General features: G+C 64.5%; 79 protein-coding genes, 1 tRNA gene and 1 pseudogene. 54 read left to right on the top strand and 27 right to left on the bottom strand.

Translation table 11 applies throughout. The features are described from left to right. The coding region (locus LNV28_RS24090; RefSeq protein ID WP_263520762.1) for a DUF6429 family protein at positions 1-513 on the top strand (513 nt) is incomplete at its 5' end. Positions 514-553: 40 nt separating this feature from the next. On the opposite strand, the gene LNV28_RS24085 is transcribed toward LNV28_RS24090, so the two are convergent. From LNV28_RS24085 to LNV28_RS24070, 4 genes are all read right to left on the bottom strand, one after another. Beyond that, on the bottom strand, positions 554-2,149 hold the full coding sequence (locus LNV28_RS24085) for a DHA2 family efflux MFS transporter permease subunit (protein ID WP_263520761.1): 1,596 nt from the start codon (positions 2,147-2,149) through the stop codon (positions 554-556). 16 nt (positions 2,150-2,165) lie between these two features. Further along, a complete protein-coding gene (locus tag LNV28_RS24080) occupies positions 2,166-3,419 on the bottom strand; it encodes an HlyD family secretion protein (RefSeq protein WP_263520759.1) in 1,254 nt (417 codons plus the stop codon). Between the two features lie 71 nt (positions 3,420-3,490). Beyond that, the gene (locus LNV28_RS24075) at positions 3,491-4,933 is read right to left on the bottom strand and encodes an efflux transporter outer membrane subunit (protein WP_263569068.1); all 1,443 of its coding nucleotides are present in this window, start codon (positions 4,931-4,933) and stop codon (positions 3,491-3,493) included. Positions 4,934-4,991: 58 nt separating this feature from the next. Then, positions 4,992-5,549 carry a MarR family winged helix-turn-helix transcriptional regulator gene (locus tag LNV28_RS24070; RefSeq protein WP_263520755.1) on the bottom strand — a complete coding sequence of 186 codons (558 nt, stop codon included), beginning with the start codon at positions 5,547-5,549 and terminating at the stop codon, positions 4,992-4,994. Between the two features lie 169 nt (positions 5,550-5,718). On the opposite strand from LNV28_RS24070, the gene LNV28_RS24065 reads away from it, so the two are divergent. Next, positions 5,719-7,566 carry an ABC transporter transmembrane domain-containing protein gene (locus LNV28_RS24065; protein ID WP_263520754.1) on the top strand — a complete coding sequence of 616 codons (1,848 nt, stop codon included), beginning with the start codon at positions 5,719-5,721 and terminating at the stop codon, positions 7,564-7,566. An 18-nt stretch (positions 7,567-7,584) separates the two neighbouring features. Here the strand turns inward: LNV28_RS24065 and LNV28_RS24060 are convergent, their stop codons facing one another. Beyond that, entirely contained in the window at positions 7,585-9,924 is a 2,340-nt protein-coding gene (locus LNV28_RS24060; RefSeq protein WP_263520751.1) for a putative bifunctional diguanylate cyclase/phosphodiesterase, read from the bottom strand. A gap of 240 nt (positions 9,925-10,164) precedes the next feature. Further along, entirely contained in the window at positions 10,165-10,608 is a 444-nt protein-coding gene (locus tag LNV28_RS24055) for a hypothetical protein (RefSeq protein ID WP_263520750.1), read from the bottom strand. A gap of 125 nt (positions 10,609-10,733) precedes the next feature. Between LNV28_RS24055 and LNV28_RS24050 the strand changes: the two genes are divergently transcribed. From LNV28_RS24050 to LNV28_RS23930, 25 genes are all read left to right on the top strand, one after another. Continuing rightward, positions 10,734-11,603: a thymidylate synthase gene (locus LNV28_RS24050; RefSeq protein ID WP_263520749.1), complete on the top strand. Its 870-nt coding sequence runs from the start codon at positions 10,734-10,736 to the stop codon at positions 11,601-11,603. Then, entirely contained in the window at positions 11,600-12,136 is a 537-nt protein-coding gene (locus LNV28_RS24045; RefSeq protein ID WP_263520747.1) for a dihydrofolate reductase, read from the top strand. The genes LNV28_RS24050 and LNV28_RS24045 overlap by 4 nt, the downstream gene beginning before the upstream one ends. A gap of 39 nt (positions 12,137-12,175) precedes the next feature. Further along, on the top strand, positions 12,176-12,751 hold the full coding sequence (locus tag LNV28_RS24040) for a DUF4337 domain-containing protein (RefSeq protein ID WP_263520745.1): 576 nt from the start codon (positions 12,176-12,178) through the stop codon (positions 12,749-12,751). 355 nt (positions 12,752-13,106) lie between these two features. Further along, a complete protein-coding gene (locus LNV28_RS24035; protein WP_263520744.1) occupies positions 13,107-14,087 on the top strand; it encodes a PstS family phosphate ABC transporter substrate-binding protein in 981 nt (326 codons plus the stop codon). A gap of 65 nt (positions 14,088-14,152) precedes the next feature. After that, entirely contained in the window at positions 14,153-14,797 is a 645-nt protein-coding gene (locus LNV28_RS24030; protein ID WP_263520743.1) for a hypothetical protein, read from the top strand. 149 nt (positions 14,798-14,946) lie between these two features. Next, positions 14,947-17,160 (top strand): ABC transporter permease subunit, encoded by a 2,214-nt coding sequence (locus tag LNV28_RS24025; RefSeq protein WP_263520741.1) that lies wholly within the window; start codon positions 14,947-14,949, stop codon positions 17,158-17,160. A gap of 16 nt (positions 17,161-17,176) precedes the next feature. Continuing rightward, entirely contained in the window at positions 17,177-18,832 is a 1,656-nt protein-coding gene (gene pstA, locus LNV28_RS24020; RefSeq protein ID WP_263520739.1) for a phosphate ABC transporter permease PstA, read from the top strand. Between the two features lie 50 nt (positions 18,833-18,882). Beyond that, positions 18,883-19,731 carry a phosphate ABC transporter ATP-binding protein PstB gene (pstB, locus tag LNV28_RS24015; protein WP_263520738.1) on the top strand — a complete coding sequence of 283 codons (849 nt, stop codon included), beginning with the start codon at positions 18,883-18,885 and terminating at the stop codon, positions 19,729-19,731. Between the two features lie 82 nt (positions 19,732-19,813). After that, positions 19,814-20,527 (top strand): phosphate signaling complex protein PhoU, encoded by a 714-nt coding sequence (phoU, locus tag LNV28_RS24010; RefSeq protein ID WP_263520736.1) that lies wholly within the window; start codon positions 19,814-19,816, stop codon positions 20,525-20,527. A 23-nt stretch (positions 20,528-20,550) separates the two neighbouring features. Then, complete coding sequence (gene phoB / locus LNV28_RS24005) at positions 20,551-21,252, top strand: phosphate regulon transcriptional regulator PhoB (RefSeq protein WP_263520734.1); 702 nt, start codon at positions 20,551-20,553, stop codon at positions 21,250-21,252. A gap of 13 nt (positions 21,253-21,265) precedes the next feature. Continuing rightward, positions 21,266-22,600, top strand: a complete 1,335-nt coding sequence (phoR, locus tag LNV28_RS24000; protein WP_263520732.1) for a phosphate regulon sensor histidine kinase PhoR — start codon at positions 21,266-21,268, stop codon at positions 22,598-22,600. A 392-nt stretch (positions 22,601-22,992) separates the two neighbouring features. Next, positions 22,993-24,261, top strand: coding sequence for a tyrosine-type recombinase/integrase (locus tag LNV28_RS23995; protein WP_263520731.1), 1,269 nt, complete (start codon positions 22,993-22,995; stop codon positions 24,259-24,261). Between the two features lie 102 nt (positions 24,262-24,363). Next, on the top strand, positions 24,364-24,984 hold the full coding sequence (locus LNV28_RS23990; RefSeq protein WP_263569067.1) for a hypothetical protein: 621 nt from the start codon (positions 24,364-24,366) through the stop codon (positions 24,982-24,984). 114 nt (positions 24,985-25,098) lie between these two features. Beyond that, entirely contained in the window at positions 25,099-25,341 is a 243-nt protein-coding gene (locus LNV28_RS23985) for a helix-turn-helix transcriptional regulator (RefSeq protein WP_263520727.1), read from the top strand. After that, on the top strand, positions 25,338-25,616 hold the full coding sequence (locus LNV28_RS23980) for a hypothetical protein (RefSeq protein WP_263520725.1): 279 nt from the start codon (positions 25,338-25,340) through the stop codon (positions 25,614-25,616). Before LNV28_RS23985 ends, LNV28_RS23980 begins: the two co-directional genes overlap by 4 nt. 420 nt (positions 25,617-26,036) lie before the next feature. After that, complete coding sequence (locus LNV28_RS23975; RefSeq protein WP_263520723.1) at positions 26,037-27,638, top strand: YfjI family protein; 1,602 nt, start codon at positions 26,037-26,039, stop codon at positions 27,636-27,638. A gap of 239 nt (positions 27,639-27,877) precedes the next feature. Next, a complete protein-coding gene (locus LNV28_RS23970; protein ID WP_263520721.1) occupies positions 27,878-28,111 on the top strand; it encodes a hypothetical protein in 234 nt (77 codons plus the stop codon). Between the two features lies 1 nt (position 28,112). Next, positions 28,113-28,814, top strand: a complete 702-nt coding sequence (locus LNV28_RS23965) for a hypothetical protein (RefSeq protein ID WP_263520719.1) — start codon at positions 28,113-28,115, stop codon at positions 28,812-28,814. A gap of 254 nt (positions 28,815-29,068) precedes the next feature. Then, positions 29,069-29,305: a hypothetical protein gene (locus LNV28_RS23960; RefSeq protein WP_263520717.1), complete on the top strand. Its 237-nt coding sequence runs from the start codon at positions 29,069-29,071 to the stop codon at positions 29,303-29,305. A gap of 470 nt (positions 29,306-29,775) precedes the next feature. Continuing rightward, complete coding sequence (locus LNV28_RS23955) at positions 29,776-30,540, top strand: exodeoxyribonuclease III (protein WP_263520716.1); 765 nt, start codon at positions 29,776-29,778, stop codon at positions 30,538-30,540. Between the two features lie 319 nt (positions 30,541-30,859). Then, positions 30,860-31,333, top strand: coding sequence for a type IV pilin protein (locus LNV28_RS23950; RefSeq protein ID WP_263520715.1), 474 nt, complete (start codon positions 30,860-30,862; stop codon positions 31,331-31,333). Beyond that, positions 31,333-31,812, top strand: coding sequence for a pilus assembly FimT family protein (locus LNV28_RS23945; RefSeq protein WP_263520713.1), 480 nt, complete (start codon positions 31,333-31,335; stop codon positions 31,810-31,812). Before LNV28_RS23950 ends, LNV28_RS23945 begins: the two co-directional genes overlap by 1 nt. Beyond that, positions 31,796-32,224 (top strand): type II secretion system protein, encoded by a 429-nt coding sequence (locus LNV28_RS23940; protein WP_263520712.1) that lies wholly within the window; start codon positions 31,796-31,798, stop codon positions 32,222-32,224. Before LNV28_RS23945 ends, LNV28_RS23940 begins: the two co-directional genes overlap by 17 nt. 59 nt (positions 32,225-32,283) lie before the next feature. Next, positions 32,284-32,988, top strand: coding sequence for a PilW family protein (locus tag LNV28_RS23935; protein WP_263569066.1), 705 nt, complete (start codon positions 32,284-32,286; stop codon positions 32,986-32,988). A gap of 12 nt (positions 32,989-33,000) precedes the next feature. After that, positions 33,001-34,872 (top strand): hypothetical protein, encoded by a 1,872-nt coding sequence (locus LNV28_RS23930; protein ID WP_263569065.1) that lies wholly within the window; start codon positions 33,001-33,003, stop codon positions 34,870-34,872. On the opposite strand, the gene LNV28_RS23925 is transcribed toward LNV28_RS23930, so the two are convergent. Further along, a complete protein-coding gene (locus LNV28_RS23925; RefSeq protein WP_263520706.1) occupies positions 34,863-36,137 on the bottom strand; it encodes a DEAD/DEAH box helicase in 1,275 nt (424 codons plus the stop codon). The genes LNV28_RS23930 and LNV28_RS23925 overlap by 10 nt on opposite strands. 207 nt (positions 36,138-36,344) lie before the next feature. Between LNV28_RS23925 and LNV28_RS23920 the strand changes: the two genes are divergently transcribed. The 20 genes from LNV28_RS23920 to LNV28_RS23825 are packed head-to-tail and all read left to right on the top strand — an operon-like array spanning position 36,345 to position 63,531. Further along, complete coding sequence (locus tag LNV28_RS23920) at positions 36,345-37,019, top strand: acyl-homoserine-lactone synthase (RefSeq protein WP_263520704.1); 675 nt, start codon at positions 36,345-36,347, stop codon at positions 37,017-37,019. Positions 37,020-37,051: 32 nt separating this feature from the next. Continuing rightward, a complete protein-coding gene (locus tag LNV28_RS23915; RefSeq protein WP_263520702.1) occupies positions 37,052-39,163 on the top strand; it encodes an AMP-binding protein in 2,112 nt (703 codons plus the stop codon). 10 nt (positions 39,164-39,173) lie between these two features. Beyond that, a complete protein-coding gene (locus LNV28_RS23910; RefSeq protein ID WP_263520700.1) occupies positions 39,174-39,437 on the top strand; it encodes an acyl carrier protein in 264 nt (87 codons plus the stop codon). Continuing rightward, on the top strand, positions 39,434-40,558 hold the full coding sequence (locus LNV28_RS23905) for a Rieske 2Fe-2S domain-containing protein (RefSeq protein WP_263520698.1): 1,125 nt from the start codon (positions 39,434-39,436) through the stop codon (positions 40,556-40,558). The genes LNV28_RS23910 and LNV28_RS23905 overlap by 4 nt, the downstream gene beginning before the upstream one ends. Before the next feature lie 25 nt (positions 40,559-40,583). Then, the gene (locus tag LNV28_RS23900; protein WP_263520696.1) at positions 40,584-42,173 is read left to right on the top strand and encodes an aminotransferase class I/II-fold pyridoxal phosphate-dependent enzyme; all 1,590 of its coding nucleotides are present in this window, start codon (positions 40,584-40,586) and stop codon (positions 42,171-42,173) included. Continuing rightward, entirely contained in the window at positions 42,170-43,774 is a 1,605-nt protein-coding gene (locus LNV28_RS23895) for an AMP-binding protein (protein WP_263520694.1), read from the top strand. Before LNV28_RS23900 ends, LNV28_RS23895 begins: the two co-directional genes overlap by 4 nt. Next, a complete protein-coding gene (locus LNV28_RS23890; protein ID WP_263520692.1) occupies positions 43,771-46,158 on the top strand; it encodes a polyketide synthase in 2,388 nt (795 codons plus the stop codon). The genes LNV28_RS23895 and LNV28_RS23890 overlap by 4 nt, the downstream gene beginning before the upstream one ends. Beyond that, positions 46,159-47,337, top strand: a complete 1,179-nt coding sequence (locus LNV28_RS23885; RefSeq protein WP_263520690.1) for an acyl-CoA dehydrogenase family protein — start codon at positions 46,159-46,161, stop codon at positions 47,335-47,337. Between the two features lie 2 nt (positions 47,338-47,339). After that, positions 47,340-50,156, top strand: coding sequence for an aminotransferase class III-fold pyridoxal phosphate-dependent enzyme (locus LNV28_RS23880; protein ID WP_263520688.1), 2,817 nt, complete (start codon positions 47,340-47,342; stop codon positions 50,154-50,156). Further along, positions 50,131-51,315, top strand: coding sequence for a hypothetical protein (locus tag LNV28_RS23875; RefSeq protein ID WP_263520687.1), 1,185 nt, complete (start codon positions 50,131-50,133; stop codon positions 51,313-51,315). Before LNV28_RS23880 ends, LNV28_RS23875 begins: the two co-directional genes overlap by 26 nt. Beyond that, complete coding sequence (locus LNV28_RS23870; RefSeq protein ID WP_263520685.1) at positions 51,312-52,187, top strand: outer membrane lipoprotein-sorting protein; 876 nt, start codon at positions 51,312-51,314, stop codon at positions 52,185-52,187. Before LNV28_RS23875 ends, LNV28_RS23870 begins: the two co-directional genes overlap by 4 nt. 8 nt (positions 52,188-52,195) lie before the next feature. Continuing rightward, positions 52,196-53,632 carry an ABC transporter permease gene (locus LNV28_RS23865; protein ID WP_263520683.1) on the top strand — a complete coding sequence of 479 codons (1,437 nt, stop codon included), beginning with the start codon at positions 52,196-52,198 and terminating at the stop codon, positions 53,630-53,632. Positions 53,633-53,642: 10 nt separating this feature from the next. Beyond that, positions 53,643-54,932: an ABC transporter permease gene (locus LNV28_RS23860; RefSeq protein WP_263520681.1), complete on the top strand. Its 1,290-nt coding sequence runs from the start codon at positions 53,643-53,645 to the stop codon at positions 54,930-54,932. Further along, positions 54,925-55,686 (top strand): ABC transporter ATP-binding protein, encoded by a 762-nt coding sequence (locus LNV28_RS23855; RefSeq protein WP_263520680.1) that lies wholly within the window; start codon positions 54,925-54,927, stop codon positions 55,684-55,686. Before LNV28_RS23860 ends, LNV28_RS23855 begins: the two co-directional genes overlap by 8 nt. Next, entirely contained in the window at positions 55,673-56,902 is a 1,230-nt protein-coding gene (locus LNV28_RS23850) for a hypothetical protein (protein ID WP_263520678.1), read from the top strand. The genes LNV28_RS23855 and LNV28_RS23850 overlap by 14 nt, the downstream gene beginning before the upstream one ends. Before the next feature lie 15 nt (positions 56,903-56,917). Then, a complete protein-coding gene (locus LNV28_RS23845; RefSeq protein ID WP_263520676.1) occupies positions 56,918-57,955 on the top strand; it encodes a class I SAM-dependent methyltransferase in 1,038 nt (345 codons plus the stop codon). 14 nt (positions 57,956-57,969) lie between these two features. Next, positions 57,970-60,738, top strand: a complete 2,769-nt coding sequence (locus LNV28_RS23840) for a PEP/pyruvate-binding domain-containing protein (RefSeq protein WP_263520674.1) — start codon at positions 57,970-57,972, stop codon at positions 60,736-60,738. A 2-nt stretch (positions 60,739-60,740) separates the two neighbouring features. Further along, a complete protein-coding gene (locus tag LNV28_RS23835; protein WP_263520672.1) occupies positions 60,741-61,055 on the top strand; it encodes a RedY/HapK family protein in 315 nt (104 codons plus the stop codon). Continuing rightward, on the top strand, positions 61,039-61,764 hold the full coding sequence (locus LNV28_RS23830; protein WP_263520670.1) for a 4'-phosphopantetheinyl transferase family protein: 726 nt from the start codon (positions 61,039-61,041) through the stop codon (positions 61,762-61,764). Before LNV28_RS23835 ends, LNV28_RS23830 begins: the two co-directional genes overlap by 17 nt. A 39-nt stretch (positions 61,765-61,803) precedes the next feature. Next, positions 61,804-63,531 carry an acyl-CoA dehydrogenase family protein gene (locus LNV28_RS23825; protein WP_263520669.1) on the top strand — a complete coding sequence of 576 codons (1,728 nt, stop codon included), beginning with the start codon at positions 61,804-61,806 and terminating at the stop codon, positions 63,529-63,531. A 71-nt stretch (positions 63,532-63,602) separates the two neighbouring features. On the opposite strand, the gene LNV28_RS23820 is transcribed toward LNV28_RS23825, so the two are convergent. The 13 genes from LNV28_RS23820 to rimP form a co-directional block, all read right to left on the bottom strand. Continuing rightward, positions 63,603-64,256, bottom strand: a complete 654-nt coding sequence (locus tag LNV28_RS23820) for an autoinducer binding domain-containing protein (protein ID WP_263520666.1) — start codon at positions 64,254-64,256, stop codon at positions 63,603-63,605. Between the two features lie 329 nt (positions 64,257-64,585). Continuing rightward, positions 64,586-65,146 (bottom strand): methylated-DNA--[protein]-cysteine S-methyltransferase, encoded by a 561-nt coding sequence (locus LNV28_RS23815; protein ID WP_263520664.1) that lies wholly within the window; start codon positions 65,144-65,146, stop codon positions 64,586-64,588. A 4-nt stretch (positions 65,147-65,150) separates the two neighbouring features. Continuing rightward, positions 65,151-66,164, bottom strand: coding sequence for a tRNA dihydrouridine(20/20a) synthase DusA (gene dusA, locus LNV28_RS23810; RefSeq protein ID WP_411970018.1), 1,014 nt, complete (start codon positions 66,162-66,164; stop codon positions 65,151-65,153). 139 nt (positions 66,165-66,303) lie between these two features. Further along, the gene (locus LNV28_RS23805) at positions 66,304-68,628 is read right to left on the bottom strand and encodes a M14 family zinc carboxypeptidase (RefSeq protein ID WP_263520662.1); all 2,325 of its coding nucleotides are present in this window, start codon (positions 68,626-68,628) and stop codon (positions 66,304-66,306) included. A gap of 145 nt (positions 68,629-68,773) precedes the next feature. Beyond that, positions 68,774-70,450, bottom strand: a complete 1,677-nt coding sequence (locus LNV28_RS23800) for a formate--tetrahydrofolate ligase (protein WP_263520660.1) — start codon at positions 70,448-70,450, stop codon at positions 68,774-68,776. Between the two features lie 135 nt (positions 70,451-70,585). After that, complete coding sequence (locus LNV28_RS23795; RefSeq protein ID WP_263520658.1) at positions 70,586-71,707, bottom strand: enoyl-CoA hydratase/isomerase family protein; 1,122 nt, start codon at positions 71,705-71,707, stop codon at positions 70,586-70,588. After that, positions 71,704-72,687: a DMT family transporter gene (locus tag LNV28_RS23790; RefSeq protein ID WP_263520656.1), complete on the bottom strand. Its 984-nt coding sequence runs from the start codon at positions 72,685-72,687 to the stop codon at positions 71,704-71,706. The genes LNV28_RS23795 and LNV28_RS23790 overlap by 4 nt, the downstream gene beginning before the upstream one ends. A gap of 117 nt (positions 72,688-72,804) precedes the next feature. Next, complete coding sequence (gene typA / locus LNV28_RS23785) at positions 72,805-74,628, bottom strand: translational GTPase TypA (RefSeq protein ID WP_263520654.1); 1,824 nt, start codon at positions 74,626-74,628, stop codon at positions 72,805-72,807. Between the two features lie 26 nt (positions 74,629-74,654). Further along, the gene (gene truB, locus LNV28_RS23780; protein ID WP_263520652.1) at positions 74,655-75,602 is read right to left on the bottom strand and encodes a tRNA pseudouridine(55) synthase TruB; all 948 of its coding nucleotides are present in this window, start codon (positions 75,600-75,602) and stop codon (positions 74,655-74,657) included. Positions 75,603-75,635: 33 nt separating this feature from the next. Next, positions 75,636-76,049 carry a 30S ribosome-binding factor RbfA gene (gene rbfA / locus LNV28_RS23775; protein ID WP_263520651.1) on the bottom strand — a complete coding sequence of 138 codons (414 nt, stop codon included), beginning with the start codon at positions 76,047-76,049 and terminating at the stop codon, positions 75,636-75,638. 103 nt (positions 76,050-76,152) lie between these two features. Further along, on the bottom strand, positions 76,153-79,197 hold the full coding sequence (gene infB, locus LNV28_RS23770) for a translation initiation factor IF-2 (protein ID WP_263520650.1): 3,045 nt from the start codon (positions 79,195-79,197) through the stop codon (positions 76,153-76,155). Positions 79,198-79,267: 70 nt separating this feature from the next. Next, positions 79,268-80,746 (bottom strand): transcription termination factor NusA, encoded by a 1,479-nt coding sequence (nusA, locus tag LNV28_RS23765; protein WP_263520649.1) that lies wholly within the window; start codon positions 80,744-80,746, stop codon positions 79,268-79,270. Beyond that, entirely contained in the window at positions 80,743-81,600 is an 858-nt protein-coding gene (gene rimP / locus LNV28_RS23760) for a ribosome maturation factor RimP (RefSeq protein ID WP_505190965.1), read from the bottom strand. The genes nusA and rimP overlap by 4 nt, the downstream gene beginning before the upstream one ends. Positions 81,601-81,792: 192 nt before the next feature. Between rimP and fabI the strand changes: the two genes are divergently transcribed. Then, on the top strand, positions 81,793-82,572 hold the full coding sequence (gene fabI / locus LNV28_RS23755) for an enoyl-ACP reductase FabI (RefSeq protein WP_263520648.1): 780 nt from the start codon (positions 81,793-81,795) through the stop codon (positions 82,570-82,572). Positions 82,573-82,646: 74 nt separating this feature from the next. Here fabI and LNV28_RS23750 read toward each other — a convergent pair whose 3' ends face one another. Further along, complete coding sequence (locus tag LNV28_RS23750) at positions 82,647-84,908, bottom strand: arginine/lysine/ornithine decarboxylase (protein ID WP_263520647.1); 2,262 nt, start codon at positions 84,906-84,908, stop codon at positions 82,647-82,649. A gap of 249 nt (positions 84,909-85,157) precedes the next feature. Here LNV28_RS23750 and LNV28_RS23745 point away from each other — a divergent pair, with 249 nt between their 5' ends. The 6 genes from LNV28_RS23745 to LNV28_RS23720 all read left to right on the top strand — a co-directional run bounded on the left by LNV28_RS23745 (position 85,158) and on the right by LNV28_RS23720 (position 89,060). Continuing rightward, positions 85,158-85,586: an NfeD family protein gene (locus LNV28_RS23745; RefSeq protein ID WP_263520646.1), complete on the top strand. Its 429-nt coding sequence runs from the start codon at positions 85,158-85,160 to the stop codon at positions 85,584-85,586. A 54-nt stretch (positions 85,587-85,640) separates the two neighbouring features. Beyond that, positions 85,641-86,555: an SPFH domain-containing protein gene (locus tag LNV28_RS23740; protein ID WP_263520645.1), complete on the top strand. Its 915-nt coding sequence runs from the start codon at positions 85,641-85,643 to the stop codon at positions 86,553-86,555. Between the two features lie 68 nt (positions 86,556-86,623). Continuing rightward, positions 86,624-86,713: transfer RNA gene (locus LNV28_RS23735), tRNA-Ser, on the top strand. Between the two features lie 131 nt (positions 86,714-86,844). Next, the gene (locus LNV28_RS23730) at positions 86,845-87,759 is read left to right on the top strand and encodes a DMT family transporter (protein WP_263520644.1); all 915 of its coding nucleotides are present in this window, start codon (positions 86,845-86,847) and stop codon (positions 87,757-87,759) included. 69 nt (positions 87,760-87,828) lie between these two features. Next, positions 87,829-88,500: a DsbA family oxidoreductase gene (locus LNV28_RS23725; protein ID WP_263520643.1), complete on the top strand. Its 672-nt coding sequence runs from the start codon at positions 87,829-87,831 to the stop codon at positions 88,498-88,500. An 11-nt stretch (positions 88,501-88,511) separates the two neighbouring features. After that, positions 88,512-89,060, top strand: coding sequence for a PaaI family thioesterase (locus tag LNV28_RS23720; RefSeq protein ID WP_263520642.1), 549 nt, complete (start codon positions 88,512-88,514; stop codon positions 89,058-89,060). Between the two features lie 15 nt (positions 89,061-89,075). Here the strand turns inward: LNV28_RS23720 and eda are convergent, their stop codons facing one another. The 6 genes and pseudogenes from eda to LNV28_RS23690 form a co-directional block, all read right to left on the bottom strand. Then, entirely contained in the window at positions 89,076-89,708 is a 633-nt protein-coding gene (gene eda, locus LNV28_RS23715; protein ID WP_263520641.1) for a bifunctional 4-hydroxy-2-oxoglutarate aldolase/2-dehydro-3-deoxy-phosphogluconate aldolase, read from the bottom strand. 56 nt (positions 89,709-89,764) lie between these two features. Then, the gene (gene edd, locus LNV28_RS23710) at positions 89,765-91,582 is read right to left on the bottom strand and encodes a phosphogluconate dehydratase (protein WP_263520640.1); all 1,818 of its coding nucleotides are present in this window, start codon (positions 91,580-91,582) and stop codon (positions 89,765-89,767) included. 208 nt (positions 91,583-91,790) lie between these two features. Next, positions 91,791-93,236, bottom strand: coding sequence for a PA domain-containing protein (locus LNV28_RS23705; RefSeq protein ID WP_263520639.1), 1,446 nt, complete (start codon positions 93,234-93,236; stop codon positions 91,791-91,793). Continuing rightward, the gene (locus tag LNV28_RS23700) at positions 93,223-93,654 is read right to left on the bottom strand and encodes a post-PEP-CTERM-1 domain-containing protein (RefSeq protein WP_263520638.1); all 432 of its coding nucleotides are present in this window, start codon (positions 93,652-93,654) and stop codon (positions 93,223-93,225) included. Before LNV28_RS23700 ends, LNV28_RS23705 begins: the two co-directional genes overlap by 14 nt. Positions 93,655-93,744: 90 nt before the next feature. After that, positions 93,745-94,374: a choice-of-anchor J family PEP-CTERM protein gene (locus LNV28_RS23695; RefSeq protein ID WP_263520637.1), complete on the bottom strand. Its 630-nt coding sequence runs from the start codon at positions 94,372-94,374 to the stop codon at positions 93,745-93,747. 266 nt (positions 94,375-94,640) lie between these two features. Next, positions 94,641-94,742, bottom strand: a pseudogene (locus tag LNV28_RS23690) (ABC transporter ATP-binding protein); the annotation flags it as partial.

The raw sequence follows: 94,742 nt of genomic DNA, 5'->3' as shown, positions 1-94,742 counted from the left end.
CTCGCCTTCGCCGACATTCACACGCCCAGAGTAGTGCGGGTGGTTGGGGATATCGGGTTATTGGACAGCCTCGTTAGGCCGCACATGGAGCGCACGTCGATCCCGAATGCTTACGCTTCTTTGGCGCTACTCTCGAAGGCCGAGTTGCACGCGCTTGCAGACGGTCTACTTGAGCCCGAACCTTGGGTCGTTGAGCGTTGTGTTGAGTTTGTACTGGCACCGGCGAACCAAGAAGGCCCCATGGAATACGACGAAGCGAAGCTGCAGGAGGCGGTCCTAGCCCTGCTGGGCGCGTTTGAATTCGAGAACGGCCGTGTCTGGAAGCGATACGACTTCGCCGTGATGGACGCGCTTCACGAGCAGGGCTGCATCACGGATCCGCACGGGCGAACGGAATCGGTCTACCTGACGCCCGAAGGCCTGCGCAAGGCGAAGGCCTTGGCTGCCGAAAAGTTTGGAATCCAGGCTTCAATGAATGAAAGAAGTCGGTCGCGCAAAGCCATGCGCTGCTGAGTGAACAGCAGAAGCAGCGCCGACGCCCTCGCCACTGACCTCAATGCGCCCCCCCCGCATCCACCGCCGTGCCCGCCGCTAACTTCGCCGGACGACGGGTCAACCAGATGCCCGCAATCAGCAGCAAAAAGATGGCCGCCGAGGCAAGAAAGATATCGTCGGCCGCGCGGGTGAAAGCCTGCTGGTCAATCAGACGGTTGATCTGGAAGGCGGCTTGTTGCGGCGACAGGCCCGCCGTCTGCAGCCCGGCCAAAGCTTCGGTCGCGACCGGGTCGCCCTGCGCCAGGCGCTCCACCATGTGCTGGTGGTGCAAGCTGGCGCGGCTTTCCCAGAGCGTGGTCGAGATGGAGGTGCCCATGGCCCCGGCCGTGATGCGCACGAAGTTGGACAGGCCGGCGGCGGCCGGCAGGCGGTCGGGCGTGAGGCCGCTCAGGGTCAGCGTGGTCAGCGGGATGAAGAAGCAGGCCAGGGCCGCGCCTTGCAGAATCGTCGGCACCATGATGGTGGCGAAATCGGTCTGCGTGGTGAAGTTGGAGCGCATCCACAGCACCAGGGCGAACATCAGAAAGGCAAAGGTGCCGATCTTGCGCGGGTCCACGCGGGCCACGTTCTTGCCCACCACGGGCGACAGCAAGATGGCCAGCAGGCCCACCGGTGCCAGCGCCATGCCGGCGTCCGTCGCGGTGTAGCCCATCCACTGCTGCAGCCACAGGGGCAGCAGCACCACATTGCCGAAGAAGAGCCCGTATCCGATCGACAGCGTGGCCGTGCCGAAGATGAAGTTGCGGCGCGCGAACAGGCGCAGGTCCACCACCGGGTGCTTGTCGGTCAGCTCCCAGGCGACGAAGAAGGCAAAGCCCACGGCGGCCGCGACCGCCAGGATCTGGATCTCGCCGCTGGCGAACCAGTCCAGCTCCTTGCCCTTGTCCAGCATGATCTGCAGCGCTCCGACCCAGATGACCAGCAGGGCCAGGCCGACGCCATCGATGGGCAGCTTTTTGATCGGCGTCTCACGCTTGCGATAGAGCTGCCAGGTCAAGAGGGCCGAGAACAAGCCCACGGGCACATTGATGTAAAAAATCCAGGGCCAGGAGACGTTGTCCGTGATCCAGCCGCCCAAGAGCGGCCCGACCACGGGTGCCACCAGCGTGGTCATGCCCCAGAGCGCCAGCGCGGTGCCCGCCTTGGCGGCCGGGAAGCTGCTCATCAGCAAGGTCTGCGAGAGCGGGATCATGGGCCCGGCCACCAGGCCTTGCAGCACCCGGCAGGCGATCAACATCTCCAGCGAGTGCGCGAAGCCGCACAGCCAGGAGGCCAGCACGAAGAGCAAAACGCTGGTGGTGAACAGGCGCACCGCGCCGAAGCGCTGGGTCAGCCAGCCGGTCAAGGGCACCGAGATTGCATTGGCCACGCCAAAGCTGGTGATGACCCAGGTGCCCTGCACCGGGCTCACGCCCAGATCGCCCGAGATCGCCGGCAACGAGACATTGGCGATGGACGAGTCCAGCACGTTCATGAAAGTGGCCAGGGACAGGGCCAGGGTGCCCAGCACCAGGGCCGAGCCCTGCAAGGGTGGCGGAGGCGCTGGCGGCACCAGCGAAGCCTGAGGTGTGGAAGCGGAGGAGGAGCTGCTCATGCGCTGGGCTCGCCGGTCAGGCCTTGGCGGCCGCAGTGGCAGGCTTCACTACTCGTGCGGCTGCCTTGCTGCCCAGATTGGCCTTGATGATGCGGGCCACTTCGGCTTCGGCCGCCTGGTCCTGGCGCTCGAACACCGAGGTCTGGGCCATCGGCGCCTGGCGGGTTTGTGCTTCGGCCAGGCTCTTGCCGCTCTGGTCTTGCACATCGACGCTGACGTTCATGGACAGGCCCACGCGCAGGGGATGCTCGGCCACCTGCTTGGCGTCGAGCGCGATGCGAACGGGCACACGCTGCACCACCTTGATCCAGTTGCCGGTGGCGTTTTGCGCCGGCAGCAGGGCAAACGCGGCGCCGGTGCCGGCGCCGAGGCCGGCGATCTGGCCCTTGAATTCGACCTTCTTGCCATAGACATCGGCCACCAGGGTGGCGGGCTGGCCGATGTGCAGGCGGGCGAGTTGGCCTTCCTTGAAGTTGGCGTCGACCCAGACTTGCTGCAGGCCCACCACCGACATCAGCGGCGCACCGGCGGCCACACGCTGGCCCAGCTGCACACTGCGGCGTGCGATCCAGCCGTCCACCGGCGCCGGCACTTCCACGCGCTGCAGGGCCAGGAAGGCTTCGCGCACACGGGCTGCGGCGCGCTGCACATTGGGGTGCTGCTCGACGCTGACGCCTTCGGTCAGCACCTGGTTGGCGTTCAGCTGCTCCTGGGCGGTCAGCTGGGCCGACTGCGCGGTCTGCAGCGCGCTCTTGGCGCTGGCGACCTGGGCGGTGGCGTGCTCATACTCTTCGCGGCCGATGGCGCCGGTGGCCAGCAGCGGCGCACGACGCGCCACATCGGCCTGCAGCGTGGCCAGCTGTACTTCGGCGCGGCGCACCTCGCTGTCGCGGGCGCGGATCTGCGCTTGCAAGGTGCTGTTGTTGGCGTAGAGGCCGCGCACTTCACGCACGGTCTGCGCCAGCTGGCTTTGCGCCTGCTCCAGGGCGACGCGGGCGTCGGCTGCGTCCAGGCTGACCAGGGCCTGGCCGGCGCGCACGAAGTCGGTGTCGTCGGCATGGATGGCGCGCACGGTGCCGGCCACCAGGGGCGTGATCTGCACGACGTTGGCGTTGACGTAGGCGTTGTCGGTTTGCTCGAAGCGGCGGCCGACCATGGCGTCGTAGACGCCGTAGCCAATGCCGGCGATCAGCACCACCAGGGTCAGGACGGTCAGCGCCTTCTTACGCTTGGGGTTGGTTTCGGGCTTGGATGCTTGAATGTCAGACATGATCTTGGCTCTCTTCGATGTGCGTCGTGGCTGGCGCCAGCCCGCTCGGGCGGCGCCGCGTGAATCTGGTGTTAGGGCTTGGCTTCGGTCCAGCCGCCGCCCAGGCTGCGCAGCAGATTGAGCTGGGCATCGATGGTCTGGGCTTGCAGATCCAGGGCCTGGCGCTGCTGTTGCAGCAGGGACTGGCTGGCGTTCAAGACGGCCAGGCGGTTGCCCAGGCCGGCGTTGTGGCGCTGGCGGGCCAACTCCAAGGCGGCCTGCACATGGGCTTGCGCGGCGGCCTGCTCGGCTTTTTGCTCTTGCAGCGAGCGCAGGCTGCGCAGCTGGTCGCTGGCGTCGCGCACGGCTTCCAGCAGCGCGCTGTTGTAGGCCGCCACTGCGGCGTCGGCTTCGGCCGCCGAGCCGCGCAGCTGGGCGCGCAAGCGGCCGCTGTCGAACAGAGGCAGGCGCAGCGAAGGTGCCACGCCGTACTGCAAGCTGCCGGCCTTCAGTAGATTGTCAAAGCCGATCGCGTTGAAGCCGACAAAAGCGCCTAGCGAGATATTGGGATAGAACTGGGCACGGGCGCTGCTGACTTGGGCCGTGGCGGCCTCGACGCGCCAGCGCGCAGCCACCACATCGGGGCGGCGGCCCAGCAGGTCCAGCCCCAAAGCGCCCTCGCCTGCCAGTGGCAGCGTGGTCGGCAGGGCAGGCTTCAAGTCCTTGAGTGCGGCCATGGGCTGGGCGCTCAAAGCGGCCAGCTGGTGGCGCAACAGATCGGCCTGTTCATCGAGCTGCAAGGCCTGGCGGCGCAGCTCAGGGATCGGCAGCTCGGCGGCGCGCAGGTCCTGGGCCGTGTCCAGGCCGGCCTGACTTCGCTGACGCACCAGGGACAGGGCTTGCTCGCGCTCGGCGCTCTGGCGCGCCAGCAGCTCGCGCTGGGCCAGCACGCGAGCCAGCTGCACATAGCTGCGCGCCAGCTGGCTGCTCAGCATCAGCTGGGCGGCGGCCGCATCGGCACGCGCGGCCTGGGCGCTGCCCAGGGCGGCGTTCAGCTCTGCCTGGTGGCGGCCAAAGAAGTCCCACTCATAGCTGGCCGAAGCCTGCAGGGTGGCGGTGTTGCGAAGGGTGCCGGCCAGCGGCGGCGGGTAGACGCTGTGCTCGGGGAAACGCTGGCGGGCGGCGTCCAGGCCCAGGCCTATGGCGGCGCGTTCGCTGCTCTCGGCGTTGTCGATGCTGGCCTGGGCGCGTTGAATGCGGGCGCGCGCTTGGGCCAGGCTGGGCGCCTCGTTCAGGGCGCGTTGCATCAGCGCGTTGAGCTCGGGAGACTGCAGCTCGGTCCACCAGTCGCTGCGCGGCAGTGCGGCGCGGCCGGCGGTGTCCGCTGCGGTGTCATCCGACAGACCCAGCTGGCTGGGTGCCAGGCGGCTGGCGGCCGGCGGCAGCGCCGGCTGCAAGGCACAGGCGGCCAGCAAGGCCGGCAGGCTCAGCAGCAGGGTCAGTCGTTTCAAGGGATGTGATTTCGAGAGAGACATGGCGGGATCTGGTGAAAAGTGGGGGCGCGGCGGCGGGCGCTGGGCTTCGTTCCGGCGATCAATCAGCGCCCGGTGCCGACTGGGCTTGGCGCAGGGCTTCGCCGTTGTCGATCATTCGACGAAGCAGGCTGAGCAGGAGCTGCCATTCCTCATGACTGAAGCCCTTGAGGTGGGCGTTGAAGACATCGGACAGCAGGGCCGGCAGCTGGTCGGAGGCGGCATAGCCGGCGTCCGTCAACTGCACTTGCACGACGCGGCGGTCCTCGACGGAGCGCTCTCGCTGCACCAGGCCTTTGGTTTCCAGGCGGTCCAGCAGACGGCTCAGGGCACCGGCATCGGCATCGAGTTCGCGGCACAGCGCCGTGGTTGTGCATTGATTGGAGCCAAAGCGCAGCACCATGAGCACGCCCCACTGGGCGTGAGTCAGGTCGCAATCGCTGAGCTGGCGCCCGGCCTGGTGGACGATGGACTGCTGCAGCTTGCGCAGCAGCCAACCCACGCTTTGCTCACGGGTGTAGCTGGCGGGCTGGTAGAAATTGGCCTGGCCCTCGTCGGCCGGCAGAGGGCCGGACGGCAGCGCTGGCGGCCTTGTTTCTTGAGCTTTGGTTTTCGGCATGGTCGGCAATTTATTTGCCTAGGCAAATATTGTCAAGGCAATTAACATCGAAGCGGCTGTGCCTTGGGCTTGTCGAACACCTGGATTGCCCCATATGCCGACGACCTCGTGCCTGTTCACGCTGCGGCAGCGCGCCGCGCACTCCGCCCCTCCTCCTACACTGCGCCGCATGTCATCACCTTCAGCTGTCACCACGCCTGCCACTGCACCTGAGCCGACAAGTTCGCCAGCCCCGGCCGGCAAAGCCGCCGCTCGTCCGGGCGCTCACCCGCGCTCGCTGAGCGGGCTCTGGCCGTTTTTGCGCCCCTATCGCCTGCGCATCGGCGCGGCCCTGGTGTTTCTGGTGCTGGCCGCGCTGGCCACCTTGGCCTTCCCGCTGGCCCTGCGCCAACTGGTGGACCAAGGCCTGGGCGGAGCCAGCAACCATGGCGAGCGCTTGATGGCCATGCGCGAGCATTTCCTGGCCTTGTTCGGCGTTGGCGCGGCGCTGGGCCTGTTCTCGGCCGGGCGCTTTTACATGGTGACCTGGCTGGGCGAGCGGGTGACGGCCGACTTGCGCAATGCCGTCTACCGCCATGTGCTGCGACAAAGCCCGGAGTTTTTTGAAACCACGCAAAGCGGCGAGGTGCTCAGCCGCATCACCACCGACACGACCGTGGTGCAGACGGTGGTGGGCTCCAGCTTGAGCATGGGCCTGCGCAACACGGTCATGGGCATCGGCGCCATGGTCATGCTGGTGGCAACCAACCCGCTGGTCATGGGCCAGGTGCTGGGCATTCTGGTGCTGGTGGTCTTGCCGGCGCTGTACTTCGGCCGGCGCGTACGCAAGCTCAGCCGCGCCTCGCAAGACCGGGTGGCCGACACCAGCGCCATCGCCGCCGAAGTGCTCAATGCCGTGCCCGTGGTGCAGAGCTACACCCAAGAACATGCCGAAGCCGCGCGCTTCGACGCCGCCAGCGAAAGCGCCTTCGACACCGCGCGCAAGCGCACCAAGGTGCGCTCTGGACTGGTGGCCTTCATCATCACCGCCACCTTTGCCGCCCTGCTCTGGGGCCTGTACCAGGGCACGCAAGCCGTGCTGGCGGGCAAGATCACGGCCGGCCATCTGGGCCAGACGGTGGTGTACGTGATCCTGCTGGTCAGCAGCGTGGCGGTGCTGGCCGAGGTGTTTGGTGATGTGCAGCGTGCGGCAGGCGCGACCGAGCGGCTGATGGAGTTGCTGGCCAGTGAATCCCCAGTGGCCGAGGCCGAGCACCCCCTGCCCTTGCCGGCCGTGCAAGGTGGCACGGCTTTGAGCCTGCAGCAACTGCAGTTCCACTACCCCTCGCGGCCCTTGCAAGCGGCCCTGGCCGATTTCAGTCTGGACATCGCGCCCGGTGAAACCGTGGCCCTGGTCGGGCCAAGCGGTGCCGGCAAGAGCACGGTGTTCCAGCTGCTGCTGCGTTTTTACGAGGCGCAGAGCGGCAGCATCTTGCTCAACGGCGTGCCCACCGATCGCTTGCGTCTGCAAGACCTGCGTTCAGCCATCGGCCTGGTGCCGCAGGACAGTGTGATCTTCTCGACCAGTGCGATGGAAAACATCCGCTATGGCCGACCCGCGGCCAGCGATGCCGAGGTCATGGCGGCCGCCAAAGCCGCCTTCGCCGACGACTTCATCCGCGCCCTGCCCGAAGGCTATGCCACCTTCTTGGGCGAGCGTGGCGTGCGCCTCTCCGGCGGCCAGCGGCAGCGCATCAGCATTGCCCGCGCCATGCTCAAGAACCCGCCCCTGCTGCTGTTGGACGAAGCCACCAGCGCGCTCGACGCGGAGAGCGAGCGCATGGTGCAGGCTGCACTGGAAGTCGCCATGCAGGACCGCACCACCCTGGTCATCGCCCACCGCCTGGCGACGGTGCAGCGCGCCGATCGCATCATCGTGATGGAGCATGGGCGCATCGTCGAGCAAGGCACGCACGCCGAGCTGAGTGCGCGTGGCGGCTTGTATGCGCGGCTGGCGGCGCTGCAGTTCGACCAGTAAAGCCTGGCGGCGGTGCTTTCAGCCGCCCGCCAGCTGTGCCCCGCCTTGCAGCCAGGCCAGCAAGGCCTGCTCAGGCATGGGGCGAGCGCCGTACCAGCCTTGGGCCATACCGCAACCGAGTTGGCGCAGCAGCGCCCATTCTTCTTCGGTTTCTGCGCCTTCTCCGACGGTGGACAGGCCCAGGTTTCGGCCCAGGTCAATTGCGGCCTTGAGCAAGGTCAGCGCGGTGCTTGAGTTCGCGGCGCCGCGGACAAAGCTGCGGTCGATCTTGAGCTCAGACACCGGCAGCATGTGCAGATAAGCCAGGGACGACTGGCCCGTGCCGAAATCATCGACCGACCACTCGAAGCCTTGCGCGTTGATCTCCCGCATGCGGTCAATCACGGTGGCCGGATCTTTCATCACTGCACCCTCGGTCAGCTCCAGGCGAATGTCCTCGGCCTGTGCGCCGGTCGCTGTCAAGAGCTCGGCCAAGAGGCCCGGGAACGCGGCCGAACCGACATCGTGCACGGAGACATTGACGGCAATTTGGGACACCAAACCCGCTCGGCGCAGCTGCGCTGACAACTGCATCGCCCGGCGCAAGACCCACTCGGTGATGCCGCGGATATTGCCGGTGCTCTCGGCGAAAGGAATGAAGTCCACCGGAGGCACCAGCCCACGGCTGGGGTGGTTCCAGCGGATCAAGGACTCAAAGCTGGTGACGGCGTTGTCGGCGAGGCGGAATTTGGGCTGCACCAGCAGGGTGAACTCATCATCCTGTGCCGCGCGTTTGAGTTCGGAGATCAAGGAGAGCTGCAAGGGGTCAGCCCGCACCAAGCTGGGTTCGTAGACCGTCCAGAGGGCATCACTGCGCCGGCCCTCGTGCAAGGCAATCTCAGCATTGCTCATCAGGCGATGCATCGAGTTGCCGTGAGCCGGGCCGTAAGAAAGCCCCCAGGCGGCGCTGATGTCCACCCATTGCCCGGCCACCTGCAGCGGCGTGGCAAACAAGTCCGAGGCCAGCGCCTGCAATCCAGCCACGTCGGCAGCTTCGCCAGCCAGCACCAGGACAAACTGATCCGCGTAGACGCGGCCGGCCAAGGCCAGGTCAAAGCGGATGCAGGCCTGGCTCAAGCGTTCGCCAACGGCCTGCAATACGGCGTCACCGATGTCTTGGCCAAGTGCCTGATTGATCGCATTGAAGCGCTGCACATTCAGCATGGCGACTTTGGGCGCAAGCCCGCGGGCAATCCAGCTGTCACCGACCGCGATCAGACGCTCACGATTGCCCAGCCCCGTCAGGCGGTCGCGCTGCGCGGCCTCGATGGCGCGCGTGCTGGCGTCGGTCTGGAACTGTGCCGCGACCTTGCGCACGGCCGCCATGTCCCGTTTCTTGGCCTGATCGAGCAGGCGATGGCGTTGCATCAAGCGGTAGGCCTGTTCCCAGTTGCCTTGTGCGCTGCTCAGCTCGGCCGCCCGGGACCAAAAACGGGACACCAAGGTCAGCTCACTCCGCGGCATGGTTTGAACCAGGCTCAGCGCTTCGTCGGTGGCTGCCACGGCCTCCGCGCCGCGCCCGGCGGCCTGGTGAACCATGGCCTGCGCCATCGCCAGAAAGCAGAGCACATCGTGGCTGCGCTGGGCCTCTGGCCGTGCCGCCAGAAAGTCGAGATAAGCGCGCGCTTCGTCAACCTGGCCCAGGCAGGCAAAGACCTCGGCGCCCAGCACATGGAAGTAGTCGAGGTTCGGTCCGTCCAGTTCGGTGGATTTTCCAGGAAAGGACCACTTGCGCAGCAAGGGCATCACTTTCTCGTAGTCGCCGGCGGAGACATAGATGTCCGCGAGGGTGGTCACGGCATTGAATCGGACCCAGCCACCCAGATCGTTGCTGGCCAAGGCTTGCTCCAGATGGAGGGCGGCTTGCAGCTCATCGCCGGCCAAGAAGAAGGCAATGCCCAAATTGTTCAGCGCCGCCGCCCGCATGCCGCTGTGGTCGATCTCTTGACTCAGTTGCAACATGCGGCAGGCCTGCTGCATATAGCCCACCAGATTGCCAGCGGCCTGGTAAAGCAGCAGCGAGGGACCCATGGCCGCATGCTGTTCCAGCGGGTCTTGCAGGGCGAGGATCTCGTCGCTGAGTTGCTCATAGGCTGCGAGCGCAGCAGCCATATCGTCACCGAAGGTCTCAGCGGCCAGCGCGATGCTTCTCGCGATCAGGCTGCCGGGGCGGTCACCCAGAGCCAGCATGCGTGCGGCCAACTCTCGGTAAGGCTGGCTTGCGCCGGGATTGAGCGAACCCAAACGCAGCAGCACCAACTGCATGCGCAGGATCAAACGTTCATCGCCGGCGGCCTGAGCCAGGTGCTGCTCGGCCAAAGAAGCAGCCTCGCTGATCGACCCAAAACGCGCCAGCCAGACCTCTCTGAATGCGAGCCTGTGGGCGTCTGACGAGACCGATGCGGAAGATAGGGACAAGAAGAGCCTAGGAAGCCAGAGTGACGCAGAGCATTCTAGGGTTGCGCTCCGGCGCGGCGATGCTGCAAAGCGTGGCCAATTTGGCGAGCCAGACGGCTGCCTATCGCTTGGCCATCAGTGCAGCGCCGAGCGCATCATCCCTCAGGGCTGAGTCGCACCCGAGGCCGCAGGCGCTGCGGGGCTGCCGGGGTTGGTGTGCACCACCACCCCTGGCGACAGCGAGATGTCCGAAGCCACCGTCACCTTGGTCACGTAGTGGCGGGTTTCACCAAAACAGCTGGTGGGCAGGCCGACTTTCTCTTCGTAGTGCAGGTTGACGCGCTTGCCCATGACCTCGGTCAAGGCGGCGGCGGTGGCGTCGTCAGCGATGGTGAATTGGAATTTCTCGACCGTGCTGCTGCCGGGAATGGAGACCAGGGCCAACTCGCCTTCCCAGGTCTTGCAGACCCAGCCCTTCTTGGACAGCTTTTGAATCCAGCCGGCGCGCTCGCCGCTGGAGTAGCTCCAGTTCAGGGCGGCGTAGAAGTAAGCCACGGTCAGGAGCACCAGAACCAAGACAGCGATGAGCAGGCGTTTGATCAGCATAGGAGCACAAAAAGAAAAAGGAAGGAGCGGGTGACACATGGCCGCGAAGGCCGACGGACGCCATCATCGCAGCTTGCGCCCGGATCCTGAGTGACAGACACCCGGCAACACTAGAATCGCGCCCCATGAACAGCAGCAGCCCCGCCCCCAGCACCCCGGCTCACGCCGCCGGCCCGGTGCCCCAGCAGTTTGAAGACTTCATGCGCCATGTGTTCGAGCATGGCGTGCACAAAGGCGACCGCACCGGCACGGGGACGCGATCGGTGTTCGGTCATCAGATGCGTTTCGATCTGAGCCAGGGCTTTCCGCTGGTCACGACCAAGAAAGTCCATCTGAAGTCCATCATCCTGGAGCTGCTCTGGTTCTTGCGTGGTGACTCCAATGTGCAATGGCTGCAGGAGCGTGGTTGCACCATCTGGGATGAATGGGCTCGCGAGGACGGCAGCTTGGGCCCGGTCTACGGTGTGCAGTGGCGCAGCTGGCCCAAGGCCGGCGGCGGTCACATCGACCAGATCGCTGAGGTGGTGAAGCAGCTGAAAGCCAACCCCGATTCGCGCCGCATCATCGTCAGCGCTTGGAATGTGGCCGAACTGGACCAGATGGCCCTGATGCCTTGCCATGCTTTTTTCCAGTTCTATGTCGCCCCACCGCAAGCGCCGGGCGAACGCGGTCGCCTGTCCTGCCAGCTCTACCAGCGCAGTGCCGACATCTTTCTGGGCGTGCCCTTCAATATTGCGAGCTACGCCTTGTTGACCCAGATGCTGGCCCAGCAATGCGATCTGGACCTGGGTGACTTTGTCTGGACCGGCGGTGATTGCCATATCTATGCCAACCACTTCGAGCAGGTGCAAACCCAGCTGGCACGCGAACCGCGCGCCTACCCGCAGATGAAGATCCGGCGTCGGCCGGAATCGATCTTTGGCTACGAGCTGGAGGACTTTGAGCTCGAAAGCTACGACCCGCACCCGGCCATCAAAGCCCCGGTGGCGGTATGAGTTCGGATCCAAGCCGCTCAGCTGCCCTGCCTCGGCTGGTGTTGGTGGCGGCCCTCGGTCGTGGCCGAGAAATTGGCCGAGACAACGCCCTGCTCTGGCATCTGCCTGAGGACATGGCTCATTTCAAGGCCCTGACCCAGGGTCAGCCCGTGCTGATGGGTCGCAAGACCTGGGATTCACTGCCGGAGCGCTTTCGCCCCTTGCCGGGCCGGCGCAACATCGTCCTGTCACGTCAGCCGGGTCTGATGTTGAACGGCGCCGAGGTGTTCACAGACTTGCAAACCGCCTTGCAGGCTTGCGCCGGCCTGCCTCAGGTCTGCGTGATCGGTGGCGCCCAAATCTACGCCGAGGCCTTGGCCCATGCCGATGTTTTGGAACTGACCGAGGTGGATCGCGACTTTGCCGACGCCGACAGCTGGTTCCCGGCCTGGCCTGGGGCCGAGTTTGCAGAGACCCAGCGCGAGAGACATCACAGCGATAAGAACGGCTGGCGCTTCGACTTTGTGCGCTACGAGCGTCGCGTTGCCGCCTGAATCTTCCAAAACTGAAATCGAAAGAGGACTGAAGCCACCATGTCTGGACACGGATTCCATGTGCACGGCCCGCACGACCACGAAATCGAACACGCCGCTCATGCCGACCCCAAGGGCCTGGCCGGGCAGCTGGCTGTGATCACGGCCATTTTGGCGACGGTCGGCGCCATGTTTTCCTATATGGGTGGCGCCACTCAGGCCAATGCAGGCCTTTACAAGAACGACGCCGCCATCAAGAAGACCGAAGCCGCCAACCAATGGGCGCTGTACCAGTCCAAGAGCAACAAGCAAAACATGGCCGAGCTGGCCCTGGTTCTGGTGGCCGAGGACAAAAAAGCCGGCTATCAAAAAGAAGTCGAGCGCTACAAGGAAGAAAAAGGCGGCATCCGCGAGAAGGCCGAGGCCCTGGACAAGGAGTCACAAGTTTTCGACGAAAAGAGCGCCGAACAGATGCACCTACATCACCGCTGGGCGCAGGCGACCACCGCCTTGCAGGTGTCGATCGCCCTGGCCGCCATCGCCTTGCTGACCAAGAAGCGCTGGATGGAATGGGCCACGGTTGCCCTGGGTTTGCTGGGTTTCGGCTTGGGCGGCATGGCGGCCTTGCATTTTTGACAAGCCCGAAGTCGGCCATGGCGCTTCTTTCCCGCTGTCATGTTCGAGTTCCTGGCGTCGGCTCTTCAGCATGGGCGTTGATGCCCTCAATTTTTAAGCTGAGCTAGGAGTCCCTTCTTCGCGCACTCCGCAGGAGGGCTTCTGCGCTCAAATCCCTGCATTTGATGCCCCGCTTCGGCCTGTTTGGCCTATATTGCACCGTCATATGACAGTCTTGCACTCGTCATATGACAGGCGAAAGTTTTCCGCGGCGTCGACTTCTGTCAAATTCCGTCATATCTCTGTCACGACCGCTGTTTAGCATCCGGGCTGCTGAAAGACAAAGCACATCCCATCTAATCACTGGAGTTGACGAATGACCCCTTCTCGCCTTGCCGCTGCCCTGCACATTGCAGGCCTGATGTTTGTTGCGACTGCCGCTTCGGCCCAGGCTGTCAAGGTTGATCCGGCGCTGCCTTCGTATCAGAAGGCTTCGGGCGTGTCCGGCAACTTCACCAGCGTCGGCTCCGACACCCTGAACAACCTGATGACGCTGTGGGCCGAAGAGTTCAAGCGCGCCTACCCCAACGTCAATATCCAGATTCAAGGTGCCGGCTCCTCCACGGCGCCCCCGGCCCTAACCGAAGGTGCGGCCAACTTCGGCCCTATGAGCCGCCTGATGACCGCCCGTGAAGTCGAAAGCTTCGAGAAGAAGCACGGCTACAAACCCACCGCTGTCGGCGTGGCCATCGACGCTCTGGCCGTCTACGTCAACAAGGACAACCCGATCAAGGGCCTGACCATCACCGATGTGGACTCCATCCTGTCCGTCAGCCGCAAGTGCGGCGGCGCCGCTGACTTCACCAAGTGGGGCCAGGTCGGCCTGACCGGTGAGTGGGCCAGCCGCGACATCGCCATGTACGGCCGCAACTCGGTCTCGGGCACCTACGGCTTCTTCAAGGACGCCGCCCTGTGCAAGGGTGACTTCAAGCGCAATGTGGCCGAGCAGCCGGGTTCGGCTTCGGTGGTGCAGAGCGTGTCCACCCAGATCAATGCCATGGGCTACTCGGGCATTGGCTACAAGACTTCGGGTGTGCGCGCCTTGCCGCTGTCGAAGAAGGCCGGTGAGCCCTTCGTCGAACCCGATGCCAAGCACGCCATCGACGGCACCTACCCGCTGGCCCGCGTGCTCTACGTCTACGTGAACAAGAAGCCCAACCAGCCGCTGAACCCGCTGGAGCGCGAGTTCTTCAAGATGGTGCTGTCCAAGCAGGGCCAGGAAGTCACCATCAAGGACGGCTTCGTGCCCGTGCCGGCCGCCATGGCCGCCCGTTTCCTGGGCGAAATCAGCAAATAAGCAGCGTGGCCGCCGCCGCCTTCGGGTGGCCGCGGCCGTGACCGAGCGACTGAGGAATACAAGCCATGAAGACATCTGCACTGAACGCGGCCCTGGCCGTCGCCGTCCTGGGCCTGACAGCCTGCGCCAGCACCCAACCGGTGGCCACGCCCGCCGCTCCGGTGGCCGCACCCGCCCCTGTGGTGGCCGCTGCCGCACCGGCGCCTGCTCCGGCTCCCGTGGCCGCAGCGGCTCCGGTGGTTGAACTGATCAAGGAGTTCTACGTCGTCCTGCCGGAATCGGGCCGCGTGCACGCCTTCGGCGACCTGAAGAACTACCGCGACTTCCTGAACCACGGCGAAGTCACCCTGACCCGCAGCAAGATCGGTGAAGGCCCAGGCGGCGCTACCGTCGTCTTCGGCATCACCGGTGATGACGTCAAGAACAACCAGCCCAGCCTGGGCGAGAAAGCCTTGAGCGGTAAGTTCGCTGGCGCGCCTGAGTTCTACGGTGAAGTGCTGAAGAACGGCCGCTACTACGTGTTCGGCGATCTGAAGGACATGACGGACTTCGTGGCCTTCGGCGAAGTGGCCTACGGCTTCACCGACATCGGCGAGGGCCCGAAGGGCGAGAGCCTGGTCTATGTGATGAACAAGGACAGCATCAAGGGTGGCAAGCCCCTGAACCGGGTCGAACGTTTCAAGGCTTTGCGGGCTGCCACACAGTCCTGATTTCAGAACCAAGGGCTCGCGCCAGAGCCCATGAGCGAAGAGGGTGAGCAGGCTGGTCCTGCCCACCCTTTCATAACGTCAGCGCGGAACATTTCCCACCCATGAATACAGCCAGTCCAACCCAAACGTCGATCACTGTCGACCGCGCCATGAGTCGGCGACTGTTGATCGACAAGCTGTTCGAGAAGCTGATGACCTTTGGTGGTCTGAGCGTGATCGTGGCGGTTTCGGCCATTTTTGTGTACCTGGTCAGTGTCGTGGTGCCGTTGTTCATGCCGCCTGGCGTTGACCATCGTCAGCAGTTCGCCACCCCCGGAGACAAGGCACAGACCACTTTGTCCTTGACGGGCGAAGAGCAGCGCGAAATCGGTTCGCGTGTCGGGGCTGGCGGTGCCATCACCTTCTTCAAGTTCGCCACCGGCGAGCAGATTGCCCAGACCCAGGTGCCGGTGCCAGCAGGCGCCACCGTCACCAGCGCCGACATCGGCGAGCGCCGCAGCTTCGCCCAGGGCTTCGGCCTGTCGGATGGCCGGGTCATCCTGGTCAAGCAGAGCTTTGCGGTCAGCTTCCCCAACAACAAGCGCGTCATCACGCCCGCCCTGGAGTACCCGGTCGGCGAAGCGCCGGTGAGCGTTGACCCGCAGGGCAAGCCCATCAAGCTGCTGGGCATCCAGCAGAGCGAAGAGGGCTCGACCCTGGCGGCAGTGACTGAAGACGGCCGCCTGCTGCTGTCCGCCGTCAATGTCAGCACCAATGCCATGACGGGCGAGACCAAGAGCGAAGTTCAGCAGTCGGAAATCCCCTCGGCACCTGTCGGCATTCGCCAGTTGCTGATTGAATCCAAGCAGCGCGAGCTCTATGTGCTGCACGGCGAGCGCAAGCTGGCCCGCTTCAACATCAGCAACAAATCCAGCCCCGTGCTGCTGGAGACCATCGAGCTGGCGCCGGCCGACCAGAAGGTCACCGCCCTGACCATGTTGAGCGGCGGTTTCTCGTTGATCGTCGGTACCGACAAGGGTGGCCTGAGCCAGTGGTTCCCGGTACGCACCGAGGGCGCGAACTTCGCGCTCAAGCGCATCCGCGACTTCAAGTCCATGCCGGCCGGCATCACCGCCATGAGCGCCGAGTTCTTCCGCAAGGGCTTCATCGTCGGTGACTCGACCGGCAATCTGGGCAGCTATTTCGCCACCTCGCAGCGTCAGCTGTTCGTGGAAAAGCTCAGCGACAAACCGATCACGGTGCTCGGCGTGCCGCCGCGCGGCAACGGCTATATGGCACAGGACCAGGCCGGCCGCGTCTACACGGCGTCGGTGGACAACCATTACCCCGAAGTCTCCTTCAGCAGCCTGTGGAGCAAAGTCTGGTACGAAAGCTACGAAGAGCCCGACTATGTCTGGCAAAGCTCGGCCTCGAACGCCGACTTTGAACCCAAGTTCAGCCTGGCGCCGCTGACCTACGGCACCATCAAGGCCGCCACCTACGCCATGATGGTTGCCATGCCTCTGGCCATCCTGGGCGCGATCTTCACCGCCTATTTCATGACCCAGCGCATGCGCGAGATCGTCAAGCCGACTATCGAAGTGATGGCCGCCCTGCCGACTGTGGTGCTGGGTTTCCTGGCCGGCCTGTGGCTGGCGCCCTTGGTCGAGAACAATCTGGCCGGCGTCTTGATGAGCTTGCTGATGTTGCCGCTGGCCATGGTCGTCGCCTCTTACATCTGGCATCTGATGCCGCGCGGCTTGGTCGAACGCGTGGGCCTGGGCTGGGAAGCCGCCCTGCTGATGCCGATCGTGGTGGTGGTGATCTGGGGCTTCTTCCAGCTCGGTCATCCGCTTGAAGCCGCCTTCTTTGGCGGAGACCTGCCGCACTGGCTGTCGAACACCGCCGGCATCAGCTTCGAGCAGCGCAACTCGCTGGTGGTGGGCATTGCCATGGGCTTCGCGGTCACACCGGCGATCTTCTCGATTGCCGAAGACGCCATCTTCAGCGTACCCAAGTCCCTGACCTCGGGTTCGCTGGCCCTGGGTGCCACGCCCTGGCAAACCATGATGGGTGTGGTGCTGCTGACCGCCAGCCCCGGTATTTTCTCGGCCGTGATGATCGGTCTGGGCCGCGCGGTCGGCGAAACCATGATCGTGCTGATGGCCACCGGCAACACCGCCGTGATGGACTTCAGCATGTTCTCGGGCTTCCGCACCCTGTCCGCCAATATCGGTGTCGAAATGCCCGAAGCCGGCGTCGGTGAAACCCATTACCGCCTGCTCTTCTTGTCCGCCCTGGTGTTGTTCGCCTTCACCTTCCTCGTCAACACCCTCGCCGAGCTGATTCGCCAGCGTCTGCGCGAAAAGTACAGCACCATCTGACGGAGCACGATCAATCATGAAAGACTGGTTCAAAAGCGGCTCGCCCTGGATCTGGCTCACCGCCGGCGCTGTGGCAGTGTCCGTGCTGGCTGTGGCCGGCGTGATGGCCCTGACGGCCCTGCGTGGCCTCGGCCATTTCTGGCCCAAACCGGTGGTCGAGACCACCTACAAGGAACGTGATGGCACGACCATCGGCCTGATCGGCGAGATCCGCGAACGCGAAGAAGTGTCGGTGCGCCGCCTGCGCGAAGCGGGTTTCGTGATCCCGGGCAACGACACCTTCACCGACCGGGTGCTCATCAAGATGGGCAACCGCGATGTCTCGGGCGTGGACTTCCGTTGGTTCCCCCTGCCCTTGCTGGGTGAGCAGACGCTGCCCGACGATGTAGTGACCGTGGAGCGCCGCGAGTGGGGCAATTTCTACGGCCACCTGGTCTCGGTCAAGCAGGACGGCCAAGTCGTGGCCAGCGGCGAAGCCGCCTGGCCCGAGTTGCAGCAGCGTGCCGCGCGTGCCCAGCAGTTGTTCAATGAGATCCATGCGGTCGAGAAGAAGGAAATCGGCCGCGTCAATTTCGAACTGGAACGCCTGCGCCTGCAAGAACGCCGCCTGCAGCTGGAAGGCAAGCTCAGCGACAGCAGCAAGGCCGCCATGGAGGTGCAGCGCGAGGCGCTGAACAAGACCTTCGCCAGCCTGCAGGAAAAGACCGATGCGCTGCGCAAGCAGATCGGCCGCGACAGCTTTGTCGGCCGCGTGGCCGATGGCCGCGAGGTCGAGGTGAGCCTGGCCCAGGTGGCCGACGTCTACCGCGCCAACACCATGGGCCTGTTCGGCAAGATTGGCCACTATGCCAAGAAGCTGGGCGAATTCATCTGGGACGACCCGCGTGAAGCCAACACCGAAGGCGGCATCTTCCCGGCCATCTTCGGCACGGTGATGATGGTGCTGCTGATGGCCGTGATCGTGACGCCGCTGGGCATCATGGCCGGCATCTATATGCGCGAGTACGCCAAGCAGGGCCCCTTGATTCGCATCATCCGCATCTCGGTGAACAACCTGGCCGGCGTGCCTTCGATCGTCTACGGTGTGTTCGGCCTGGGCTTCTTCGTCTACTTCCTGGGCGGCAACATCGACCGCCTGTTCTTCCCCGAAGCCCTGCCCGGCCCGACCTTCGGCAGCCCCGGCATCCTGTGGTCGGCCCTGACCCTGGCCCTGCTGACTTTGCCGGTGGTGATCGTGGCGACCGAAGAAGGTCTGGCCCGCGTGCCGCGTTCGGTGCGTGAGGGCAGCCTGGCTCTCGGCGCGACCAAGGCCGAAACCCTGTGGCGCACAGTCTTGCCCATTGCCAGCCCGGCCATGATGACTGGCCTGATCCTGGCCGTGGCCCGCGCCGCCGGCGAAGTGGCACCGCTGATGCTGGTGGGCGTGGTCAAGTTGGCGCCGGCTCTGCCGCTGGACAGCTTCTTCCCCTTCCTGCATCTGGAACGTAAATTCATGCACCTGGGCTTCCACATCTACGACGTGGGCTTCCAGAGCCCCAATGTGGAAGCGGCCCGACCCTTGGTCTACGCCACCGCCATGCTGCTGGTGATCGTGATCATCGGTTTGAACCTGACGGCAATCCGTATGCGCAACCGTCTGCGTGAGAAATTCAAAGAGCTGGACTCGGTCTGATTCCGGACCTCCGTGCCGCCCCTACCTACTTTTGATCTGGAGAGACATTCATGAGCTCCCTCGCAACTAGCGCCGAATTGCCCAAGCTGAAGATTTCCACCGCCGTGCCTGAGTCGGCCGTGCCGCTCAAGCCCCTGGATGAGCTGGACGTGGCCCTGTCGGTCAAGGACCTGAACCTGTTCTACGGTGCCAAGCAGGCCCTGCACAAGGTCTCGCTGAACATCCCCCGCGGCCATGTGGTGGCCTTCATCGGCCCCAGCGGCTGCGGCAAGTCCACCCTGCTGCGCTGCTTCAACCGGATGAACGATCTGGTTGATGGCTGCCGCATCGAAGGCGAGATCCATCTGGACAACAAGAACATCTTCGACCGCAGCGTCAATGTGGCGCAGCTGCGCCGCCGCGTCGGCATGGTGTTCCAGAAGCCCAACCCCTTCCCCAAGTCCATCTACGAAAATGTGGCCTATGGCCTGCGTTTGCTGGGCGTCAAGGACCGCGCCCAGCTGGACGAGGCGGTCGAGCGCTCGCTGCGCCAGGCTGCACTGTGGAATGAAGTCAAGGACCGCCTGGACAGCAGCGGTCTGAGCCTGTCGGGCGGCCAGCAACAACGTCTGGTGATCGCCCGCGCGATTGCCCTGGAGCCGGAAGTCCTGCTGCTGGACGAGCCCTGCTCGGCCCTGGACCCGATCGCCACCGCCAAGATCGAAGAGCTGCTGCAAGAGCTCAAGAGCAAGTACACCATCGTCATCGTCACCCACAGCATGCAGCAAGCCGCACGCGTGTCGGATTTCGTGGCCTATATGTACCTGGGCGAACTGGTCGAGTACGGCGCCACGCGCGATGTGTTCATGAAGCCCAAGCGCAAGGAGACCGAGGACTACATCACCGGCCGCTTCGGCTGATGCTCAGGGTGGCCCCGTGCCGCCCCACGTGAGTGCCTCGTTAGACTGCAACGATTGATTCAATTTCGCAAAGGTAGAAGTCATGGGTGACAAACATCTGTCGAGCCAGTTCGATCTGGAACTGAGCGGTATCTCGACCCGCGTGCTGGAAATGGGCGGCCTGGTGGAATCGCAGGTCGAGCTGGCCGTGTCGGCACTGACCTCCTTCGACGGCGAAGCGGCTTCGCGCGTGCTGGTGGCCGAGGAGCGGGTCAACCAGATGGAAGTTGAGATCGACCAAGACCTCTCGGCCATCATCGCCCTGCGTCAACCGACGGCCCGCGACCTGCGCCTGCTGATCGCCATCTCCAAGACCATCGGCAACCTCGAGCGCGTCGGCGACGAAGCGGCCCGAATCGCCCGCACCGTGCACCGCCTGATCAACACTGGTGTGTTCAGCCGCCTGCGCCTGCCGGTTGGCGACATCTCCTTCGAAGCCGAGCTGGCCACGGCCTCGCTGCGCAAGGCGCTCGACGCCTTCGCACGACTGGACACCGTGCAAGCCCTGGAAGTGATCAAGCACGACAACCAGATCGACCAGGAGTTCGACGGCCTGATGCGCAAGCTCATCACCTACATGATGGAAGACCCGCGCACCATCTCGGCCTCCATCGACCTGGTGTTCGTGGCCAAGGCCATCGAGCGCGTCGGTGACCACGCCAAGAACCTGGCCGAGCAAATCATCTACATCGTCAAGGGCACGGACATCCGGCACAACCCGCTGGACCAGATTGAATCCGTGGCCTTGAAAGACTGAACTCCAAAGAGAAGAAGCACAGCATGTCGAGGATTCTTGTCGTCGAAGACGAGTCGGCCATCGCCGAACTTATCTCCATCAATTTGCGCCACTCCGGGTTTGAGGTGACCCTGGCCAGCAGCGCAGACCAAGCTCAGTACGAAGTGGACCGGGTGCTGCCCGACCTGGTCGTGCTGGACTGGATGCTGCCAGGCCAGAGCGGCCTGGCCCTGGCCCGCCAATGGCGCGGCCAACAGCGCACCAAGGACCTGCCCATCATCATGCTGACCGCCCGCGCCGAGGAGACCGACAAGGTCTCGGGCCTGGACGCCGGTGCCGATGACTACCTGACCAAGCCTTTCTCCACCAATGAACTGCTGGCCCGCATCCGTGCGGTGCTGCGCCGCAAGGCGCCCGAGGCGCTCGATTCGGTGGTGGTGATCGCCGGCTTGAGCCTGGACCCGGGCACGCGTCGCGTCAGCCGCGAAGGCTCTGAGGTCAAGCTGGGCCCGACCGAGTTCCGCCTGCTGCATTTCTTCATGAGCCACCCCGAGCGAGTGCACAGCCGTTCGCAACTGCTCGACCGGGTCTGGGGCGACCATGTCTTCATCGAGGAGCGCACCGTCGACGTGCATGTCAAGCGCCTGCGCGAAGCGCTGGAACGCGTGCAGTGCGCGCGCATGATCGAAACCGTGCGAGGCGCCGGCTACCGGCTCTCGCAACAAGCCCAGCCCGTTTCCGCCTGAGCCAGGGAGCTTCATGACCGTCATCGGTTTTCTGCCCCGCCTGGCCCTGGTGGGCCTGATCGTGATCGCCGGTGACCTGGTCGGGCGTGCCCTTGGCACCTTGGTCGGGTACAGCCAAATTGGCGAATGGTTTGGTGTTTTGGCCGCGGTGGTGACCCTGCTGCTGATCGACACCTTGCGCATCCGCCGCCTGATGCAGTGGCTGCGCGAGAAGCATCCGGGCGAGGCGCCGCGCAGCAGTGGTTACTGGGGCGACCTGGCCTATCTGATCGAGCGCGCGCTGCGCAAGCGCGACCGGGCGATCGCTCAGGAGCGGCTGCAGCTGCAGCAGTTCCTCTCGGCCATCGAAGCCTCGCCCAATGGTGTGCTGATGCTGGATGCGCACGACCACATGACCTGGTGCAACCGCATGGCGGCCGACCATTTCGCGCTCGACCCGCAGCGCGATTTGCAACAACGCATCACCAATTTGGTCCGCTACCCAAGCTTTGTCAGCTATCTGCAGGCGGGCCAGTTCAAGGAACCTCTGCAACTGGCCAGCAGCCGCGGACTGGGCACCTTGTCGGTGATCGTGCGACCGTATGGCGACGGTTTGCGCTTGGTGCTGACCCAGGACGTCACCGAGCGCGAGCGGGCGGAAGGCATGCGACGCGATTTCGTGGCCAATGTTTCGCACGAAATCCGCACGCCGCTGACCGTGCTCAGCGGCTTCATCGAGACCATGAGCTCATTGCCGCTTAGCGAAGCCGAGCGGCGTCGCGTGCTGGTTTTGATGGGACACCAAACCGAGCGCATGCTGGGCCTGGTCAGTGACTTGCTGACCCTGGCTCAGTTGGAAGGCAGCCCGCGTCCCGGCGCCGACCGCTGGCTGGATCTCGCGCCGCTGCTCAAGCGCGTGGAGGCTGACGCCAATGCCTTGTCGGGCGGCCGCCATCTAATCCAGGTTGAAGCCGACATGTCGATTCAACTGGCCGGCATCGAGGCCGAGTTGCTCAGCGCCATCAGCAATCTGCTCAGCAATGCGGTCCGCTACACCCCGGATGGCGGAGAGATCGAGCTGAGCTGGCGCCGCCTGCCTGAGGGCAGCGGGCAGATCTGTGTGCAGGACAGTGGCCCCGGCATTGCCAAGGAACATTGGCCGCGCCTGACCGAACGCTTCTACCGTGTAGACGGCAGCCGCTCCCGCGACACCGGCGGCACCGGTCTGGGCCTGTCCATCGTCAAACATGTGATGCAACGCCATGGCGGCGAGTTGCAAGTCTTCAGCGAAGTCGGCAAAGGCAGCCGATTCAGCCTGCTGCTGCCCCCAGCGCGGGTGCGCGACAACGCTGCCGGAGACGGGCTCTAAAGATCCGGCACGGCCTGCCCTGCTTCCTCCGCAGCCGGGCTCTTCACTGACGGACCCTTGTAGGATGGCGCCTTGCTCTGGCGCAGCCGCCGTGGCGGCCGCCCACCAGACGCCCTCTTCTGAGTTCATGCCCACGGGTGCTTGTCCGTGTCGCGCGGCCCCAGGCCAGAACTCACATCGAAACCGTCACTGAGGATTGCCTTGAAACTCGCCACCTGTAAGGTGAAAGACTGTTTTTAGCAGCATCACACGGGTTCACAAGTCAGAGCCAAGTACTTGATTCGCATAGATCAATCGAATCAATTAACCTCGTGAAGCGTCACCAAAGCGCATAAGATGTGTGTAGCTAGTAGCGTAGCTAGCGAACTGACTACACATTGCAGGGGTGCGCCGTGGCGAAACAAGTCGATAAGCTGACAGACGTACAGCTCCGAAAGTGGATCAAGACCGGCGCACCATTGGCAAAGGCTGACGGCGGCGGGCTGACGTTCACGCTATCAGCAGCGGGCGCGGCGGCATGGGTTCTGCGTTACCGGCACGGCGGCAAGGCGAAAGAACTGACGCTCGGGCGATTCCCCGACTTAGGCGTAGCAGCGGCAAGAATCCGGGCAAGGGATGAACGAGCCAAGATTCAGGCCGGAACAGACGTCGCCAAAGAGCGCCAGACCGAGAAGATCAAGAGCGCCACCACCAAGAGCTTCAAGCAATTGGCCGAGAGCTACATCGAAAAGGTAATGCCCACGCTGGCGGCGAGAACCTACGCGCAGCGGAGGCAGCATATCGACGCTGTGATTCTCCCCAGGCTTGGGCGACTGGCTGCGCGAGAAGTCACAACATCGGACGTTGTTTCATTCGTTGAGGCCGTCGGCAAGATCAAGACCGTCAACGTGGTGGAACTGGTGTTCACTGCGCTGTCGGAGATTTTCAAGCATGGGCTGGCGAATCATTCCGTGATCGTGAATCCCTGCGCCGGTATCTCGGTGCACGCCATTTGCGGCAGGCCTGCGCCGACCCGAGCACGACTCAAGCTGACAGAAGCAGAACTTCGGGCCGTGATGCCTACCCTGCCCGCCATCGGCGCGGAAAATGCCCAGGCCGTGAAGCTGCTGCTGCTGACCTGTGTTCGTATCGGTGAATTGACGCGGGCCGAGTGGTCAGACGTCGACCTGGAGCGGGCCGAATGGGTGATTCCCGACGCCAATTCCAAGACCGGCACCGGCTTTACGATTCCACTCGCACCGGCTGCTGTGGAGTGCTTCAAGGCGCTGCAACCCCTGGCCTGTGGCTCCCGCTTTGTCTTGCCTGCCCGCCAAGTACGGCGCACCCGCAACAGTGGCGGCGCTGATGTTCACTTCGAGCAGCGGGCCGTGAATGCCATGCTGGTCAAGCTCTGCGACAAGCTAGGCGACAAGGTGCGGCGCTTTACCCCGCATGACCTGCGCTCTACCGCACGGAGCCACCTTTCAGCTTTGGGAGTCGGCCTGATCGTGGCCGAGCGATGCCTGAATCACGCGCTTGGCGGGCTAGTTGGCGTCTATGACCAGCACGACTACCTGACCGAACGGCGGGCCGCATTGGAAACATGGGCTTTGTTCCTGGCCGCTTGCGAGGCGGGCGAACCCTGGCAGCGCGATAACGTGATCCAACTACGGGCCGCATAACTGGCTGCACAATCCATTTTCGCCGCGCCTAGGCTGATCCCTGAAAACCCGTTCCCTGACGGGCTGGCGCGGCACCTATCAATCAGGGGCGACAGGGATCGCATGGTGAAAGATTCAGATGAAGTGCAGAAGCCCTTGGCCTTGAAACTGATTCGCTCTTGGAGAAGGGCGCAGGCAGGGACAACGCTTACTTATGCACTCCTCACTTTGATGTTGTGGGTTTTCATCGCCAAGCAACTAGGCGTTGATGTTTCACGCACAACGGCTTGGTATGGACTGCTCCTTGTCGCGTTTCTTTCAATCATCGTGGAGCTGGCTTTCCTGCACTTTAGGCAAGTTGAGCTATCACGACAGCTTCACGGTCTTCACAGGTACTCTCAATCGATCCGCAACTACGCAGTGGCAAATATCGAACCGCTGCATGAATCAATTGCCAGTTTGAAGGCAGTGGAGACGCCGCAACCAGAAGAATCCGCTCCCGATCAGCCCAATAGCGAAGAACGCACGCTGGGCAAGCGCGAACGTGAAACCATGCTCAAGCTCTTGATAGGAATGGCCATAAAGGGTTACAGCCATGACCCAGCGGCAGCGAAAAGCAGCGCGGCAAAAGAGATAGCAGATGACTTGGCGGCGCTTGGGATCAACGTTTCAGACGACACCGTCCGCAAATACTTGAAGAAAGCCGCCGACACCGTGCTGCCCGCAAACCCGCGCCAATCCTAGAGTCCAAACCGAATTCGGTTTCAAGGCAAAGGCAACTCGGTAACCGAAAACCGAATTCGGGCACAAAGAGACCGCCATTCTCCAAAGTTGAGCCATCCAACCACGGAGGCTCAAGTGGCATCACCAATCATCCCCTCATTCGATACCCTGCCCCGAGGCGCATTTATCCGCGCTTCTCGACTGGTGCAGAACCCCAAGACTGGCATTCCTGCCCCCTTGCCTTTCAGCGAGCCGACGCTATGGCGCAAGGTCAAGGCCGGTACTTTTCCCAAGCCTTCTAAGCTGTCCGAAAAGGTCACAGCCTGGAACGTTGGCGAGGTGCGCGACTGGCTGCAAGCCCAAGGGGTAACGGCTTGATCGGCCCCACAAAGACGGATGCCCTGGCCGGTGGAGCGGCGCAAGGCATCGAAGAAAAAACGTCAGCAGACCCGGAGCAATGTACCAGCGCTAGCGCCGACCCCAAAGCCTTCGCCGCGCTTCAAGCTCAGTTTTCGCTCAAGGGTTACGCCCTGCTGCGCTTGGCTGATGGCGTGATGCTGGCCGAACGCTGGGGATTTACTCGCCAGCTCGACACCATGACCCAGGCGGCGCAATTCCTGCAGCAGATTGGGGGCAGCAATGGACGCACTTGAAAAGTTCCTGAACGCACACGGCCACATGCGAAAGGTCAGCGCAACGGGCTACAGAGGGCCATGCCGGGCTTGCAATACTTCGGACAGGTCAGCGGCACTCTCAATCAGCGAGGGCAGCACAGGCGCTCTACTGGTCAAGTGCTTTGCCGGTGGCTGTGATGCGGAGGCTATCGCGGCATCGGTGGGCTTGAGCCTGCAAGACCTTTTCCCGCCAAGGTTGACCGGCCACCATGTCCCGACCCCCAGGCGGCGTGGATTACTGACCGCCAATGAGGCACTCGACCTGCTGGCCTTCGAAGCCGAGCTAACCGCCGTCGCTGCATCCAATTTGGGATGCGGGTCGACCCTGAGCACCGAAGACCGTGCCCGCCTTCTTCAGGCCAGCGCCCGCATCACATCACTCTATGCGGAGGTACGCTCATGATTGACTCGACCATTGATCCATTCACCCCGCGCCCGCGCCCCCTACCGACTCAGCCAAGCGGAACATTCGGAAAGGCCAGCAGCGCAAGCTATGACCCCAGGCCGGAGCCAGCCGAGCGCAGCACGCCCACACCATTACCGGATGAATTGCAGGCCGTCCAAGCTTTCCCGCTTGAGGCATTGCCCGAGACAGTCCGGCCATGGGTGCGCGATGTTTGCGAACGTATGCAATGCCCGGCCGACTTTGTGGCTGTTCCTCTGTTGGTGGCGCTCTCGTCACTGGTGGCGGGCAAAGTGGCAATCAGGCCGCAAGCTCACACCGACTGGCAAGAATCGGCAAACTTGTGGGCGGCAATTGTCGGGCGACCTGGCCGGATGAAGTCGCCTTGCATGACCCAGGCGCTAGCCAATCTGCGAAAGCTTGAGACAAAGCACGCCGACTTGCACGCCGAAGCTATGCGCGACCACGAGCTAGACATGCGGGCCTTCAAGCTGGCAAATAGCGCGGCAGACAAGAAGGCCGCTCAAGCGTTATCCAAGGACAGCAAGGCCAACATCACCGACCTGCTGATGACGGAGGAACTACAAACCCCGATTCGTAAGCGCTATGTTGTGACCGACATTGGCTATGAGGCACTTGGAGAGGTGCTGGCCGAGAACCCGCAAGGCGTGATGATGGAGCGCGACGAACTGCGCGGGCTGCTAGTCCACTTGGCTCGCGAGGAAAACGCCACGGCGCGAGGTTTCATGCTTCAGGCGTGGAGCGGTGGCAGCTACCAATTCGGGCGCATTGGGCGCGGGCATATCGCCATTCCAAACATGTGCTTAAGCATGATCGGCGGCATTCAACCCGGCCCGCTATCCGAGTTCATCAAGGTCGCCAATCGAGGCGGCGGCGGTGACGATGGATTCTTGCAGCGATGCTTGATCGCATGGCCTGACGGCGCGGGCGACTACCGGGAGGTAGATCGAGGCATAGACGAGGCCGCGAAGATCAAGGCGGCGCACGTGTTTGCAAGTCTCGACAAGCTGGACGGCGCGGCGGCAATGGCAACCCAGGCAGTAGATGCAGACGGAAAACCGGATGGCCTGCCCTACCTGCGCTTTTCCGATGATGCGCTAGCCATGTTCAATGAGTGGCGGCATGAATTGGAGGCAGCGGTACGGGCACCAGACATACGCCCGTCAATCGAGGCGGCGCTATCCAAGTTCCGCAAGCATGTTCCGGCAATGGCGCTCACCCTGCATCTAGCGAGTGGCGGCACCGGCCCGGTAACTGCGAGGGCTTGTGCTTCAGCGCTGGAGCTGGCCGATTACTTCAAGTCGCACGCAATACGGGCCTATGAGTCCGGCACCAATGCGACCGTCGCCACGGCGAAGGCAATTATTCGGAGGATCGAGCGCAAAGAATTGGCCGAGGTGTTCACTGCGCGTGATGTTTACCGTCGTGGATGGGCTGGCCTATCTGATCGGGAGGGAGTCTGCGAAGCGCTGGATATGTTGGCGGCGCATGGCTGGCTGACCGAGTCTGAGCGGCGCTCTGATGCTGCTGGCGGGCGCGTTACGGTGGACTACCGGGCAACAAGGTGGCAATCATGAGCAGGTGGCTGAATCGGCTCGAATCTCTAGAAAGTGCCCAGAGGGAGAACTGCCAAAACTGCCAAAACCCCCCCCAAGGGTCAGAAACCGAGGTTTTGTCAGTTTTGTCAGTACCCATACCGGGCGCTTTTGAACAATCGACGGCGGCAAACGAACCAACCAAGCCACCAAGCCAAAGGCCCTATTGGCCCAACACCCAGCACGCGAACGACTCAGAGCTAGACCTGATGGAGGCCCGCTTGATGGTCTTCAAACGGCGCGGCATGGATGACACGGAGGCCGACAAGCTGGCCGACAAGCTCTTGCAGGTCGACCGCGATCAAACCGGGCAGGTAACTTGCCACTTGTGCCAGCACTTCAACCCCAGGCGCAAGACCTGCGGCAATTTCAGATCGGCGGGAGTCGGTCAGGAAGTTGGCGAACTGGCGGCGATGGCTCAGAGATGCGCAGGCTATCAAGAAGCGAGGCAATGAAATGGCGACCAAAGCAACAACTCCAGCAGTACCTGAACCGGGCAACGCTGAAGGCGAGACGCTGAAGATAGTGCGCGAAGTCGGCAAGTCCAAAAATCGCCAGATTGCCGACCTCGTTTCAGAGGGCATTGCGTCGAACGCAAGCACTGCACAGCGGTACATCAAGCCCGAACTTGGCGAGGTATCGATCACGGAGCTAGTCGCCTCCTTCCGCGACGATGGGAAGGCCGTAAATGCCGGGGACATGTCCGCACTTGAACGAATGCTGACCGGCCAAGCTCTCGCGCTCAATGCAATGTTTGGCGAGCTGGCCCGTCGTTCGGCCTTGAACATGGGCACGCACATAGAGGCGATGGAAACCTATCTCAAGCTTGCGCTGAAGGCACAAGGCCAATCGAGGGCAACGATTGAGACTCTGGCGGCCATCAAGAGCCCACCCGTCGTGTTCGCAAGGCAAGCCAACATCAACAACGGCGGCAATCAGCAAGTGAACAACGGAGCGAGCACCCAGGCTTCGCGCACGGAAGAAAACCAAAAGCACTCACACGAACTATTGGAGGCAAGCAATGGCGAACGGCTGGACTTTGGAGCGAAAAGCCAAGCAAGCGGCAATGATCAGAACTTGGAAGCCGTGGGAGCGCTCAACAGGCCCGAGGACAAAGGCGGGAAAGCGAAAGGCGGCACTAAACGGCTACAAGGCTGACGAGTGGACTACTGACCGCAATATGCTGCGCGACCTCAAGCGAGAGATGGCCGAAATGCTACGGACTCAACGGGAGCTGTTTGTCCGCTCTACCAAATAGGCCGTGCACAGAAAAAAATGGAGCCGCATCGGGAAACTGCTGCGGCTCTCGTGTTTGATCGTCGACGGGATAAGTCGCGCACTCGCTAGAACTTGCACTACTAGCCCAAGTGCAGGCTCACCCTATGAGCCACCCGCCAGCGAACATTCGAGGCATGAAACCCACCGAGTTCTGGCACTGGAAGATGAAAAGCGAAACCACCGGGAAGGTGCAACGATCGCCGTGCAGATTCACCGAAGAAGTTGCACTGAGCCGCGACCCGCAAGCCGTGCGGATTCCTGGCACCTGCGAAGTGCGCAACCTGCCGACACACCCTGACGAATACCGGGCGCAGTTGCCATCTTTGATTCCCCACAAGATCCACCACGCCTTAGGGCTGCCGAAGCCCTGATCTTTGTGCACGCTGAGGCCAAATTTGCTCGAGCGCGCACTATCGCCTAGATTGACTGAGCAGGGCCGCAGGTGCAGCCACCAGGGCGCGCAGGCCGCGAGAGTTCCCAACGTGGAGTTCTGAGCGATCCGGCCCTGCACCTCCCCAGCTCAAGTGGTGCTTAACGGTATGGTTCAAGCGCACTTTGACGCGAGCTCCAGCCACCCCAGAAACCCAATTCCACCATCGCTACGATTGCCGAGGTGGACTCTGTGTACCCGTTGGGATTGCATCGAGCGATTGCCGAAGGTAGATCGGCGACAAAGGTCTGGCCAAACCGGCAAGAGGGCTAGTAGCGCGCAAACGATCAAACCAAAGGTCAGGCCACAATCGACCAATTGAAGGCGCACGCCTCTACTGTGTAGCTAGCTGCGTAGCTAGGCAAAGTATCAATAGCCTAACCGATTGATTTTTAAAGAAAATTTTGCTTTATGCGACTTGCCACCTGGAATGTCAACTCACTGGCCGTGCGCCTGCCTCAGGTGCTGGATTGGCTGGCTGCCAACCCGGTCGATGCATTGGTGCTGCAAGAAACCAAGCTGACCGACGACAAGTTTCCCTTCGCCGAGATTGAAGCGGCCGGCTATCAGGTGCAATGGTTTGGCCAGAAAACCTACAACGGCGTGGCCTTGATCAGCCGCAGCGCGGCGCTGGATGTGGTGAAGAACCTGCCCGGCTTCGAGGATCCGCAGGCCCGTGTCATCACCGGCACGGTCGACGGCGTGCGCTGCATCGGCGCCTATTTCCCCAACGGGCAGGCACCGGACAGCGACAAGTTTGTCTACAAGATGGCCTGGCTGGAGGCTATGCGCCGCTTCGTCGCTGACGAACTACAGCGCCACCCGAAGCTGGTGCTCATGGGCGACTACAACATCGCTCCCGAAGACCGCGATGTCTACGATCCCGTGGCCTGGGCCGGGCAGATCCATTGCACGCCCGAGGAGCGCGCCCATTTCCAGGGGCTGCTGGGCCTGCAAATGGTCGACGCTTTCCGACTGTTCGAGCAAGCGCCCAAGAGCTGGAGCTGGTGGGACTACCGCAACCTGGCGTTCCGCAAGAACCAGGGCCTGCGCATCGACCACATTCTCGTCAGCGCCGGGCTGAGCGGCCAGGTCAAGGCCTGCAGCATTGACCGTGCACCGCGCAAGAACGAGCGGCCGAGCGACCACGCACCGGTCTGGGTCGAGCTGGCCTGACCGACGCACGAGCTCCAGGGACTGGCGGGCGCAGCTCTCGCCTGAGAACGCGAGCGCTGCAGACTTTGCAGACGTCGCTTGCCAGCTTTGCCGCGTTTGACTGACCTTGCCCCCGGAGTTCCGGGTACCCAAGCCTGGATGGTTCCGCTATAAGTGAAGCATGGCGTGCGAACTGCGGCCGAGCCCTGTTCATGTGCGCCTTGAGCGTGACAAACATCGCAGACCCACATTGATACCAGTCTGTAAGATTGGTATCTAGTTGGTTTTAATGTTTACAGTTCACCACTGCTTTCGGCCCCGGGGCCGGCAAGGACTTCACTTGAACAGTTCAGCGCTCGTCACCGCCCGTCCGGCCCCGCCGCCCTTGCCGGAGCATCGGCATCGCCACAGCCCGACGCGCGCAGCAGGCTTCACCCTGATTGAGTTGATGATTGCCCTGGTGGTGCTGGCGGTCATCGCCGCCATCGCCCTGCCCTCCTACACCAGTTATGTGAACAAGAGTCGTGCCCAGAGCGCCAGTGCCGACCTCGCCGCCTTGGCGCTCAATATGGAGAACCGCTACCAGCTGCAGTTGGTCTACCCGGTCAACGCGGCCGGCACCGTGGCCAGCACGACGACGTTCCCGGCCTGGGCGCCCACCCAGTCGACCTATTTCACCTACACCCTGGTCAGCACGACCAGCAGCTACACCCTGACGGCCACCGGCAAGAGCAGCCTGTCTGGCTGCGTGCTGACACTCAGCAACAGCAACACACGCACGGCCAGCGGCAGCTGCGGATTCACAAGCTGGTGATGAAGCTGCACTCCTCACCCTCTGGCATTCAGAGCGGCGTCTCGCTGGTCGAGATGATGGTCACCGTGGCAGTCATGATGCTGTTGGCCTTGGCCGCTGCGCCCTTCACCTCGTCCTGGGGCAGCCAGGCTTCCGTGCGCCAGACCCAAACTCTGCTGATGCAAGGCATGAGCCAGCTCAAGGCTCTGGCTTTGCGCAACCCTGCGGCCAGCAGCGCGACGGCTGCGGCCGTGCTGGTGGCCGTGCCGGGCCAGCTCTGCGTACGTCAAGGCATCCCGGCCACGCTCGATTGCAGCGCGGTCACCTGGATTTCGGTGCCGCCGGCCAGCATCAAGTTGAACAACGCCACCAGCCAGTGCGTGGCCCTGGACAGCGGCGGTTCGCCGGTTGCCGCCACGGTGGGCGCCACGGTCTGCGGTACGGCACTCAGTTTCGAAGTCAGCAAAGGGACGGAGACCAGCAGTGGCACGCTCAACTGAAGCCAAGCGCCGGCGCCCGCTGGCCGGCCAGCGCGGGGATGCCCTGGTCGAGGCGCTGATCGCCATGATCCTGCTCGGCGTGATCGGCCTCGGCCTGGTTTACTCCCTGAGCCGGGCCATGGTGGCGCAGAAGTACCAGAAGGGCCAAAGCCTGGCCATCCAGGGCATACGCGCGGACCTGCAGAATGCCGGCGTGGCCAATGGCTGCCCGGCCGCGGGCGCCAGCACGGTCAGCAGCAATCTGAGCCTGGGCAGCAATCTGCAAGTGACCGGTGTGCAGAAGACCTGCACGATCACCGCCGTGACCGTGACCCTCAACGGCGTGGCCAAGTCCGCCAGCCTGCCGGTGGTGCAATACGCGGCCGACGCTGAGACCTTGTTTGGGCCTGGCACCCTGACGGTCAGCAATTGAGGCCGACCATGTCTGCTTCTGCGCCTGTCTTTGCGCCTGCAGCGAGATCCGCGCTTGGCTTGGCTCGTCGCCAAGCTGGACTGAGCCTGATCAGCTTGATGGTCGGCATGGTGATCTCGTTGATCGCCGTGCTCGGCGCCTTGGCCCTGTACCGCAGTACCACGCAAAGCCTCTACGGCGATGGCGGTCTGGTGCGCAACTCCATTCAGGACGGCCAGCTCGCCACCGGCTTGCTGAGCGCGCAGATTGCGCTGCAAGGCGCGGGCTACGGCATCACAGGCCCAAGCAGCGGCAGCCATCTGCTGCTGATCAGCAGCGCGGTGCTCAACACCAGCACCGGCAGACTGGATGGCAGCGCTGTCAACCTGAGCAGCGCGGCCCAGAGCGGCAATGCCATCGTCTGGGTGCAGAACCCCAATCTGAGCGCCAACAGCAGCGCTTACACCTGCAGCGCCCTGCTGTCCGACAGCGGCAGCAAGGCCTTCTACCTGCTGCAGTCCAGCAGCGGCTGTCACCCGCTGGCCAGCAACTGGAAGACCATCAGCTGGACCAGCCGCGCCCTGGTCGAAGGCCAGGTGATGAGCCAGGCCGTCGCCCTCAGTGCTCGCAATGCCAGCAACTGCTGGCCCTTTGGTGCCGTGCCCGAGACCATCAGCAAGCTGACGGCACCGGCTGCCTCGGTCAGCGTGACCCTGAACTACAGCTCCAGCGTCAGCGGCAGCAGCAACACCTACACCAGTTGCCTGGCCAATCTGATTTCCTGACGCCCAAACACCATGGCCTCCCGCCCTTCTCTCAAGCCTTCAGCTCACATTTGCCGGCGCGCTAGGCGCTCGCAACGCGGCATTTCCTCGGTGCTCTTCATGCTGCTGAGCGGCTTGTCCCTGGGCGCCATGGTGTTCGGTGGCATCTACTATGTGCGCAGCCTGCAGGTGCAATCGGTCACCGTGCATGCGCTGACCCAAGCACAGCTGAAAGCCTGGGGCGGCACCGAGGCGGTGCGCCAGTACTTGTTTCAGCTCGGCGCCACGGACGCAGCCAAGCTGAGCGCCAACCAGACGGTCAGTTTCGCCGGCGTGAGCGGCATCTCGGCCACGGTCACCGATGTGCTGGCCGCAGACAGCGTTAATTGCGGAGGCGGCACCCGAGTCGGTTTCAACATCACCGGTAGCAGCGGCGGCGCCAATGCCTTGCTGGCCGCCACCTTTTGCGCCAAGGGCAGCCCCGGCGGCGGCGGCACGGGCTCGCGCGGCGCCGCGGTCAATATCAAGGGCAATCTCGACCTCAGCGGCGACCTGACCGTGATCGGAGACGCCAATTCCAAGATCGTCGTCGACGGCAAGGTCACCGGTGCCGGCAGCCTCGCCGGCATCTCCAACCTCTATGCCTCAGGCGACATCAGTCTGGGCGGCAGCACCAGCATCGATACCCTGTTTTCTGAAGGCAGCATTGCGCTCAGTGGCAGCGGCAGCTACAGCAATGTTCAGGCCATGGGCAATATCGGCCTGACGGGTGGGGTGAGCGCCGGCAGTCTCAAAGCCAATGGTACGGTCACCTTGGAAAGCAATGCCGTGACCGAGCTCAGCGCCATCGGCAACGTCAGACTGGGCAGCAGCGCGACCATTGCCACGCTCAAGACCAAGGGCAGCGTGGTGGCCAGCAACTCGCTGATCACGGGCTCGGCCCTGGTCCAAGGCAATTACGAGGAGCAGGTGGCTGGCACCGTCAACAGTGGGAGTTATGGCGGCAGCCTGACGGTGCAAACTTGGAATGCCGGCGTCAAGATGAACCGGGTTCCCGGCCTGTCTGTCGCCATCACCGCCTTGACAGCCACGACCATCAGCGTGCCGACCTTTGACGCCTACGCCTATCAAAGCAGCGCCAACTACGCCTTCGATCAGGTCGGCAACGACATCAAGGTGACGGTCAAGAATGTCAGCAACATTCCGGACGGCACCTACTTCCTGGTCCGAAGCGGGGCCACGCAAGACTATGTCTGCAGCAGCAATAGCTACAGCGCCGCCAGCTGCCCGGCCAAGATCTGCACCGGCTACAGCGACTACAACAGCTGCTTCAGCTACAGCGCTGGCAAATGGACCCTGGCCGGCACCACCATGGCGCCCGGCATCGTCTGGTTCAAGGGCGATTTCGAAGCCGGGCAAGGCACTTACTACAACAGCTGGCTGGCGACCGGAAACATCACAACCGGCGGCAACAACGTTTCCTACGCGGCCAACTATGCCGGCTACAACCAGCTCTGCACCAACAGCAGCTTCCCGAACCTGGCGCCCAAGAACTTCTGCAAGGCCGGCAGCAGCACCTTGCTGACTGTGGGCGCCGGCAATATCGCTTTCGGTGCCGGTGGGCAGGTCGGCAACAACTACAGCGGCGGCAAGATCACCCTCAGCGCCTCCAACCATGTCTATGGCGATGTGATGGCCGGTGACATTCTGGAGACAGGCGGCAGCACCACGGTGCACGGCTACATCTCGGCCGCCCGCATCGGCAACAACGCGGGCAGCAGCAAGCTCGGCGCCAGCACCAAGATTGACCTGAGCAATCTGCCTTCGAGCTTCAAACCGGGCGAAACCGCCGTGACGCCGGCAGCGGCCAACAGCGCCACCCTGCTCTGGTCGCGTTACCGCTGATCTGCCGCTTCGGGCTGGCCGGCCGCCAAGGCGGCAGCCTCACGCAGCTTGTCCTTCTTGCTCTTGCGCCGGCCCTTGACGCCGCCGTTCTGACTCAGGGTCAGTTCTTGCGCCTCGCTCAAGGGGCTGGCAGCAAACCCAGCTACCTCCTCGCGGGCCACACGCTGGCCTTGCCGTTTTTCGATGAGGCGGAAATGGGCCTCGGCACTCGCAGGCACGAAACTCACCGCCAGGCCGGTCTCGCCAGCGCGGCCGGTGCGTCCGATGCGGTGGGTGTAATCGGCCGCTGAACGTGGCAGGTCGTAGTTGACCACCACCGGCAGCTCGGCAATGTCCAGGCCGCGCGCGGCCACATCGGTGGCCACCAACACTTGGATATCACCGCTGCGCAGCGCCGCCAGCACCTGGCTGCGCGCGCCTTGGCTCAGTTCGCCGTGCAAGGCGGCGGCCTTGATGCCATGGGCCCAGAGTTTGTCCGAGACATGCTCGGTCGCATAGCGAGTGGCCACGAACACCAGTGCGCGGCTCCAGCCCTCCTCGGTCTGCAGCAGATGGCGCAGCAAAGGCGTGCGCCGGCTTTCGTCGACGCGGATGGCCCGCTGCACGATGGCGGCGCTGCGCTGCGGCTCGGGCGCGATCTCGATGCGCTGCGGTTCGCGCAGCAAGCCATCGGCCAGGCCTTGCACCGCTTTGGGGAAGGTCGCAGAAAAGAACAAGCTCTGGCGGCGTGCCGGCAGCAGGGACAGGATGCGCTGCAGCTCTTCGGCAAAGCCCAGGTCGAGCAGGCGATCCGCCTCGTCCAGAACCAGGATTTCCACGCTGCGCAGATCCAGCGCGTTATGGTCGATCAGGTCGAGCAAGCGACCTGGTGTGGCAACCATGATGTCGCAGCCGCCGCGCAAGGCCATCATCTGCGGGTTGATCGACACACCACCAAATGCGAGCTCGATCTTCAGACGCTGCGGCAGCACGCGGGCGAACTCGCGCACAACCTCACCGACCTGGGCCACCAGCTCTCGCGTCGGCAGCAGCAGCAAGGCCTGCAGGCGGCGCGGCCCGGCAGCCGGAGGTACACGCAAACGCTGAAGCAAGGGCAGCGCAAAAGCGGCTGTCTTGCCAGAGCCGGTCTGGGCCAGACCCAGCACATCGCGGCCGGCCAGGATGGGGGGAATGGCGGCGCCTTGGATGGCGGTGGGAGCGTGGTAGCCCTGCTCGCGCACGGCACGGACCAAGGCGGGCGAAAGGCCCAGGGTAGCGAAGGACATGGTCGGGCCAAGATGCGGGAGGGGCGCCGATTGTAGGCCCGCCGCCCTGTCTTGGCGGTTCTGACCGCTCGATAAGCCATGCGGCACACGCAGCCGCGCGGGCACATGTCATGAGGCATTTCCGAGGCACAGCGCCTACCTGAGTTGGTAGGTTTCAAAGCCGACCCGTTTGCGTATCGTCCGCCGCAACGGTTTAGAGGAGTGCGAATGTATATCAGTGCTGTTTCACGCGAAGAGATGGGGCCGAAGTTGTTGCAAGAGATTGCAGCCTATCGCTATCAAGTCTTCGTACGGACCCTCGGTTGGCAGCTCGATTGCCCTGTGGGTTGCGAACTCGATCAGTTCGACCATGCTGAGGCTCATTACCTCTTGTTGCGCGAGGACTCAGGGGCCTTGGCCGGCTGTGCGCGGCTCTTGCCCACGCTGCAGCCTTACCTGCTGCAGCAGGTGTTCCCGATGCTGGCTCCGGGGCTTTTGCCTCACGACGCCGCGGTCTGGGAGTTGTCGCGTTTCGCTGTGCTCAGCCCCGCCCTGTTCGGCGCGTCGCAGCGCACTGCCGTGGCCGAGGAAAGCGCCAAGCTGCGCCGCCCCACGACGGACCGGCCGCGCAGCGCACTGCCCCAGTTCTCGTCCGAGCAGGCCGTCGCCTTGCTGCAGGCGGCCCTGGACCACGCTCGCCGCCTGGGTGCCCGCAGTCTGGTGACGGTCTCACCGGTCGGCATCGACCGTTTGCTCAGCATGGCGGGATTCAACACCCGAGCCCTCGCGCCACCGCAGACCGTCGGTGGCCACCGCTTGTTCGCCTGCCAGATCGAGTGCCAGGGACGCCAGGTCCTGCGTTTGCCGGCTTCGAGCCGACTGCCCAGCGCGCAGGCCGCCTGAGCCCGACTCCCACCTGCGAAAGCACCATGGTCATGGACGACATCTTGATCGACAGCACGATTCGAACTCGCGCACCGGCCTGCGCCAACCCCACCGGCGCCTCTGAGGCCGGCCGTCCGCGTACCTTCGCTGATGCCTTGCGCCGCAATGCGGCGGAACAGGGCGCAGACTTGGTCTATCAGTTCTGGCAGACCGAGGACGATCAGGACGAGCGGCTCAGCCACGCCCAGCTGGCGGCCTGGGTCGGCCGCTATGCCCAGGCCTTGCGCCAGCTGCCCGGTGCGCGCGATGGCAGCCTCAAGCTGGTCTTGGCACTGCCGCAGGGACGGCAGTTCGCCGTGGCCTTTTTGGCCTGCCTGGCTGCGGGCATCGTGGTCGTGCCGACCTTTCCTCCGCGCAGCCCGCTGCAGGCCGAGCGCTTGCGCCTGGTGCTGCGCGAGCTCGCTGGAGCCCAGCTGCTGTGCCGCCGAGCCAGCATGGACGAAGAGCTGGCCGAGCTGCGCGCCGACCCGGAACTGGCCGGCACGGGCTGGCTCTGTGTCGAGGAGCTGGACCAGGCGCCACCCGGATCCCTGGCCGGCCTGGACCCCGACCCGGACGCCCTGGCGATGTTGCAGTACACCTCGGGCTCGACCGGTCGGCCCAAGGGCGTGATGCTGACGCAGCGCAATCTGGTCGAGAACTCGCAGCTGATCCAGGATTGCTTCGGCCACCGCAAAGGGCAAAGCCGCTCCGTGATCTGGCTGCCGCCGTACCACGATATGGGCCTGGTCGGCGGAGTCCTGCAGCCGGTGCACGCCGGTTTCGCCAGTCTGCTGATGCCCACCAGCGTGCTGGTGCGCAGCCCCGCCCGCTGGTTGCAGGCGGTCAGCGAATTCAGCCAGGGCTGCAGTGGCGGGGTCAGCAGCGGCGGGCCCAACTTCGCCTTTCAGCTTTGCGTGGACAAGGTGCGTGATCGCGAGCTGCAAGGCCTGGACCTCAGTGGCTGGCGGGTCGCTTTCTGCGGCGCCGAGCCCATCCATGCGCGCAGCATGGACGAGTTTGCGCGGCGCTTTGAGGCGGTCGGTTTCAAGGCCGAGGCCTTGTTCCCCTGCTACGGCATGGCGGAGACCACGCTGATGGTCAGCGGCAAGCCGCTGGGACAAATGCTGGGTCGCCGCCATCTCGATGCCCGAGCGCTGGCCCGGCAGCAGTGGCTGCAGCAGGACGCGCTCTTGGCCAACACCCAGACCGTGGTCAGCTGCGGCCGCCCGCACCCCAGCCTGGAGCTGCGCATCGTCGAGCCCAGCCTGCGTCTGCCCCGAGGCGAGCGCGAGATCGGTGAGGTCTGGGTGCGCGGCTCCAGCGTCACCCAGGGCTACTGGCAGGACCCGGCGCGCAGCGCCGAATGCTTTGATCAGCGTTTGGATGGTCAAGGCGGGTGGCTGCGCACCGGCGACCTGGGCTGTCTGGATCAGGGCGAGCTCTTCATCACGGGGCGCAGCAAGGAACTGCTGATCGTGCGTGGGGCCAACTACTTTCCCCAGGATCTGGAGCATGAGGCCCTGCAAGCCTGCCCCGAACTGATCAACTGCCGCTCGGTCGCCTTCCAGCATGGGCGCTTGGGCGAGGAGCTCGTCGCGCTGGCTCTGGAAGTACCACGAAGCGCCATCGACATGACTGAGCTCCAAGCTCGCATCAACGCGCGCCTGAGCGAAAAGTATGGCATCAACGTAGACACCCTGCTCTTCATTCCCCGCAAGACGGTGCGCACCACCTCGTCGGGCAAATTGCAACGTGTGGCGTTGAAGAACGAGTTCCTGTCCGGCAGCCTGCCCCTGTACGCACGCCTGGACAAAGAGCCTCGGACGCCCGAGCTCGCCGCCGAAGCCATAACACTCAGCTTGGACAGCGTCAGCAGCATCCAGGCCTGGTTGATGCAGCGCATCGCGCTGACGCTGCGCTGCGAAGCGGTGCAACTGCGCGCCGAAGACAGCTTTGCCAGCCTGGCGCTGGACTCGATAGCGGCCCTTGAATTGCTCGCGGATCTGGACAGCAGCCATGGCTTGCAGCTGGAACCGGATGCGCTCTACCGCCACAACAGTCCGGCCCTGCTGGCCCAGGAAGTCTGGCGCCGGACCCAGTCGCAACCCATTGCCTGCTGAAGGAGTAGCCATGGCTGACAGCCAGTTTTCTTTGACCCTGTGCCGCTTCATCGCCGACGCCTTTCTCGGTGACGGCAGCCGCGTTCTTCGTGACACGCCCTTGTTGGAATTGAACATCCTTGATTCCGCCGCCTTGTTCGATGTCGTGGACTTCATCCGCCAGGAGTTCGGCGTGCAGATCCCGGTGACGGACATCCATCCCGAGCACTTCGCCAATGTCGCCCGGCTCGAAGCGCTGGTAATGCGCCTCAACCCTTTGGAGAAAATCGCATGATTCCGAACCAGTGGTATGCCATCCTCCGCAGCGAGGACGTCAAGAAGAACAAGCCCGTCGGCATTCGCCGCTTCAACAAGAAGCTGGTGCTCTATCGCGACACACAAGGCCAGGTGGTCTGCCTCGATGATCGCTGCGCTCACAAGGGCGTGCCCCTGAGCAATGGCAAGCAGCATGGCGACTACATCGCCTGCCCCTATCACGGCTTTCAGTACGACGCCAGCGGGCGCTGCGTTCACATGCCGGTGCTGGGCAAGGACGGGGTCGTGCCCAAGCACTTGCATGTGCCCTTCCACACGGTGCGCGAGCAACACGGCCTGATCTGGTGCTGGACCGGCGAACAAGTCCCCGAGCAGTTGCCTGAGGTGCCGATGTTCAAGGAGTTCGTCGAGTACACCGGCTTCACCTCTCGCTACGCCTGGCATGCACCCACGCATTACACACGTTATGTCGAGAGCGTCTGCGAGGTTTACCACGTGCCCTTTGTTCACAAGGGTTCGGCGCTGAACATCTGGGACCCCAAGGGCGGCCGGGTCGATGACTTCAGCTGCCAGCTGGAAGGTCATCTGATCCGCAGCGAGTTCGTCCTGCGCCCAGACGACGATCGCACGGCCGAAGAGACCCTCAAGGCCCGCTTGCCCTGGACACGCGGCTGGCGCATCGGCGTCGATGTGCTCATGCCCAATCTGGTGCAGATCCGCAACGACGTCTTCGATGTCTACCTGATCGCCACCCCCATCGACGACGACAACTGCTGGCTCTGCATTTGCTACAAGGAGCCCAAGCGCGACCTGCTGCTGCCCATGATGAAGCCGCTGCCCATTCCGGGCTGGCGCCGCGTTCGTCCCTGGTTGATGTGCCGCATGGAGCGCTTCATCCAGCAGTCCAAGGACATGGCCGCACTCAAGGGTCAAGAGCCGCGCATCTCCAGCCTGGAGGCCAACCGCCTGATCTCGGTCGACAAGGTCAATGCCTACTACTTGCGCCTCCGCGACCAGTTGATCCAGGAAGCCCAGGCCCAGGCGAAAGCCCAGGCGCCGCGCTCGCCCGGCGACATCGGCAGCCACACCGGCGAAGTCAAGCCCATCCACATCGTGCCGCACAAGCCCCAGGCCGCCTGAGACGAAACCGCAGAGCCATCACACCATGAACGCAGCACTCCAAGACACCTCGACCACCGTCAAGGCGGTCATTCAGAAACACTCACAGTACGCCGACGAGGCACTGCAGCCCGAGGCCTTGCTGCAGGAAGACCTCGGCATTGACTCCATCATGCTGGCGGGCATCGTCAGCGAGCTCAATGCGCTGTTCCAAACCCGTGTGACGGTGGCCCCCGGCGATTCCGAGAGCCTGGCGAGCCTGAGTGCACGCTTTGCCGCCTTGCGCCAGGACAGCACGGCGCCCTCAGGTGAGCCTGCTGCTCCGACAAAGCCGGTTGTGGCCGCGGCAAATGCCGGCCCGGCTCAAGCGCCACAGACCATGCGCGACTTCTTGGGCAATGGCAGCGACTCCGACATTTTCACCAAGACCCGGCGCTTCCAGCGCTTTCACCGCGAACGCGCCGAGCAGGGTCACTTCTGGTACGGCATGGCCTCGCGCGGCCGCAGCAGCAATCGCGCCACGATCTTTGACCGCCACGAGGGCCGGGAGCGTGAATTCCTGCTCTTCGCCTCCAACAACTACCTGGGCCTGGCCAATGACGAGCGCGTGCTGGAGGCCATCCAGAAAGCCAGCCGAGAGTACGGTGCCACCAACACCGGAAGCCGCCTGATCGCCGGCACCACCGAGCTGCATCAGCAACTGGAGCGCAAGCTCGCGCAACTGAAGGGCCGCGAGGACTGCCTGGTCTTCCCCTCCGGCTACTCGGCCAATCTGGGCACCATCGCCGCGCTCGTGGGCCCCGGCGACCAGGTGATCGGCGACGTCTACAACCACATGAGCATCCAGGACGGCTGCAAGCTCTCCGGCGCAGCACGGCGCCTTTACCCCCACAACGACATGAAGGCCCTGGAGGAGATGCTGGCTCGGCATGAGGATCAGCCGGGCGGGCGTCTGATCGTGGCCGATGGCGTGTTCAGCATGCATGGCGACATCGTTCATCTGCCGGAGCTGCTCAAGCTGGCCCAGCGCTACCAGGCTCGCGTGCTGATCGACGATGCCCACAGCACCGGCGTGCTGGGTGCCAGCGGTTCGGGCACGACCGAACATTTCAATCTCAAGGGCCGGGTGGACCTGGAGGTCGGAACCATGAGCAAGGCCCTGGGCGGCCAGGGAGGGTTTGCCGTGGGTGACGCCGAGGTCATCGACTACCTGCGCTTCTACGCCAACAGCTATGTCTTCGCGGCCACCATTCCCGCCCCGGTCGCCGCCGGTTTGATCGCTGGACTGGACCTGATGGCTCAGGAGCCCGAGCGGCTGACGCGCCTGTGGAGCAATATCCACTATCTGAAGTCCAGCCTGGACCGGCTGGGCTTTGACACCGAGGACTCCAGCAGCGCCATCATCCCGATCCGCATTGGCGACGAGGCTCTGGCCATGAATATGGGGCGCTCGCTTCGCAAGCGCGGCCTGTACTGCCAGACCGTGGTGTTCCCGGGGGTGGCCGTGGGCGACGCCAGGCTGCGCATCAGCGTTCTGGAGTCGCACACCCGGCAGGACCTGGACCAGGCCCTGGACATCTTGCTCGACGCGGCCCGCGACAACAGGCTGCCCCTGCATGAGGTGTTGGCCGCATGAACAGCCTGCAGCCAGGCGTCCATGAGGCCTTGCTGGCATGGCCCGATGCCGCACCGCTGCTCCGGGACTCCGCGCATGAGCTGAGTTACGGCGCCTGCCGGAATTGGGTGGCCACGGCCCGGGAACAGCTGCTGGCCGACTGCGCCGGTCAGGCCGTCGCCATCTGGATGGACAAGCAGGCACTCTATGCCCAGTGCATCCTGGCCACGCTGTTTGCCGGCGCCCGCTATCTGCCCCTGGACGGCGCTCAACCGGTGGAGCGCGTGCAGGCCATCGTGGCCGACGCCAGCCCGACCCTGTTGATCCTGGATGCCGCCCATGCGGCGCTGTGGCTGCAGGCACAGGCCAGCCGGCCCCTTCCAGGGCAGAGTCGGGTTCGTTTGCTGGTGCTGAGCGAACAAGCGCAGGCGACCGAAGCCTGGGCCGAAGCCTGGCTTGAAGCGCGTGGCCTGTGGCTGACGCCCGATCTGCACGGCCTGCCGCAGGGGGCGCCCCTGAGAGAGACACGCGTCGAGCCGGATTCGGTGGCCGCGATTCTCTACACCTCCGGCTCCACCGGCCTGCCCAAAGGCGTGCAGCTCAATCAGCGAAACCTGCTCAATTTCGTCGGCTGGGCCGCACAGACCCTGAGCCTGCGGGCCGAGGATCGCTTGCTCAACCTCGCCAGCTTCAACTTCGACCTCAGCACCTTCGATCTCTTCGCGGCCGTGCAGGCAGGCGCCAGCGTCTACATCAGCCATGAGTCCGAGTTGCGCCATATGGCGCGACTGGGCGAGCTGCTGACTCAGGAATCCATCAGCGTGGTCTACGGCGTGCCCTCGCTTTTCGGCCTGCTGCTGCGCAGTGCCGTGCTGGCGCCCCAGCGCCAGAGTGCCTTGCGCCATCTGATCTTTGCCGGTGAGGTCATGCCCAAGCCTGTGTTGCAGGACCTGGCGGCACATCTCCCCGACTCTTGCCGCTTCTACAACTTCTACGGCCCGACCGAAACCAATGTCTGCCTCTGGCACCCGGTCAGCGCCGATGACCTGCACAGCGATGGGCCGGTGCCGATCGGCCGACCGATTCGGGGCGCCGATGTCTGGTTGCAGGACGAGACCGGACGGCACATCACCGAAGATGGCCAACTCGGCGAGATCTGGGTTGCCGGTGATTGCGTCACGCCGGGCTATTGGCAGCGCCCCGATGATGCCAACAGCGCACAACATCGCCTGGGCCGCCATGCCACCGGCGACCAGGGCTCCTGGCGACAAGGGCTGCTGCAGTACCACGGCCGCCGTGACCGGATGGTCAAGATCCATGGTTTTCGGGTGGAACTCGGTGAGATCGAAGCGGCCCTGGCTCGGCACCCGCAGCTGGCCGAAAGCGCGGTGCTGGCGATGCCGACCGCGAGCGGCCCACGCCTGCTGGCGGCCTATGTGACGCGCGAAGGCCGCTGCGTGCCAGGCACGCTGGCCCTGAAGCAGCACTGCGCCGGCCTGCTGCCGTCCTATATGGTGCCGCAGCAATGGGTGGCTCTGCCTCAGCTGCCCAAGAACGCTAACGGCAAGATCGACCTGCGGCGGCTTCAGGCCCTGCTGCTGGACGAGCCTGACAGCCCATGACACGGCCTGCCGCACATCTGCTGGGCCTGGGCCTGCGCCATGCGAATCTGCCAAGTGTCGAGGACTGGCAGGCGCGGCTGCAATGGGCCATGGCCGAGGCCAAGGCCGAGCCTCGCGCGCCTCTCGCGCCGCTACCGCCCGAGCAGCGGCTGCCCGAATCCTCCCGTGATCTTGGGCGTTATGGCATACCGCCCATTTACCGCGCTTCCATACAGCGCATCCAAATCCATTTGCTGGAGCTGGCGGAGCAGGCCCTGGCCCAAGCCGAGCAAGCCGGCGTGGCCTTGGATCGCGAGCATTGCGATGTGATTCTGGTGACGGCCTTGGGGCTGAACCGCAGCCACGAGAACGAGGCACGCGCTGCCGCCATGCGCTGGGCGGCGCGCGCCTGGTCGAACGAGGCCGAAGCTCCGGCCTTGCTGGCGCTCTGGCGCCAGCATCTGGAGCAGGTCTTTCTCGCCAGCTCCCACGACAAGGTGGGCGAAATGGCCAGCGCACTCGCCGCCCGGGTGGCGGCGCACTTCCGGCTCCGTGGTCGAGTCCTGGCCTTGGAATCGCAGGAGCAAGGCGGTGTTGAAGCGCTCAGCGTGGCCCTGAACTGCCTGTCCCAAGGGCCCAGCCGGCAAGTTCTGATCCTCGGCGCGCAAACCGTGGACGGCCCCCTGCCTGCGCTGACGGGCCGGGATCCTTCCGACTGGCGCGAATCCGCCTGTGCCCTGCTGCTCGGCGCGCCCGTGGCCGCGCACGCCAGCTGGCCGGCCTTGACCCTGCATCGCACGGCACCGAGCAGCGAGCCCAGCGATCACTCCGGCCCCCAGATTCTGATGGCCGGGCGCAGCTTGCCCGTGCGCGAGCTCCTGGGCTATGGCCACGCCATGCAAGATCTGCAAGCCCTGGCCTTGGGCTGCCTGGCACTGAATCAAACGCAGGGCGGGCCGCTGACGGTTCAGCAAGGCAGCGCCGGGCCCACAGGCTGGCGGATCGACCTCGCTCCGCCCATGGTGCCCGCCGACGCAGGTTCCGCAGGCCCTGCAAAACCCGCGATTCCCATCGCCGTGCTCGGCTGCGGCAGCGCTTATGGCGACACCCGCGGCGTCGATCAGTTCTGGAAGGCCTTGTGTGAACCGGGCCATCGCTTCCGATCGCTCGACCCGCAGCGCCATCACTGCGACACCTTCTTCGACCCGCAGGCCCGCCATTCGCTGGCCTACTACATCGATCGCGCCAGCCATGCGCTCTTGCCCGAGGACGTGGCCGGCCATGCCGCCAGCCTCTACCTGGCTCGCACAGCGGCCGAGGAAGCCTGGGGCACCGTGCTCAGCCTGGCCCCTGAAAGGCTGGGGCGCTTGATGGTGGTCTGCGCCTCCAATCTCAGCTTGCCTGCAGCGCGAGGCTCGGGCGCCCAAGCCCTCGTGCCCAAGCTGCTCGACAGCTTGCAGGGCTTGGCGCGGCAAGAGGCCTGGCCGGCCGAACGAACGCAGGCGCTGAGCCAGGGCCTGAGGCTTCAAGCCCTCGGCGAGCGCAGCGACTGTGCCGCCGATGCCAGCCTGATGACGGCCAGCGGCATGGGCCGCGCCATGGTGGGCGATATGCCGGCACGTGTGCTGGCCGTCGAGGCCGCATGTGCCAGTTCGATGGCGGCGCTGGAGCTGGCCTGCCTGGCCCTGCGCGCCGAGGAGGTCGACTGCGTGCTGGTGCTGGGCGTTGAAACGCCCGTCAACAGCAGCGACCTGCTGCTGTGCTCGGCCCAGCGCATGCTGGCGCCGGAGCTGATGGCCAGTTTCGGCAGCGATGCGAGCGGCTTCACGCCCGGAGACGGTGCCGGCGCGGTGCTTCTGATGCGCAAGCCGCAGGCCGAGTCCTTGGGCCTGCCCATGCGCGCACAGCTGCTGGCGGTCGGCGCCTGCACCGACAGCAAGTCCATCATCGCGCCCAATCAGCTCGGGCAGACGCTGGCGATGCGCCGGGCTTTCAAGGCCCTTGCTGCGCAGAACATCGGGCCGGCTTGCCTGCAGTATGTGGAGACCCATGGCACGGGCACCCTGATCGGCGATCAGGTCGAGACGGCCTCCCTGGCCGAGGTCTACGCCGGCGCCACCCAGGGCCTGGCGCTGGGTGCCCTCAAGTCCAAGTTCGGTCACTGCTTTGCGGCGGCCGGCATGGCCAGCCTGATCAAGACCGTGCTGGCCCTGGAGCATGAGCTCATGCCTGCCAACCATTTTGAGCGCCCGCTCAAACCCGAGCTGGACTGGCCCCGCCTGGGCCTGGACCCGCTGTTCACTCACCGCCCCTGGCCGCGCGGCCAGGGGACGCGTCGTCGCGCCGGCATCAATGCCTTTGGCACCGGCGGCATCAATTACCACCTTGTGCTGGAAGAAGCCTGAATGCATTTCGCACTGAGCCCCGAGCAGCGAGCGCTGCAAGCCCATATGTTCGCCCTGGCCGAGCATTTGCAGGACGAGAGCCTGCATGACCGTGACCGCGCCTGCGAATTCTCTCGGCCACTCTGGCAGACCTTGTGCGCGGCTGGTCTGCACATGCTGCCCGCCGGACGCGAACAAGGCGGCCAAGGCCTGAGCGCACTCGATCTCGCCCTGAGCCTGGAAGTGCTGGGCGAGGCGGTGCCCGACACCGGCCTGGTGTTCGCGCTGGCCGCGCATCTGTGCGCCTGCATCCATCCGCTGGTGCACTTTGCCGATGGGCCGCAGCAAACCGAATGGTTGCAGCAAATCGGCCAGCGCGCCTGGCTGGGTGCCCATGCCATCACCGAGCCGCAGGCAGGCTCGGACATCTCGGCCATGAGGACGCGCGCCGTACGCGACGGCGGCGGCTATCGCATCAGCGGACACAAGTGCTACATCAGCAATGCGCCGGTCTGCGACTTTGTGATCGTCCATGCCCGCACAGGCGAGAGTGGCAGCTTCCTGGACTACAGCAGCTTCATCCTCGACCGCCACAGCAGCGGCATCCACATCAGCCCTAGCCCGCATGAAAAGCTGGGCCTGCGCACCACCGCCATGGGCGATATCGAGTTCGACGGGGTCTGGGTGCACGAGTCCCAACGTCTGGGCAAGGAAGGCAGTGGCGGGCCGATTTTCCAAGCCAGCATGGCTTGGGAGCGCTGCTGCCTGTTTGCCCTGTACCTGGGCACCATGAAGCGGCAGCTGCGCGCCTGCTGGGCTCATCTGGAGCGCCGCGAACAGTTTGGCCGCCCACTGATCGAACAGCAGGCCCTGGCGCACCGCCTGGGCGAGATGCAGCTGCGCTACGAGTCCGCACGGCTGCTGTGCCTGCGTGCGGCCTGGTCTTTGGATCATCAGAGCGACTGGCACGGCGACGCCAGCCTGAGCGCCAAGCTGGCTGTCAGCGAGGCGGCGGTGCACAACGGCATGGACGCAGTCCATCTGCATGGCGCTCTCGGCATGCTCAGCGGTGAGGTCGAGCGCGAGCTGCGCAACGCCCTGCCCTGCACTGTCTTTTCAGGCGGGACCGAGGTCCTGAGAAACCAGCTCGTGCAGCAACTGCGCAGCGAGTACAGGCGCGATGCGCGCGGAGGGCGTTGAATATGGCAGCCATGGTGGGACAAGCCGCACTCGGCAAGGAAGAACTGCTGGAAACCGCAGGCCTGATGGTGGAGTACAGCCGTGCATGCGGTGATCATCTCTATGTTCTCGATGAAGCCGGCAAGGAGCAGCCGGTGCTGGATCTGGTGGGCGGTTTTGGTTCCACCTTGCTGGGCCACAACCACCCCGAGCTGGTGGAGCTGCTGACTCGCTGCCTGGCGCAGCAACGCCCCGTTCATGCTCAGGGCTCCCGGCGCCAGCGCGCGAGCGAGCTGAAGGAGGCATTGGCCGAGTACCTGCACGAACACAGCGGCGAGCGCTACAAGATCTACCTGCTCAGCACGGGCACCGAGGCCGTGGAGGCCGCCATCAAACATGCGCGTTATGCCTACGCCCGGCGCATGGAGGAACTGGGGGAAGCCTGTGCTGCCAACAGCCGTGAGCTGCAGATCCGGCTGGAGCGCGGCGAGATCCAGATCGATACCGCCTTGCTGCAACAGGCAGAGCGTCTGCTGCAACACGAGCCGCTGGAGCATGTCGACGGCTTGCTGTCGGCGTTGAACCAGCGCAATTTGCAGGCCCTGGCCACGCCGCCCTTGATGGCCTCCTTGCCCTATGCCTTCCACGGCAAGACCCTGGGCTCGCTGGCACTGACCTGGAACCGCGACGCCCGCCTGGCCTTTGTGCGCAACAACCCCGATGCGGTGTTTGTGCACGAGCCGACCCAGTTCTTGGCCCAGCTGCGCGAGCACAGCGTCAGCGTCTACCAGTTCGAGTTTCAGCCCCTGCGCCTGGTGGAGCGCCGGCTGCCGCGTCTGGCCGGCTTGATCTACGAGCCCTTGCGCGGCGAGGGTGGCATCCTGGAACTGGAACCCGAGTTCCGCGACTTGCTGCTGCAGCTGCACGAGCATCACCCCGAGGTGGCGCTGATCGCCGACGAGGTGCAGTGCGGCCTGGGCCGCACAGGCCGGCCGATCGAGAGCGCGGCCCAGGGGCTGCCGGCCGACTACCTGACCTTCGCCAAATCACTGGGCGGCGGGCTTTGCAAGATCTCGGCGCTGGCGGTCCGGGAATCGCTGCAGCACCGCGAGTTCGGCATGCTGCACAGCTCGACGTTTGCCGAGGACGACCTCAGCGCCATGGTCGCCCTGCGCGGCCTGGAAATCCTGCAGCGCGACGATGTGGCCCAGCGCTGCGCCTCGATTGGCAAGGGCTTTCTGGAAGGCCTGCACGCGCTGCAGGCCGCTCACCCCGATTTGATCCGGGCGGTGCGCGGCCGGGGCTGCATGCTGGGCCTGGAGTTGCAGGACCTGAGCGCTCACCACTCCCCCCTGCTGGCCAGCCTGGCGCAGGAGCAGCTGCTGGGCATGGTCTGCGCCGGCCATCTGCTGCATGCCCATGGCCTGCGCGTGCTGCCTTCGCTGGGGCGGCGCAGCGTGCTGCGCATCCAGCCCTCGGCCTATCTGCAGCCGGCCGAGATGCAGCAGGCCTTGCAGGCCTTCCGTGCCCTGCTCCACACCCTGGCGGCCGGCGACCTGCAAAGCCTGCTCGGCCACATGCTGTCCAGCGGCTTCACGCCGCCGGCGCTGCCCAAGGCCCGGGCGCCAGGCCCGGCCGAAGGCATCGCCCAGCTCAGCAGCAACGCCCCGGTCGAGCGCATCGGTTTTCTCGCCCATTTGATCGATGCGCAGAGCCTGCGCGAGTGGGAGCCTGGGCTGGCCGGGCTCAGCAACGAGCAATTGAACGAGCTGTGCAGCCGCGTGCAGTGTGCGATGGAGCCGCAGCTGATCGCCAGCCGCCGCGTCCGCTCACCACTGGGCCGCGAAGTGGAGTTGCGGCTCTACGGGATCATGATGGACTCGGAGAGCATCGCGGCCGACATGCGCTTCAACCGGGCGCAACAGATCCGGCGCCAGGTCCAGCATGCCTACCAACGCGCCCGCGACGAAGGCTGCGGCTTGGTTGGATTTGGTGGCTACACCTCCATCGTCACCGCCAACTGCATCGATTTCGAGTACGAGCACCCTCCGGTGACCAGTGGCAATGCCCTGACGGTGGCGGCCAGCCTGGCGGCCACGCGCAGCAGCGCTGCGCGCATGGGCCTGGACTGGTCGAACGCGGTGGTGGCCGTGGTGGGCGCCGCAGGCAATATCGGTCAGGTGCAGGCTTTGCTGCTGGCCGGCCAATGCCGGCGCCTGCTCCTGCTCGGCCGACCTGGCCATGAAGCGCGGCTGGCCCAGGTGCGCCGTGACATCGCCAGCGAGCTGCTGCGTCAGAGCGCGCCATCGGCAGCTCCGGCCAGCCCCTGGGCTGCAGCCTTGCATGAGTGGCGGCGCGCCCAGAGCGGCCCGCTGGACCTGGCCAGCCTGGACGCCTGGTTGGAGCAGCAAGGCTGGGTGCAGCTCGCCACCTCGCTCGAAGCCTGCCGGCAGGCCGACATCGTCATCAGCGCCTCTAGCAGCCCCCAGCCGGTGCTGCGCGCCGAACACTTCGCGGCGGATCGCCCGGTGCTGGTCTGCGATGTGGCAGTGCCCGGCGATGTCGACGCCAGCAGCGTCAGCGCCCTGTCCCAGCTGCACCTGATCCGCGGCGGCGTGGTGCGCCTGCCCATGGCGCCTGAGCTGGAACTGCCGGGCATGCAGCTGGACCCGGGTCTGATCTTCGCTTGCGCCGCCGAGACGCTGCTGCTGGGCCTGTCGGGCATCCGGGCCGATTTCAGCAAAGGCCCGGTCCGGCCCGAACAGGTGCGCGAAATCGAAGGCCTGGCGCGCCTGCATGGCTTCGAGATCGACCATGAAAAACGCGTCGGCGCGTTTTGAACTGGAGGCCCCGGTGAGCGACCCCTTGCTGCTGGAGATCGAACCCTTGCTGGCCTTGGCGGCACGTGCGCCGTCCTCGCACAACAGCCAGCCCTGGCGGGTGCGGCGCGTGGCCTTGCCACAGCGCTGGGCGGCGACCGGACCCTGGACCCAAGCCTTGTCCCTGGAGCTGGACCCGGCGCGCTGTCTGCGTGCCCTGCCTTCGCTGCAGCGCGAAATGCTGATCAGCCTCGGTGGCTTTGCCGCCATTCTGCTGAACCTCTTGCGCTTGAGCGGCTGGCCAGTGAAAGCCGTGCACCTGGACCCTGACGGGGGCGCCGAGGGGCCGCTGCTCTTGCTGCTGGGTGCGCATGCCCTAGCGGAGCGGGCCGACCCCGCGGGGCTGGCGCGACTGAGCCGGGCCTTGCGCCTGCGCCACACCGAGCGTGGGCCCTATCTGCCCCATCAAGGCCTGCGCTTTCATCTGGAGGCGGGCGACAGCCCATTGCCACACACGCTGGAGCTCGACAGCCAGGGCCCAAGCCTGTGTTGGCAAGCCCTGTATGCGCCACCGGCCCGCGCCGAACTGGCAGGCTTTTACGCCCGCCATGGTGCTCGGGACCTGACGCATCCCAAAGCCTGGGCCGAGACCTATGCCCACCTCAGCTTTGCCGGCGAGCGAGCGCAGCCCCAAGCCTCACAAGGCATTGCGATTGAACGCCTGTTCGGGCCTCTGCCTGCTTGGCGGCGGCGCCTGCTGCAGCTGCTGCTGCACCCGCTCTGCCTGCGCGGGCCCGGCGGCTGGGCGGTGACGGCACAGGCAGGCCGTCAGCTGCATGCCTTGATCATGAGCAGCCCGGCCCTGCTCTACCTCAGCGCAGCCCGCGCCGCGGACCCGGCGCTTGAGGGATTGCGGGCTGGTGAATCAATCGCCCGGCTCTGGCTGGCAGCCACCGACGCCGGCCAAGCCCTTCATCCCCTGAGCGTGGCTTTGCAGCATGAAGACCTGGCCCAGGGCCTGGCCGGGCTGCTGGGCTGCCGCGACCGCGTGCTTTTCATCGCCCGGGCGGGCACGCCGCAGCAGCCCATGTGCCAGGCCCACCACCGCCGCCGCGCGCCAGCGGCCTTTTGCTCGTCGTTCGCGGCCCTCTCTTCATCCACCGCCGTCTCTCGCCCATGAACCTAACTCCGAAATCCCTGTGCAGCAGCGGCCACCGGCCCGCCCGGCGCCGCTTCGTTCTGCAACTCATGCCTCTGCTGCCCGCTTTGGCCGCAGCGCCGCTGCTGCGCCCGCTGGCGGCCCGGGCCGCGACGAGCGGCAGCGAAGCCCAGTTCAGCCCTTGGATTCAAGAAGCCGAGCGGGTGCTGCGCGGGCGCAGCTCGGCCGCCGTGATGAAGATGCACATCCAGCGCAGCGACTACCAGCGCAGCTACGACCTGATGGTCATGAGCGACGACCGCGCCGAGCCAGGCAAGGTCCTGATCCGCATGCTGGGCCCGGCCCTGTGGCGAGGCAATGCCACGCTCAAGGTCGGCGACCGCATCAGCTTCTACGACCCGCGCAGCCGCCGTATCACGGTGATGGGCAACTCCATGCTGGCCGACAACTGGATGGGCAGCCATTTCAGCAATGACGACCTGATGCGTGAAACCGACCTGTCGCGGCACTACAGCTACGAGCTGCTGCAGCGAAACAAGGATCGCGATGAGCTGGGGCGGCGGGTGGAGCTCTTGCAGTTGCTGCTGCGGCCCAAGCCCGCTGCGCCGGTGGCCTGGGGCAAGGTGCATTACCAGCTGCAACTGCTCGAAGGTAGCGCCGACCCTGTCGTCTTGCCCTTGCAAGTGGACTACTTCCGCCGGCCCGAGGACCAGCAGGCACAGCGCTCGCTGCGCTACAGCCAGCTCAAGCCCCTGGACGGCCGCGTCCTGCCCTCGCGCCTGACCATGCAGGCCTTGGACAAGCCGGGCGAGTTCACCCAGATCGACTATGCGCGGCTGAAGTTCGACAGCGACTTCAGCGACGACGACTTTTCTGAACGCGCCCTGCGCTGAAAGCCAGCATGAGCACGATCTACCGCATGGCTTGGCGCAATCTGGGCCGCAACGCCAAACGCAGTCTGGTCACCGGCCTGGGCCTGGCTCTGGCCCTGACCCTGTGCATGGCGACCCTGGCCTTGATGGATGGCCTAAGCCAGGAGCTGATCCAGGGCACCACCGAGGGCGAAGTGGGCCATGTGCAGATTCATGAGCCGGCCTACCTCGACAGCCGGGCCTTGCGCCGCACGGTACCGGCCGATCCCGAGGCCCTGGCCACCTTGCGCATTCCCGGCGTTCAGGGTCTGAGTCCGCGCCTGTTTGCCTTCGCCTACCTCAGCTTTGGCTCGCGTTCGGCCGGCGTGCAGCTGATGGGAATCGACCCCGAACACGAGGCGGCCGTGACCGTTCTGCATCGCAAACTCAGCCAGGGCGAATGGCTGGCAGCTCTGCCGACGCCCTGGCGCGAGGCCCAGGCTTTGGATGCCCAGCAACAAGCCACCGACCAGGCCCTGACCGAGGCCGCCATTGCCCGCGCCTTTGCCCGGCTGGAGGGCCGCAGCCAGGCGGCGAGCGCAGCCGGCACGCCAACGCAGCTGCAGGACCCAAGCCTGGCCCTGGCCGAACAACTGGCCCCGGGACCCAGTCGCCGCCCCGGCGTGGTGCTGGGGGCCAAGTTGGCGGCCAATCTGGGCCTGGCCGCCGATGCGCAAGGGCGCTGGGGGCAGACACTGGGCCTGCTGGTCGAAAGCGCCGAGGGCGTGCAAAGCCATCTGGAGCTGGAAGTCCGCGGCGTGCTGCAGACCGGCCTGGACCATCAGGACCGCAGCCGCTTGCTGCTTCATGTGGCCGATCTGCAGAAGATGCTGCAGCTGCCGGGCCAGGCCCATGAGATTGCCCTGCGCCTGGCCGCACCGGCTCAGGCCGATGCCCTGGCCGCCGAGCTGCAGTCTCGTCTGGGCGAGGGCCAGAAGGTGCAGAGCTGGTCGCAGCTGCGGCCCGATGTCTTGGCCCTGATCGCGGCCAATCGCGCCCTGATGGGCACCCTGGTCTTCATCGTCTTTCTGATCGCCGGCGTGGGCGTGCTCAACACCATGCTGGTCAGTGTCATGGAGCGCCAGCGCGAGCTCAGCCTGCTCAAGGCGCTGGGTCTGGCGCCGAGCAAGGTGCTGCTGCTGGTGATCGCCGAAACCGTGCTGCTGAGCCTGGCCGGCGGCGGGGTGGGATTGGCGGCCGGTATGGGCCTGAGTCTGTGGCTGCAGCTGCATGGGCTGGATGTATCGGGATTCGGCGAGTTCAGCCTGTCCGGGGTGGGCATGGCGCCGGTTCTGCGCGGGCAGCTCAGCATCGCCAGCGCAGCCCTGCCCTTGCTGATGCTGATCCTGATCAGCCTGCTGGCCGCCTTGCTGCCCGCCAGCTGGGCCGCCCGATTGACGCCGGCTGCCGGCATGAGAGCGCAGTGAGGACATGAATATGCTTGCCCATCGACTGGCCCTTCGCAACCTCTTGCGACACCGGCGCCGCAGCGGCTTCACGGCCGCCATCATCGTCATCACCATGGCCCTGCTGACCTGCTTCCAGGGGCTTTCCGACGGCGGCCATCAAGCCATGATCCAGGTCGGCGTGCGCATGGGCTTGGGTCATCTGATCCTGTCCCAGCAAGGTCATGCGCAGGATCCGAGCCTGGAGCGCCTGATTGCCAAAGGCCCGCAAGCGCTGGAGCAAAGTCGCGCGGCAGCGGGCTCGCTGGCCAGCAGCGTGGTGCCGCGGCTGCGCTTCTCGGCCATGGCCCAGGCCGGCGCCCAGCAGATCGCGGTCACGGCCTCGGGCGTGGAACCGGCATTGGAGCTGCCGGTGTCCGGCATTGCCGATGCGCGCGCCATCATCGTCGGCCAGCCTTTGCCAGTGACTCCCGCGAAGGCATTGCCGGGCGCGGCTCCGGCCCGCACCGGCCTGCCGCCTCTGGTGCTCGGCGAGCGCCTGGCCAAGGCCCTGGATGTACGCATCGGCGACCGCGTCACCCTGACGGTCAAGCCCCTGGGAGGCGGAGAGTTCGCACGGGCGGCATTTGAGCTGCACGGCATCTTCCGCACCGGCATCCAGGAACTCGATGCCTTTTGGGTGGAACTGCCCTTGGAGGCTGCACAACAGCTGACCGGCGCCGCCCAGGGCGTCAGCCATCTGGCCTTGTACCTGGAGGATGAGCAGCAACTGCCGGCCTTGCAGCTGCAGATGCAGCCACTGCTGGAGGCGCGGGCTTGGGAGGCGCAGGCCTGGACCCAGGCCGCCCCCGAGCTGAACTCGGCCGTGGCCATGGATGCGGCCGGCATGGCCTTGCTGATGGTGATCGTGATCGTGGTCGTGGTGGCCGGCATCCTCAACACCGTGATCATGTCCGTGCTCAAGCGGCACCGCGAGTTCGGCGTGATGCTGGCCCTGGGCAGCAGCCCCGGCTTGATCGTGCGCGTGGTGCTGCTGGAGTCGCTCTACTTGGCCGGCACCAGCCTGCTGCTGGGCTTGCTGCTGGGCCTGGCGGCGCATTGGCATTTCGCGACCGAGGGCCTGAACTTCCGGGAGGTTTTCGGCACCGGCCTGGAAGCCGGCGGCGTGCTGCTGCCCGAGCGCTTTTACTCCCTGCTCAAGCCGCTGAAGCTAGCGGGCGTGGCGACCCTGATCCTGCTGCTGACCCTGCTGGTCAGCCTCTACCCCGCCTACAAATCTGGACGTCTCAAGCCCATCGAGGCCATCAAGCACCATGCCTGACACCCCCATCTTCCAGGCCCATGGCCTGCACAAGCGTTTCCAACAAGGCTCGCTGCAAGTCCATGCGCTGCGCGGCATCGATCTACGCATCGACGCCGGAGAGTTCGTCGTGATCGCCGGGCCCTCGGGTTCTGGCAAATCGACGCTGCTCAATCTGCTGGGCCTGCTCGACTCGCCCTCCGAGGGCCAGCTGAGCTTTGCCGGTCGCGATGTGTCGCGCCTGTCGGCCACCGAGCTGTCAGGGCTGCGTCGCGATTCACTGGGTTTTGTGTTCCAGGCCTACAACCTGATGCCGGTGCTCAGCGCACTGGAGAACACCGAAATGGTCATGGAGTTCCAAGGCATCGCGCCGGAACAGCGGCGCGAACGCAGCATCCGCCTGCTGCAGCAGCTCGGGCTCGGCGAGCAAATGCACCGCTACCCGGACCAGCTCAGCGGCGGGCAGCAGCAACGCGTGGCCGTAGCTCGCGCCATCGCCAGCGGTCCTCGCGTGGTGATTGCCGACGAACCGACCGCCAATCTGGATTCGGCCACCGCGATCGCGCTGATGGAACTCATGCAAAGCCTCAACCGTGAGCAAGGCGTGAGCTTTGTCTTCAGCTCGCACGATCCGTTGGTGATCCAGAGGGCTCGCCGCGTGATCCTGCTGCGCGATGGGAAGCTGGTGTCCGACCAGGCTCAGGACCCGATCGAGCGGCCCGAAGCGCGCGAGCGCGCCCGTCGCGATGGCGAAGCCCGCCATGCCCTGGCCTGAAGCCATGCTGCGCCTGCTTTGGGCCCTGCTCTGGTTCGCCCCTGGGCTGAGCCATGCCTTCATGGGCTCCGAGCATCCCGACATGCCGAGCGAAGCGGCGGTCGGCGTGGAAAGCACCGGCGACCGAGGCGCCCTGCTCTGGTTGCGCGCCATGCAGCTGCGCCCGGAGCCCGAGGGCGGCGCGGCGCCGCGCCAGCATCTGCTCAATGCCCAGCTGCGCCTGCATGCCCAGCACGGCGCCGGCAGCCCGGCAGAGCCGCGTTGGACCCTGCATCTGGATGCCGAGCACTGGCAGGCGCGGCAGCGCGAGGACTGGGCCTGGCTGCGCCCGGCCGAGGATGTGCGAGCGCTGGGCTCGCCCCGGGCGCGGCTGAGCCCGCAGCGAGCCAGCCGACTGCAGCTGGACTGGGCCTACCTCAGCGCACGCCAGGCCGGCTGGCAGTACAGCCTGGGCCGACAGCCCATCAGCCGCGGTCTGGGCCGCTTGTGGTCGGTGCTGGACCTGCATGCACCGTTTCAGCCCTTGGATCTGGAGCGACTCTACAAACCCGGCGTCGACGCCTTGCTGTTCGATCAGGAACTGAGCCCAGGCTGGACCAGCCAGAGTCTGCTGAGCGTGCGGCGCGAAACCGCTCCAGGCGCGAGTGCCGACCTGGCGCCGGCGCCGGAGGGGCGACTTCGCTGGCATGTCCAGCAAGGCCTGGCCTGGAGCCGCGCTTCGGACCTCGGCCAGCTCTGGCTGGCGCGCCGCAGTGGCCTGACCCTGCTGGGCCTGGGCGCCCAGCGCTTGGACCTGGCCGGTGGCGACTGGTACGTCGAATTGCTGGGCCACCGGGACAGCTCGCAGCCGGCGCCACGCTGGCAACACCGCGCCCTGCTGGGCGCTCAGTACCGGCTGCGGCCGGGCTGGATGTTGAACCTCGAGGCCCTGCGGCAGAGCGCACCTGCAACACCGGGTCTGCCCCAGCTCGGCCGGAGCCGGCACTACCTTGCCGGCGCGCTGAGCTGGGAAGCCCACCCCTTGTTGCAGCTCGATCTGCTGAGCCTGAACAACCGCAGCGACGCCAGTGGTCAGCTCTTGCTGGGCCTGAAATGGCAGCTGCGTGAAGCCATGGAGCTGCGCGCCCATTGGAGTCTTCCGGTCAGCGGTGAGCGCGGCAGCGAGTTCCGCACGCTCGGCCGGGCCCTGCAGCTGAGCCTGCTCATGCATCACTGAGACCAAGGATCACGAATGAAACTGGCCACCCTGAAGAAGCTCGTCTTTGAAAAAAACGTGCTGTCTTTCCTGCGCCTCGGAGGGGAGACCCAAAGCCTGTACCGCAGCGCGTTTGCCAGCGCCGCCGATGCTTCAGGTTTACTGACGCTCTTGCAAGAGTCGCCGCGCGACAGCCACAGCATTGCACACGCCTTGCGGATCGGCCCGGAACGCCACAACGCCCTGCTGGCCTGGTTGGACTGTGGCCTGGGCGTCGGCGAGCTGGCCTTGCGCGGCGGGCGCTACCACCTCAAGGGCAAGCTGTCACGGCTCTTGGCCCGGCCACGCAATGATGTGACGGCCGCCATGTTCGCCGAAGTGACGCGTTATCACTTTGACGCCATCCTCGGCGCGCCGGCACGCTTGCGTGGTGGCCGGCCTTACACCTTGGACGACCAGGATGGCGCCCTGATCGCACGTTCCTCGCGCATTCTGGAGCCCTTTGTTGAAGAAGCCATCGACTGGGCCTTCACGCAGCAGCGCCCCCGCAGCGTGCTGGAAGTGGGCTGCGGAGCCGGACATTACCTGAGCTATATGCTCAAGCGCTGGCCGGGCGTGCAGCTCACGGCCATCGACATGCAGGCCGATGTGGTGGACAGCGCCCGCGCGCATCTGAATGCCGCAGGCCTGAAGGCCCAGGTGGACTTGCAGCAGGCCCAGCTCTTTGATCTGCCACCGCCGCCGCCGGGTCAGGGCTACGAGCTCATCACCCTGCACAACAACTTCTACTACTTCAAGAGTAGCGAGCGCCAGGCCCTGCTGGAGCATGTGGGCCGGCTCTTGGCACCCGATGGCCGGGTGCTGATCACCAGCAGCTGCCAGGGTGGCAGCCCGGCCGTCGCTGCCCTGCATCTGTGGTGGACCCTGTCCGACATCAACGCCGGTCTGCCCGAGCGCGCACAACTGATGACGCTGCTGCAAGACACAGGCTGGCGAGACATCGCCCACCGCCAGCTGCTGCCCGGGGAAAGCTACTACGGCTTCTTGGCCCGCCGGCCAAACCCAACGCTTTGACGAGGAGACACCGCATGAATCTGGAAAGCCCGATCGATCTCGGTCCACGCACTTCAAGCCCGGAAGCGCGATGGGCCTGGCGCTTCTCGACCTGCCACCACCTGAATGCTCAACGTCTGGGCGGCAAGGGAGCGCAACTGGCCCGCCTGTTCACCTTAGGCCTGCCCGTGCCAGACGGCCTGTGCGTGCCCATCCACGCCATGGAAGAGTTTGCCCAACACAACGGTCTGGACCTGGACCGTGCCCTGGGCAGTGGCGACGCGGCGGTCTGGGCGGAGATGGCGGAGCAAATTCGTGCCGGGGAGTTCCCCAGCCATGCCATCAGCGAGCTGGCTCTGGCCTACGAGGGCCTGGGAGCGGGCGCCGTGGCCGTGCGCTCGTCGGCCTGTGATGAAGATGGACAGAGTCTCTCCTTTGCAGGCCAATACAGCAGCTTCATGTATGTGCAGGGCGTGCCGGAACTCTTGCAGCGCCTGCGCAGCTGCTGGGCCTCTCTGTTCAACACAGCCGCCCTGTCCTACCGTCGCCAGCACGCCCAGACCTTGGTCGGTGCCCGCATGGGCGTGGTCATTCAGCGCATGGTGCCCGCCACGTCGCACAGCTGCGCGGGCGTGGGATTTGCCCGCGACCCGCTGCAGCCGCATTTGGAGCAAATGCGCATCGAGGCCTGCCGCGGCCTGGGTGAGGGTCTGGTGTCGGGGCGCGTACCCAGCGATGGCTACACCCTGGCGCTGTCGGATCTGCGCACCCTGTCTCAGAACATCGAGTCCAAGCACACCGCCTTGCTCTGGTCTCCGGACCAAGGGCAGCTGCATCTGCAGGCGCTGACGCAGGAGCTGGCCGACAGCCCCGCCCTGGATCTGGCTGCCCGCCAAGAGGTGGGTGCCCTGCTGACGCGCTGCTCGCGCTTGCTCGATCATCCGCAGGACATCGAATGGGCTCGCGAGGAAGGTGGCAAGCTCTGGCTGCTGCAAAGCCGGGCCATCACGACCTTGCAGCCGCTGGAGCCGCCGGAAGCCGATGAGGGGCCGCAGCAGGGTCGCAGCGATGCCGCGATGTCGGATGCGGTGCTGTGGTCCCGCATGGACATCGGCGAGATCTTCACCGGCCGCATGAGCCACCTGGGCATCAGCTTTGCCAAGCATTACCAGTACCAGGTCCACCGTGCCTGCGGTACCGGCATCGGTCTGCTGGATCTGGGCGACCCGGACCACTACATGGGCTACTACCGCGGCCATGTTTACCTCAATGTGGCCTACACCGCCTACTTGCTCTCGCAGACCCCAGTGGGCATAGACCAAGCGCCTTTCCTGCACCGCTTCAGCAGCGAGGAGGTGACGCTTGACGGCTACCGCAACCCCTACGGTCTGCGTCTGGGCAGCACGGCATGGCGCCGCGCCATCGGCCATGGCTATTGGGTGCAAAAAGCCGCGCTGGAGCTGCTGGGTGCCAAGCGACGGGCCCGACGCATGGTGGCCAGCCGCCACCGCGAGTACGAGCGGGCGCTGCAGTTGGACCTGAGCCGCCTGAGCATGAGCGAACTGCGCGAGGAGATGCGGCATGCGCTCGCCTACTTCAAGGCCATGCACATCGGCTACCTGCCCTTCTACATCAATGCCTTCACCTTGTACGGGGTCCTGGAAGAGATGTGCGGCGCTTGGCTGCCGGGGCGCGGCATGCATTTGCAGAACCGGCTCAAGGGCGATATGTCGAATCTGCGCACGGTGGAGTCGGCGCGCGAGCTGTGGCAGCTGACCCAGGCACTGCAAAGCTATCCCGAACTGCCGGCCTTGCTGGAGGCCACGCCGGCCGAGCTGGCACATGATGTGCTGTCCGCTCATGTGCAGGGTCAGGCTTTCTTGCGCAAAGAGTACGCGCTGTTCATGCGCAACAACGGTGTGCGCGGGCATGAAGAGATGGAGCTCACACACCCGCGCTGGGTGGATGACCCCAGCTATGTCTTCCAAATGATCAAGATTTACATGCGCCAGGGCTTCAGCGTCGATGAGCGTTTGGCGAGCAACGATCAACGGCGTCAGGTGGACACCGAGGCACTGCTGGCCGAACTCTCGCCGGCTCGCAGATGGCTGCTCAAGCGGGTGAGCACGCTGTACTGCGCCTGCAGCCGCCTGCGTGAAGAAACCCGCATGAGCATGATCACTTCGATCTGGCTGGTTCGTCGCGTGGTCTGCGAGCTGAGCCGTCGCTTGCTGGAACAAGGCCTCTTGCGCGATATGGCCGATATGGCCTGGTTGGACTTCGAACAGATCCAGGCCTACCTTGATGGACGCTTGAGCGCGGACCAGGCCTTCCCGAGCGCCTTGATCGAAGCCCGGCGCCGGCGGCAGCAGGCCTGGCTGCGTGAAGGCGAGCCGCCGCTGACCTTCATCGGCAGGCCACCTGAGCGCTCGGCGGCGCCCCTCGCGCCCATCCGGGGCGACCTGAGCGGGCTGGGCACCTCGCGCGGCGTGCTGCGGGCGCGAGCCCGTGTGATCCTGGATCTCAACCGGCAGGCCGCCGAACTGCAAAGCGGTGAAATCATCGTGACGCAGTTCACCGACGCTTCCTGGACGCCGCTGTTCGCCTTGGCCGGCGCAGTGGTCACCGACATCGGGTCGATGCTGTCGCACAGCTCCATCGTGGCCCGAGAGTTCGGTATTCCCTCGGTGGTGAACACCCAGTTCGCCACCGCGAGCATCCGCAGCGGCGACTGGTTGACCGTCGACGGCGAGCGCGGACTGGTGGCCATCGAACGCCTGGACAGCAAGAACACAGGGAGCTGAACATGACGGTCCTGATTGATCGCATCCGTTTGAAATCTGCGGACCAGCGCGAGCCCTTCATGCGCTGGGTGCGCGAAGTGGACTACGCCGCCTGCCAGGATCTGCCCAGCGTGCAGCGCTTCCGAGTCTTTGAATGCCCGGGCGGCGACGGTCTGGATTTCTTCGAGATCGTCGAAGTCAGCAGTCTGTCGGACTTCAAGGCCGACACGCGCAGCGCCCTGTTCCATGGCTTGCATGCGCGCTTCGTCGAGATGGCCGAGTTGGGCGATCAGTTTGCTGGCCAGCTGCTGGAGCCGGGCTTTGAGCGCCGAAGCTGAGCCTTCGCTGGCGCAAGCCGGGCCGACGTTGGGTCTGCTGCCAACTCAGCAGCTGCTGCTGGACCAGATGCCTGCGCAGCCGGATGGCGACTGGCTGGCGCTGCAGCTGCACCCCCTGGAATTGCAGCGCTGGCACGGCCTCAGCTGGCCCAAACGCCGACGCGACTGGCTCGCCGGCCGGCTGTGCGCCAAGTCCGCACTGAGGCGATTGCTACCTCGGGAACTGGCAGCGCCGTCCCAGCTGCTGATTGGTAGCGACACATTGGCGCGGCCATGCCTGCCCGGCTCCGCGCTGTACCTGAGCATCAGCCACAGCCGGCGCCGGGCCATGGCGGTTGCAGATCACTCGCCTCTTGGCCTGGACACCGAAGTCCATGAGGCGGTGCAGGCGCAGTCACTGCAGATGCTGGTGTCTGCCGAGGAAGTGGCCGTGACCGTTGCCCAGTTGGGGGTCAGCGCCCGCCAGGCCCGAACCCTGCTTTGGTGTCTCAAGGAGGCGCGCTTCAAGTGCCAGGGCAGCGGCAGCTTTGTGGCGCTGGCGCAGGGCTGGCGACTGCTGGGCTGGAGCGCAGATGCACAGCCGCGCTGGACCGCGCAGGCCGCATGGCCGCCTGCGCCGGCCGGCATGGGCTGGCACGTCAGTCTCCATGCCAATGAACACGAGGCCTGCGCCCTGGTCCACGCCCAGCCGCAGTCCACCCATTCCTAGAAGAGAAGACCGACCCTCATGAGAACTGAAAGCCTCGAAATGGCCTCCCGATGGGAGCAGCAGCTCGGTGACCCGCGCCAAGCCGACGCGCTGCTGAGTTTTGCTGAGGCGCTGCGCGAGGATGAAGCCGAGGCCTTCCCGCAGGCTCGCCTGAGCACCCTGCTGCGCCTGGGCATGTTCGAGCAGCTGCTACCTGCCAGTCTGGACGGACAACTGGAGGAACCCGAGCGAATCCTGGCCTTGTCGCGAATTCTGTCGCGCCGTGACCTGAGCACGGCCATCGCTTTCGGCCAAACCCTGCTGGGATCCATTCCCATCTGGCTGGCCGGCAGCCCGAGCCAGCAACTGGCGCATGCCCAAAGCCTGCGCGCCGGCGGCCTGGCCTGCCTCGCGCTGACCGAGCGCGAGCATGGCAGCGACATTCTGTCCACCGAGTTCAAGGTGCAGGCTGATCCGGCCGGCATCCACCTGCGCCTGAGTGGCGAGAAGTGGCTGATCAACAATGGCAGCAAGGGTGCATCGGCGACGGTGCTGGCCTGTCAACAGCATGCGGACGGTCGCAAGGAGCTGGTGTTGCTGCGCCTGGCCCGTGCGCCCGCGGAGGGTTCCGGCTGGCGCTCACTGGCCAAGATTCAAACCCATGGAATTCGCGGGGCAGACATCAGCGGCTTCCGGCTCCAGGACTACCCTTGCGCGGCCGCCGATGCGGCCTTCCCCCGCACGGAGGCCGCCCTGAGCACGGTGCTCAAGACCTTGCAGATTTCCCGCATCCTGTGCGCCGGCTTCTCGCTCGGCGCCACCGACACCTTGTTGCGCCTGACCCTAGGTTTTGCTCAGCATCGCCAGCTCTATGGCAAGACAGTGGCCCAAATCCCGGTCGCACGCGCCAAGCTGGCCCAGTGCTATGCCAAGCTGCTGTGCAACGATCTGCTGGCCCAGGCGGCCACGCGTTCGATTGCCCTGCTACCGGGTGAACTGAGCGTGCTCTCCCCGATCTGCAAGTACCAGTTGCCGGTCAGTTGCGAAGCCATCGCGCGCGAACTGGCCCAGGTACTCGGGGCGCGGCACTATCTGCGCTCCCAGGATGAGCTGGGCATGTTTCAAAAGATGGTGCGCGATCTGCAAGTGGTCAGCTTGTTCGATGGAAGCACCCAGGTCAATCTGGGCCTGCTCGCCGGCCAGCTTCGCCAGTTGCAACAAACCTTGAAGGAGACCTGGGCTGAAGGCTCGAGCGATGCAGCGAGGCTGATGAATCAGGCGCGCCAACTGCTGACCACGAGCGCTGCCGCCAAGGGTTGGCCTGAATCGAGTGCCTTGCGTCTGAGCAGCCAGGGGCGGGACAGTCTGATGCAAGCCTACCTGTGCTGGCGCCGCGGCACCCAGGGCGTGAGCAGTGAGGCCGTGGCTGTCGCTTTGCAGGCCCTGGACCAAGGGCTGCAGCAATGTCTTTCAAACATCGAACAGCATTTCTGGGTGAACCGCTTGCCCGTGGACAGCAGCGCCGCCCAGCAACTGGCCATGGACTATGCACGCCTGTGGCCCGCATGCGCCTTGGCCCTGGCTTGGTCCTTCGAGCAGGAGGCCGCTGCGATCACAGACAGGACCGGCGTCAGCAGCGATCTGCTGCTCGAGGGTCTCAGGCAGACCCTGCCTGAGCTCGGCATCGCGGCCTGCGAGGCGCGCGAGCAAAGGCTGCTGCAAGCCGCCATGAATTGCGTGGGGCAGCACCAGTTGTTCTCACTCTCGCCGCTGCAAGCCGCCTGGTGAAGCGCCTGCGTCTGCGCTTGCTTCACCAGGATCAACAGTCAAGCAGTGATCTTGCCTTGCCCCGAAAGGCTTCAGTTGAGCAAACCCAACAAGGCCGCTTGCACCACGGCCGAGGTCTTGTTGCTGGCTCGAAGCTTGACGATTGAGTTCTTGACGTGAAAGTTGATCGTGTTCTCGGAAACCGCCAGGATGGAGGCGATCTCTCCGGAGGTCTTGCCATCGGCCGTCCATTTGAGAACTTCGAGCTCGCGCACGCTCAGGCCTGCAGCGCCGTCTTCGCAATGACGCCGGCGAATCAAGCGCGACAGGCTTTGATGTGCCACGCAGACCAGCCAACGCAGCTTGATCTCCTCTTGCTCCAGCCAGGCTTGGGAGAGCGCGTCGTGGCCCCGAGCCAGGGTCAACATCCCTCCAACACCAAAAGCATCCAGGCTGGACTGAGCCCAGCCATGCCGTAAACCATGGTCCTGGGCATCGCGCCACAGGGCCAGTGCGTCGACAAACACTGCATCCTTCCAGACCAAGGACTGGCTGCTCTGCCGGCAATGATGAACCGTCGGGTCGATTTTCAGATAGTTCTCGCGGGCATAGTGCACCTGCCAGCCCGCCGGATAGTTGTTGAGCATGACGGTCTTGGGATTGCTGAAGGACCGCGGAATACGCATGCCATAGGCGCAGTAGTCAAAGCCCAAGTCTCGCGCAGCGCCACTGAGCCGCTGAAGCATCGTGTGCTCACAATCCACGTCCTGCGCGACCTGCAACAACTCCTCCTGCCAAGCTTTCATCGCTTCCCCAAGCTTTTCTCGTAGCCGTAGTACCTCCGCTTCAGCATACCCGCGCAGCCCGCTTGCTTGCGCTGTAAGCCCTTACAGGGTCAGGCCAAAAGCTGCAAGTGAATGTAAGAACTTCCGCCCTGAACTCGGCACCGATGGAAGCGGAGCAAGCCTTGGTGCTCAGGCTGCCTAACCCTGGCGGCAAGCACCGCTGCGATGGCGGATGTGAACATTGCAAGCGAATCATGGCGCGCCAGCTATCTGGCTGTTTCTGAGCGGCTCTACAACTTCAGCGTCATTTGCTGGCCGGTCCATTCAGGAGCTGAACTTGCTTCGATGGCCAACAAACGCTGCTTCGTCAACAAGCCCCCATGGGCTGAAAAACCGCCCTGCCCCTTGCCGCTGGCCAGCACGCGGTGACAGGGCACGATGGGTGCAAAGGGGTTGCGGCCTTCGGCCTGGCCCACGGCGCGTGCAGCGCCGGGCTGACCCAGGCGCGCCGCCAGTTCGCCGTAACTGCAGGTCTGGCCCAGCGGAATCTGGCGAGTCACCGTCAGCACCTGTCGGTGGAATTCGGGCAGCGCGCTGTCATCCAGCACGATCGCCAGCAGCTCCTCGTTGTCGGCCAGCTCACCGGCCAACAGGCGTTGCACGGCATGCACGGCCGCTGCGATCTGGAGTGGCAACTGATCGGTCTCGCGGCCGGTGGGAAAGCGCTGGCGCAAGCGGTCGCGGCTCAGACTGGCCGTGGCCTCGGGCAACTGGCTGCCGCAGACGCCGAGCTCGTTCCAGGCAATACCGCAGCGGCCGAGGGCGGTGTCAAAACCGTGCAAGCAGATCATGGCCTCAAGCAGCAGCCGCGCTGGCACCCACCTCGGCCGCCAGCTTCTCCGCAGCTTTTTCGGCCACATGCGCCGCCACGCCGACGCGTGCCTGCGTCGCGATCTCGGCCACGTCGCGCGGCGCCAGGGCTTTGTACTGATGGTCGGACCAGATCTGACGCCAGCGGCGCGAGCCCGCCTGGCCATTCCACAAACCCAGGGCATGGCGCATGGCCTGGGGCCAGCTGGCATATGGCGCTGAAGCGACATGGCGCTCCAGGTAGACCAGCCAGTCGGCCTCGACCTGCTCGCGCGACTGGGCCGGGTTGGGCGCGCCGAAGAAGCGCCGGTCCCAATCGACCATCTGCCAGGGCTCGTGATAGGCCTGGCGGCCGACCATCACGCCGTCCACATGCTGTAGCTGCTCGGCGATCTCTTCGTCGGTTTTGATGCCACCATTGAGCACGATGGTCAGCGCCGGGAAGTCGCGCTTGAGTTGGTGCACCAATTCGTAGCGCAGCGGCGGGATCTCACGGTTCTCTTTCGGCGACAGGCCTTGCAACCAGGCATTGCGCGCATGAACGATGAAAACTTCGCAGCCGGCCTCGGCGATCTGGCCGACGAAATCCCGCACGAAGTCGTAGCTCTCAATTTTGTCGATACCGATGCGGTGCTTGACCGTGACCGGGATGCTCACCGCATCGCGCATGGCCTTGACGCCATCGGCCACCAGGCCTGGCTCGGCCATCAGGCAGGCGCCAAAAGCGCCACGCTGAACCCGCTCGCTCGGACAGCCGCAGTTGAGGTTGACCTCGTCATAGCCCCACTGCTCAGCCAACTTGGCGCAGGCGGCCAGATCGGCCGGCTCCGAACCGCCGAGTTGCAGGGCGACTGGATGTTCTTCGGGGTTGAAATCCAGATGCCGGGGCTGGTCGCCGTGCAGCAAGGCGCCGGTCGTCACCATCTCGGTGTAGAGCCGGGTCTGGCGGGTCAGCAGGCGATGGAAGGTGCGGCAATGCCGGTCCGTCCAATCGAGCATGGGAGCGACCGAGAGCCGCCAGGGGCTGATTGCGGACGAATCGATCGGAGCAGGGGAAGAAGCGGAATCGGAGGGGAGCGCGGTATTCACCGCCCGATTATCCCAAAGCCTGCTTCCCCGGCGCCAAGCGCCCTCAACTTCAGGGTGTGAAACTCACGTTCAGGTTCAGCCCCGAGTAGGCTGCGTAGGCATACAGGCCGATGTAGACCCAGCCGGCCACCGGGCTGGCGATGCTGCAAGTTTCGGTGTTGGTCGAGCCGTTCTGGCGGCAGCTGTAGCTGCTCAAGCTGGGCTGGCTGCCGTTCTGGGTGTAGAGATCCATATCACCGCTGCCGCCACTGCCTTTGACGACAAGATTGCGCGCACCGCTTGGGATGGCGACCTTGTAATAGCGCCAACTGCCTTTGGCGCCGCTGAGGCCGCTGACCGTCTGGCCATTGCTGAGCACCGGCACGTTGTCGGCGCTCAGCACCAGGGGCTTGCTCAGGCTGTTGCTCTTGCCCTCGTTGTCGGTGACCGTCAGGCTGACCGTGTAGCTGCCGGCCGCCGCGTAGGCATGGCTGGGGCTGGCGACGGTACTGCTGGCGCCGTCGCCGAAATTCCAGCTGCGTGAGGCAATGATGCCATCGGCATCACTGCTGCGGTCGGTGAAGCTGACGTTGAGTCCGTTGATGCTGGCGTCAAAGGCGGCCACCGGCGCCGTGCCTCCGCTGCCGTCGTTGATGTTCAGGAATACGGCACTGAAGGCACCCCAGTTGCCTGCCGCATCACGGCCGCGAACGTAGACGATGTGCTTGCCCGGGGCGAGGCCGGCGGTGTCGAGGCTGGAGCGCACCCCTTCGCTCGTGCTGTTGAAACTGCCGTCGCTGGCCTGCAGCGCGCGCGCCACGGCGCCGGCCACCCAGGGTGGGGTGTCGATATAGGCTTCGGCCGCGGCCACGGCCTGGGTCGGCTCGGCACCATTGCTGTTGTTATAGCGACTGTCATCCACCGTTGCCGTCAACGCCACCTGGGTTCCAGCAGGCACGCCGCTGCTGCTGGCGTTGCTAGCCAGAGCCAGGTTCAGCACATCGGGCCCGGCCGGGGTTTGATAGGGCGTGCGGACCACCTTGGCGGCATAGATCAGGGCCGGCAAATTGCCGGGCAAGACGGTGCTGTTGTAGTAGCTGCACTGCTCGAAAAACGCCGTACCCAGCTCGAAGGTGAAGGCGGCCACGCCGAGTTCGCCGTAGCTCGGGCCATCACTGGTGCCATCGGTCTCGTAAAGGCTCAGCGAGCGCTGCGGTGTGTGGCCATTCCAGAAGGCGAACTTGCGGCCCAGGGTGGCCAGTTGCTTGTCATTGCCGGCCACCACGCCATTGGTGCCCCAGGGCCAGAGCAGGAGACGACCGTGGCTGTGGATGTCCAGATGGATGCCCGAGGTCTCCAGCGGCGCAGGATCGGCGCGGTTGGGGCCGCGGCGGTCGGGCCAGAGGCTTCGGATGTAAGCCTCCACCGCCTGGGTTTCCGGCTCGGACGCCGCGCTGGGCCCACGGTAGGTTTCATTGCAGGCGCTGCCGCTGGAGCCCGCGCCATTGGTGCTATTCCACTGGAAGCCGAAATTCCGGTTCAGGTCAGCGCCGCGGCTGTTGCTGGTGCCGCCGCAATAGGCGGTGTTGGTGTTCTTGCGCCAGAGCAGGCCGGTCTCGGCCTTCTTACGCCCATCGGGATTTGTGGCCAGGAGCAGGTGGATCTCGTGGTGGTCGAGGATCCAGGTCGCGTCGGCATCGACGCCGTAGCCATTGACGAGGCGCTTGGCGAACTCAAGCACCAAGGGGGTGGTCGTGTACTCGCGGGCATGGATGCCGGCATTGACGAAGAGGCGCGGCTTGGTGGATGGGCCGGCGCTGTTGCCCAGCTTGAGCACACGCAGGTCGTAGCCGCCGCTGGCGCGGGTCTTTTGCCAGCTGTCGCCGATGTCCACCCAGCGCGCCAGCTGAGGCTTGGCGGCGATCAGCCCATCGCCTTCGGTGAACACCTCTTCAACCGTGGGATAGCAGCTGTAGCTCGGGATGCCGGCGAAGCTGGGCGTCAGGTCCTTGCCCAAGCTGCGGCGGCGCTCGGCCAGCTCGGCGCTTTCGCGGCTGGCTTGGGCCTGCTGCTCGCCCAGCCACTGCTCATCGACCTGCAGACGGAAACCCAGAGCGCGCAGTTCGCGGGCCTCGTTGGCATCGGCCAGCACGACCAAATAGCCGAGCTCGTACTTGGATTCCAGCGTGTCGAAGCGGCTGTGAGCAATGCCCTGGGCCAGGCGCAGATCCTTGAAGTAGGCGCGGTACACCGTGCGCGCAGCCTCGGCTGGGAGTGCTTTGACTGCCGTAGCGGCGACGGGCGTCTCATGGGCCCAGGAACTGCCTGCCGCTGAGAGCAGGACACCGCTGAACATCGAGGTCAGCAGCCAGACAGAGGGGCGAAGTGCAGGCATCGGGCTTCTCCTTGGCGAACTGGCCATCCATGGGCCGTGGATGGCCAGTGTGCGCAGCCGGCTGGGCCAGCGCGCACGGAGAAACCCTCAAACTGGGCCGAGTCTGTAAGGCCTTACAGGTTCAAGCGTCGGCGGCCCGAAGGGCTCAGAACAGACCGCTGATGCGCCCCTGCGCGTCGACATCGATCCGCTCGGCCGAGGGAACTTTGGGCAGACCCGGCATGGTCATGATGTCGCCGCAGATGGCCACCACGAACTCGGCACCTGCTGCCAAGCGCACTTCGCGCACGCGCAGCACATGGCCCTCAGGCGCGCCGCGCAAGCTGGCATCGCTACTGAAGGAGTACTGGGTCTTGGCGATGCAGACCGGCAGCTGCCCCCAACCGGCGTTCTGCCATTCCTGCAGCTGGGCGGCGGCCTTGGGTTCGAACACCACCTCGCCAGCACGGTAGACCTTGCTGGCGATGGCGCGGATCTTGTCGGCCAGCGGCAAGGCATCCTCGTAGATGCTGGCGGCACGCGCCCCACCCTGCTCGCATTGGGCCACGACGGCGCGGGCCAGCTCGGCCGCACCGGCACCGCCCTCGGCCCAATGCGTGGCCAGCACGCAGCGCACGCCTCGGGCCTGGCAATAGGCCTGGATTCGAGCAATCTCTTCGGCCGTGTCGGCATCGAAGCGGTTGATGGAGACGATGGCCGGCAAGCCGTAATGCTGCTGCACGTTTTCGATGTGACGGCCGAGATTGGCCAGGCCAATCTCAAGCGCCTGCAGGGTGTCGCTGCCCGGCTTTTTCGCATCGGCGCCACCGTGGTATTTGAGCGCCCGCACGGTGGCCACGATGACGGCGCAGCTGGGCTGCAGGCCGGCCTTGCGGCACTTGATGTCCATGAACTTCTCGGCGCCGAGGTCGGCACCGAAGCCGGCCTCGGTCACCACATAGTCGGCCAGCTTCAGCGCCGTCTGGGTGGCAATCACCGAATTGCAACCGTGGGCGATGTTGGCAAAAGGGCCGCCGTGCACAAAGGCCAGATTGCCTTCGAGGGTCTGCACCAGATTCGGCGCCAGCGCGTCCCTGAGCAGCGCGGCCATCGCGCCATCAGCCTTGAGTTCACGGGCGGTGACCGGGCGCTTGTCGGCCGTGCTGCCGATGACGATATTGCCCAGGCGGCGTTTCAGATCCTCCAGCGATGTGGCCAGGCACAAGATGGCCATGACCTCGGAAGCGACCACGATGTCAAAGCCATCCTGGCGCGGATAGCCATTGCCCGGGCCGCCCAGGGCCACGGTGATGTCCCGCAAGGCGCGGTCGTTCATGTCGACCACGCGGCGCCAGCTGATGCGGCGCACATCGATGCCAAGCGCATTGCCATGGTGGATGTGGTTGTCGATCAAGGCGGCCAGCAGGTTGTTGGCCAGGGCGATGGCGTGGAAATCGCCGGTGAAGTGGAGGTTGATGTCCTCCATCGGCACGATCTGCGCCTGGCCGCCACCGGCTGCTCCACCCTTCATGCCAAAGCATGGGCCCAGCGAGGGTTCGCGCAGGCAGATCATGGACTTTTTGCCGATGTGATTGAGGCCATCACCGAGACCCACCGTAGTGGTCGTCTTGCCCTCGCCCGGGGGTGTGGGCGAAATCGCCGTTACCAGAATCAGGTGGCCGTTCTTGCGGCCGGCAAGAGCAGGCAGATATTCGAGGCCCAGCTTGGCCTTGTAATGGCCGTAAGGGCTGAGCGCCTCTTCGGGCAGATCCAGCGTGCGCTGGGCCAGAGGCAGGATTTTCTGCAAGGTGGCGGCTTGGGCGATCTCGATGTCGGTGGGCATCTGCAGGCTCTTCGGTTGTGGCTGGCTCGGATGGCGAGCCAGCGCAGGGGCCAATGAAAAACGGCAAGGTCCGGTAGGACCTTGCCATTTCGATTATGGCCTTGCTGCTGGCACGGATAGGCTGCGCCTCGCGCCTCAGCTCAGCCCGGCCAGCGGGTGCTGATCAGGCGTCCAGACCGGGGCAAAAAACGCTTGCACTTCGGTCGCCGTGACCTGTTCGCTGCGCGCATGACGCCAGCGCGGCGCATGGTCCTTGTCCACGGCCAGGGCGCGGATGCCTTCCACGGTTTCGCTCTCGGCCGCCGGGCCCAGGTGAAAGCAGTGGTGCACCATATCGCGCTCCATGCGAAGCTCCGCACCCAAACCCATGCAGCGCGCGCGACGCAGCTGTTCCAGCGTGACGGCCAGCATCAGCGGCGAGCGCTTGCGCAAGCTGGCCGCGGTGTGCGCAGCCCATTCGTCATCGCGCTCCGCTTCCAGCGAGGCCAGGATGGCAGGCACATCGGGGAGCGAGAAATGCCGGTCGATACGGGCGCGCAGCTTCAAATGATCGGCCGCCGGGGCCAGGTCCACCTTGTCCATGACGGTCGCCACCACATGCTCGGCGCTGCTCTGCTCGCCGTGGCGGAAGGCTTCGATCAAGGCGGGGAAGGCTGCACTTTGCACGAACACATCACCCAGGCCCAATTCGATGGCGTCCCCGGCGCCAAGCGCCTGCCCGGTCAAGGCCAGCCATTCGCCGACCGCGCCCGGGCATTGGCCGAGGAAGTAACCGCCACCGACATCGGGGAAAAGTCCGATATTGGTTTCCGGCATGGCCAGGCGCGAATGCTCGTTGAGCACGCGCAGCTTGGCGCCCTGGCTCAAGCCCATGCCGCCGCCCATGACCACGCCATCCATCAAGGCGATATAGGGCTTGGCGTAGTGATGGATCAGATGGTTGAGCGCGTATTCCTCGGTGAAGAAATCAGCCAATGCCGAATCAGCGGCCAGCGCGGCCTGATGGAAGAAGCGGATGTCGCCGCCGGCGCAAAAGGCGGCAGGCTTGCCCTCGCGTCCGGCGCCAAGGATGACCACGGCCTCGATCTCGGGCGCTGCAGCCCAGGTCTGGAGCAAGAGGGTCAGATCGCGAATCATGGCCAGCGACAGGGCATTGAGCGCCTGCGCACGATTGAGCGTGATCAGTCCCAGACAGCCATTGACTTCGGCCAGCACCTGGCCAGCGGATTGCAACTCGGGTAGCAAGGGCGGCTTCATGCCTGTCTCCTGGAGGAAGATGTCAATCGATTCGTGGGGCTTGCTGGGCCTCGCGCGGCTTGCTCGCGCCAGGCCAGAAGTTCATTGCCTATCAGTGCGGCCAGCACCAGGCCCCCCCCGATCATGGCAGCAGACGAGGGCTGTTCACCGGCCCACAGCCAGGCCCAGAGCACGCCAAAGATCACCTCCAGCTGGGCCAAGAGGGCAAGCTCGGGACCGGACAGAACGCGGCTCAGATGCACCACCAGCAGACAAGGCAGGGCCAGCTGAAACGCGCCCAGACTGGCCAGCAGTCCGACATCGTGCCACGAAGCCTGCAGAGGCCAAGCCAAGGGGAGCATGGCCAGGGCCGAAATGGCTGCACCGATCAGTACGGCCAAAGGCATGTCGGCGCCGTCGGGTACCGAACCTGAACCTGAGTCGATGTCGGCCGCGGCCCGCTGTCGGCCCACATGCTGCATCAAAGACCAGTTGATGGCCGAAGCCAAAGGTACGCCGAGGGCGATGGCAATGCCAAGCCAGGCGCGACCGGCGCCAGGCGCCCCGCCCTGCCCCATCTCATGGCCGAACATCCAAGCGATTCCGCAGCTGGCCACGATGATGGCGGACCAGGTGCGCAGGGGCAGGCGGTGGTGCAGGAATACGCGTGCCAGCAAAGCCGTCAGCAAGGGGCTGAGGGCCATGGTCACCAACACATTGGCCACCGTGGTCAAACTCAGGGCCAGCATGAAGGCGGTGAACATGACCGCCCAGCACAAACCGGAGGCCCAGACCAGACGCGGTGCCCGCCGCAGCTGCGAGACCAAAGCCGCACCGCGCAGCCAGCTCAAGCCCAGCAACAAGGCCAGGGCATTGAAGGCACTGCGCCAGAAGGTCAACTCAAAGCCGCGAGCCGCTTCCAGATGCCGCGTGACCACCCCCGCCGTGCTCCACAGCAGGGTGACCAGCACCATCAGAAACACGGCCTTGCGATGTGTCATGTTCAAGAATTGAGAGCGGCCCCAAGGGGGCCGCGGGTGTCCATCTGACCAGAGCCTCCCTCTTGGAGGGAGGCTGGAGGGAGCTCACTGCGACTCGCGCAGCGAGCATCGCGCTCCTTAGGAGCGCGATGCTCGTTTGCGCTCGTTCTCAGTCAAGAAGCGCTTGCGCAGACGCACGCTCTTGGGTGTGATCTCGACCAGTTCGTCGTCGTCGATGAAGTCGACACCGTATTCCAGCGTCAGGTCGATCGGCGGGGTGATCTTGATCGCGTCTTCCTTGCCGCTGACGCGGAAGTTGGTCAGCTGCTTGGTGCGGGTGGCGTTGACCACCAGATCGTTGTCGCGGCTGTGGATGCCGACGATCATGCCTTCATAGACCGGGTCGTTCGGCTTCACGAACATGCGGCCGCGGTCGTCCAGCTTGCCCAGTGCGTACGTGAAGATTTCGCCTTCGTCCATGGAGATCAGCACGCCGTTCTTGCGGCCGCCGATTTCGCCCTTGTGGGCTTCGTAGCCGTCGAAGATCGAAGAGATCAGTCCCGAACCGCGAGTCAAGTTCATGAACTCGTTGGAGAAACCGATCAGACCACGGGCCGGAATGCGGTACTCGAGGCGCACACGGCCATTGCCGTCCGGCTCCATGTTCAGCATTTCGCCCTTGCGCAGACCCAGAGCCTGCATCACGCCGCCTTGGTGGACTTCTTCCACGTCGGCCGTCACCTGCTCCATAGGCTCACACTTGACGCCGTCGATGTCCTGGAACATCACGCGCGGCTTGGACACGGCCAGCTCGTAGCCTTCACGGCGCATGTTTTCCAGCAAGATGGTCAGGTGCAATTCGCCGCGGCCGCAAACCTCGAAGATGCCGTCTTCGTCGGTTTCCTTCACGCGCAGGGCCACGTTGTGTTGCAGTTCTTTTTGCAGGCGGTCCCAGATCTGACGGCTGGTCACGAACTTGCCTTCACGACCGGCCAGCGGCGAGGTGTTGACGCAGAAGTTCATGGTCAGCGTCGGCTCGTCCACCTTCAGCATGGGCAGCGGGCTGGGGTTGGCTTGGTCGGTGACGGTCACGCCGATACCGATGTCCTCAATGCCGTTGATCAGCACGATGTTGCCCGGGCCGGCTTCGGTCACTTGCACGCGGTCCAGGCCTTGGAAGGTCAGCACTTGGTTGATGCGGCCGTTGACGGACTTGCCGTCCGGGCCTTCCATCACAGCGACTTGCATGCCGGGCTTGATGGTGCCTTGGCTGATGCGGCCGACGCCGATGCGACCCACGAAGGTCGAGAAGTCCAGGGCCGAAATTTGCAGCTGCAGCGGCGCACTGGCGTCGCCCGACTGGGGCGGCACATGCTTGAGCACGGTGTTGAACAGGGCGGACATGTCCGGGCCCCACTGCTCACCGGGCTTGCCTTCTTCCAGCGAAGTCCAGCCATTGATGCCGGAAGCGTAAACGACCGGGAAGTCCAGTTGCTCGTCGGTGGCACCCAGCTTGTCGAACAGGTCGAAAGCGGCGTTGATGACGGCATCCGGCTTGGCACCGGGCTTGTCCACCTTGTTGACCACGACGATGGGCTTCAGACCCAGGGCCAGGGCCTTCTTGGTCACGAAACGGGTCTGTGGCATCGGGCCTTCTTGGGCGTCGATCAGCAGCACCACACCGTCGACCATGGACAGCGCACGCTCGACTTCACCGCCGAAGTCCGCGTGGCCAGGGGTGTCCACGATGTTGATGTGGGTGCCTTCCCAGGACACGGCGCAGTTCTTGGCCAAGATGGTGATGCCACGCTCGCGTTCGATGGCGTTGTTGTCCATCACCGTGTCGACGACTTTTTCGTGGTCGGCGAAGGTGCCGCTTTGGCGCAGCAATTGGTCGACCATGGTGGTTTTGCCATGGTCAACGTGGGCGATGATGGCGATGTTACGAATCTGCTTGCTCATACGACACTTTCAAAAAATTCTGGACTTCAGGCAGCTTGGGAACCAACAAGGCTTTGCACCTCGGCGGGACTCAGCAGCCGGTCGGCGATCAGTTCACCGGCCTCGATATGGGCGCTGCCTAGAAAGGCTTGCGCTTCGGGCCCGTAGACCCGCACATGGCGGGCGTCGGGGGCGGCAACACGGCGCCGCAGACCGGTGAGAAAGCGGGCAGCTTCTTCGCTGCTCAAACGCAGCTCGGGCCAATCCGCCAACAAGGAGTCGGGTGGGCGCAGCAAGGCTTCACGTTCACTTTCCGTCAGCGCGGCCAGGGCGTCCAGGCTGATCGCCTGTTCGACCGCCACCGGGCCCGAAGCCGTGCGTCGCAGCGCACTCAGGCGCGCGCCACAACCCAGCAAACGGCCCAGGTCTTCGGCCAGGGTGCGCACATACGTACCCTTGCTGCAACGCACTGAGATCACCAGCTCGTCATCCTGCCAGTGCTCAATGTCGAGCGCGTGAATGGTGACTTGGCGCGAGGGGCGCTCGATGGTGATGCCGGCGCGGGCGTATTCGTACAGCGGCCGGCCTTCATGCTTGAGCGCCGAATACATGGGCGGCACCTGGGTGATTTCGCCACGCAGCTGGGCGCAGGCCGCCTCGATCTGCTCGCGATTCACCTTGACCGGGTGGCGCTCGAGTACTTCGCCCTCACCGTCGCCGGTGGTGGTGATCTCGCCGAGCTTCAATGTCGCGGTGTAGGCCTTGTCGGCATCCAGGCTGACCTGGCTGAACTTGGTGCCGGCGCCGAAGCACAACGGCAGCAGACCGGTCGCCAGAGGATCCAGCGTGCCGGTGTGGCCGGCCTTCTCCGCCCGCAGCAGCCATTTGGCTTTCTGCAGCGCGTCGTTGCTGGACAGGCCCAGCGGCTTGTCAAGCAGCAGCACGCCGTGCAGGGCACGGCGCGGTGTCTTGACGCGCTGGGGTCGGGTGTTCATGGTGGACGACAAAAGGCGTGGCTTTTCTTGGCTTCACTCGCCGGCAGCTGCCGGCTTGTTTTCTTCTTCGGCCGCGGCCGGCTCGTCGTCGAGCGCGCGCGTGGCATTGGCCTTGTGAATCAGCGCGCTCAGCTCCGCCGCGCGCTCGATGCTGCGGTCGTAGTGGAAATGCAGGCTGGGCACGGTGTGGATCTGCAAACGCTTGAACAAGCCGTTGCGCAGAAAGCCCGCGGCCTCGTTCAGCGCCTCGGCGGTCTCGGCCGGGTCACCGACCAGAACCGAGAAGAAGACCTTGGCATGGGCGTAGTCGGGCGTGACCTCGACGGCATTGACCGTGGCCATGCCGATGCGCGGATCTTTGAGCTCGCGGATCAACTCAGCCAAATCGCGCTGGATCTGGTCGGCCACGCGGAAGCTGCGGTTGGGAATGACTCGTTTGTGTCGCATCTCGGAATACTCCTGTGCTGAAACTGCAGGCGGCGCCCCTCACAAACACAAACCCCGCCACTCTCGGGAGGGCGGGGTTTGCGCCGGTTGGGGCAACTCCGCTTTACAGCGTTCGCGCCACTTCCTTGACCTCGAAGAATTCCAGCTGATCGCCCTCGGCGATGTCGCTGTAGTTCTTCAGCTTGATACCGCACTCGAAGCCTTCGCGGACTTCGCGCACATCGTCCTTCATGCGCTTCAGAGTGTCGATCTCGCCGGTGTAGATCACCACGTTCTCGCGCAGCAGGCGGAAGCGAGCCGAGCGGTTGACCACACCCGAAGTGACCATACAGCCGGCAATGGTGCCGATCTTGGTCGCCACGAACACGGTGCGGATCTCGGCCATACCGATGACTTCTTCGCGCTGCTCGGGAGCCAGCATGCCGGTCATCGCTGCCTTCACTTCATCCACGGCGTCGTAAATGATGTTGTAGTAGCGCAGGTCAACGGCGTTGCCTTCGGCCAGCTTGCGTGCGCCGGCGTCAGCACGGACGTTGAAGCCGATGATGACGGCCTTGGAGGCGATCGCCAAGTTGACGTCCGACTCGCTGATGCCACCGACGGCGGCGTGCACGATCTGCACCTTGACTTCGGCGGTCGACAGCTTGAGCAGCGAAGAAGCCAGGGCTTCCTGCGAACCTTGCACATCGCTCTTGATGATGATGCCCAGGGTCTGCACATCGCCGGCGCCCATGTTCTCGAACATGTTCTCCAGCTTGGCGGCTTGCTGACGCGACAGCTTCACATCACGGTACTTGCCCGAACGGAAGGTGGCGATTTCACGGGCTCGGCGTTCATCCGAAAGCACCATGAACTCATCACCGGCTTGCGGCACTTCGGTCAGGCCCTGAATTTCCACCGGGATGGAAGGACCCGCTTCGGTACAAGCCTTGCCGTCTTCGTCCAGCATGGCGCGCACACGGCCATAGGTCGAGCCAGCCAGCACCACATCGCCGCGCTTGAGCGTACCGCTCTGCACCAGGATGGTGGCCACAGGGCCGCGGCCCTTGTCCAGCTTGGCTTCGATGACCAGGCCCTTGGCCATGGAGGCCACCGGCGCCTTGAGTTCCAGCACTTCGGCTTGCAGCAGCACTTGCTCCAGCAGGCTGTCCATGCCCTCGCCCGTCTTGGCCGAGACCGGCACAAACGGGGTGTCGCCGCCGAAATCTTCCGGCACGACGCCTTCGGCCACCAGCTCGCCCTTCAGGCGTTCGATGTTGGCACCTTGCTTGTCGATCTTGTTCATGGCCACGACGATGGGCACGCCCGCCGCCTTGGCATGGTGGATCGCTTCCTTGGTCTGGGGCATCACGCCGTCGTCCGCCGCCACCACCAGGATGACGATGTCGGTGGCCGTGGCGCCACGGGCACGCATGGCCGTGAAGGCCGCGTGACCCGGGGTGTCCAGGAAGGTGATCATGCCGCGCGGCGTTTCCACGTGGTAAGCGCCGATGTGCTGCGTGATGCCGCCGGCTTCACCAGCAGCCACTCGGGCACGGCGAACATAGTCCAGCAGCGAGGTCTTGCCGTGGTCGACGTGACCCATGACGGTGACCACCGGAGCACGCGACAGCGCTTCATGCTGCTGCTCGGCGCCCACGCCCTCTTCTTCCAGGAAGGCATCGGGATCGTCCAGCTTGGCGGCAAACGCCTTGTGGCCCATTTCTTCCACCAAGATCATGGCGGTTTCTTGGTCTAACTGCTGGTTGATGGTGCACATCTGGCCCAGCTTCATCAATTGCTTGATGACTTCCGAGGCCTTGATGGACATCTTGTGAGCCAAATCGGCCACCGAGATGGTCTCCGGCACATGAACCTCTTGCACCACCTGTTCGGCAGGTGCTACGAAGTTCGAGTTGCCACCACCGCGACGGTCGGCATTGCGATCATTGCCACGACGGCCGGCCGGACCGCCACGACCCGGCGCACGCCAGGCGGTGGACGGACGCGCACCACCCGGAGCGGCAGGGCCGCTGGGCTTGACGCCGCGCTTCTTGGCATCGTCGGCCCAGCTGGAAGACAGCTTTTCCGACTTGACCGACTTCTTGTCGCCCGGCTTGGCGGCAGCCGCAGCGGCCGAACCCGGCGCGGCAGGCGCGCCTGGTGTACCCGGCTTCTTGTGGATGGTACCCTTGATGCCTTCCTTGCTGGCTTCGACCGGCTTGGGCTCTTCCTTCTTCGCGACCATCACCTTCTTGGGTGCATTCATCATCGCGCGGATGGCCGCAGCTTCGGCCTCAGCGGCCTTGCGGCGGCGCTCCAGGTCGACTTGTTTTTGCTTCTCTTCGGCGCCGACATCGACGGCCTTGACCACGCGCAGGGCGGGCTTGGGCGCTTCGACGGGAGCAGCCACCACCGGGGCAGCAGCTTCGACAGGCGCAGGCGCTGCAACAACTGGAGCCACAACAGGTGCGGGAGCTGGTGCTGCCACTGGGGCAGGTGCCGGCGCACGGGCAGCGGCCGAGGCGCGGTTGATCGCAGCCGCTTCCTTGGCAGCCGCCTCAGCGGTCTGGCGCGGAGGCTTGGCTTTGCCGGCCGCCTTGGCAGCGAGTGCCTCAGCAGCAGCACGGGCAGCAGCTTCCTCGGCGGCACGCGCCTCGGCTGCAGCCTGCTCGGCCTTTTCCTTGCGACGCTGTTCTTCGGCTTCGCGAGCGCGGGCTTCGGCTTCTTCGCGTTCCTTGACGCGGGCGGCCAGCTCTTCCTCTTGCTGGCGCAATGCGGCAGCCTGAGCCTGAGCTTCTTCCTCGCGGCGATGCAGCTCTGCATCCTCGGCGGCGGCCGTGGCGGCGTCATCGACTCCGCTGGCATCGTCGCGCTTGACGAAGGTGCGCTTCTTGCGCACTTCGACCTGGATGGTGCGGGCTTTGCCGCTGGCATCGGCCTGCTTGATTTCGCTGGTCGACTTGCGGGTCAGCGTGATCTTCTTGCGATCGGCGCCGCCGGTACCGTGCGCAGTGCGCAGGTAATCGAGCAGACGTTCCTTGTCGGCTTCATTGAGCGCGTCATCGGTAGAAGACGTCTTGACGCCCGCAGCTTGCAGCTGCTCAAGCAGCGTGCTCGCAGGCCTTTGAAGCTCTGCGGCGAACTGGGCGACGGTAGTCACAGCCATTGTTGGATCCTTAACTTATGCGTTCGGTGCTGGGCGAATGATTGGGGCAGACTCGATGGGCACGCGGCCCTCAAGTGTTGAACCAATGTTCGCGAGCCTTCATGATCAGAGCGCGGGCCGCGCCCTCTTCCATGCCGGCCAATTCAACGAGCTCGTCGACGGCCAGATCGGCCAGGTCATCGCGAGTGTGGATGTCGCCATCCGCGAGTTTGGCGACCAGGTCCGGCGTCATGCCTTCCAGGTCACGCAGGTCTTGGGAAACTTCCTCGACCTTTTCTTCGCGGGCGATTTCCATGGTCAACAAGGCATCCTTGGCCCGGGTGCGCAATTCATTGACCGTGTCCTCGTCGAAGGCCTCAACTTCCAGCATTTCCTGCATAGGCACGTAGGCCACTTCTTCCAGGCTGGTAAAACCCTCGGCGATCAAAATATCAGCCACTTCAGCATCGACATCGAGCTTTTCGATGAAGAGCTTGCGGACCGATTCCGATTCCTGCTCATGCTTCACGGCCGATTCTTCGGCCGACATGATATTGATGCGCCAGCCGGTCAGCTCGGAAGCGAGCCGCACGTTCTGGCCGCCACGGCCGATGGCGATGGCGAGGTTTTCCTCATCCACAACCACGTCCATGGCATGTCGTTCTTCGTCCACCACGATGGACTGCACATTGGCCGGTGCCAAGGCGCCGATCACGAACTGCGCCGGGTCTTCCGACCACAGCACGATGTCCACGCGCTCGCCGGCCAACTCATTGGTCACGCCGTTGACGCGGGAGCCGCGCACGCCGACGCAGGTGCCGATGGGGTCGACCCGCTTGTCATGCGAAAGCACGGCCAGCTTGGCACGCGAGCCGGCGTCACGAGCGCAGCTCTTGACTTCCAGCAGGCCTTGCTCGATCTCGGGCACTTCCTGGGCGAACAGCTCCTTCATGAATTCCGGGCTGGAGCGCGAAAGCATGATCTGCGGGCCACGCTGGGTCGGGTCGATGCCCAGGATCACGGCACGGACGCGGTCGCCGGTGCGCAGGTTTTCCTTGGGGATCATTTCCGAGCGCTTCAGGCGGCCTTCGATACGACCGGACTCGGCAATGATGTCGCCCTTGTCCAGGCGCTTGACGGTGCCGACGAAGATTTGTTCGCCGCGAGCCAGGAAGTCGTTGAGCAGCTGCTCACGCTCCGCATCGCGGATCTTCTGCAGGATGACCTGCTTGGCAGCCTGTGCACCGATACGGCCGATGGGCACGGATTCGATGGGCTCTTCGATGTGATCTTCCACCTCGATGTCAGCGATTTGTTCCTGCGCTTCAAACAACAGGATTTCCGCATCGGGGTTTTGCAAACCTGCCTCGTTCGGCACCACGTGCCAACGACGGAAGGTTTCATACGCACCGGAATCCCGGTCAACCGAAACGCGAATATCGGCCTCGCCGCCACACAGCTTCTTGGTGGCAGAAGCCAGAGCGGCTTCGACCGCACCAAACACCACATCGAGCTCAACGCTCTTCTCACGCGAAATCGCGTCCACCAGCATCAACAGTTCGCGGTTCATTGATCAGGACCTCCGTCAACCTTGTCATCCTTGCGTGCGGGCTTGGCACGCGGCGGCTTCTTGGCCGGCGCGGGCTTCACACCACGACCCTTGAAGCTCACCACGGGCACCAAACGGGACTCGCGCAGTTCTTCAAGAGAAAAATCCAATGCCTGATCGGCTTCACCATCGCTGAACACCAGGCGCCAGGCCTGGGTATCCGCAAAAGCCGACAGCGCTGCCAGAACAGCATTCGGCTCAACGACCGCACCGGCCTCAGCCGCTACCGGCACCAGCGGCAGTGCCACCGGCTCCACGCCGGCCACGGGCTGCTGTGTCAGCACGCCCTTGTACTTTTTTCGCCCTTGAAAAGGCATGCGCAAGGTGATCTCGATTTCTTCGCCGAGAAAGCGCGCATAGTCCAACGGCTTCTTCAGCGGGCGATCGAGACCCGGCGACGACACTTCCAAGCGCTCGTAGGCACAGCCTTCGACTTCCAGCAAATACTGCAACTGCCGCGTCACGCGCTCGCAGTCTTCAACGCTAATCAGCGCCCCGGCCAAGGCCTCGGCCGGCAGCTTGTCGATGTACACGCGCAGCAAGCCCGCCGGACTGCGCTCGCAGTCCACCAGGTCGTAACCCAAACCGGTCACGGTTTTTTCAACAGCGTCTTGCCAATTCATGCGTGGTCTATCTACTTTTCTTTCAAGGCGCGCCCTCAGGCGGCGCAAATTCAAATGGACGAAGAACGATCGAGCAAAAAAAATGGGCTGGATGAATCCGCCCACGTTCTTACAGCGCTGTTTGCTGACTCGCACTTCTTGAAGTGTCCGCCTGCTGCACTGCCCGACCAGCTTATGGGGCCCGAGCGCCATCGGCACCTTGACCTCCAGCCTGCCAACATCCTGCGCCGATTCCTACCGGGCTCTTTGCTACCAAACCGTCCGCCGTGTCCCACAGCGAAGCCGGGATTGTACTATGCAAGCACCATGCCCACAAGCTTGCGGCTTGCGAACATCGCTCGGCATGCGAAAATCCTGTGTTGATTTCAAATCTAGGAGCCACACATGGGATTTCTCGCAGGCAAGCGATTGCTGATCACGGGCGTGCTGTCCAACCGATCCATCGCTTATGGCATTGCAAAAGCCTGCCATCGGGAGGGTGCGGAACTGGCCTTCAGCTATCAGGGCGAACGTTTCAAGGATCGCATCACCGAGTTTGCTGCCGAGTTTGATTCCAAACTGGTGTTTGATTGCGATGTTTCCGACGACGCACAAATCGAGGGCTTGTTCAATAACTTGGGAGAAGCCTGGCCTGAGTTTGACGGTTTCGTGCATTCCATCGGTTTTGCGCCGCGTGAAGCGATTGCCGGTGATTTTCTCGACGGTTTGACCCGGGAGAATTTCCGCATCGCCCACGACATTTCTGCCTACAGCTTCCCAGCCATGGCCAAGCTGGCAGCGCCGCGGCTGCGCCCAGGCGCTGCACTGCTGACCTTGTCCTATCTGGGTGCCGCACGCTTTGTGCCGAACTACAACACCATGGGTCTGGCCAAGGCCTCACTGGAAGCCAGCGTGCGCTACCTTGCGCACTCTCTGGGCGCCAAGGGCGTGCGCGTCAACGGCATTTCCGCCGGCCCGATCAAGACTTTGGCCGCCTCTGGCATCAAGGACTTTGGCAAGCTGCTGACCCAATTCGCCGCCAGCACGCCGATTCGCCGCAATGTGACGATTGAAGACGTCGGCAATGTCGCCGCCTTTTTGCTGTCCGATCTGGCCGGCGGCGTCAGCGCCGAGATCACCTATGTGGACGGCGGCTTCAGCCACGTGGCCTTGAGCGAAGGCTGAGCCCACACCGGCCGGCACAAGCCACAACAAAAACGGGACCCTCGGGTCCCGTTTTTTCTGTCCGACCGTGTTGATCAGCCGGCCGCTACGCAATCGACGTAGTAGCGCGAGCGTCCGTCCTCGCCCTTCTCTTCCACCAGGCCATGCACATCGGTGGCAAAGCCCGGGAACTTGGAATTGAAGTCGCGCGTGAAGGTCAGGTAGTCGACGATCTTTTTGTTGAAGCGTTCACCCGGGATCAGCAGCGGAATGCCCGGGGGATAGGGCGTCAAAAGCGAAGTGGTGACCCGACCTTCCAGCTGGTCGATCTCCACCCGCTCGGTGCGGCGGTGGGCAATGTGCGCAAACGCATCACTGGGCTTCATGGCCGGCTCGAGATCGGACAGATAGACCTCGGTGGTCAGGCGGGCGATATCACCCTTGGCATAGGCCTCGTGGATGTTCTGACACAGGTCGCGCAGGCCCATGCGCTCATAGCGCGGCTGGGCAGCACAGAACTCCGGCAGGATGCGCCACAGCGGCGCATTGCGGTCATAGTCATCCTTGAACTGCTGCAGCGCGGTCAGCAGCGTGTTCCAGCGGCCCTTGGTGATGCCGATGGTGAAGAGGATGAAGAAGGAGTAGAGCCCTGTCTTCTCGACCACCACGCCGTGCTCGGCCAAGAACTTGGTGACGATGGAGGCCGGAATGCCGGTCTCGGCAAATTTGCCGCTCATGTCCATGCCGGGCGTGATGATGGTGGACTTGATCGGGTCCAGCATATTGAAGCCAGCGGCGATCTCGCCAAAACCGTGCCAGGCCTCGTTGGCGCCCAGCATCCAGTCGGCCGGCTTGCCATAGCTTTCTTCGACCAGCTTGTCCGGGCCCCAAACCTTGAACCACCAGTCCTGGTCGTACTCTTCGTCGACCTTGCGCATGGCGCGGCGGAAATCCAGTGCCTCGGAGATACTCTCAGCCACCAAGGCCGTGCCGCCCGGGGGCTCCATCATGGCCGCCGCCACATCGCAGCTGGCGATGATGGAGTACTGCGGGCTGGTCGAGGTGTGCATCAAATACGCCTCGTTGAACAAGTGCTTGTCCAGCTTGACGTTCTGCGAGTCCTGCACCAACACCTGCGAAGCCTGGCTCAGGCCGGCCAGCAGCTTGTGGGTGGACTGGGTCGCGTAGACCATGGCGGTCTTGGGCCGCACCCGGTTCTTGCCCATGGCGTGGTAGGAGCCATAGAAGTTGTGGAAGGCCGCATGCGGCAACCAGGCTTCGTCGAAATGCAGGGTGTCGATCCAGCCATCGAGCTTTTGCTTGATGGTCTCGGTGTTGTAGAGCACGCCGTCGTAGGTGCTCTGGGTCAGCGTCATGATGCGCGGCTTGACCGTCTCGGGGTCCACACCCTTGAGCAAGGGATTCTTGGCGATCTTCTTCTTGATGGTCTCGGGCGAGAACTCGCTCTCGGGGATGGGACCGATGATGCCGTAGTGGTTGCGCGTGGGCGTCATGAACACCGGCACAGCGCCGGTCATGATGATGCTGTGCAAGATGCTCTTGTGGCAGTTGCGGTCCACCACCACCACATCGCCGGGCGCCACCGTGTGGTGCCAGACCATCTTGTTGGACGTCGAGGTGCCGTTGGTGACGAAGAAACAGTGGTCGGCATTGAAGATGCGCGCGGCATTCTTCTCGGACGCGGCCACCGGGCCGGTGTGATCCAGCAATTGCCCCAGCTCTTCCACCGCATTGCAGACGTCGGCGCGCAGCATGTTCTCGCCAAAGAACTGATGGAACATCTGGCCCACGGGGCTCTTCAGGAAGGCTACGCCACCCGAATGGCCGGGGCAGTGCCAGCTGTAGGAGCCGTCTTGCGCGTAATCCATCAGCGCCTTGAAGAAGGGCGGCGCCAGGCCGTCGAGGTAGCTCTTGGCTTCGCGGATGATGTGGCGGGCCACAAACTCCGGCGTGTCCTCAAACATATGAATGAAGCCATGCAACTCACGCAGGATGTCGTTGGGCAGATGCTGCGAAGTGCGCGTCTCGCCGTAGATGTAGATGGGGATGTCGGCGTTCTTGAAGCGGATTTCTTCGATGAACTTGCGCAGGCTCAGCACGGCCGGATCCAGCTCGGGGCCGGGCGTGAATTCCTCATCGTCGATGGACAGGATGAAAGCGCTGGCGCGGCTTTGCTGCTGAGCGAACTGGCTCAGGTCGCCGTAACTCGTGGCGCCCAGGACTTCAAAGCCCTCTTTCTGGATCGCGTCAGCCAGGGCGCGAATGCCCAAACCCGAGGTGTTCTCGGAGCGATAGTCCTCGTCGATGATGACGATGGGAAAGCGAAAGCGCAGCATGTGAAAGCCTCCAGGGCCTGGGACAGAAAAACGAAAGGCGCGAAGTGTAGGGCCAAGCCAAGCCGCTGTGCGAGGCACGCTGGCCTTTGTCGCACAAACAGGACGCAAGGGGTGGCTTTTGGCATCTGATGCCGGCTCTTTGACACTGGGCGCGACGAGATGGCGGGCCACTCTGGGCACCGTACACTGATTACAAGGGATCCGACCCGCGCCGCGCTGCGGAGCTGATGATGAACAGGGAGCCATGACATGGAGATGAATTGGACCACCACCTGGTGGATTGCTTGCGGCGTTCTGGTCGCCATGGAGCTCGCCTCCGGCACCTTTTACCTTTTGATGTTGGCCTTGGGCTGCGCAGCGGGCGCTCTGGCCGCGCATTTGGGTCTGGGCGCCAGCACCCAGATGGTCAGCGCCGCCGTGGTCGGGGGCGCAGCGGTCCTGATTTGGCACCAACTGCGCCGGCGCAGCCCCAGCCCACCACCCGTCAACGCCAATCCTGATGCGCATCTGGACATCGGCCAGTCGGTGGACGTCAGCCTCTGGAACGAGCAAGGCCGGGCCCAGGTCAAGTACCGCGGCGCCGAGTGGCAGGCGCGCTTCAGCGGTCAAGGCCAACCGACGGCGGGGAGATACATCATCCGAGGCATCGAGGGCAGCTGCCTGCAGCTCGATCGCTGAGCGGACGAAGGCCCGCAACCGCCAACAACCCTCACTACAAACCTCAAGGAACCCATGGAAATCGCCCTGCTTTTGCTGGTCATCGCAGCCATCTTCGTCATTCAGTCGATCAAGGTTGTGCCGCAACAGAACGCCTGGGTCATTGAGCGCCTGGGCAAGTACCACGGCACCTTGACCCCGGGCCTGAACTTCCTCGTGCCTTTTGTCGATCGCCTGGCTTACAAGCACTCACTCAAAGAAATTCCGCTCGATGTGCCGAGCCAGGTCTGCATCACCAAGGACAACACCCAGCTGACGGTGGACGGGATCCTGTACTTTCAAGTGACCGACGCCATGCGCGCCAGCTATGGTTCCAGCAACTACATCGTCGCCATCACCCAACTGGCCCAGACCACCCTGCGCAGCGTGATCGGTCGCATGGAGTTGGACCGCACCTTCGAGGAGCGGGCCGTCATCAACACCTCGGTGGTCGAAGCCCTGGACGAGGCCGCGCTGAACTGGGGCGTCAAGGTGCTGCGCTACGAAATCAAGGACCTGACCCCGCCCCCGGCCATCCTGCACTCCATGCAAGCCCAGATCACGGCCGAGCGCGAAAAGCGCGCCCTGATCGCCGCCTCGGAAGGGCGTCGTCAAGAGCAGATCAATATTGCCACCGGTGAACGGGAAGCCGCCATCGCGCGCTCGGAGGGCGAAAAGCAGGCCGAGATCAACAAGGCCGCGGGCACCGCCGCCGCCATCACCGCCGTCGCCGACGCCACCGCAGACGCCATCGGCAAGATCGCCGCCGCCATCCAGTTGCCCGGCGGCGATCAGGCCGTGCAGCTCAAAGTGGCCGAAAAAGCGGTCGATGCCTATGCCCAGTTGGCCCAGAAGAACAACACCATGATCGTGCCCGGCAATATGAGCGAAGTCTCCGGCCTGATCGGCACCGCCATGGCCCTGCTCAAGGGTTCCGCCAGCAAAAATTAAATCCCGCCGCCAGATTTCGGCTCAACTTCCCTGGGAGAGTAAAAATCTGCGCTATGATGGCGGGCTTCGGAGAGGTGGATGAGCGGTTTAAGTCGCACGCCTGGAAAGCGTGTGTGGGTTTATCCCCACCGCGGGTTCGAATCCCGCCCTCTCCGCCAAGACATGGAAAGCCCTTGAGTTCTAAGCTCAAGGGCTTTTTTCATGCCCGCCTCAAGTTTGATGCTCACCCCCACCTTCTGAGCGCGCGCCTACGTAAACCCGATTGACCGCCCCTCTTCGACCCAACGCCATGAACCCAGGCCCCGCCGTGCAATCACCCACGCCCTGGCTTGCTTACGCATGCCTGGCCCTGAGCACCAGCCTGGTGGGCAGTTACGTCGGCCTGTCCAAGCTGCTGGTGCTGACCTTCCCGGTATTCCTGTTGGCCTGGCTGCGCTTCGGGCTGGCGGCCCTGCTGATGCTGCCCTGGCTGAGGCGCGGGTCAGGTGAAGCTCCGCTCGATGGGCGTCACCGCCGGCTGCTCTTCCTGGAATCCTTTCTAGGCAACTTCTTGTTTTCCATCTGCCTGCTGTTCGGCCTGCAGCACAGCTCGGCCGTGGTGGCTGGCGTGATCCTGGCCGGCATTCCGGCCGCCGTGGCCTTGCTCAGCCGGCTGCTGCTCAAAGAAACACAAAGCGCACGTGTCTGGACCGGCATCGCGCTGGGAGTGAGCGGCATCGCCATGGTTGCCCTGGAGCGCCAAGCGCCCGGCGCCGCAGCACAGAGCTCCTGGCTGGGCATTGCCCTGCTTTTGGGCGCTGTGCTTTGCGAGGCCAGCTATGTGGTGATCGGCAAAAAACTCACCGCCCAGGTCTCGCCCAAACGCATCAGCGCCTTGATCAACCTCTGGGGGCTGGTGCTGGTCACGCCGCTGGGCCTCTGGCAAGCCGCTCAGTTTGATTTCGCCGCACCGAGTGCGCAGATCTGGGGTCTGCTGCTGTTCTACGCAGCCGCAGCCAGCATGGTGACCGTCTGGCTTTGGATGAGCGGCTTGCGCAAGGTGCCGGCCGGCCAAGCGGGCGTGTTCATGGTGTTTCTGCCGGTAGCGACCGGCATGGTTGGCCTCCTGATGGGGGAGTCTTTGAGCGGCCTGCAGGCGCTGGCTTACGGCCTGGGCCTCCTGGGGGTGCTCCTGGCCACCCTGCCCTCGCGCATCAAGGCATAGGAGCACGGTTTGCCGCCGCAAAGCCCGTTGCGGCCACCGAAACTGGAGCCCTGAGCTACAGTGGCTCGCATGAATTCCTTACCGAAAACCCCAGCGAAACCCCTGCGCATCGACTTCATCTCCGACGTGTCCTGTCCTTGGTGCGCGATTGGCATCAAGTCTTTGGAGCAGGCCTTGCTCAGGCTACCGGATGTGGAGGCGGAGCTGCACTTCCAACCCTTTGAGCTGAACCCACAGATGGCCGCTGAGGGCGAAGAGATCAACGCCCATTTGGCGCGCAAGTATGGTGCCGCGCCGGCCCAGTTGGAACAGACCCGCGAAGCGATCCGTCAGCGCGGCGCCGAGCTGGGCTTCAGCTTTACCAAGGGCGCCCGCGACCGCATCTACAACACCTTTGACGCCCATCGCCTCCTGCACTGGGCCGGGCTGCAGGGCGGTAGCACCCAGCGCGACCTCAAGCTGGCCCTGTTGACGGCCTACTTCAGCGACGGCCAGAACCCCAGCAGCCATGAAGTGCTGCGCCGGGCAGCTGAAAGCGTTGGGCTGGACGGCGAGGCCGCGGCGCAGCTCTTGGCCAGCGATCAGTTCAGCGTTGAAGTGCGCCAGGCAGAGGCCGAATGGCAGGCCGCCGGCATCAATTCCGTGCCTGCCATCGTCATCAATCAGCGCCACCTGATCCAGGGCGGCCAGCCGCCCGAGGTTTTCGTTCAGGCACTGCGCCAGATCGCGACCGCCGAGTGAATTCAAGCACCATGAGCCTCTCCCAAGACCACGATGCAGTTTTGCAGCAATGGCGTGCTGACGAAGCAGCGGTGCGCGCCCGCCTTCGCCCCGGGATCAGCGGCATCGCGCGCCCAGAGCAAGTGCAAGACCTGAGCGGCCTGCAAATCCTTCAAGCCATGCTGGAGGGTCAACTGCCGCCCCCGCCGATTTGCGACAGCCTGGACTTCATGCTGGTCTCCGGCAGCTTCGGCGAAGCGGTGTTCCAGGGGCAACCGATGCGGCGCCACTACAACCCGCTGGGCACGGTTCACGGCGGCTGGTATGCCACCTTGCTGGACTCGGCCCTGGGCTGTGCGGTCCACACCACCATGCCGGTGGGCCGGGCCTACACGACCTTGGAATTCAAGGTGAATATGGTGCGCGCCCTGACCGAGCAGGTGCCCCTGGTGCGCGCGGTGGGCCGGGTGCTGCACAGCGGTCGCCAAGTGGCCACCGCCGAGGCTTCATTGCTCGGCCACGACGGGCGCTTGTACGCCCATGCCAGCACGACCTGCCTGGTGTTTGAACGCCCGGCGTAAGGCTCAGACTCAGGCTCAGGCGCGCAATGCGGCAGCCTCAGCCGCCAGGCGCGTGATGCGCGCCCAATCGCCGGCGTCGACCGCGTCCTGCGGCGTCAACCAAGAACCACCGCAGACTTTCACATTGGGCAGGCTCAGGAACTGCGGTGCAGTTTCCAGGCTGATGCCACCGGTGGGGCAGAAAGCCACATCAGGAAAGGGGCCGCCCAAAGCCTTGAGCAGGTTCACGCCGCCCACGGCCACGGCTGGGAACAGCTTCAGGAAGCTGTAGCCTGCCGCATTGGCTTGCATCACCTCGCTGGCAGTGGACACGCCGGGAAGCAGGGGCAGGCCATACTGCTGGCAAGCCGCGCCAATGGCCTCGGTAAAACCGGGGCTGACGCCGAACTGGCAGCCGGCGTTCTTGGCCGCCTGCACGTCGGCCGCGCTGCGCAGGGTGCCGGCGCCGACGATGGCTTCGGGCACGGCCCGGGCCATGGCTTCCATGGCCTGCAAGGCCACCGGCGTGCGCAGCGTCACCTCCAGCACGCGAACGCCACCGGCCACCAAGGCCTGGGCCAGTGGCACTGCGTCTTCCAGCCGCTGGATCACGATGACAGGAATGACGGGGCCGTGCGCGGCCAGGGCCAGGGTGTTGGAGATGCTCATGGGCTAGAACCTTGTTTGGAATCGATACGTAGGGAGGGATGGCGTGCCGCCGTGGATCAGAGCCAGCTGACCGCGCCCTCTTCCGCCGTGCGCACATTGCGGCGCAGACCAGCGAACAGCTCGCGGCCCAGGCCTTGGCCGTTTTGTGCGGTTTGCGCGGGCTCGATTTCAGCCTGCTCGCGGGCAGCCCATTCGGCATCGGGCACCAGGGCCAGCAGTTCGCCCGTGACGGCGTCCAGGCGCACCAGATCGCCATCGCGCAGCTTGCCCAAGGGACCACCGGCCAGGGCTTCGGGCGAGACATGGATGGCGGCCGGCACCTTGCCCGACGCACCGCTCATGCGGCCATCGGTGACCAAGGCCACCTTGAAGCCTCGGCCCTGCAGCACGGCGAGCGGCGGCGTCAACTTGTGCAACTCGGGCATGCCATTGGCTTGCGGACCCTGGAAGCGCACGACGACGATGACGTCGCGCTCCAGCTCGCCCGCCTTGAAGGCGGCCAACATGGAATCCTGGTCGGCAAAGATGCGCGCCGGTGCCTCGACCACATGGCGGTCTTCCGGCACGGCCGAGACCTTGATCACGGCACGGCCCAGATTGCCCTGCAGCAGCTTCAGGCCACCGCTGGCACTGAAAGGCACGGCCGCACGGCGCACCACGCTCTCGTCACCGCTCTCGACTGCCAGGTCGTGCCATTGCACAGAGCCGGCCTCAGCCAGATGAGGCTGTCGGGTGAAGGGGCGCAGCGAGTCGCCCGCCACGCTCAGCACGTCTTCGTGCATCAGGCCGGCATCAAGCAGCTCGCGGATCACGAAGCTCGGGCCGCCGGCCGCTTGGAACTGATTCACATCGGCCGCACCGTTGGGGTAGACGCGGCTGAGCAGCGGCACCACAGCGGACAGCTCGGAGAAATCACTCCAGTCGATCAGGATGCCGGCCGAGCGAGCGACGGCCACCCAGTGGATCAGGTGGTTGGTCGAGCCGCCCGTAGCGAGCAAAGCCACCATGGCATTGACGATGCAGCGCTCGTCCACCAAGCGGCCGATCGGCGTGTAGCGGGACTTGGCGGTGATGGAAAGCGCCGTGCGCACGGCCTCGCGAGTCAGGGCTTCACGCAGCGGCTCATGGGGGTGGACGAAGGCAGCGCCGGGCACATGCAGGCCCATGGCTTCGAGCAGCATCTGGTTGCTGTTGGCCGTGCCGTAGAAGGTACAGGTGCCGGCACCGTGGTAGGCGGCCGACTCGGCTTTGAGCAACTCATCGCGGCCGACCAGACCTTGCGCGAACTGCTCACGCACCTTGGCTTTTTCGTTGTTGGGCAGGCCACTGCTCATGGGCCCGGCGGGCACGAAGACGCAGGGCAGATGACCGAAATGCAGGGCACCGATCAAGAGGCCGGGCACGATCTTGTCGCAGATGCCCAGCAGCAAGGCAGCATCGAAGACATCATGGCTCAGGGAAACGGCCGTGGCCATGGCGATGGTGTCGCGCGAGAACAAGCTCAGCTCCATGCCGGGCAAGCCTTGGGTCACGCCGTCGCACATGGCGGGCACGCCACCGGCCACCTGCACCGTGGCGCCCTGTGCATGGGCTTCGGCGCGGATCAGGTTTGGGTAGACCTCGTAAGGCTGGTGCGCCGACAACATATCGTTGTAGGCCGTCACGATGGCCAAGTGCGGCGCCTTCTCGGCCACGATGCGCAGCTTGTCATTGGCCGGCATGGCCGCCACGGCATGGGCCACATTGGCGCAACCCATGCGCTCGATGCCGCGCTTGCGGCCCGCCAGTCGGTCGACACCGTCGAGGTAAGCGGCGCGGCTGGCAGCGCTGCGCGCGCGGATGCGTTCGGTGACGGCGATCAGGGTCTTGTTCATACAGTCGGCCGGTGTAACTCGGCAGCTTGAAAGTTGGTAACCATATTACAAGATTGCAGCCAGGCGTGGGTTACAGGCGAGGTACAAAACCCTGCCCACTTGGCGCGAACTCCGCATCCAGAATGCCCAATAAAAAACGGCGCGACACCCGAAGGTGGCGCGCCGTTGCAAGCGGGGCAATCGCGAGTGATCGCGACTGCCGTAGCGCTTACCAGCCGATGTCTTGCAGCAGCTTGAAGGTCAGATCCTGAGGCACCAGGGGCGACTGGGTCAGGTCGGCGCTGATGGCCGGCTCCATCAGCAGATTGCGGGTGGCCGACGTGTCAAAGTGGGACACCGAGGAACCGCCTTGATACGGGTTCGGCGCGAACATCAGCAGCCGGCCTGCGGAGTCAGTGCCGGCGTAGCGGCTCATGTCCAGGCCCAACGTGGCGTACACGGCCGAGGTCGTGCGGGTGCGCTTGCCCAGGGCTGCCAGCAGTGCGGCGCCGTCGGCTTGCGTGATGCGCACGGCCGGGATGGTGATGGACGGGTCGCTGCCGCCCAGACCGGTCACGGTTCCGGCTGCGTTGTCGGCCACCAGCACGGCCTTGGCGCCGGCGTTCTGCAGGTTCTTCACCTTGATGGTGAAACCGCAAGTACCGCGGCTGACCAGGGCCACGTTGTTGCGCACAGCGATGGCGTTCAGGCCAGTCAGCGGGTCGCAGGCCAGATCCAGCGCACCAGCGGCGGTCACCACCGGCATGATGGCGCCCGTGATCGGCGTGGCGCTCAGGGCCGGACCGAAGGAGGCTTCACCAACCGGGTGAGCCCCAGCAGTGGCACCGGCTTGTGAACCACTCACGTTCAGCGCAGGCACGCCCTGACGCAGCACTTCAGGTGCAGCAGCGTTGGTCAGAGGACCGGTCCAGACCAGCTTGTCGCCGCTCAGGGCCGAGGCTTGACGCTCGGCATTGGTCATGTCCTTCCACAGCTTGCCGGTGGCCGAACCCATCAGGTAGTGATCCCAGATGGCGGGGAAGCCGCCGTTTTGCGCACCGGTGGAGCCGTTGGTGAAGGTTTGGAAACCGACGCCATGGCCCATCTCATGCAGCAGGGTCACGACGAAGTCGATGTTGCTGCCCTTGTTGCTGTCCAAGCCCAGGTAGAAGAAGGTGCCGTCCAGGCAGCCGGTTTGACCCAACTTGGCATTGAAGTTGGCATTGATCTGGGCCGCACCGGCCGTGCCTTGGTAGGCTCCGGCGATCTTGTTGGCCAGCGCATACGAATACCAGGTGTTGGCCTTCGGTGCGTTGGGGAAGTTGCGGAAGATCGAGGTGGCGCCAGCGCTGCCCAACGTGGCCGAGGTGGCCGTGCAGGTCAGGTTGCTGAACTGGGCGTTGATGACGATGGGCTGGTTGCTGGTCAGGGTCGCGCCCCAGATGTTGGCGGCGTGCGTGAAGGCAATCAGGCGCTGCTCACCCAGGGTGGTGCCGGTGTTGCCGCCGACCGGAGCGACTGGGGTCGTGTCGTTGAAACCCTCGCCCGGAGCGTTCAAATTGTTGATGGTGATAACGGCCGCAGCTTGGGCTTGCAGGCTGGCACCGAGGAGACCGGCTGCAATCAGCAGCGCGCCGGAGGCGAGCTTGCCGCCGAAGAATTTATTTGTGCTCATGTGCGTGCACCTTTGCTGTCTTGCTGATGGACTTCTTGCCCTTGACGATGGCCTGGGCAGCTTCGGCGCCGGTCACGCAGGCGGTTTCGATCGTGCCGTCGGCCTTGCGCACGGCAACCGAGAAGGACTGGCTGCTTTCGTCAAGCTCTTGCTCGACGGTGCCATCCCGGTGGTAGACCGGAGCCGGATTGATCTTGCCGGTCAGCAAGCCGCGCGGCTGGCTTGCCGCATTGCTCAGACGGCCGCCGGCCGCTTTGCCTTGCAGAGCCTGGGCTTCGGCCGCGGTCGGTGCGCGCAGGGCGCCGGTTTCCGGGTCTTTGGCAACGGTTTGGCCGGCCGCTTGGGCCAGGCCTGCCACTGCGAACAGCGCAGCAGCACTCGCAAGCCGCAAGGCCTGCTGGGTCTTCTTTTCAATCATGGCGATATCCTTGTTTGGAGAGCCGAATGTGTTTGTCTGATCGTGCGCAGCGAGCCTCACTCTTTGCGAGGAGGGCTGCGGCACCGGATCTCAGTCTTGGCGGCGGCGCAGGAAAGCCAGGCCCAGCACGCCCAGTCCCATCAGGGCGAAGCTGGTGGGTTCCGGCACAGCGCTGACGCTGACGCTGTCGATGGCGGCCAAATTGGCGTTGGCAGCGTCGCTGAGGGCGTACTCAAAGGCGACGCGGCCGGTCGCGGCCTCAGGCAGCGCAAAGGTGTACTGCGTCCAGCCAGCTGTGCTCAGAGTGGCAGTGCCCAGCAGATTGGTGAAGCTGGCAGTGGCGGCATCCGTACCTGCGCTGAAGTAGACCTTGACGGTATCCGAGTAGCCTTCGGTCGCTTCGGTGCGAGCAAAGAAGCTGACGGTGTTGGCACCACCCAGGGTCAGCACAGGACTGATCAGCCAGTTGGAAATGCTACCTGCGCCGTTGGCAGCGCTCAGGAAGCTGGCGGCAGCATAAGAGCCTGCGCCGCCCGACTGAGCTGCGAAATACTCAGGGATGCCCTGAAACCAAGCCAGACCGGCAGGGCTGCTGTTGTTGGTCAGAGTCCAGCCAGAGGCGGCCAGATCGTCAAAACCTTCGGTGTATGTGTCTGCCTGGGCTGCAATGGCCAGCGTCACGCCGGCCAGTCCCAACAAGCATTTCTTAGCTAGTTTCATAGGTTCCTCGTCATCCCCTCAAATGAGGTATCGGTCAGCCCTCGGTAGCAGCCCCCGCTGGCGCGAGAGTTACAACCGAAGAACGTGCACGGAGGGTAGGACTCTGGTGATATTTCACATATGCGTACAAAGCCCTAATTCCCCTCAGACAAGGGGGATGGGAAAACCCGGATCCCTGAATGACAAAGGGCAGTCGCAAACGACTGCCCTTGATGGCAAGACCTGACCCCAACTTGTGGATCAGGTCCTTACGCGGTGAACAAGATTCACTCGCCCAGATAAGCGGCGCGGACCTTGGGGTCATTGAGCAAGGCCTGACCCTCGCCCGTCATGGTCACCAGCCCCGACTCCATCACATAGCCTCGGTT

The sequence above is a fragment of the Paucibacter sp. DJ2R-2 genome, from assembly GCF_025717675.1.
GTDB lineage: Bacteria > Pseudomonadota > Gammaproteobacteria > Burkholderiales > Burkholderiaceae_C > Paucibacter_A.
The sequence above is the reverse complement of the archived record's forward strand: the minus strand, read 5'-3'. Positions and strand labels throughout refer to the sequence as shown.

Excerpts from the sequence above, each read along its gene's own strand:
- LNV28_RS24035 (WP_263520744.1), top strand. The coding sequence starts at position 13,107 with ATGACCCCTTCTCGCCTTGCCGCTGCCCTGCACATTGCAGGCCTGATG.
- LNV28_RS24025 (WP_263520741.1), top strand. The coding sequence starts at position 14,947 with ATGAGTCGGCGACTGTTGATCGACAAGCTGTTCGAGAAGCTGATGACC.
- phoU (WP_263520736.1), top strand. The coding sequence starts at position 19,814 with ATGGGTGACAAACATCTGTCGAGCCAGTTCGATCTGGAACTGAGCGGT.
- LNV28_RS23930 (WP_263569065.1), top strand. The coding sequence starts at position 33,001 with ATGGCCTCCCGCCCTTCTCTCAAGCCTTCAGCTCACATTTGCCGGCGC.
- LNV28_RS24040 (WP_263520745.1), top strand. The coding sequence starts at position 12,176 with ATGTCTGGACACGGATTCCATGTGCACGGCCCGCACGACCACGAAATC.
- LNV28_RS23700 (WP_263520638.1), bottom strand. The coding sequence starts at position 93,654 with ATGATTGAAAAGAAGACCCAGCAGGCCTTGCGGCTTGCGAGTGCTGCT.
- LNV28_RS24065 (WP_263520754.1), top strand. The coding sequence starts at position 5,719 with ATGTCATCACCTTCAGCTGTCACCACGCCTGCCACTGCACCTGAGCCG.
- LNV28_RS23845 (WP_263520676.1), top strand. The coding sequence starts at position 56,918 with ATGAAACTGGCCACCCTGAAGAAGCTCGTCTTTGAAAAAAACGTGCTG.
- LNV28_RS23740 (WP_263520645.1), top strand. The coding sequence starts at position 85,641 with ATGGAAATCGCCCTGCTTTTGCTGGTCATCGCAGCCATCTTCGTCATT.
- LNV28_RS24070 (WP_263520755.1), bottom strand. The coding sequence starts at position 5,549 with ATGCCGAAAACCAAAGCTCAAGAAACAAGGCCGCCAGCGCTGCCGTCC.
- LNV28_RS23725 (WP_263520643.1), top strand. The coding sequence starts at position 87,829 with ATGAATTCCTTACCGAAAACCCCAGCGAAACCCCTGCGCATCGACTTC.
- LNV28_RS23820 (WP_263520666.1), bottom strand. The coding sequence starts at position 64,256 with ATGCTTCAGCGGCTCAGTGGCGCTGCGCGAGACTTGGGCTTTGACTAC.
- eda (WP_263520641.1), bottom strand. The coding sequence starts at position 89,708 with ATGAGCATCTCCAACACCCTGGCCCTGGCCGCGCACGGCCCCGTCATT.
- LNV28_RS23860 (WP_263520681.1), top strand. The coding sequence starts at position 53,643 with ATGCTTGCCCATCGACTGGCCCTTCGCAACCTCTTGCGACACCGGCGC.
- LNV28_RS24055 (WP_263520750.1), bottom strand. The coding sequence starts at position 10,608 with ATGCTGATCAAACGCCTGCTCATCGCTGTCTTGGTTCTGGTGCTCCTG.
- LNV28_RS23745 (WP_263520646.1), top strand. The coding sequence starts at position 85,158 with ATGGAGATGAATTGGACCACCACCTGGTGGATTGCTTGCGGCGTTCTG.
- LNV28_RS24080 (WP_263520759.1), bottom strand. The coding sequence starts at position 3,419 with ATGTCTGACATTCAAGCATCCAAGCCCGAAACCAACCCCAAGCGTAAG.
- LNV28_RS23880 (WP_263520688.1), top strand. The coding sequence starts at position 47,340 with ATGGCAGCCATGGTGGGACAAGCCGCACTCGGCAAGGAAGAACTGCTG.
- LNV28_RS23960 (WP_263520717.1), top strand. The coding sequence starts at position 29,069 with ATGAAACCCACCGAGTTCTGGCACTGGAAGATGAAAAGCGAAACCACC.
- phoB (WP_263520734.1), top strand. The coding sequence starts at position 20,551 with ATGTCGAGGATTCTTGTCGTCGAAGACGAGTCGGCCATCGCCGAACTT.
- LNV28_RS23695 (WP_263520637.1), bottom strand. The coding sequence starts at position 94,374 with ATGAAACTAGCTAAGAAATGCTTGTTGGGACTGGCCGGCGTGACGCTG.
- LNV28_RS23805 (WP_263520662.1), bottom strand. The coding sequence starts at position 68,628 with ATGCCTGCACTTCGCCCCTCTGTCTGGCTGCTGACCTCGATGTTCAGC.
- LNV28_RS24045 (WP_263520747.1), top strand. The coding sequence starts at position 11,600 with ATGAGTTCGGATCCAAGCCGCTCAGCTGCCCTGCCTCGGCTGGTGTTG.
- LNV28_RS23790 (WP_263520656.1), bottom strand. The coding sequence starts at position 72,687 with ATGACACATCGCAAGGCCGTGTTTCTGATGGTGCTGGTCACCCTGCTG.
- pstA (WP_263520739.1), top strand. The coding sequence starts at position 17,177 with ATGAAAGACTGGTTCAAAAGCGGCTCGCCCTGGATCTGGCTCACCGCC.
- rbfA (WP_263520651.1), bottom strand. The coding sequence starts at position 76,049 with ATGCGACACAAACGAGTCATTCCCAACCGCAGCTTCCGCGTGGCCGAC.
- LNV28_RS23955 (WP_263520716.1), top strand. The coding sequence starts at position 29,776 with ATGCGACTTGCCACCTGGAATGTCAACTCACTGGCCGTGCGCCTGCCT.
- LNV28_RS23915 (WP_263520702.1), top strand. The coding sequence starts at position 37,052 with ATGGACGACATCTTGATCGACAGCACGATTCGAACTCGCGCACCGGCC.
- LNV28_RS23835 (WP_263520672.1), top strand. The coding sequence starts at position 60,741 with ATGACGGTCCTGATTGATCGCATCCGTTTGAAATCTGCGGACCAGCGC.
- infB (WP_263520650.1), bottom strand. The coding sequence starts at position 79,197 with ATGGCTGTGACTACCGTCGCCCAGTTCGCCGCAGAGCTTCAAAGGCCT.
- LNV28_RS23900 (WP_263520696.1), top strand. The coding sequence starts at position 40,584 with ATGAACGCAGCACTCCAAGACACCTCGACCACCGTCAAGGCGGTCATT.
- LNV28_RS23855 (WP_263520680.1), top strand. The coding sequence starts at position 54,925 with ATGCCTGACACCCCCATCTTCCAGGCCCATGGCCTGCACAAGCGTTTC.
- LNV28_RS23840 (WP_263520674.1), top strand. The coding sequence starts at position 57,970 with ATGAATCTGGAAAGCCCGATCGATCTCGGTCCACGCACTTCAAGCCCG.
- LNV28_RS23705 (WP_263520639.1), bottom strand. The coding sequence starts at position 93,236 with ATGAGCACAAATAAATTCTTCGGCGGCAAGCTCGCCTCCGGCGCGCTG.
- LNV28_RS23825 (WP_263520669.1), top strand. The coding sequence starts at position 61,804 with ATGGCCTCCCGATGGGAGCAGCAGCTCGGTGACCCGCGCCAAGCCGAC.
- LNV28_RS23905 (WP_263520698.1), top strand. The coding sequence starts at position 39,434 with ATGATTCCGAACCAGTGGTATGCCATCCTCCGCAGCGAGGACGTCAAG.
- LNV28_RS23925 (WP_263520706.1), bottom strand. The coding sequence starts at position 36,137 with ATGTCCTTCGCTACCCTGGGCCTTTCGCCCGCCTTGGTCCGTGCCGTG.
- LNV28_RS23865 (WP_263520683.1), top strand. The coding sequence starts at position 52,196 with ATGAGCACGATCTACCGCATGGCTTGGCGCAATCTGGGCCGCAACGCC.
- LNV28_RS23965 (WP_263520719.1), top strand. The coding sequence starts at position 28,113 with ATGGCGACCAAAGCAACAACTCCAGCAGTACCTGAACCGGGCAACGCT.
- LNV28_RS23720 (WP_263520642.1), top strand. The coding sequence starts at position 88,512 with ATGAGCCTCTCCCAAGACCACGATGCAGTTTTGCAGCAATGGCGTGCT.
- LNV28_RS23920 (WP_263520704.1), top strand. The coding sequence starts at position 36,345 with ATGTATATCAGTGCTGTTTCACGCGAAGAGATGGGGCCGAAGTTGTTG.
- LNV28_RS23885 (WP_263520690.1), top strand. The coding sequence starts at position 46,159 with ATGCATTTCGCACTGAGCCCCGAGCAGCGAGCGCTGCAAGCCCATATG.
- nusA (WP_263520649.1), bottom strand. The coding sequence starts at position 80,746 with ATGAACCGCGAACTGTTGATGCTGGTGGACGCGATTTCGCGTGAGAAG.
- LNV28_RS23815 (WP_263520664.1), bottom strand. The coding sequence starts at position 65,146 with ATGATCTGCTTGCACGGTTTTGACACCGCCCTCGGCCGCTGCGGTATT.
- LNV28_RS23890 (WP_263520692.1), top strand. The coding sequence starts at position 43,771 with ATGACACGGCCTGCCGCACATCTGCTGGGCCTGGGCCTGCGCCATGCG.
- dusA (WP_411970018.1), bottom strand. The coding sequence starts at position 66,164 with ATGCTCGATTGGACGGACCGGCATTGCCGCACCTTCCATCGCCTGCTG.
- edd (WP_263520640.1), bottom strand. The coding sequence starts at position 91,582 with ATGAACAAGACCCTGATCGCCGTCACCGAACGCATCCGCGCGCGCAGC.
- LNV28_RS23800 (WP_263520660.1), bottom strand. The coding sequence starts at position 70,450 with ATGCCCACCGACATCGAGATCGCCCAAGCCGCCACCTTGCAGAAAATC.
- LNV28_RS23850 (WP_263520678.1), top strand. The coding sequence starts at position 55,673 with ATGCCCTGGCCTGAAGCCATGCTGCGCCTGCTTTGGGCCCTGCTCTGG.
- LNV28_RS23730 (WP_263520644.1), top strand. The coding sequence starts at position 86,845 with ATGAACCCAGGCCCCGCCGTGCAATCACCCACGCCCTGGCTTGCTTAC.
- LNV28_RS23945 (WP_263520713.1), top strand. The coding sequence starts at position 31,333 with ATGAAGCTGCACTCCTCACCCTCTGGCATTCAGAGCGGCGTCTCGCTG.
- fabI (WP_263520648.1), top strand. The coding sequence starts at position 81,793 with ATGGGATTTCTCGCAGGCAAGCGATTGCTGATCACGGGCGTGCTGTCC.
- LNV28_RS23895 (WP_263520694.1), top strand. The coding sequence starts at position 42,170 with ATGAACAGCCTGCAGCCAGGCGTCCATGAGGCCTTGCTGGCATGGCCC.
- LNV28_RS23975 (WP_263520723.1), top strand. The coding sequence starts at position 26,037 with ATGATTGACTCGACCATTGATCCATTCACCCCGCGCCCGCGCCCCCTA.
- LNV28_RS24075 (WP_263569068.1), bottom strand. The coding sequence starts at position 4,933 with ATGTCTCTCTCGAAATCACATCCCTTGAAACGACTGACCCTGCTGCTG.
- LNV28_RS23990 (WP_263569067.1), top strand. The coding sequence starts at position 24,364 with ATGGTGAAAGATTCAGATGAAGTGCAGAAGCCCTTGGCCTTGAAACTG.
- truB (WP_263520652.1), bottom strand. The coding sequence starts at position 75,602 with ATGAACACCCGACCCCAGCGCGTCAAGACACCGCGCCGTGCCCTGCAC.
- phoR (WP_263520732.1), top strand. The coding sequence starts at position 21,266 with ATGACCGTCATCGGTTTTCTGCCCCGCCTGGCCCTGGTGGGCCTGATC.
- LNV28_RS23795 (WP_263520658.1), bottom strand. The coding sequence starts at position 71,707 with ATGAAGCCGCCCTTGCTACCCGAGTTGCAATCCGCTGGCCAGGTGCTG.
- LNV28_RS23870 (WP_263520685.1), top strand. The coding sequence starts at position 51,312 with ATGAACCTAACTCCGAAATCCCTGTGCAGCAGCGGCCACCGGCCCGCC.
- LNV28_RS23750 (WP_263520647.1), bottom strand. The coding sequence starts at position 84,908 with ATGCTGCGCTTTCGCTTTCCCATCGTCATCATCGACGAGGACTATCGC.
- LNV28_RS23875 (WP_263520687.1), top strand. The coding sequence starts at position 50,131 with ATGAAAAACGCGTCGGCGCGTTTTGAACTGGAGGCCCCGGTGAGCGAC.
- LNV28_RS24030 (WP_263520743.1), top strand. The coding sequence starts at position 14,153 with ATGAAGACATCTGCACTGAACGCGGCCCTGGCCGTCGCCGTCCTGGGC.
- LNV28_RS24050 (WP_263520749.1), top strand. The coding sequence starts at position 10,734 with ATGAACAGCAGCAGCCCCGCCCCCAGCACCCCGGCTCACGCCGCCGGC.
- rimP (WP_505190965.1), bottom strand. The coding sequence starts at position 81,600 with ATGGCGCTCGGGCCCCATAAGCTGGTCGGGCAGTGCAGCAGGCGGACA.
- LNV28_RS24085 (WP_263520761.1), bottom strand. The coding sequence starts at position 2,149 with ATGAGCAGCTCCTCCTCCGCTTCCACACCTCAGGCTTCGCTGGTGCCG.
- typA (WP_263520654.1), bottom strand. The coding sequence starts at position 74,628 with ATGAGCAAGCAGATTCGTAACATCGCCATCATCGCCCACGTTGACCAT.
- pstB (WP_263520738.1), top strand. The coding sequence starts at position 18,883 with ATGAGCTCCCTCGCAACTAGCGCCGAATTGCCCAAGCTGAAGATTTCC.
- LNV28_RS23910 (WP_263520700.1), top strand. The coding sequence starts at position 39,174 with ATGGCTGACAGCCAGTTTTCTTTGACCCTGTGCCGCTTCATCGCCGAC.